This window comes from Streptomyces ambofaciens ATCC 23877 (assembly GCF_001267885.1).
GTDB classification, from domain to species: domain Bacteria; phylum Actinomycetota; class Actinomycetes; order Streptomycetales; family Streptomycetaceae; genus Streptomyces; species Streptomyces ambofaciens.
In genome coordinates, this window is record NZ_CP012382.1 from 4,196,331 (window position 1) to 4,311,673 (window position 115,343).

General features: G+C 70.5%; 98 protein-coding genes and 3 pseudogenes (2 of these 101 cut by a window edge). 64 read left to right on the forward strand and 37 right to left on the reverse strand.

The window, feature by feature from the left end:
- Positions 1-738, reverse strand: the 5' portion of a protein-coding gene (locus SAM23877_RS18725; RefSeq protein WP_053134393.1) for a heterodisulfide reductase-related iron-sulfur binding cluster. It extends 1,545 nt beyond the left edge of the window; the window shows 738 of its 2,283 coding nt (coding positions 1-738); it begins with the start codon at positions 736-738; its stop codon lies off the left edge, out of view.
- Between the two features lie 248 nt (positions 739-986).
- Here SAM23877_RS18725 and SAM23877_RS18730 point away from each other — a divergent pair, with 248 nt between their 5' ends.
- From SAM23877_RS18730 to SAM23877_RS18770, 9 genes are all read left to right on the forward strand, one after another.
- Positions 987-2,339: an MraY family glycosyltransferase gene (locus SAM23877_RS18730; protein WP_053134396.1), complete on the forward strand. Its 1,353-nt coding sequence runs from the start codon at positions 987-989 to the stop codon at positions 2,337-2,339.
- 95 nt (positions 2,340-2,434) lie between these two features.
- Positions 2,435-4,288: a molecular chaperone DnaK gene (gene dnaK, locus SAM23877_RS18735; RefSeq protein ID WP_053134399.1), complete on the forward strand. Its 1,854-nt coding sequence runs from the start codon at positions 2,435-2,437 to the stop codon at positions 4,286-4,288.
- Positions 4,285-4,962 (forward strand): nucleotide exchange factor GrpE, encoded by a 678-nt coding sequence (grpE, locus tag SAM23877_RS18740; RefSeq protein WP_053134400.1) that lies wholly within the window; start codon positions 4,285-4,287, stop codon positions 4,960-4,962. The genes dnaK and grpE overlap by 4 nt, the downstream gene beginning before the upstream one ends.
- A 33-nt stretch (positions 4,963-4,995) precedes the next feature.
- The gene (dnaJ, locus tag SAM23877_RS18745; RefSeq protein ID WP_053134402.1) at positions 4,996-6,192 is read left to right on the forward strand and encodes a molecular chaperone DnaJ; all 1,197 of its coding nucleotides are present in this window, start codon (positions 4,996-4,998) and stop codon (positions 6,190-6,192) included.
- Between the two features lie 5 nt (positions 6,193-6,197).
- A complete protein-coding gene (locus SAM23877_RS18750; protein WP_053134404.1) occupies positions 6,198-6,653 on the forward strand; it encodes a heat shock protein transcriptional repressor HspR in 456 nt (151 codons plus the stop codon).
- Positions 6,654-6,816: 163 nt separating this feature from the next.
- Entirely contained in the window at positions 6,817-7,935 is a 1,119-nt protein-coding gene (locus SAM23877_RS18755; protein ID WP_053134406.1) for a sugar ABC transporter substrate-binding protein, read from the forward strand.
- 178 nt (positions 7,936-8,113) lie between these two features.
- Positions 8,114-8,494: a hypothetical protein gene (locus tag SAM23877_RS18760; RefSeq protein WP_053134407.1), complete on the forward strand. Its 381-nt coding sequence runs from the start codon at positions 8,114-8,116 to the stop codon at positions 8,492-8,494.
- Between the two features lie 119 nt (positions 8,495-8,613).
- A complete protein-coding gene (locus SAM23877_RS18765) occupies positions 8,614-9,300 on the forward strand; it encodes an ABC transporter ATP-binding protein (RefSeq protein WP_053134409.1) in 687 nt (228 codons plus the stop codon).
- Positions 9,297-11,462 carry a hypothetical protein gene (locus SAM23877_RS18770; protein WP_053134411.1) on the forward strand — a complete coding sequence of 722 codons (2,166 nt, stop codon included), beginning with the start codon at positions 9,297-9,299 and terminating at the stop codon, positions 11,460-11,462. The genes SAM23877_RS18765 and SAM23877_RS18770 overlap by 4 nt, the downstream gene beginning before the upstream one ends.
- A 181-nt stretch (positions 11,463-11,643) precedes the next feature.
- Here SAM23877_RS18770 and SAM23877_RS18775 read toward each other — a convergent pair whose 3' ends face one another.
- Positions 11,644-12,228 carry a helix-turn-helix transcriptional regulator gene (locus SAM23877_RS18775; protein WP_159041987.1) on the reverse strand — a complete coding sequence of 195 codons (585 nt, stop codon included), beginning with the start codon at positions 12,226-12,228 and terminating at the stop codon, positions 11,644-11,646.
- 369 nt (positions 12,229-12,597) lie between these two features.
- Here SAM23877_RS18775 and SAM23877_RS18780 point away from each other — a divergent pair, with 369 nt between their 5' ends.
- Positions 12,598-13,644 carry a helix-turn-helix transcriptional regulator gene (locus tag SAM23877_RS18780; RefSeq protein ID WP_053134415.1) on the forward strand — a complete coding sequence of 349 codons (1,047 nt, stop codon included), beginning with the start codon at positions 12,598-12,600 and terminating at the stop codon, positions 13,642-13,644.
- Here SAM23877_RS18780 and SAM23877_RS18785 read toward each other — a convergent pair.
- A complete protein-coding gene (locus SAM23877_RS18785) occupies positions 13,595-14,590 on the reverse strand; it encodes a helix-turn-helix transcriptional regulator (protein ID WP_053134417.1) in 996 nt (331 codons plus the stop codon). The two genes, SAM23877_RS18780 and SAM23877_RS18785, sit on opposite strands and share 50 nt — an antisense overlap.
- Complete coding sequence (locus tag SAM23877_RS18790) at positions 14,587-15,600, reverse strand: hypothetical protein (protein ID WP_053134419.1); 1,014 nt, start codon at positions 15,598-15,600, stop codon at positions 14,587-14,589. The genes SAM23877_RS18785 and SAM23877_RS18790 overlap by 4 nt, the downstream gene beginning before the upstream one ends.
- A 322-nt stretch (positions 15,601-15,922) precedes the next feature.
- Here SAM23877_RS18790 and SAM23877_RS18800 point away from each other — a divergent pair, with 322 nt between their 5' ends.
- The gene (locus tag SAM23877_RS18800; protein ID WP_053142624.1) at positions 15,923-16,258 is read left to right on the forward strand and encodes a Rieske (2Fe-2S) protein; all 336 of its coding nucleotides are present in this window, start codon (positions 15,923-15,925) and stop codon (positions 16,256-16,258) included.
- 311 nt (positions 16,259-16,569) lie between these two features.
- Complete coding sequence (clpB, locus tag SAM23877_RS18805) at positions 16,570-19,167, forward strand: ATP-dependent chaperone ClpB (RefSeq protein ID WP_053134422.1); 2,598 nt, start codon at positions 16,570-16,572, stop codon at positions 19,165-19,167.
- Between the two features lie 60 nt (positions 19,168-19,227).
- Here the strand turns inward: clpB and SAM23877_RS18810 are convergent, their stop codons facing one another.
- Positions 19,228-19,755, reverse strand: a complete 528-nt coding sequence (locus SAM23877_RS18810) for a hypothetical protein (RefSeq protein WP_053134424.1) — start codon at positions 19,753-19,755, stop codon at positions 19,228-19,230.
- Between the two features lie 137 nt (positions 19,756-19,892).
- Between SAM23877_RS18810 and SAM23877_RS18815 the strand changes: the two genes are divergently transcribed.
- Positions 19,893-20,426, forward strand: coding sequence for a YbjN domain-containing protein (locus SAM23877_RS18815; protein WP_053134429.1), 534 nt, complete (start codon positions 19,893-19,895; stop codon positions 20,424-20,426).
- A 63-nt stretch (positions 20,427-20,489) separates the two neighbouring features.
- On the opposite strand, the gene SAM23877_RS18820 is transcribed toward SAM23877_RS18815, so the two are convergent.
- The gene (locus tag SAM23877_RS18820; RefSeq protein ID WP_053142627.1) at positions 20,490-21,692 is read right to left on the reverse strand and encodes a pyridoxal phosphate-dependent aminotransferase; all 1,203 of its coding nucleotides are present in this window, start codon (positions 21,690-21,692) and stop codon (positions 20,490-20,492) included.
- Between the two features lie 901 nt (positions 21,693-22,593).
- Between SAM23877_RS18820 and SAM23877_RS18825 the strand changes: the two genes are divergently transcribed.
- The 19 genes from SAM23877_RS18825 (at position 22,594) to SAM23877_RS18915 (ending at position 42,661) form a co-directional block, all read left to right on the forward strand.
- Positions 22,594-23,130, forward strand: coding sequence for a DUF2617 family protein (locus SAM23877_RS18825; protein WP_053134431.1), 537 nt, complete (start codon positions 22,594-22,596; stop codon positions 23,128-23,130).
- Between the two features lie 261 nt (positions 23,131-23,391).
- The gene (locus SAM23877_RS18830) at positions 23,392-25,053 is read left to right on the forward strand and encodes a polyamine aminopropyltransferase (protein WP_053134434.1); all 1,662 of its coding nucleotides are present in this window, start codon (positions 23,392-23,394) and stop codon (positions 25,051-25,053) included.
- 138 nt (positions 25,054-25,191) lie between these two features.
- Complete coding sequence (locus SAM23877_RS18835; protein WP_063796784.1) at positions 25,192-26,178, forward strand: SRPBCC family protein; 987 nt, start codon at positions 25,192-25,194, stop codon at positions 26,176-26,178.
- A gap of 66 nt (positions 26,179-26,244) precedes the next feature.
- A complete protein-coding gene (locus tag SAM23877_RS18840) occupies positions 26,245-27,033 on the forward strand; it encodes an aldose epimerase family protein (protein ID WP_053134439.1) in 789 nt (262 codons plus the stop codon).
- 10 nt (positions 27,034-27,043) lie between these two features.
- The gene (gene pyrE, locus SAM23877_RS18845; RefSeq protein WP_053134442.1) at positions 27,044-27,592 is read left to right on the forward strand and encodes an orotate phosphoribosyltransferase; all 549 of its coding nucleotides are present in this window, start codon (positions 27,044-27,046) and stop codon (positions 27,590-27,592) included.
- Between the two features lie 168 nt (positions 27,593-27,760).
- Positions 27,761-28,792, forward strand: a complete 1,032-nt coding sequence (gene fbaA / locus SAM23877_RS18850) for a class II fructose-bisphosphate aldolase (RefSeq protein ID WP_053134444.1) — start codon at positions 27,761-27,763, stop codon at positions 28,790-28,792.
- 74 nt (positions 28,793-28,866) lie between these two features.
- Complete coding sequence (locus tag SAM23877_RS18855; protein WP_053134447.1) at positions 28,867-30,333, forward strand: MFS transporter; 1,467 nt, start codon at positions 28,867-28,869, stop codon at positions 30,331-30,333.
- A 40-nt stretch (positions 30,334-30,373) separates the two neighbouring features.
- Positions 30,374-30,787, forward strand: a complete 414-nt coding sequence (locus SAM23877_RS18860; protein ID WP_053134450.1) for a DUF3151 domain-containing protein — start codon at positions 30,374-30,376, stop codon at positions 30,785-30,787.
- A gap of 145 nt (positions 30,788-30,932) precedes the next feature.
- Entirely contained in the window at positions 30,933-31,748 is an 816-nt protein-coding gene (locus SAM23877_RS18865) for a tryptophan 2,3-dioxygenase family protein (protein ID WP_053134452.1), read from the forward strand.
- On the forward strand, positions 31,741-32,934 hold the full coding sequence (gene kynU, locus SAM23877_RS18870; RefSeq protein WP_053134454.1) for a kynureninase: 1,194 nt from the start codon (positions 31,741-31,743) through the stop codon (positions 32,932-32,934). The genes SAM23877_RS18865 and kynU overlap by 8 nt, the downstream gene beginning before the upstream one ends.
- 90 nt (positions 32,935-33,024) lie before the next feature.
- Positions 33,025-33,357 carry a hypothetical protein gene (locus SAM23877_RS18875; RefSeq protein WP_053142631.1) on the forward strand — a complete coding sequence of 111 codons (333 nt, stop codon included), beginning with the start codon at positions 33,025-33,027 and terminating at the stop codon, positions 33,355-33,357.
- 156 nt (positions 33,358-33,513) lie between these two features.
- The gene (locus tag SAM23877_RS18880) at positions 33,514-34,527 is read left to right on the forward strand and encodes an alpha/beta hydrolase (RefSeq protein ID WP_053134457.1); all 1,014 of its coding nucleotides are present in this window, start codon (positions 33,514-33,516) and stop codon (positions 34,525-34,527) included.
- Between the two features lie 225 nt (positions 34,528-34,752).
- The gene (locus SAM23877_RS18885) at positions 34,753-35,739 is read left to right on the forward strand and encodes an alpha/beta hydrolase (RefSeq protein ID WP_053134460.1); all 987 of its coding nucleotides are present in this window, start codon (positions 34,753-34,755) and stop codon (positions 35,737-35,739) included.
- A gap of 137 nt (positions 35,740-35,876) precedes the next feature.
- Positions 35,877-37,079 (forward strand): acyltransferase family protein, encoded by a 1,203-nt coding sequence (locus tag SAM23877_RS18890; protein ID WP_174532296.1) that lies wholly within the window; start codon positions 35,877-35,879, stop codon positions 37,077-37,079.
- A gap of 34 nt (positions 37,080-37,113) precedes the next feature.
- Positions 37,114-38,445, forward strand: coding sequence for a sensor histidine kinase (locus SAM23877_RS18895; protein ID WP_053134465.1), 1,332 nt, complete (start codon positions 37,114-37,116; stop codon positions 38,443-38,445).
- Positions 38,442-39,128: a response regulator gene (locus SAM23877_RS18900; RefSeq protein WP_053134468.1), complete on the forward strand. Its 687-nt coding sequence runs from the start codon at positions 38,442-38,444 to the stop codon at positions 39,126-39,128. The genes SAM23877_RS18895 and SAM23877_RS18900 overlap by 4 nt, the downstream gene beginning before the upstream one ends.
- 115 nt (positions 39,129-39,243) lie before the next feature.
- Entirely contained in the window at positions 39,244-40,590 is a 1,347-nt protein-coding gene (locus tag SAM23877_RS18905; protein ID WP_053134471.1) for a sensor histidine kinase, read from the forward strand.
- Positions 40,587-41,261, forward strand: coding sequence for a response regulator (locus SAM23877_RS18910; protein ID WP_053134474.1), 675 nt, complete (start codon positions 40,587-40,589; stop codon positions 41,259-41,261). The genes SAM23877_RS18905 and SAM23877_RS18910 overlap by 4 nt, the downstream gene beginning before the upstream one ends.
- Positions 41,262-41,443: 182 nt before the next feature.
- Positions 41,444-42,661, forward strand: coding sequence for a cytochrome P450 (locus SAM23877_RS18915; protein ID WP_053134477.1), 1,218 nt, complete (start codon positions 41,444-41,446; stop codon positions 42,659-42,661).
- Positions 42,662-42,674: 13 nt separating this feature from the next.
- Here SAM23877_RS18915 and SAM23877_RS18920 read toward each other — a convergent pair whose 3' ends face one another.
- Positions 42,675-44,345 (reverse strand): ABC transporter permease, encoded by a 1,671-nt coding sequence (locus tag SAM23877_RS18920; protein ID WP_053134479.1) that lies wholly within the window; start codon positions 44,343-44,345, stop codon positions 42,675-42,677.
- Positions 44,342-45,292, reverse strand: coding sequence for an ABC transporter ATP-binding protein (locus SAM23877_RS18925; protein ID WP_053134482.1), 951 nt, complete (start codon positions 45,290-45,292; stop codon positions 44,342-44,344). Before SAM23877_RS18925 ends, SAM23877_RS18920 begins: the two co-directional genes overlap by 4 nt.
- Before the next feature lie 73 nt (positions 45,293-45,365).
- Here SAM23877_RS18925 and SAM23877_RS18930 point away from each other — a divergent pair, with 73 nt between their 5' ends.
- Positions 45,366-45,893 (forward strand): GbsR/MarR family transcriptional regulator, encoded by a 528-nt coding sequence (locus SAM23877_RS18930; protein WP_174532231.1) that lies wholly within the window; start codon positions 45,366-45,368, stop codon positions 45,891-45,893.
- Positions 45,894-46,296: 403 nt separating this feature from the next.
- On the opposite strand, the gene SAM23877_RS18935 is transcribed toward SAM23877_RS18930, so the two are convergent.
- Positions 46,297-47,247 (reverse strand): hypothetical protein, encoded by a 951-nt coding sequence (locus tag SAM23877_RS18935; RefSeq protein ID WP_053134485.1) that lies wholly within the window; start codon positions 47,245-47,247, stop codon positions 46,297-46,299.
- A gap of 185 nt (positions 47,248-47,432) precedes the next feature.
- Here SAM23877_RS18935 and SAM23877_RS18940 point away from each other — a divergent pair, with 185 nt between their 5' ends.
- The 5 genes from SAM23877_RS18940 to SAM23877_RS18960 all read left to right on the forward strand — a co-directional run bounded on the left by SAM23877_RS18940 (position 47,433) and on the right by SAM23877_RS18960 (position 50,940).
- Positions 47,433-48,716, forward strand: coding sequence for an adenylosuccinate synthase (locus SAM23877_RS18940; RefSeq protein WP_053134488.1), 1,284 nt, complete (start codon positions 47,433-47,435; stop codon positions 48,714-48,716).
- 120 nt (positions 48,717-48,836) lie between these two features.
- Complete coding sequence (locus SAM23877_RS18945; protein ID WP_053134495.1) at positions 48,837-49,361, forward strand: DUF3515 family protein; 525 nt, start codon at positions 48,837-48,839, stop codon at positions 49,359-49,361.
- 72 nt (positions 49,362-49,433) lie between these two features.
- Positions 49,434-49,634 (forward strand): hypothetical protein, encoded by a 201-nt coding sequence (locus SAM23877_RS18950; protein ID WP_053134497.1) that lies wholly within the window; start codon positions 49,434-49,436, stop codon positions 49,632-49,634.
- Positions 49,635-49,737: 103 nt separating this feature from the next.
- Entirely contained in the window at positions 49,738-50,610 is an 873-nt protein-coding gene (locus tag SAM23877_RS18955; protein ID WP_174532232.1) for a sigma-70 family RNA polymerase sigma factor, read from the forward strand.
- Between the two features lie 39 nt (positions 50,611-50,649).
- Entirely contained in the window at positions 50,650-50,940 is a 291-nt protein-coding gene (locus SAM23877_RS18960) for a hypothetical protein (RefSeq protein ID WP_053134503.1), read from the forward strand.
- 14 nt (positions 50,941-50,954) lie between these two features.
- Here the strand turns inward: SAM23877_RS18960 and SAM23877_RS18965 are convergent, their stop codons facing one another.
- The 3 genes from SAM23877_RS18965 to SAM23877_RS18975 all read right to left on the reverse strand — a co-directional run bounded on the left by SAM23877_RS18965 (position 50,955) and on the right by SAM23877_RS18975 (position 54,019).
- Positions 50,955-51,605: a hypothetical protein gene (locus tag SAM23877_RS18965; protein ID WP_053134506.1), complete on the reverse strand. Its 651-nt coding sequence runs from the start codon at positions 51,603-51,605 to the stop codon at positions 50,955-50,957.
- 131 nt (positions 51,606-51,736) lie between these two features.
- Positions 51,737-52,438, reverse strand: a complete 702-nt coding sequence (locus tag SAM23877_RS18970; protein WP_053134508.1) for a GntR family transcriptional regulator — start codon at positions 52,436-52,438, stop codon at positions 51,737-51,739.
- A 225-nt stretch (positions 52,439-52,663) separates the two neighbouring features.
- Positions 52,664-54,019 (reverse strand): aspartate aminotransferase family protein, encoded by a 1,356-nt coding sequence (locus SAM23877_RS18975; RefSeq protein ID WP_053134511.1) that lies wholly within the window; start codon positions 54,017-54,019, stop codon positions 52,664-52,666.
- A gap of 237 nt (positions 54,020-54,256) precedes the next feature.
- Between SAM23877_RS18975 and SAM23877_RS18980 the strand changes: the two genes are divergently transcribed.
- The 3 genes from SAM23877_RS18980 to SAM23877_RS18990 all read left to right on the forward strand — a co-directional run bounded on the left by SAM23877_RS18980 (position 54,257) and on the right by SAM23877_RS18990 (position 57,292).
- Positions 54,257-54,868, forward strand: a complete 612-nt coding sequence (locus SAM23877_RS18980) for a DJ-1/PfpI family protein (RefSeq protein WP_053134513.1) — start codon at positions 54,257-54,259, stop codon at positions 54,866-54,868.
- Positions 54,865-55,329 carry a MarR family winged helix-turn-helix transcriptional regulator gene (locus tag SAM23877_RS18985; protein ID WP_053134515.1) on the forward strand — a complete coding sequence of 155 codons (465 nt, stop codon included), beginning with the start codon at positions 54,865-54,867 and terminating at the stop codon, positions 55,327-55,329. The genes SAM23877_RS18980 and SAM23877_RS18985 overlap by 4 nt, the downstream gene beginning before the upstream one ends.
- A gap of 88 nt (positions 55,330-55,417) precedes the next feature.
- On the forward strand, positions 55,418-57,292 hold the full coding sequence (locus SAM23877_RS18990) for a serine/threonine-protein kinase (RefSeq protein ID WP_053134517.1): 1,875 nt from the start codon (positions 55,418-55,420) through the stop codon (positions 57,290-57,292).
- Between the two features lie 156 nt (positions 57,293-57,448).
- Here the strand turns inward: SAM23877_RS18990 and SAM23877_RS18995 are convergent, their stop codons facing one another.
- Entirely contained in the window at positions 57,449-58,207 is a 759-nt protein-coding gene (locus SAM23877_RS18995; protein ID WP_053134519.1) for an SLATT domain-containing protein, read from the reverse strand.
- Positions 58,208-58,461: 254 nt separating this feature from the next.
- Between SAM23877_RS18995 and SAM23877_RS19000 the strand changes: the two genes are divergently transcribed.
- From SAM23877_RS19000 to SAM23877_RS41310, 7 genes are all read left to right on the forward strand, one after another.
- A complete protein-coding gene (locus SAM23877_RS19000) occupies positions 58,462-58,806 on the forward strand; it encodes a YbaB/EbfC family nucleoid-associated protein (protein ID WP_079030300.1) in 345 nt (114 codons plus the stop codon).
- An 86-nt stretch (positions 58,807-58,892) separates the two neighbouring features.
- Complete coding sequence (gene recR / locus SAM23877_RS19005; protein WP_007451877.1) at positions 58,893-59,492, forward strand: recombination mediator RecR; 600 nt, start codon at positions 58,893-58,895, stop codon at positions 59,490-59,492.
- Complete coding sequence (locus SAM23877_RS19010; RefSeq protein WP_053134525.1) at positions 59,485-60,144, forward strand: DUF5063 domain-containing protein; 660 nt, start codon at positions 59,485-59,487, stop codon at positions 60,142-60,144. Before recR ends, SAM23877_RS19010 begins: the two co-directional genes overlap by 8 nt.
- A gap of 348 nt (positions 60,145-60,492) precedes the next feature.
- Entirely contained in the window at positions 60,493-61,770 is a 1,278-nt protein-coding gene (locus SAM23877_RS19015; protein ID WP_053134529.1) for an aspartate kinase, read from the forward strand.
- Positions 61,770-62,846, forward strand: a complete 1,077-nt coding sequence (locus tag SAM23877_RS19020; RefSeq protein WP_053134538.1) for an aspartate-semialdehyde dehydrogenase — start codon at positions 61,770-61,772, stop codon at positions 62,844-62,846. Before SAM23877_RS19015 ends, SAM23877_RS19020 begins: the two co-directional genes overlap by 1 nt.
- Before the next feature lie 498 nt (positions 62,847-63,344).
- On the forward strand, positions 63,345-63,920 hold the full coding sequence (locus tag SAM23877_RS19025; protein ID WP_053142636.1) for a SigE family RNA polymerase sigma factor: 576 nt from the start codon (positions 63,345-63,347) through the stop codon (positions 63,918-63,920).
- A gap of 476 nt (positions 63,921-64,396) precedes the next feature.
- Positions 64,397-65,458 carry a hypothetical protein gene (locus SAM23877_RS41310; RefSeq protein ID WP_053134541.1) on the forward strand — a complete coding sequence of 354 codons (1,062 nt, stop codon included), beginning with the start codon at positions 64,397-64,399 and terminating at the stop codon, positions 65,456-65,458.
- A gap of 69 nt (positions 65,459-65,527) precedes the next feature.
- Here the strand turns inward: SAM23877_RS41310 and SAM23877_RS19035 are convergent, their stop codons facing one another.
- The gene (locus SAM23877_RS19035) at positions 65,528-66,319 is read right to left on the reverse strand and encodes an SURF1 family protein (protein WP_280518072.1); all 792 of its coding nucleotides are present in this window, start codon (positions 66,317-66,319) and stop codon (positions 65,528-65,530) included.
- A 143-nt stretch (positions 66,320-66,462) separates the two neighbouring features.
- On the opposite strand from SAM23877_RS19035, the gene SAM23877_RS19040 reads away from it, so the two are divergent.
- Positions 66,463-68,310, forward strand: a complete 1,848-nt coding sequence (locus tag SAM23877_RS19040) for a S9 family peptidase (RefSeq protein ID WP_053134548.1) — start codon at positions 66,463-66,465, stop codon at positions 68,308-68,310.
- 198 nt (positions 68,311-68,508) lie between these two features.
- On the opposite strand, the gene SAM23877_RS19045 is transcribed toward SAM23877_RS19040, so the two are convergent.
- Positions 68,509-70,398: an NAD-binding protein gene (locus tag SAM23877_RS19045; protein ID WP_053134551.1), complete on the reverse strand. Its 1,890-nt coding sequence runs from the start codon at positions 70,396-70,398 to the stop codon at positions 68,509-68,511.
- Positions 70,399-70,642: 244 nt separating this feature from the next.
- Between SAM23877_RS19045 and SAM23877_RS19050 the strand changes: the two genes are divergently transcribed.
- A complete protein-coding gene (locus SAM23877_RS19050; protein WP_053134554.1) occupies positions 70,643-71,152 on the forward strand; it encodes an NfeD family protein in 510 nt (169 codons plus the stop codon).
- A gap of 56 nt (positions 71,153-71,208) precedes the next feature.
- On the forward strand, positions 71,209-72,804 hold the full coding sequence (locus tag SAM23877_RS19055; protein WP_079030301.1) for a flotillin family protein: 1,596 nt from the start codon (positions 71,209-71,211) through the stop codon (positions 72,802-72,804).
- A 32-nt stretch (positions 72,805-72,836) separates the two neighbouring features.
- Here SAM23877_RS19055 and SAM23877_RS19060 read toward each other — a convergent pair whose 3' ends face one another.
- From SAM23877_RS19060 to SAM23877_RS19075, 4 genes are all read right to left on the reverse strand, one after another.
- Positions 72,837-73,925: a PucR family transcriptional regulator gene (locus SAM23877_RS19060; protein WP_053134557.1), complete on the reverse strand. Its 1,089-nt coding sequence runs from the start codon at positions 73,923-73,925 to the stop codon at positions 72,837-72,839.
- A 149-nt stretch (positions 73,926-74,074) separates the two neighbouring features.
- Positions 74,075-74,368: a zinc-ribbon domain-containing protein gene (locus tag SAM23877_RS19065; RefSeq protein WP_053134560.1), complete on the reverse strand. Its 294-nt coding sequence runs from the start codon at positions 74,366-74,368 to the stop codon at positions 74,075-74,077.
- 112 nt (positions 74,369-74,480) lie between these two features.
- On the reverse strand, positions 74,481-74,702 hold the full coding sequence (locus SAM23877_RS19070; protein ID WP_053134563.1) for a helix-turn-helix domain-containing protein: 222 nt from the start codon (positions 74,700-74,702) through the stop codon (positions 74,481-74,483).
- Positions 74,702-75,199 carry a DUF2975 domain-containing protein gene (locus SAM23877_RS19075; protein WP_053134566.1) on the reverse strand — a complete coding sequence of 166 codons (498 nt, stop codon included), beginning with the start codon at positions 75,197-75,199 and terminating at the stop codon, positions 74,702-74,704. Before SAM23877_RS19075 ends, SAM23877_RS19070 begins: the two co-directional genes overlap by 1 nt.
- A gap of 158 nt (positions 75,200-75,357) precedes the next feature.
- Here SAM23877_RS19075 and SAM23877_RS41315 point away from each other — a divergent pair.
- Positions 75,358-75,476: pseudogene (locus SAM23877_RS41315) on the forward strand (amidinotransferase); the annotation flags it as partial.
- A 282-nt stretch (positions 75,477-75,758) separates the two neighbouring features.
- On the opposite strand, the gene SAM23877_RS19080 reads toward SAM23877_RS41315, so the two are convergent.
- The 4 genes from SAM23877_RS19080 to SAM23877_RS19095 form a co-directional block, all read right to left on the reverse strand.
- Positions 75,759-76,592 carry a PIG-L family deacetylase gene (locus SAM23877_RS19080; protein WP_053134570.1) on the reverse strand — a complete coding sequence of 278 codons (834 nt, stop codon included), beginning with the start codon at positions 76,590-76,592 and terminating at the stop codon, positions 75,759-75,761.
- 568 nt (positions 76,593-77,160) lie between these two features.
- A complete protein-coding gene (locus tag SAM23877_RS19085) occupies positions 77,161-77,841 on the reverse strand; it encodes a hypothetical protein (RefSeq protein WP_053134572.1) in 681 nt (226 codons plus the stop codon).
- Positions 77,838-78,398 carry a hypothetical protein gene (locus tag SAM23877_RS19090; RefSeq protein WP_053134574.1) on the reverse strand — a complete coding sequence of 187 codons (561 nt, stop codon included), beginning with the start codon at positions 78,396-78,398 and terminating at the stop codon, positions 77,838-77,840. The genes SAM23877_RS19085 and SAM23877_RS19090 overlap by 4 nt, the downstream gene beginning before the upstream one ends.
- Before the next feature lie 84 nt (positions 78,399-78,482).
- On the reverse strand, positions 78,483-79,781 hold the full coding sequence (locus SAM23877_RS19095; protein ID WP_244902965.1) for an MGMT family protein: 1,299 nt from the start codon (positions 79,779-79,781) through the stop codon (positions 78,483-78,485).
- Between the two features lie 291 nt (positions 79,782-80,072).
- Between SAM23877_RS19095 and SAM23877_RS19100 the strand changes: the two genes are divergently transcribed.
- A complete protein-coding gene (locus SAM23877_RS19100) occupies positions 80,073-82,115 on the forward strand; it encodes a hypothetical protein (RefSeq protein WP_159041988.1) in 2,043 nt (680 codons plus the stop codon).
- Positions 82,116-82,556: 441 nt separating this feature from the next.
- Complete coding sequence (locus tag SAM23877_RS19105; RefSeq protein WP_053134581.1) at positions 82,557-84,494, forward strand: DNA cytosine methyltransferase; 1,938 nt, start codon at positions 82,557-82,559, stop codon at positions 84,492-84,494.
- Between the two features lie 12 nt (positions 84,495-84,506).
- On the opposite strand, the gene SAM23877_RS19110 is transcribed toward SAM23877_RS19105, so the two are convergent.
- On the reverse strand, positions 84,507-84,956 hold the full coding sequence (locus tag SAM23877_RS19110; RefSeq protein WP_053134584.1) for a very short patch repair endonuclease: 450 nt from the start codon (positions 84,954-84,956) through the stop codon (positions 84,507-84,509).
- Between the two features lie 56 nt (positions 84,957-85,012).
- On the opposite strand from SAM23877_RS19110, the gene SAM23877_RS19115 reads away from it, so the two are divergent.
- Positions 85,013-85,201, forward strand: coding sequence for a hypothetical protein (locus tag SAM23877_RS19115; RefSeq protein ID WP_053134587.1), 189 nt, complete (start codon positions 85,013-85,015; stop codon positions 85,199-85,201).
- A gap of 40 nt (positions 85,202-85,241) precedes the next feature.
- On the opposite strand, the gene SAM23877_RS19120 is transcribed toward SAM23877_RS19115, so the two are convergent.
- The 4 genes from SAM23877_RS19120 to SAM23877_RS19135 all read right to left on the reverse strand — a co-directional run bounded on the left by SAM23877_RS19120 (position 85,242) and on the right by SAM23877_RS19135 (position 92,567).
- The gene (locus SAM23877_RS19120) at positions 85,242-87,251 is read right to left on the reverse strand and encodes an AIPR family protein (RefSeq protein WP_053134589.1); all 2,010 of its coding nucleotides are present in this window, start codon (positions 87,249-87,251) and stop codon (positions 85,242-85,244) included.
- On the reverse strand, positions 87,244-88,254 hold the full coding sequence (locus tag SAM23877_RS19125; protein WP_053134591.1) for a PD-(D/E)XK motif protein: 1,011 nt from the start codon (positions 88,252-88,254) through the stop codon (positions 87,244-87,246). The genes SAM23877_RS19120 and SAM23877_RS19125 overlap by 8 nt, the downstream gene beginning before the upstream one ends.
- Positions 88,251-91,022 (reverse strand): Z1 domain-containing protein, encoded by a 2,772-nt coding sequence (locus tag SAM23877_RS19130; protein WP_053134594.1) that lies wholly within the window; start codon positions 91,020-91,022, stop codon positions 88,251-88,253. Before SAM23877_RS19130 ends, SAM23877_RS19125 begins: the two co-directional genes overlap by 4 nt.
- A gap of 69 nt (positions 91,023-91,091) precedes the next feature.
- Complete coding sequence (locus SAM23877_RS19135) at positions 91,092-92,567, reverse strand: ATP-binding protein (protein ID WP_053134596.1); 1,476 nt, start codon at positions 92,565-92,567, stop codon at positions 91,092-91,094.
- Between the two features lie 559 nt (positions 92,568-93,126).
- On the opposite strand from SAM23877_RS19135, the pseudogene SAM23877_RS42100 reads away from it, so the two are divergent.
- Positions 93,127-93,289: pseudogene (locus tag SAM23877_RS42100) on the forward strand (LacI family transcriptional regulator); the annotation flags it as partial.
- Between the two features lie 2,060 nt (positions 93,290-95,349).
- Here SAM23877_RS42100 and SAM23877_RS42105 read toward each other — a convergent pair.
- The 6 genes and pseudogenes from SAM23877_RS42105 to SAM23877_RS19175 form a co-directional block, all read right to left on the reverse strand.
- Positions 95,350-96,417: pseudogene (locus SAM23877_RS42105) on the reverse strand (IS630 family transposase).
- 60 nt (positions 96,418-96,477) lie between these two features.
- Entirely contained in the window at positions 96,478-97,602 is a 1,125-nt protein-coding gene (locus SAM23877_RS19155) for a PD-(D/E)XK motif protein (protein WP_079030302.1), read from the reverse strand.
- Complete coding sequence (locus SAM23877_RS19160; protein WP_053134607.1) at positions 97,599-100,319, reverse strand: Z1 domain-containing protein; 2,721 nt, start codon at positions 100,317-100,319, stop codon at positions 97,599-97,601. Before SAM23877_RS19160 ends, SAM23877_RS19155 begins: the two co-directional genes overlap by 4 nt.
- Positions 100,303-101,733, reverse strand: coding sequence for an ATP-binding protein (locus tag SAM23877_RS19165; RefSeq protein WP_159041989.1), 1,431 nt, complete (start codon positions 101,731-101,733; stop codon positions 100,303-100,305). The genes SAM23877_RS19160 and SAM23877_RS19165 overlap by 17 nt, the downstream gene beginning before the upstream one ends.
- A 206-nt stretch (positions 101,734-101,939) precedes the next feature.
- Positions 101,940-102,422: an NUDIX domain-containing protein gene (locus tag SAM23877_RS19170; protein WP_053134613.1), complete on the reverse strand. Its 483-nt coding sequence runs from the start codon at positions 102,420-102,422 to the stop codon at positions 101,940-101,942.
- A gap of 10 nt (positions 102,423-102,432) precedes the next feature.
- Positions 102,433-103,653: a helix-turn-helix domain-containing protein gene (locus SAM23877_RS19175; protein ID WP_053134626.1), complete on the reverse strand. Its 1,221-nt coding sequence runs from the start codon at positions 103,651-103,653 to the stop codon at positions 102,433-102,435.
- Between the two features lie 215 nt (positions 103,654-103,868).
- Here SAM23877_RS19175 and SAM23877_RS19180 point away from each other — a divergent pair, with 215 nt between their 5' ends.
- The 7 genes from SAM23877_RS19180 to SAM23877_RS19210 all read left to right on the forward strand — a co-directional run bounded on the left by SAM23877_RS19180 (position 103,869) and on the right by SAM23877_RS19210 (position 111,024).
- Positions 103,869-104,762 carry a phosphotransferase gene (locus tag SAM23877_RS19180; RefSeq protein WP_053142638.1) on the forward strand — a complete coding sequence of 298 codons (894 nt, stop codon included), beginning with the start codon at positions 103,869-103,871 and terminating at the stop codon, positions 104,760-104,762.
- An 80-nt stretch (positions 104,763-104,842) separates the two neighbouring features.
- On the forward strand, positions 104,843-106,093 hold the full coding sequence (locus SAM23877_RS19185; RefSeq protein WP_053134629.1) for a methionine adenosyltransferase: 1,251 nt from the start codon (positions 104,843-104,845) through the stop codon (positions 106,091-106,093).
- A complete protein-coding gene (locus SAM23877_RS19190) occupies positions 106,093-107,019 on the forward strand; it encodes a phosphotransferase (RefSeq protein WP_053134632.1) in 927 nt (308 codons plus the stop codon). Before SAM23877_RS19185 ends, SAM23877_RS19190 begins: the two co-directional genes overlap by 1 nt.
- Positions 107,016-107,726 carry a histidine phosphatase family protein gene (locus SAM23877_RS19195; RefSeq protein WP_053134635.1) on the forward strand — a complete coding sequence of 237 codons (711 nt, stop codon included), beginning with the start codon at positions 107,016-107,018 and terminating at the stop codon, positions 107,724-107,726. Before SAM23877_RS19190 ends, SAM23877_RS19195 begins: the two co-directional genes overlap by 4 nt.
- Complete coding sequence (serS, locus tag SAM23877_RS19200; RefSeq protein ID WP_053134638.1) at positions 107,719-109,011, forward strand: serine--tRNA ligase; 1,293 nt, start codon at positions 107,719-107,721, stop codon at positions 109,009-109,011. The genes SAM23877_RS19195 and serS overlap by 8 nt, the downstream gene beginning before the upstream one ends.
- A gap of 1 nt (position 109,012) precedes the next feature.
- A complete protein-coding gene (locus SAM23877_RS19205; RefSeq protein ID WP_053134641.1) occupies positions 109,013-110,035 on the forward strand; it encodes a glycosyltransferase family protein in 1,023 nt (340 codons plus the stop codon).
- A complete protein-coding gene (locus SAM23877_RS19210) occupies positions 110,029-111,024 on the forward strand; it encodes a hypothetical protein (RefSeq protein ID WP_174532233.1) in 996 nt (331 codons plus the stop codon). The genes SAM23877_RS19205 and SAM23877_RS19210 overlap by 7 nt, the downstream gene beginning before the upstream one ends.
- An 87-nt stretch (positions 111,025-111,111) precedes the next feature.
- On the opposite strand, the gene SAM23877_RS19215 is transcribed toward SAM23877_RS19210, so the two are convergent.
- Positions 111,112-111,672, reverse strand: a complete 561-nt coding sequence (locus tag SAM23877_RS19215) for a GIY-YIG nuclease family protein (RefSeq protein WP_053134644.1) — start codon at positions 111,670-111,672, stop codon at positions 111,112-111,114.
- Between the two features lie 334 nt (positions 111,673-112,006).
- Between SAM23877_RS19215 and SAM23877_RS19220 the strand changes: the two genes are divergently transcribed.
- Positions 112,007-113,206 carry a Shedu anti-phage system protein SduA domain-containing protein gene (locus tag SAM23877_RS19220; RefSeq protein WP_053134647.1) on the forward strand — a complete coding sequence of 400 codons (1,200 nt, stop codon included), beginning with the start codon at positions 112,007-112,009 and terminating at the stop codon, positions 113,204-113,206.
- A gap of 351 nt (positions 113,207-113,557) precedes the next feature.
- Here the strand turns inward: SAM23877_RS19220 and SAM23877_RS19225 are convergent, their stop codons facing one another.
- Complete coding sequence (locus SAM23877_RS19225; protein WP_053134650.1) at positions 113,558-115,267, reverse strand: relaxase/mobilization nuclease domain-containing protein; 1,710 nt, start codon at positions 115,265-115,267, stop codon at positions 113,558-113,560.
- Position 115,268: 1 nt separating this feature from the next.
- On the reverse strand, positions 115,269-115,343 hold the 3' portion of the coding sequence (locus tag SAM23877_RS19230) for a MobC family plasmid mobilization relaxosome protein (protein ID WP_053134654.1). 564 nt of this gene lie beyond the right edge of the window; only the last 75 of its 639 coding nucleotides appear in the window; its start codon lies beyond the right edge, outside the window; the stop codon is at positions 115,269-115,271.

Here is a 115,343-nt window from a genome sequence, read left to right on the forward strand (position 1 = left end):
GTTCGGGAACGCCAGGAAGCGGTGCCAGGCCACGCCCATGTCGGTCTTCAGGGCGACCGTGATCATCCAGATGAACGAGGTCGCGATCTTCAGGCCGGCGAAGAGGTAGACGAGGTTCTGGAGCGTGGAGACGTCCAGGTCCCGGAGCGCGGAGACGACCGGGTACGAGATGAAGAACGAGGCCTCGTAGCCGTCCACGTGGTGGAGGGCGCCCTCCAGCGCGTGCAGCATGAAGATGCAGACGCCGACGATGAGGATGACGGCCTCGACGAAGTACGCCTGGCCGAAGTTGGAGCCGGCGAAGCGGGACTTGCGGCCCGGCTTGTTCGGCTTGCTCAGCTGGCGGATCGCGATCAGGACCAGGATGCCGAGGACCGTCATCGTGCCGATGAACTCGACGAAGACGTTGTACGGCGCCCAGTCGCCGATGACCGGCAGGATCCAGTCGGCCTGGAAGAGCTGGCCGATGGCGTTGACGATCGTCAGCAGGAGGGAGAAGAAGCCCACCGCGACGAACCAGTGCGCCACCCCGACGATGCCCCAGCGGTTCATCCGGGTGTGGCCGAGGAACTCCCGGACCACGGTGACGGTGCGTTGCACGGGCTCGTTGGTCCGCGTCCCGGCCGGCACGGGCTGGCCCAGGCGCATGGAGTTGTAGATCTGCAGGACGGCGCGGCCGAACAGTGCCACGCCGACCACGATCAGGACCAGCGACACGATGATCGCGGCGAGTTGCATTTGGGGGCTCCTCGGGCCTGCGAGGTGACGAGGGGGCGGTATTACTAAGCGGTAACTTAGGCAGTCCGTTCGAGACTACCCCCATCCTGCGCCGCACTGTAGCCGGACGTGCGGTGATCTGCGTCGCTGAGGCAACCCTGACCGCGGGGGCGGCGTCCCGTGGCGGGCCGTCGGGGAGCGTGCGGGATCGGACGCGCCATTCGTCCCAAATCATGATATTCGACCTGGTTCGGGCTTAGCTTAGGCCCGTGCTCTATGGGATCGCCGCAGCAACCGCCTCCTTTCTTCTCGCCGCCCTCCTCGCCGCGCTGCTGAGGGCGCCCGCCCTGCGCCTCGCCCTCGTCGACCGGCGACGGCAGCGGCCCGTGCCCCTGCTCGGCGGCGCGGCCGTCGTCCTCGTCACCGGCGCGGTCGCGTGGACCGGCGACCGGACCGGCGTCGTGCCGCTCGGCTCGGGAGTGGGCCGACTGCTCGTCGCCGCGACCGCCGTCGGCTTCCTCGGTCTGGCCGCCGACGTCTGGCGGCTGCGCCGGCGGTGGCTGCTCGCCGGTACGGCCCTCGCGGCCGCGTACGTCGTGCCGTACGGCGAGACGGGGCCGGTGGCCGGGGGGCTCGCGGCGGGCTGGATCGCGGTCGTCGCCGTCGCCTTCCGGGGGCTCGACCACGCCGACGGGGTGGCCGGCACCGTGGGTGTCGTGACCGCCTTCGGCGTCGGTGCCTGCGCCGCCGCGGAGCTGATGGACGGGCTGGCGGTGCTGCTGCTCGCCCTGGCCGCCGCGCTGACCGGCTTCCTGCTGCACAACTGGCACCCCGCGCGGATCGCCCTCGGGGCCTGCGGCTCGCTCTTCGCGGGCTTCCTGCTCGCCGGGGCGGCCGTGTTCACCCGCGCGGGGCACGAGCCCCTGGCCGGCGTGGGAGTGGCGTTCGCCCTGACGGCGCTCGCGGGGGTGGACGCCGCCCTCGTCCTCCTCTCCCGCCGGCTCGCGGGGCGGCCCCTCCTGCGCGGCGGGCCCGACCATCTCGCCCACCGGCTGCGCCGGCTCGGTCTCACTCCGCGGGGCGCGGCGGTGGTGCTCGGAGCGGCCTCCTTCTGCGGGGTGCTCGTGGGCGTGCTCGTGCACACCGGCTGGGCGGGGGAGACGGCGGTGCTCTGGCCGGCGGGCGGGGCGGTCGCCGGGGTGGCGGCGCTCCTGCGGGTGCGGGTGTACGGGCCGCGGCGGACGGTCGGGGACGGAATGCGGCGGCCGGAGGTAGGGGAGTCGCGGCGGCCGGACGTAGAGGAGTCGCGGCGGCCGGGTGTGGAGGGATCGCGGCGGCCGGGTGTGGAGGAAACGCGGCGAGCGCTCGCGGGCGGGTCCCGGCGGGCCGCGGCGGAGGGGGCGGAGGAGTCGCGGCGAACGGTCGCGGACGTGTCCCGGAGGGTGGACGCCGACGTGCCGCCCCGGCGGCGTCCGACGGAGACCCAGGGGTCTCGGACGCCTCCCGGCGCAACCGGGACCCCGGACGAGGCGTCCTCCCGGGGGACGATTTTCCCGGTTCGTCAGACCCGGCGCACCGAGAAATCGCAGGTCAGAGAGTCGTTGCGCGTAAGGAACGGATAAGAGTTGAGCCTGCTCGACTCACCTCTGTTGACGCATCGAAATGCGTCCTGCACACTTGAGCCTGTTCCACTCAAGTCAGCTGGAGGTTATTCACCATGGCACGTGCGGTCGGCATCGACCTGGGCACGACTAACTCCGTCGTCAGCGTTCTGGAGGGCGGCGAGCCCACCGTCATCACCAACGCCGAGGGCGCCAGGACCACGCCGTCCGTCGTCGCCTTCGCCAAGAACGGTGAGGTGCTGGTCGGCGAGGTGGCCAAGCGTCAGGCGGTCACGAACGTCGACAGGACCATCCGGTCGGTCAAGCGCCACATGGGCACCGACTGGAAGATCAACCTGGACGGCAAGGACTTCAACCCGCAGCAGATCAGCGCCTTCGTGCTGCAGAAGCTGAAGCGGGACGCCGAGTCCTACCTGGGCGAGAAGGTGACCGACGCGGTCATCACCGTCCCGGCGTACTTCAACGACGCCGAGCGCCAGGCCACCAAGGAGGCCGGTGAGATCGCGGGCCTCAACGTCCTGCGCATCGTCAACGAGCCGACGGCCGCCGCGCTGGCGTACGGCCTCGACAAGGACGAGCAGATCATCCTCGTCTTCGACCTCGGTGGCGGTACGTTCGACGTCTCGCTGCTGGAGATCGGCGACGGCGTCGTCGAGGTGAAGGCCACCAACGGTGACAACCACCTCGGTGGTGACGACTGGGACCAGCGCGTCGTCGACTACCTGGTCAAGCAGTTCCAGTCCGGCCACGGCGTGGACCTCTCCAAGGACAAGATGGCGCTCCAGCGCCTGCGCGAGGCCGCCGAGAAGGCGAAGATCGAGCTGTCCTCGTCCACCGAGACCTCGATCAACCTCCCCTACATCACGGCCTCCGCCGAGGGCCCGCTGCACCTGGACGAGAAGCTCACGCGGGCTCAGTTCCAGCAGCTGACGGCCGACCTGCTGGAGCGCTGCAAGACGCCGTTCCACAACGTCATCAAGGACGCCGGCATCCAGCTGTCCGAGATCGACCACGTCGTTCTCGTCGGTGGCTCCACCCGCATGCCCGCCGTCGCCGAGCTCGTCAAGGAGCTGACCGGCGGCAAGGACGCCAACAAGGGCGTCAACCCGGACGAGGTCGTCGCCATCGGCGCCGCCCTGCAGGCCGGTGTCCTCAAGGGCGAGGTCAAGGACGTCCTGCTCCTCGACGTCACCCCGCTGTCCCTCGGCATCGAGACCAAGGGCGGCATCATGACCAAGCTGATCGAGCGGAACACGACGATCCCGACGAAGCGTTCGGAGATCTTCACCACCGCCGAGGACAACCAGCCCTCCGTGCAGATCCAGGTCTACCAGGGCGAGCGCGAGATCGCGGCGTACAACAAGAAGCTCGGGATGTTCGAGCTGACCGGTCTGCCCCCGGCGCCCCGCGGCGTCCCGCAGATCGAGGTCGCCTTCGACATCGACGCCAACGGCATCATGCACGTGACCGCGAAGGACCTGGGCACGGGCAAGGAGCAGAAGATGACCGTCACCGGCGGCTCCTCGCTGCCGAAGGACGAGGTCGACCGGATGCGCCAGGAGGCCGAGAAGTACGCGGAGGAGGACCACGCCCGCCGCGAGGCCGCCGAGTCCCGCAACCAGGGCGAGCAGCTCGTCTACCAGACGGAGAAGTTCCTCAAGGACAACGAGGACAAGGTCCCCGGCGAGATCAAGACCGAGGTCGAGGCCGCCGTCGCCGAGCTGAAGGAGAAGCTCAAGGGCGAGGACACCGCCGAGATCCGTACCGCCACGGAGAAGGTCGCCGCCGTCTCGCAGAAGCTGGGCCAGGCGATGTACGCCGACGCCCAGGGCGCGCAGGCTGCCGGCGGCGAGGCTCCCGGCGAGGGTGCCCAGGCCGGTGACAAGGGCGACGACGACGTCGTCGACGCCGAGATCGTGGACGACGAGCGCAAGGACGGTGCCGCGTGACGGAGGAGACCCCGGGCTTCGAGGAGAAGCCCGACGTCCCCTCCGGCGCCAGCCCTGACGACGCCGAGCCGAAGGCCGCCGCCCCCTCCGCGGAGGAGGGCGCGGCCCCGGCCGGGGACGCGAGCGAGAACGCGGGCCTGGTGGCCCAGCTGGACCAGGTGCGCACCGCGCTCAACGAGCGCACGGCGGACCTCCAGCGCCTCCAGGCCGAGTACCAGAACTACCGCCGCCGGGTGGAGCGGGACCGTGTCGCGGTCAAGGAGGTCGCCGTCGCGAACCTCCTGTCCGAGCTGCTTCCCGTGCTCGACGACATCGGCCGCGCCCGGGAGCACGGCGAACTGGTCGGCGGCTTCAAGTCCGTCGCGGAGTCGCTGGAGACCACGGTGGCCAAGCTGGGCCTCCAGCAGTTCGGCAAGGAGGGCGAGCCCTTCGACCCGACGATCCACGAGGCCCTGATGCACTCCTACGCACCGGACGTCACCGAGACGACGTGCGTGGCGATCCTGCAGCCCGGGTACCGGATCGGCGAACGCACCATCCGCCCCGCGCGGGTGGCCGTCGCCGAGCCGCAGCCGGGTGCGCAGACGGTCAAGCCGGCCGAGGAGAGCACCGAGGCGAAGGACGGCTCCGACTCCGTGGAGAACAAGGAGAGCGGTGGCCCGGACGAGGGCTGAGCTTGAAATGACGAGGAAGGAGGGACGTCGGGGATGAGCACCAAGGACTTCATCGAGAAGGACTACTACAAGGTCCTCGGCGTCCCCAAGGACGCCACCGAGGCCGAGATCAAGAAGGCGTACCGGAAGCTCGCCCGCGAGTTCCACCCGGACGCCAACAAGGGAAACGTCAAGGCGGAGGAGCGCTTCAAGGAGATCTCCGAGGCCAACGACATCCTCGGTGACCCCAAGAAGCGCAAGGAGTACGACGAGGCCCGCGCCCTCTTCGGCAACGGCGGTTTCCGTCCGGGGCCGGGCGCGGGCGGCGGCGGCACCTTCAACTTCGACCTGGGCGACCTCTTCGGAGGCGGCGCCCAGGCCGGGGGCCAGGGCGCCGGCGGCTTCGGCGGCGGGCTCGGCGACGTCTTCGGCGGGCTGTTCAACCGCACCGGCGCCGGCGGCCCCGGCACCGGCACGCGGACCCAGCCGCGCCGCGGCCAGGACGTCGAGTCCGAGGTCACCCTCAGCTTCACCGAGGCCATCGAGGGCGCGACCGTCCCGCTGCGGATGTCCTCCCAGGCACCCTGCAAGGCCTGTTCGGGCACCGGCGACAAGAACGGCACACCGCGCGTGTGCCCGACCTGCGTCGGCACCGGGCAGGTCGCCCGGGGCTCGGGCGGAGGCTTCTCGCTCACCGACCCGTGCCCGGACTGCAAGGGCCGAGGCCTGATCGCCGAGGACCCCTGCGACGTCTGCAAGGGGTCCGGGCGGGCCAAGTCCTCCCGGACGATGCAGGTCCGCATCCCGGCCGGGGTGTCGGACGGGCAGCGCATCCGGCTGCGCGGCAAGGGCACACCGGGCGAGCGGGGCGGACCGGCGGGCGACCTGTACGTGGTCGTGCACGTCAAGGACCACCCCGTCTTCGGCCGCCGGGGCGACAACCTCACCGTCACCGTCCCGGTGACGTACGCGGAGGCCGCCCTCGGCGGCGAGGTCCGGGTCCCGACCCTGGGCGGGCCGCCGGTCACGCTGAAGCTGCCGGAGGGCACCCCCAACGGCCGCACCATGCGCGCCAGGGGCAAGGGAGCGGTCCGCAAGGACGGCACCCGCGGTGACCTTCTGGTCACCGTGGAGGTGAGTGTTCCGAAGGACCTGACGGGGAAGGCTCGTGACGCGCTGGAGGCGTATCGCGAGGCGACCGCGGACGAGGATCCGCGGGCGGAGCTGTTCCAGGCCGCGAAGGGAGCTTGACGGGAATGGACGGTCGTCGGCGCAATCCGTATGAACTGACCGAGGACACCCCGGTCTACGTCATCTCGGTGGCGGCCCAGCTCTCCGGTCTGCACCCGCAGACCCTGCGTCAGTACGACCGCCTCGGCCTGGTCTCCCCGGACCGCACGGCCGGGCGCGGCCGGCGCTACTCGGCCCGCGACATCGAGCTGCTCCGTCAGGTGCAGCAGCTGTCGCAGGACGAGGGCATCAACCTGGCCGGAATCAAGCGCATCATCGAACTGGAGAACCAGGTCGCCGCGCTCCAGGCCCGCCTGGCCGAGATGCAGGACGCCCTGGAGGGCGCGGCGTCGGCGATGCGCCAGCGCGAGGCGGCGGTGCACGCGTCGTACCGCCGCGACCTGGTCCCCTACCAGGAGGTCCAGCAGACCAGCGCCCTGGTGGTGTGGCGGCCCAAGCGGCACGGACAGTCCCCGGACTGACCGTCGCGCGCAGGCGGCGAAGGCCCGGTGGTCGAGCGACCTCCGGGCCTGTTCGCAACGTTGCTGTCTCATTGGTCCAGTACTTCTTGACGATTTCGTGAAGACAGCGTTGGCTTCCTTCACCTGGGTCACCACAACACCCGTGTGTCGGAAGGTAAGCGCAGTGAACAGCCGTGCCCGTCGTATCGCCATATCCGTGGCCGCGTCCATGATGACCCTCTCGATGGCCGCCTGCGGGGTGCTGGGCGCGTCGGAGAGCAGCGACAAGGCGAGCCCGACCAAGGGCAACGACATCACCGTGGGTCTGCTGCTCCCGGAGAAGGCGAACACGCGCTACGAGCAGTTCGACTACCCCTACTTCAAGGCGAAGGTCGCCGAACTCACGCGCGACCAGGGCAACGTCAAGTACGCCAACGCCGAGGCGAGCGCGTCGAAGCAGGCCGACCAGATGCAGCAGATGATCGACGACCAGGTCGACGTGATCGTCCTGGACGCGGTCGACGCGAAGGCGGTCGGGGAGAGCGTCCAGAAGGCCAAGGACGCCGGCATCCCGGTCATCGCCTACGACCGTCTGGCCGAGGGCCCGATCGACGCGTACATCTCCTTCGACAACGAGCTGGTCGGCGAGGTGCAGGGCCGCTCCCTCGTGGAGGCGCTCGGCGAGAACGCGGACAGCTCCGAGAAGGTCGTCATGATGAACGGCTCGCCCACCGACCCGAACGCCAAGCAGTTCAAGGCGGGGGCGATGGCCGAGCTGAACGGCAAGGTGACGATCGCCCAGTCCTTCGACACCAAGGACTGGAAGCCGGAGAACGCCGAGGCGAACATGACCGAGGCGATCCAGAAGATCGGCAAGGACAACATCGCCGCCGTCTACTCCGCCAACGACGGCATGGCCGGCGGCATCATCAAGTCCCTGGAGGACGCGGGCGTCACCGACCTGCCGCCGGTCACCGGCCAGGACGCCGAGCTCTCCGCGGTGCAGCGGATCGTCACCGGCGAGCAGTACATGAGCGTGTACAAGTCCTACCCGCAGGAGGCCGAGAACGCCGCGGAGATGGCCGTGGCGCGGGTCCAGGGCCGGGACATCCAGTTCGACGCGCTCGCCCGCGACAAGGTCGACAGCCCCACCCACAAGGGCATCCCCGCCCAGCTGGTGCCCGTCGTCGCCCTCACGCAGGACAACATCAAGGGCACCGTCATCGCGGACGGCTTCTACAAGGTCTCCGACATCTGCACGGCCAAGTACGAGGCGGACTGTGCGGAGCTGGGGCTGAAGTAGTCCGGTTTCCCCTCTTCGGGGTGGGTCCTCTGGAATACCCCCCGACAGGTGGATTATCCCGCTGATCGTCGCGAAGCAGGCTGGGAGTCACAAGGAACCGCACCGCTCACGTCGTGCGGTTCCGTCCCGGCCGCCCACTGCGGTCCGGGGACTCCGTCGGACGAGGGGACACACTTCGGTGAACGTCAGAATCGCACGACGCCTGGGGGTCGGGGCCGTCGCCGCCCTGGCCCTGAGCACGGCGACGCCTGCCTTCGCGTACGAGATCGGCCCGCACTCCTACGGCGGCGAGCTCCGGTTCTGGACCGAGGGCAGCCGCTCGATCATGAACATCAAGGACACGGGATCCAGCCACTGGGTGAAGGCGGAGTACTACCGCGTGGCCCATTCGGGCACCAAACTGAACCTCTGGAACAAGGGTGGGCCCGACGGTCCGTCCGACAACGACGGCAACAAGGGCACCGTCGAGAGCAGTAGGGCCTCCGAGATCTTCAAGGCCCGCGGCACGGTCTCACGCAACAACCTGCCTGACTGGCACACCAACTGGTACTCCAACTGACCGGTTCCGCCCGCGCAGTGTGACCGCAGCCTGACCGAGAGGCCGACCGGCCTCTCGGTCAGGCGTGCGTTGTCCGTGCCGCCCGCATCGAGTGATCCCCCCGACCAAGGGAGCTCCGCGTGTCCGCAACCCCTGCCCCACCCGTTCTGAGGCTGAGCGAGGTGGTCTACGGCGTGTCCGGCCGAAGCCTGCTCGCCGGTGCCGACCTCACCGTTCCCGCGGGCAGTTCCGTCTCCGTGATGGGACCGTCCGGAAGCGGTAAGTCCACTCTGCTGATGTGTGTCATGGGGCTGATCCGCCCTCAGTCCGGGCGTGTCGAGATCGTGGGGCGAGACGTGACCCGGCTGTCCGCGAGGGCGCTCGCCGCCCACCGGCGCAGGCACGTCGGCATGGTCTTCCAGTTCGGCGAGCTTCTCCCGGAACTGACCCCGGTGGAGAACGTGATGATCGCGAGCCTGCTGGCCGGCGAGGCGGTGACCGAGGCCCGTTCCCGCGCCGAGTCGCTGCTCACCCGCCTCGGTGTGCCCGGGGCCACGGCCACACAGGACCTGTCGGGTGGGGAGCGGCAGCGTGTCGCCGTGGGCCGTGCCCTTGTCAACACCCCCGAACTGCTGCTGGCGGACGAGCCGACCGGAGCGTTGGACGGCGAGCAACGGGAAGCCGTGGCCGACCTGCTGTTCAGCACCCCTCGGGAACATGGGTGCGCCCTGGTGGTGGTGACCCACGATCCGATGGTGGCCGGGCGCGCCGACGTGCGGCTGCGTGTGCACGAGGGGCGACTGGTCCAGGCCGAGGAGGCGCGGTGAACGGCGGCGGCCTGCGATGGCGGCTGCTGCGCATGGGGCGGGCGGCGTCCCGGGCGGCCGAAGCAGGCCGTATCCGGTACTTCGCCCTGTTCGCGGCGACCACCGTGTCGGTGCTCGCCGTCTGCGGATTCCTCCTCGCTGCCTCCTCCTTCGACGGCCGTGCGGAGCGCAGCCAGGCTCGTTGGCCGCGGGTCGCCGCCCCCGAGTCCGCCACCCTGCTGTGGCGGGCGACACTGGCGAGTGTCGACGACCGCCAGTACGACGTGGTCTACGTCGAGCCCCTCGTTTCCGACGCACCCCTGCCGCCCGGCCTGAGCCGGTGGCCGAAACGCGGCGAGGCCGTGCTCTCCCCCGCGCTGAAGGCCGTCGGGCCTCAGGTGCGCGCCGAGTACGGGCGGACAGCGGGGACCATCGCGCCGGACGGCCTGGAGTCGCCGAGTGAGTACTTCGCTTACGTACGGCCGACGGCCGAGCGCCTGGATCCGGACGCGATGACCAGGGCGTCCGGATTCGGCGTCTCCTGGGCACCCTCGCTCGGGGAGCACATGTACAACTTCGGCTCGAAGGAGTTCTACTGGGCCTATCTGGCGCTGGTGGGTCTCCCGGCCGGTCTGTTCGTCGTGATCGCCGCCCGGGTCGGCGCTGCGGCCCGGGACCGCCGGACCGCGATCCTGACCGCGCTGGGTGCCTCCGGTACGGCCCGGGCGTGGTTCACGGTGGGCGAGGCGTGCCTGCCCATTGCACTCGGCGCGTCCACGGCGCTCGCGGCTGTCGCACCCGTACTCCTCACCGACGTGCCCTTGCCCGTCGTCGACTTCGTGCTGTACGTCCCCGACGCTCGGGCGGCGCTGCCCCTCCTCATGGGCGCCGTGCTGGGCGTGCCGCTCGCCGTTCTGGCAGCTGTTGTGCTGCTCCAGCCGCGATACCGGCCCGGCACCTCGACCCGGCCCGTGGCCGCGAAACGGCGCCGTGAGTGGATGCTGTGGCTGTTCCCGGTCGCCCTCTTCGGCACGGTGCGGGGGACCGACCTGGCCCCCTACGACCTGCGTCTGCCGGTCCTGGCGGCCGGTAGCGTGATCACCATCGCGCTGCTGCCCGGTGTGGCCGGGGCGGTGGTGTCCGCGGCCGGGCCCGTGCTGGCCAGGTTCGGAGCCGCGCGTGGCCGGGTGGGCATGCTGGTCGCGGGCCGACGGCTGGCCGTGGGTGCGCGCCCGGTCGCGCGCCTGGTGGCCGCGGTGGTCGTCGCGGTCGGCCTGGCAGCTCAGGGACAGATCGCGATCAGCCTGTTCACGGACATGAGCGACCGGGTGCACGCCGTGGAGGAACACCTCGGCACCAGCGTGCTGCGGGTGTCCACGACGCTGTCCACCGACACGGCCGATGTGGCCTCCTTCCAGAGAGACCTGGGGACGGGCGTGCACGCCCTGGCCGTGACGCGGGATTCCCGGTCGGGACGGACCGACCTCGTCGCGAGCTGTCCGGTATGGCGAGACCTGGGCGTCGAGTGCCCGTCCGCGGGTCCGGCGCAACTGCGCACCCGGCATGCGGGTCTGGCTCGGGCGGTGCAACTGGAGCGGTCGGTCGGGGCACGCCTGTACGCCCGTACGGGAGACGTCACCGAGACCGTGCGTAGGGGCGACGAAGCGGCCCTGGTGGTGCTGGCGGCCGACGGGCGGCAGCTGGCGCTGTCGCGGGTGCACCAAGCCGCCAACGCGCACGTGGCGATGGCGACGACCGTGCAGGTGTTCGCGATGGCCGGCACCTTCGGCGGCAGTGGCGAGGGCATAGCGGCTCAGCGGTGGCTGGAGTTGCTGTCGGTGGCAGGCGTGCTGGTGATCGTGGTCGTGGCCGGGATCGGCTCGGTGGCGCAGTTCGTCCGGACGGGCCGCGAACTGGGCCCGGTCTCGGTGCTGAGCGGTAGCGGCCGTGTGTACTACGCGGTATCCGTCTGGTCCCTCCTGGCGCCCACCGCCTTCGCGGTGTGCGCGGCCGTCGCCGTGACCTGGTACGTGACGACGCCCTTGATGGCCGACTCCGCCGACCGGCTGTCGACGCTGTCGGCGGTGGGCGGGGCCGGGCTGGCGTGCGCCGCGGTGATGGCCTGGTGGGGTGCGCGTACGGCGTCCGCGGCCGGACTGGTGTGGCGCCCGCGCAACGACTGACGCCGGGCGTCCGCGGTGTCCGGTCGGCGCGGTGCCGCTCGGAGGGGGACCACGGCACGCCCGGACCCGGGGTGTGGACAGGGAACGGTCCGCACCCCGGGTCACTCCTCCGCGACGAACGATCCTTGTCCTTGGCAGGCTTCAAGGCGTCACCGTGGGCATACGCGTACCGTCGTACGCGCTAGAGGCCCCGAGCCTGTGTGCTCGTCGGCTGTGCGGGCACCTGCGCCTGCCAAACGATCCGGGAGGCCTGGACGCGGTTGTCGACACCGAGCTTGGAGTAGACCCCACGGATATGGTCCTTGACCGTGTGCGCACTGATTCCCAGCATCTCGGCCATGGCTGGGTTCGAGGCTCCGTCCGCCAGTAGGTGCACGATCTCCCGCTCCCGAGAGCTGAGCTTGTCCAGCATGGTGCGCGCGGTGGCCACCGCATCGGCCGTACGGCCTGGCCGTACGTATTGATCGACCAGGAAACGGGCGGCGACGGGCGCGAGTGCGATCGTGCCTGCGGCTGCTGCCCGTACCGCCCAGGGCAGGTGCCGCACGGAGTTGCCGCGCAGCAGGATCCCACGAGCACCGTGGCACAGCAGCATGCGTGTGGCGTGTTCCGACAAGTGGTCGACCAGTACGACGTGCACCGGTGTGGGCCCCGGGGCATTCGCCGCCGTCGGCGCGGCCGCGTTCGCCAACTGGAGGACGTCGAGTGCCTCGTCCGCGCCGCGGTGGCTGCTGACCAGCACATCCAGGCGGGTCGTCCGCACCATGGGTGACGCCGTCTCCGAGGCCTCGCCTACGATCCGGATCCTGCCGTCGTCCTCCAGTACGCGCCTGACGCCGGCCCGTTCAAGCGGCTCCGGGCCGAGAACCCCTACGCGTATCACGATCTTCGTCCCCCCATGGCCGCCCTGGTGCAGCAGACGGGTCGGTCAGGCCCCGCCGTCACCCAGCATGCACGCTGCGTACACCCCTCCGACACCTCCAGCTTGTTGCAACGAGGGGAAGTGAGGGGTGCGCGTAAGTGCTGATTCTGGTGCATTTCCGCTTCCGGTGGTGGAGGAGCCGTGTTGCGGACCCGGTCCGGGCCGCGCATAGTTGCGCTGCGGAAAGTGCCGGAACCGGGGGTGGGATGGGCGATGGCCGGGCACGGGGCTCAGGAGCATCCACACGGTGCCGACCGGCTGTGCGCGGCCGGGGATCGCCTGTACTCCCGGGCCGTACGCCGCGGCCGGGTCCCCCGCCGGGACGCCGAGCCGGTCCCCTGCCTCCTGGAACTGGCCCTGCTCCACCCCGATCCCGACGACATGGACTGGCTGGTGCCGACCTCCCCGCAGGAGGTCATGACCCGGCTGCTGCGCGGGGTCCACGACGAGGTCAGTGCCAGTCAGCGGCGGGTGGGCTCCGCGGTGGAGGCCTTCGAGTGGTACGCCGGGCTCGGCCGCCAGCTCCAGACCCCGGCCGGCACGGAGGGCACCGCGATCCGGGTCCTGGACGGCCTGTCCCGCATCCAGGCCGCCATGGACGAGGCGACGCAGGCCTGCACGACGGAGGTGCTCACCGTTCAGCCCGGCGGCATCCGGCGTGAGCACGAGCTGTCGGAGGGGCTGCACCGGGCGCTGGCGCTGCGCGGGCGCGGGGTGCGGATGCGGGACCTGTACACGCACGTCGCCCGGCACGGGCAGGGTCTGCTCACCTACCTGGAGCTGATGGGCGACACGGTGGAGGCCCGCACCCTGGACGAGGTCATCGACCGCCTCATCCTCTTCGACCGCACGGTCGCCTTCATCCCCGCCAACACCGACCGCACGGTGGCCCTGGAGCTGCGCCATCCGGCCCTGATCGCCTACCTGGTCACGGTCTTCGAACGCCTGTGGCGCCTCGCGATCCCCCTCACCGCCCCGCTCCCCGACACCGGCATCGAGGGCATCTCCCACCGTGAGCAGTCCATCGCGGCGCTGCTGGCGGAGGGCCACCAGGACGCGGTGATCGCGGAACGGCTGGGCATCAGCGTCCGCACGGCCCGCGCGCACATCGCCCGCCTCTCGGAGACCCTGGGGGCGGCCAGCCGCACGCAGTTGGGGGTACGCATCGCCCAGGCGGGCCTGGACGGCTCCCCGCCCCTGCCGGCGGCGATCAGCCTGCCTGATCAGGCTCCTGGTCGAGGATCCCCGACCGCCCGATGAGGTAGCCGAGCTGCGCGCGGCTCTCGCTGCCGAGGGTGGCCGCGAGCTTGGCGATGTGGACGCGTGCGGTGCGGACGTTCATGCCGAGGCGGTCGGCGATGTCGGCGTCGGTGTGGCCTTCGATGAGGAGGGTGGCTATGGCGCGTTGGCGGGGGGTGATGCCGTTGAGCGTCGGTGGCTGCACGGCCTCGGGGTGCATGGGCGTGGCCAGGTGCCAGAGCCGGTCGAAGATGTTGACGAAGTAGGCGACCAGGGCAGGGTGTCGGACTTCGAGGGCGAGGGAGCGGTCGGAGCTCGCCGGGATGAAGGCGACGAGGCGGTCCACGACGATGAGGCGCTCGGTGATCTCGTCCAGCGTGCGTGCTTCCACGTCCCCGGTGAGGTGCTCGTAGCGAACGCGTGTGTAGGGGGCGTGCCGGACCGTGTGCTGGTACAACGCACGGATGCGGGCGCCGCGGTCCAGGAACGCCTGATCCCGTTCCATCGCTGCTTCGTAGACCTCAGGACGTCTGCTGAGGTCGGGGTCGTATGGCTGGATGGCGAGCAGTTCGCTCCTCGCCTCGGTCATGGCTTCGGCGATGGCCCTGGTCGTACGTTCCTTGCCGGACAGGAGCCTGAGGGGCGAGGTCTCCTCGCCCCCGACGTTGCGTATGCCCAGGCGTATGAGGGGTTCGAACACGTCGGCCAGGTGCTGACCGCGCCGCCGTTCGTCGGCGATGCGGTCCTCGGACTTGCGCAGCAGCCTTTGCAGGGCGACGGTGGGGGCGACGGGCTCCAGTCGGGTCAGGTCTTCGACGGCCGGGTGCAACAGGCCGGTGTCGAGCAGGCAGGGGGCCGCGTCCGCAGCGGCACCGGGTACATGGCCCTCGCGCAGGGCGCGGGAATAGAGGGCGAGGGCCGCCTCGCACAGTTCCTCGTCCGTGTGCCGGTGCGCCCCTTCCGTCATGCGCTGTCTTCTCCCGCCATGCCCTGCCGTTCCTGCTCCAGGATGCCGGACTGCGCTATGAGGTAGCCGAGTTGGGCCCGGCTGCCGCTGCCCAGGGCCAGTGCCAGCTTGGCGATGTGGGCCCGGCAGGTCCGGACGTTCATGCCGAGGCGGCGGGCGATCGCCTCGTCGACGTGGCCCTCGACGAGGAGCTTCGCGATCGAGTGCTGGATGCCGGTGATGCCGTCGGGGGCCGTCTCGTAGGGAGCGCCCGCCGTGAGCGGGACGGCTCGGCTCCAGATGAACTCGAAGACCCTGATCAGGTACCGGACGAGGCCCGGGTGACGGAGTTCCAGGGCGACCTGCCGGTCCTCGCGGACGGGGATGAAGGCCACGGACTCGTCGCAGATGATGAGGCGCTCCACGAGTTCGTCGATGGTGCGGTATTCGACCTTGCCCTCGCTGAAGTGATCGGCGTAGGCGAGCCGGTCGGGGCTGAACCGTGCGGTGTGCTGGTAGAGCGTACGGATACGCACGCCTCGTTCGATCAGCGGCTTGTCGCGTTCCAGTCCCTCCAGCAGCCGGTTCTCAGGGCGTCGGTGGCCGCTCGGCTGGACGGTGAGCATCTCGGTCTGGCACTGGGCGGTCGCCAGGTCGAGTGCCGCGTTGATCCGGTCGAGGCCTTCCAGGACCGTGATGGAGTGCGCAGGACTTGCTTGCTGAGTGCTGATGTCCATGAACGGTTCGAAGAGTTCGGCCATCGCTATGGACAACCGGCGCTGCTCGGTGATTTCGCGTTCGATGGGATTGAGCCGTTGAGCCAAGGCGATCGACGGTGGCACCGGGCGCATCCAGTCGGCGTCGTCCGGGTCGGGGTGGAGGAGGCCGAGCTCCGTCAGGCACGGGGTCGTCTCGACGTCTGTTCTCGGTATGCGCCCAGTCCTGAGGGCGCTCGCGTAGAGGCGGCTTCCTTCCGGGCACAGCTCGGTCCCTGTATGGGGATGATCCCTATTAGTCCACTTTGTCACCAAATCTCCACCCCCCAGGGTCCTGAACGTGCAGGAACATGATGCACCGATTGTGTGGCCATGACGTGCCCGAATGAGCCATCGTCTTATCCGACGGGGGAATGAGGGACCATCAAGTGAGGACGAAGCCGACTATGCGTATCAGAATGCTTCGCTCGGTGCTTGTTGTCGCCTTCTCCGCCGTTGTGGCCATGGGTGCGCTGTCCGGCCTCTCCGGTGCGAAGAGCGACGAGCACAAAGCGGGTGGCGTTCACTTCTTGGCGGTCACGGGCCCCAAGGGTGAGCCGGCGGCTGTTCCGGCCGACAGTGTGTGGGACTGATCGCGATGACCAATCCTCCAGACGACCGCTCCTTCCGCCGGGAAATGGCCACCGCCTACCGCTCCGGCTGGCACTTCATCGATCTGGTCACCGCGATCCCCCACGCCGGTGACTCCCTGATGGTGACCGTCTTCGGTGAGCCGGTCGTCGTCACGCTGGACGAGGACGGCGACGTACGGGCGTACCGGTGCCTGCGGCGGCCGCGAGGTGCTCCGCAGCCCGTGCGGTGTGCCATCCGGTACGGAATGATCTTTGTGAACCTGGACCAGAGGGACCACCGGCTCGTGCAGCCGGAGGACCCCGAAGTGAGGACCATCTCGGCCACCCCCCGCAGCGCCTGACGCGATTCCCCCGTCGTAACAAATCGCTCAGGTGCTTCCCCCCGGCAGCGGCGTCACCGTGACCTGAACACGGTGACGCCGCTGTCGTATGCGCCGACATTTCCGGGTATCGGGCGGTCGCCGGCCTGGCTGGAAAACCCCTCGCGCGGCACGGACGCCCGCAGAGGGGGAACTCGTGCGTCACCCCCGGAGGGGACCGGTGCCGCTTCTCCCTTGAGTGGAATAGACTCAACTTTGTGTACGTTGTCTGAGTCAGCACTGGGAGACATGGCCGGATCGCCGACGGCCGACGCAAGGAGGGAAGCCAGAACGTGGACGCCGAGCTGACCAACCGGAGCCGGGACGCGATCAACGCGGCCAGCAACCACGCCGTGACCGAGGGGAACGCCGACCTCACCCCCGCCCACCTGCTCCTGGCTCTGCTCCAGGGGCAGGACAACGAGAACATCACCGACCTGCTCGCCGCCGTCGAGGCCGACCTCGCGGCCGTGCGCTCCGGCGCCGAGCGCATCGTCGCCGGGCTGCCCAGCGTGACGGGGTCCACCGTGGCACCGCCGCAGCCGAGCCGTGAGATGCTCGCCGTGGTCGCCGACGCCCAGGCCCGCGCCAAGGAGCTCGGGGACGAGTACCTCTCCACCGAGCACCTGCTCCTCGGCATCGCCGCGAAGGGCGGCGCGGCCGGTGGGGTACTGGAGGGACAGGGCGCCAGTGCGAAGAAGCTGCAGGAGGCCTTCCGCAAGGCCAGGGGAGGGCGACGCGTGACCACCGCCGACCCCGAGGGCCAGTACAAGGCCCTGGAGAAGTTCGGTACGGACTTCACCGACGCCGCCCGCGAGGGCAGGCTCGACCCCGTCATCGGGCGGGACCAGGAGATCCGGCGTGTCGTGCAGGTGCTCAGCCGGCGCACCAAGAACAACCCCGTCCTCATCGGTGAGCCCGGTGTCGGCAAGACCGCCGTCGTCGAGGGACTGGCCCAGCGGATCGTCAAGGGGGACGTGCCCGAGTCGCTCAAGGGCAAGCGGCTGGTCGCGCTGGACCTGGGCGCCATGGTCGCCGGGGCCAAGTACCGCGGTGAGTTCGAGGAGCGGCTGAAGACGGTCCTCGCCGAGATCAAGGACTCCGACGGGCAGATCATCACCTTCATCGACGAGCTGCACACCGTCGTGGGGGCCGGGGCCGGCGGCGACTCCGCCATGGACGCCGGGAACATGCTCAAGCCGATGCTCGCGCGCGGTGAGCTGCGCATGGTCGGTGCGACGACGCTGGACGAGTACCGGGAGCGGATCGAGAAGGACCCGGCGCTGGAGCGTCGCTTCCAGCAGGTGCTGGTCGCCGAGCCGACCGTCGAGGACTCGATCGCGATCCTGCGCGGGCTCAAGGGGCGGTACGAGGCCCACCACAAGGTGCAGATCGCGGACAGCGCGCTGGTCGCCGCGGCCACGCTGTCCGACCGGTACATCACCTCCCGCTTCCTGCCCGACAAGGCCATCGACCTCGTCGACGAGGCCGCCTCGCGGCTGCGCATGGAGATCGACTCGTCGCCGGTCGAGATCGACGAACTCCAGCGTGCCGTGGACCGGCTGAAGATGGAGGAGCTGGCGATCGGCAAGGAGACCGACGCGGCCTCCCTGGAGCGTCTGGAGCGACTGCGCCGCGACCTCGCCGACAAGGAGGAGGAGCTGCGCGGCCTCAACGCCCGCTGGGACAAGGAGAAGCAGTCCCTCAACCGCGTCGGCGAGCTGAAGGAGAAGCTCGACGAGCTGCGCGGCCAGGCCGAACGCGCCCAGCGCGACGGTGACTTCGACACCGCCTCCAAGCTGCTCTACGGCGAGATCCCCACCCTCGAGAGGGACCTGGAGGCCGCCTCCGAGGCCGAGGAGGAGGTCGCCAAGGACACCATGGTCAAGGAGGAGGTCGGCGCCGACGACATCGCGGACGTCGTCGCCTCCTGGACCGGCATCCCCGCCGGGCGGCTGCTGGAGGGCGAGACGCAGAAGCTGCTGCGGATGGAGGACGAGCTCGGCAAGCGGCTCATCGGGCAGGGCGAGGCCGTGCGGGCCGTGTCCGACGCCGTGCGGCGGAGCAGGGCCGGGATCTCCGACCCCGACCGGCCGACCGGCTCGTTCCTCTTCCTCGGGCCCACCGGTGTCGGCAAGACCGAGCTGGCCAAGGCCCTCGCGGACTTCCTCTTCGACGACGAGCGGGCCATGATCCGCATCGACATGTCGGAGTACGGCGAGAAGCACAGCGTCGCCCGGCTGGTCGGGGCGCCGCCCGGATACGTCGGCTACGAGGAGGGCGGTCAGCTCACCGAGGCGGTGCGGCGGCGGCCGTACAGCGTCGTGCTGCTGGACGAGGTGGAGAAGGCGCACCCCGAGGTCTTCGACATCCTGCTCCAGGTGCTGGACGACGGGCGGCTCACCGACGGTCAGGGCCGCACCGTCGACTTCCGCAACACCATCCTCGTCCTCACCTCCAACCTGGGCAGCCAGTACCTGGTCGACCCGGTCAGCAGTGAGACCGAGAAGAAGGAGCAGGTGCTGGAGGTGGTCCGGGCCTCCTTCAAGCCGGAGTTTCTCAACCGGCTCGACGACCTGGTGGTCTTCTCGGCGCTGACCAAGGACGAGCTCAGCCGGATCGCGCGGCTCCAGATCGACGCGCTCGCCCGGCGGCTCGCCGAGCGCCGCCTCGCCCTGGAGGTCACCGACGAGGCCCTGGAGTGGCTGGCCGTCGAGGGCATGGACCCCGCGTACGGGGCCCGCCCGCTGCGCCGCCTCGTGCAGACGGCGATCGGCGACCGGCTCGCCCGCGAGATCCTCTCCGGCGAGATCAAGGACGGCGACACGGTCCGCGTGGACCGCTTCGGCGACGAGCTGATCGTGGGCCCGGCGAGCGGCAAGACGCTGTAGCCCGGCGACCCGTCCCGCGCACGGCCCGTCGTCCTCCCGGGGATGGCGGGCCGCCGCGCGTCACGTGGTGAACGCGGAGAACCGCACCAGCGCCGTCCCGTCCGCCCCGTACTCCACCCGCACCTGTACGGCGTGGGCGTCCACCCCGCCCGGCAGGCCCCGCGCGGGGCCCAGATCAAGACACAGATCGCCGTCGCCGCCCCCGCAGGTGTCCGCCCGGGGCGCGGGGGCGTCCGGGTAGGTGTGCGCGAGCCAGTCCTGGACACCCGTACGGGGCATGCGGAAGGCGGCGCCGTAGTGAGTGTCCTGGAAGCCCTGCAGCGTGCACGCCCCGACCGGGCGCGCGCCGTCCGGCAGAGCTGCGCCACCGAACCGCAGGGCCTCGGAGCAGGGGACGTGCTCGGCCGCCCTGCCGTCGCCCCGGCCGTCCGACTCGGAGAGGACGAGCCCCACGAGGACGACGAGGAGAGGGAGCAGGACCAGCGCCGGGAGCGTCACGAGGGCCGCGAACGGCCCCCACCGGGTCCGCCCCCGGGGTACCCCCGTGCCGTCCTCCCGGCCCGTCGTCGCGCTCCGTGCCCGCCGCATCGCCCGCCTCCGCCCGCCCCGCGTCCACCCGACCGGCCGGATCATGTCAGCCCAGGGCTGACAGGCCCCCGGCGGGCTTGCCACGCCCCTCCCCGCATGGGGGAGGATGGCCAGATCCGTACGAAGGGAAATTCACGGTGACCATCGACCCGTCCTCGATTCCGAACTTCGGGGGCCAGCCCGAGCCGCAGCCCCAAGGACCGGCGGGCCCCGTCGTCCCGGATCAGGATCTCGTGAAGCAGCTCCTCGAACAGATGGAGCTCAAGTATGTCGTCGACGACGAGGGTGACCTCGCGGCGCCGTGGGAGCAGTTCCGTACGTACTTCATGTTCCGCGGCGAGGCCGACCAGCAGGTCTTCTCGGTGCGGACGTTCTACGACCGGTCCCACCAGATCGACGAGAAGCCGCAGCTGCTGGAGTCGATCGACGACTGGAACCGCCGCACCCTGTGGCCCAAGGTGTACTCCCACACCCACGACGACGGTACGGTCCGCCTGATCGGCGAGGCGCAGATGCTGATCGGCATGGGCGTCAGCCTGGAGCACTTCGTCTCCTCGACGGTCAGCTGGGTCCGCGCCGCCATCGAGTTCGACCGGTGGCTCGTGGAGCAGCTCGGCCTGGAGCAGGAGGTCAACGAGTCGGAGAAGCCGAAGGACGAGGACGGCGAGTGACCCGCCCCGCCTCGTGAGCGGAGCCCGGCCCGGTACCGACCGCGGGGCCGGGCTCCCGCCGTTTCAGCTCACCGACGCCTTCAGCCGGTCCACCGCCTCCTCCAGCACGGAGACCCGCTTGCAGAACGCGAACCGGACGAAGGGGGCGCCCTCCTCCCGGTGGTCGTAGAAGACCGCGTTGGGGACGGCGACGACGCCCGCGCGTTCCGGCAGGGCGCGGCAGAAGGCGAAGCCGTCGCTCTCGCCGAGGGGGCGGATGTCGGTGGTGACGAAGTACGTCCCGGCGGGGCGGTACACGCCGAAGCCCGCCTCCCGCAGCCCCTTCGCCAGCACGTCCCGCTTGGTGTGCATGTCCTCCCGGTAGGCGGAGAAGTACGAGTCGGGCAGCGCGAGGGCCTCGGCCACCGCGTACTGGAAGGGGCCGGAGGCCACGTACGTCAGGTACTGCTTGGCCGAGCGGACCGCCGTGACCAGGGCGGGAGCGGCGGTGATCCAGCCGACCTTCCAGCCGGTGAAGGAGAACGTCTTGCCGGCCGACCCGATGGTCACCGTGCGCTCGCGCATCCCCGGGAAGGTCGCCAGCGGGATGTGCTCGGCCGTGTCGAAGACCAGGTGCTCGTAGACCTCGTCCGTCACCACCAGCAGGTCCCGCTCCACGGCCAGTTCGGCGATCGCCGCCAGTTCCTCCCGGGTCAGCACCGTGCCCGTCGGGTTGTGCGGGGTGTTCAGCAGCAGCAGGCGGGTGCGGTCGGTGACGGCGGCGCGCAGTTCGTCGAGGTCGAGGCGGAAGGTGCCCTCCCCGCCCTCCGTGTGCGGGCGCAGGGTGACCGGTACGCGCGTGCCGCCCGCCATCGCGATGCAGGCCGCGTACGAGTCGTAGTACGGCTCCAGCGCGACGACCTCGTCGCCGGGCTCCAGCAGGGCGAGCAGCGAGGCGGCGATGGCCTCGGTGGCGCCGGCGGTGACCAGGACCTCGGTGTCGGGGTCGTAGGACAGGCCGTAGTGGCGGTGCTGGTGGGCGGCGACGGCGGTGCGCAGCTCCGGGACGCCGGGGCCGGGCGGGTACTGGTTGCCGCGCCCGTCGCGCAACGCCCGTACGGCGGCCTCCCGGACCGCTTCGGGGCCGTCGGTGTCCGGGAAGCCCTGGCCCAGGTTGATCGCCCCGGTCGTCTGGGCCAGGGCGGACATCTCGGCGAAGATCGTCGTCCCGAACTCGGCGAGCCGGCGGTTGAGGAAGGGGCGGGCGCTGGAGCTCTTGGGGGTCATGGCGGTCATCCTGCGCCGAAGCTCTGGAGTTCCTCAACTCTGCTTTGGCGCCGCGCGGCGAAGGGCATCTCCCGTTCACGCGACGAGCTCCACCGGCAGACGGTCGAGCGGATCGCCGAGCTTCACTCAGAGAGCGAGGCGCCCGACGGGGGGCGGCTTCGGGGGAACTCCGGGCGCGAGCCCGGGAAGCGGAAGGAGGGTGGCGCCATGATCATGAGCATCATCCTGGTCGTGTTCGGAGTCGTGCTGGTGGCAGCGCTCATAGCCGGTGTGCGGAGCGGTGGCGGACGTGACAGCCACAGCGGTCGCGGCCGTAACAGGGGGCGTAGCCGCAACAGCTGGTGGGCCGACGGCTCGTCCTCGGGCGGGCACCACTCGAGTTCCGCGGGTGGCTCCTCCTGCGGCGGGGGCGGGAGTTCCTCCTGCGGCGGCGGTTCGTCCTGCGGAGGCGGGTCGTCGTCCTGCGGGGGAGGGGGCGGCGGCGGATGCGGTGGAGGCAGCTGACACGGGGCAGCTGAGCTCCACGGGGGAACCGCATCCCCACCACGGGGCCCACGCCTGGGACCGGGCCCCGCGTCCCCACCACGAGCGCCCGCCGGGAAACACACCCGGTGGGCGCTCACACACACCGGCGCGCGCGGCGCGGGCGGGGTGTGCGCCTTGGTTGAACAATTGAGCTGTGGAGCCCCCTGAGGGATGGAAACCCCACGATGTTGGGTAAAAACGCTGTGACGGCGTCATGGTTCATGATTCCCTCTCCATCACCAACGCAGCTCCTCGGACGACCTGTTGACCCCCCTCCTGACCGGCCGACTGGGCTGAGCGGGCCGCATCCCCGGCAGTGACCGGGATTGCGCAGGCCCCACACCTTCCTCTCCTTGTGTGCTTGCGGAGCCGATCCATGCTCACGACCCTGAACACCGCCTACACCGACACGCGCGCCGCGGACCTCGCCTGGGCCCTGGGGCGCGAGCCGCTGCCCGCGCTCGCCAGCCTCGACCTCGAACTGGAGGGCGCCAAACTTCAGTTGCGACTCCTGGGGGCCTCCCATCAGGTGCTGCTCGAGGAGGAGCGGGGCAGCTGCTCGGAGACCGTGGCCTGCATCCCCGGCAGCAGCACACCCCTGCCGCTGGGAGTCGCCAAGCGAAAGGGCGACTGGGAGTACGAGTTCGCCGCCCGCGTGGAGGTGCTGACGCCGGGCTCCTTCGCCGGCCGCGCCCAGGAGCTGCTGGCCCTGGTCGCCGACCACCCGCACGGGCTGGCCGGCGTCTTCCCCGGCAGCCCGCACGCCTTCACCGCGCTGCTGGTCCAGCGCCACGAGGGGCAGGTGCACTGGCGGACCTGGCACGCCTACCCGCAGGACGGCCATCTGGTGGCGACCCGGACGAGGGTGGGCGTCCGGGTGCCGACGTCGCGGCTCAGCCCGTCCGGGGTGTGAGCGGGGGGTGTGAGCGGGGGTGTGAACGAGGGGGGCGAGCCCGGGAGCGGTGCCTGAGTGGTGCCGGGTGCGGGGCCGGCCGGAGGGCTGGGCGCGGGGACGGCCGGGAGCCGGGCGGCGGGAAACGGCCGGGGGACGTGTGGGGCCGGCCGGGGACGGCCGCGGGGACGTGTGCGGGATAAACCTGCGGTGCCCGATGGAACGTCAGTTTCACACGTGTGGGTGACGAAGAGCGATGCCGATGTGACGTAACGTCACCTCGTGATCGATCCGTACGCGCCCGCTCCGCCCGGCTCTCCGCCGTCCTGGGGCGGCCCCGGCGGCTCCCGCACCGGAGCGTCCGCGCGGCTTCCCGTCCGGCCGGCCACCGGGAGGTTCCTGGTGCTGGCGGGTGTGTTCGTCTGCGCGGCCTGCGGGCTCGTGTACGAACTCGAACTGGTCGCCCTCGCCTCCTACCTGATCGGCGACTCGGTCACCCAGGCCTCCGTCGTCCTGTCCGTCATGGTCTTCGCCATGGGCATCGGCTCGCTCGCCGCCAAACGGCTGCGCCGGTTCGCGGCGGCCGGCTTCGGCGCGGTCGAGGCGGTCCTCGCCCTCGTCGGCGGACTCAGCGCGATGGTGCTGTACGCCGTCTTCGCCTGGACCGGAGGCTGGGGCGGCCCGTGGGCCTTCGCCCCGCACGTCCTCCTGGTCGCCTTCTCGCTCACCATCGGCGCACTGATCGGCGCCGAGGTGCCGCTCCTGATGGAGCTGATCCAGCGCGTCCGCCGCCAGGACGCGGGCGGCGCCGTCGCGGACCTGTTCGCCGCGGACTACGTCGGCGCGCTCGTCGGCGGCCTCGCCTTCCCCTTCGTGCTGCTGCCCTTCCTCGGCCAGCTGACCGGCGCGCTGGTCACCGGCACCGTCAACGCGCTCGTCGGGACCGCGCTGGTCCTCGGACTGTTCCGGCGGGACATGACCGGCCGGGCCCGCTGGCTGCTGCTGACCGCCAACGCCGTCGTGCTGAGCCTCCTCGCCACGGCGACCGTCCTCGCCGACGACTTCGAACGCGCCGCCCGGCACGCCGTGTACGGGCAGGACGTCCGCGTGGCCGTCCGGACCGGCGCGCAGGAGGTGGTCCTCACCGGCGACACCGACGGCCGGCCCCTCGACCTGTTCCTGGACGGGCGGCTGCGGCTCAGCGCCGACGACGGGCGGCGCCACCACGAGGCCCTGGTGCGTCCCGCCATGAGCGGCCCGCACGCGCGCGTGCTCATCCTCGGCGGCGGCGACGGCCTCGCCGCGCGGGAGGTGCTGCGGCACCCGGACGTCCGCCGCGTCGACGTCGTGGAACCCGACCCCGGGCTGGTCCGCCTGGCCCGGCACGACCCCGGCCTGTCCGCGCTGAACGAGCGCGCCTACGCGGACCCGCGGCTCCACGTCGTCGCGTCCGACGCCTTCCGCGAGCTGCGCTCGACGCCCACCGCGACGTACGACGTGGTCGTCTCGGACCTGCCCGACCCGGGGTTCACGGCCGGCACGAAGCTGTACTCGCTGGAGTTCTACGGTCTGCTCCGGCGGGTGCTCGCGCCCGGCGGGCGGCTGGCCGTGCACGCCGGACCGGTGTCCGCCCGCCCCCGGACCTTCTGGACGGTGGACGCCACGCTCCGCGCGGCCGGTCTGCGGACCGTCGCCTACCGTGTCGCCGCGCGGGAGGAGGCTCTCGCGCCGGGCCCGCACCGGACGGCCGCGGGCCATCCCCGCGCCGCCCGCGACCGGGGCTACCTCCTGGCCGCCCGCACGCCCCCCGGCCTGCGCCTCGACCCGGCGGCCCCGCGTCCGCGCACCCTCACGTCCGGGTCCCTGCTCCGGGACGCCCGCGCGGCCTCCCGCACCCGGCTCACCGGCCTGCCGCCGTCCACGCTGGTGCATCCACGGTACTGAGACGCGTCACCGGTACTGAGACGCGTCACCGGTACTGGGGCGCGTCACCGGTACTGGGGCGCCTTCTCGCGGGTGGCGGCGGGTGAGATTGTGCCGTCGGGGGGTGCGGTGGGCCCCCTCTGGGTAGGCTGCGCTGACATGGAGCATGAGGTGTTCGTTCCGGTTCCGGCCGAGCGGCTCAGGGACGTGCTGGCCGACCCCGTCCGGGTCGCCCGGGCGGTTCCGGGGCTCCAGCAGGACGCCGGCGCCGCCCCCGTCACGGGACGGCTGAAGGTGCGCGTCGGCGCTCACTCCATCACCTACCGGGGGTCCCTGCGGCTGTCCGGGCGTTCGGACGGCGCGTACGCCGTCGAGGGCGTCGCCACCGAGGCGCGCGGCACCGGCACGGTCACGCTCGCGCTCACCCTCCGGGTGACGGACGCCGACGGCGGCTGCACCCTGACGGCCACCGGGACGGCCGCCGCCGACGGACGGGTCACGGAGCTGCCGGCGGACGCGGTGACGTCGGCCGCCGTGCGGTTGCTGACCCGCTTCGCGGAGAACCTGGGCACGGCCGTGGAGACGGAGACGTCCGGGACGCCGGCGGAGCGGTCGCGCACCGCCGCCTCCGACACCCCGTCCCCCCTCACCGGCCCGGACGAGTCCGCCGGGGCGGAGCACGACAGACGCGACGGACACGACGGACGGGACGGACGGGACGAGTCGGATGCCCCCGAGGCTCCCGAGGCGCCCGAGGCTCCCACCGCCCCCGGGACGCCCAAGACTCCTGGGGTTTCCGGGACCCCGGACTCCCCCGCCGCTCCCGAGGCTTCCGCCGCTCCCGAGCCCCCTGCGGCCCCGGAACCTCCTGCGCCCCCCGAACCTTCCGCGACCCCCGAGCCCCCCGCGACCCCCGAGCCCCCCGCGAGCCCCGAGCCCCCCGCCGAGGCCGCGCACGCGCGCCGCACCATGATCGGCCGCAGTGCCGAGGAGGTGGACCACGCTCCGCCGCGCGGCCGGTACGCCCCCGTCCCCGCGCCGCAGGCCGGCGTGGCCGGTGCCCCCCTGCGCTGGGCCGCCCCGGCGGCGGCGCTGGTCGTGGCGTCGGCGATCGTCGTCGGCCGCGCGCTGCGCAAGCGCCGCTGAACCGGCGCGGGGCGCTGCCGCGGCGACCGGGTGGGGCCCTCTTGATCGCCCCAGTAGGGTCGAGGCGTGAGCAACGAACCCATCACGCTGACCGCGGGTGACGCGGAGGCGACCGTGCTGCCGGGCAACGGCGGCCGGATCGGCGGGCTGCGCGTCGGCGGCACGGAACTGCTCCGGCAGGGCGAGCGCTACGGCTGCTTCCCGATGGTCCCCTGGTGCGGGCGCATGCGGGAGGGCCGCTTCCGGGACGGCGCCGTGGTCCACCGGATGCCGCTCAACTCACCGCCCCACGCCATCCACGGCACCGCCCGCGACGCCGCCTGGCGCACCGCCCGCGTCAAAGCGGACGAGGCCGTCCTCACGTACGACCTCACCGACCCCTGGCCGTACCCCGGCCGCGTCACCCAGGTGATCGCCCTCACCGAGGACGCGTTGACGCTGACGATGTCCGTGGAGACGTACGAGTCGTCCTTCCCGGCGCAGCTCGGCTGGCATCCCTGGTTCAACCGCACCCTCGACGGCGCGGACGTGGCCCTCTCCTTCGACCCCGCCTGGCAGGAGGAGCGCGGCGCCGACCACCTGCCCACCGGTAACCGGACCGACCCGAAGCCGGGCCCCTGGGACGACTGCTTCGGCATGCCGGACGGTGTCGACGTCACCCTCACCTGGCCGGAGCGCCTGGAGCTGAAGGTGACCAGCCGGGAGCAGTGGGTCGTGGTCTACGACGAGCAGGACGCCGCCGTCTGCGTGGAGCCGCAGACCGGGCCGCCCGACGGCCTGAACACCCTCCCGCGCCTGGTCACGCCCCTGGAGCCGCTGGAGGCCACGACGACCTGGCGCTGGACCCGGCTCTAAGCTGGGGGGCATGACGGACGTACGCGCGGCGCTGCTGCAGCAGATCAAGGACAAGGCCGTGGTGCACGGCAAGGTGACCCTCTCCTCGGGTCTGGAGGCCGACTACTACGTCGACCTGCGCCGCATCACCCTGGACGGCGAGGCCGCGCCGCTGGTCGGGCAGGTGCTGCTGGACCTGACCGCCGACCTGGACTTCGACGCGGTCGGCGGGCTGACGATGGGCGCCGACCCGGTCGCCGCGAGCATGCTGCACGCCGCCGCCGCGCGGGGCCGGAAGCTGGACGCCTTCGTCGTCCGCAAGGCCGCCAAGGCGCACGGTCTGCAGCGACGCGTCGAGGGCCCGGACATCAAGGGCCGCCGCGTCCTCGTGGTCGAGGACACCTCCACGACCGGCGGCTCCCCGCTCACCGCCGTCGAGGCCGTGCGCGAGGCCGGTGCCGAGGTCGTGGCCGTGGCGACGATCGTCGACCGGGCGACGGGCGCCGCGGAGAAGATCGAGCAGGGCGCGGGGGTGCCGTACCGGTACGCGTACGACAAGGACGAGCTGGGCCTGGACTGAGGCCGGCCCCGGGGGACGGCACGGGGGACGGTCCGGCCGGGGGACGGACGTCCACTCGGAGTATCCCGGTTCGTCTGGAAGGATGGGGCCGACGATGACGTCGCCCCCCATGGTCTAGGTCAGGGCCTAAGCACGTATCACGCCCACCCGCACATACAAGGAGCGGACATGCCCATCGCAACTCCCGAGGTCTACAACGAGATGCTGGACCGGGCGAAGGCAGGAAAGTTCGCCTACCCGGCCATCAACGTGACCTCCTCCCAGACGCTGCACGCGGCGCTGCGCGGTTTCGCGGAGGCGGAGAGCGACGGCATCGTCCAGATCTCCACCGGCGGCGCCGAGTTCCTGGGCGGCCAGCACAACAAGGACATGGTGACCGGCGCCGTCGCCCTCGCCGAGTTCGCGCACATCGTCGCGGAGAAGTACGACGTCACCGTCGCGCTGCACACGGACCACTGCCCCAAGGACAAGCTGGACACGTACGTCCGTCCGCTGCTGGCGGTCTCCGAGGAGCGGGTCAAGGCCGGCCGCAACCCGCTGTTCCAGTCGCACATGTGGGACGGCTCCGCCGAGACCCTGGCGGACAACCTCTCCATCGCCACCGAGCTGCTGGAGCGCGCCCGCGCCGCCAGGATCATCCTCGAGGTCGAGATCACCCCGACCGGCGGCGAGGAGGACGGCGTCTCCCACGAGATCAACGACTCCCTCTACACGACGGTCGACGACGCCGTGCGCACCGTCGAGGCCCTCGGCCTCGGTGACAAGGGCCGCTACCTGCTCGCCGCGTCCTTCGGCAACGTGCACGGCGTGTACAAGCCGGGCAACGTGGTGCTCCGCCCCGAGCTGCTCAAGGAGCTGAACGAGGGCATCGCCGCCAAGTACGGTCAGCCGGCCGGCAGCAAGCCGTTCGACTTCGTCTTCCACGGCGGCTCCGGCTCCTCCGCCGAGGAGATCGCGACCGCGCTGGAGAACGGCGTGGTCAAGATGAACATCGACACGGACACCCAGTACGCCTTCACGCGTCCGGTCGCCGACCACATGTTCCGCAACTACGACGGCGTCCTGAAGGTCGACGGCGAGGTCGGCAACAAGAAGACCTACGACCCGCGCACCTGGGGCAAGCTCGCCGAGGCCGGCATGGCCGCGCGCGTCGTCGGGGCCTGCGGTCACCTGCGTTCGGCGGGCCAGAAGATCAAGTAACACCCGGTCGTCCTGATCGACCGTTCGCACGAGCCCGGCGCCCCCGCGCGCCGGGCTCGCTGTATACCTGGGGGATGCCCGACGTCCGGCTGGCCTCACCGCAGGGCAGGTGGATCCTGCTGACCACCGTCCTCGGGTCCGGCATGGCCCTGCTGGACTCGACCGTCGTCAACGTCGCGCTGCCCCGGATCGGCCGCGACCTCGACGCCGACCTCGCCGCGCTCCAGTGGACGGTCAACGCCTACATGGTCACGCTGGCCGGGCTGATCCTCCTCGGCGGCGCCCTCGGCGACCGGTTCGGCCGCCGCCGGATCTTCGTCGTCGGCGTGCTGTGGTTCGCCGCCGCCTCCCTGCTGTGCGGCCTCGCGCCGAACGCCGGGACCCTGATCGCCGCCCGCGCCCTCCAGGGCATCGGCGGTGCGCTGCTCACGCCCGGCTCCCTCGCCCTCATCCAGGCCTCCTTCCACCCCGACGACCGGGGGCGCGCGGTGGGCCTGTGGTCGGGCTTCGGGGGCGTCGGCGCGGCGGTGGGGCCGTTCCTCGGGGGCTGGCTGGTGGACGGCCCGGGCTGGCGCTGGGTGTTCCTCCTCAACGTCCCGCTGGCGCTGCTGTGTGCGCCGATCGCGCTGCGGCACGTGCCGGAGTCCTCGGACGAGCGCGCCCACGCGCGCTTCGACGTGCTCGGCGCGGCCCTCGGCGCGGCGGCCCTCGCGCTGCTCACCTACGCGCTGATCGAGGCGCGCACGGGGACCTGGGCGGTGACGCTCAGCGCGGTGGCGGGGGCGGCGGCAGCGGTGGCCTTCGTCGTCGTCGAGCGGCGCGGCAAGGACCCGATGATGCCGCTGGACGTCTTCGCCTCCCGTCAGTTCACGGCCGTCAACGTGGTCACGCTGTGCGTGTACGCGGCCTTCGGCGGCTTCTTCTTCCTCGCCGCGCTCCAGCTCCAGGTCGTCGTGGGCTGGTCCGCGCTGGCCGCGGGTACGGCCCTGCTGCCGACCACGGTCCTGATGCTGCTGTTCTCCGCCCGCTCCGGTGAACTCGCCGAGCGCCTGGGCCCCCGGCTCCAGCTCGGTGTCGGCCCGCTGCTGTGCGCGGCCGGGATGGTGCTGATGCTGCGGGTCGGGCCCGGCGCCTCGTACGTTGCCGACGTGCTGCCCGCCCTGCTGGTGCTCGGCCTCGGCATGGTCACGCTGGTCGCCCCGCTGACGGCGACCGTGCTGGCCGCGGTGGACACCGCGCGGGCCGGGCTGGCCAGCGGCATCAACAACGCGGCGGCCCGTGCGGCGGGCCTCGTCGCGGTCGCCGCGCTGCCGCTGCTCACCGGGATGGGTGAGGAGGCCTACCGGTCGCCCCGGGCCTTCGACGACGCGTTCGGACCGGCCATGCTGATCTGTGCGGGCGTCCTGGTGGCGGGCTCGGTGACGGCCTTCACGACGGTGCGCCGCCCGGCCCCGGACTGCCGCCGGCCCGAGTGCCGTACGCACGGCTCGGTCATGGCGCCGCCGCTGGAGGGGGAGCGGGCTCGCGACGAGGCCGTGTGACCCGTCCGGAGGAGCGGCGCGCATGCCGCAGACTTGTCCCATGGCCATTCACGAGAACCTCCTCGGGGGACCGCCCCCGACCCACCTCCCCGACGACCCGGGACCGCGTGAGCTGCTGGCGGGCGGGACCTCGCCCGCCGACGTCGCGGCGAAGTACCCGACGTCCTCGCTGGCCTGGGCCCGGCTGGCCGACGAGGCGTTCGAGCGCGGCAGCGTCGTCGAGTCGTACGCGTACGCCCGTACCGGCTACCACCGCGGTCTGGACTCCCTGCGCCGCAGCGGCTGGAAGGGCCACGGCCCGGTGCCCTGGGAGCACGAGCCGAACCGCGGCTTCCTGCGCGCCCTGCACGCCCTCGCCCGCGCCGCGCAGGCGATCGGCGAGCAGGAGGAGTACGAGCGCTGCAGCCAGTTCCTGAGGGACTCCTCGCCCACCGCGGCCGAGGTGCTCGGCTAGGTCCGGCACGTCCCGGCCCGCCCGCCGTGCGCGGGCGGGCCTTGCGGTTTCCTGGCACGATTGCGGAGGATGCCGTTGGGGACCGGGGCCCCGTGCCGGTAACGGCAGGGCGGACCGCTACCCGTAGTGCCATCAGGAGACAGCAATGTCCCACGAAGCCCCGAATCTCGACTTCGAGGGCAGCACGCCGTACGAGGACTACGTCAAGGCGGACGTGCTCACCCACCTCCAGCACACCCTCTCCGACGATCCCGGAGAGATGGTCTTCCTGGTCACGACCCAGGTCATGGAGCTGTGGTTCACCGTCATCGTCCACGAGTGGGAGACCGCGGCCCGCGCCCTGCGCGAGGACCGGGTCCCGGTGGCGACCGACGCGCTGAAGCGTTCGGTGCGGGAACTGGAGGCGCTGAACGCCTCCTGGACGCCGCTCGCGGGTCTCACGCCCGCCCAGTTCAACTCCTACCGGAGCGCCCTCGGCGAGGGTTCCGGTTTCCAGTCGGCGATGTACCGCCGCCTGGAGTTCCTGCTCGGCGACAAGTCCGCGTCCATGCTCGTCCCGCACCGCGGCACCCCCCGCGTCCACGCCGAGCTGGAGAAGGCGCTGCACGAGCCGTGCCTGTACGACGAGGTGGTCCGGCTGCTCGCCCGGCGCGGGTACGACATCCCGGACACCGTGCTCCGGCGCGACGTCACCCGGAAGTACGAGGCGGCGCCCGAGGTGGAGGCCGCCTGGACGGCCGTCTACTCCGGTGACCAGAACGGCGAGCTGGCCCGCCTCGGCGAGGCGCTCACCGACGTCGCCGAGCTGGTGTGGCGCTGGCGCAACGACCACCTGGTCGCCACCCGCCGCGCGATGGGCTCCAAGACCGGCACCGGTGGCTCCGCCGGGGTGGCCTGGCTGGAGAAGCGGGCCCGCGGCAACGTGTTCCCCGAGCTGTGGACGGCGCGGTCGTATGTCTGAGCCGCGGGACCCGGCCGCGGAGGCCGGGAAGCTGGACGCCGCCGACGCGCTGGCGGCACTGCGCGAGCGGTTCGTCCTCGACGACGTCGTGTACCTCGACGGGAACTCGCTGGGCGCCCTTCCGGCGCACGTCCCCGCGCGCGTGGCGGACGTCGTCCGGCGCCAGTGGGGCGAGCTGCGCATCCGGTCCTGGGAGGAGAGCGGCTGGTGGACCGCGCCCGAGCGGATCGGCGACCGGATCGCCCCGCTGGTCGGCGCGGCGGCCGGACAGGTCGTGGTGGGCGACTCCACGAGCGTCAACGTCTTCAAGGCGCTCGTGGCCGCCGTACGGATGGCGGGCGAGGGGCGGGACGAGATCCTCGTCGACGCCACGACCTTCCCCACGGACGGGTACATCGCCGAGTCCGCGGCCCGGATGACGGGGTGCGCCCTGCGCCCGGTCACCCCGGCCGAGGTGCCCTCGGCGCTGGGCGGGCGCACCGCCGCCGTCCTGCTCAACCACGTCGACTACCGCACGGGCCGGCTGCACGACCTGCCCGCGCTCACGGCCGCGGTGCACGCGGCGGGGGCGTACGCGGTCTGGGACCTGTGCCACAGCGCGGGCGCGCTGCCGGTCGGGCTCGACGAGCACGGCGTCGACCTGGCCGTCGGCTGCACCTACAAGTACCTCAACGGCGGCCCCGGTTCGCCCGCGTTCCTGTACGTGCGCCGCGACCTCCAGGGCCGTTTCGACTCGCCGCTCCCGGGCTGGAACTCGCACGCCGAGCCCTTCGGGATGACGCCCGCCTACGCGCCGGCCTCCGGCGCCGCGCGCGGCCGGGTCGGGACGCCGGACATCCTCTCCATGCTCGCCCTGGAGGCGGCCCTGGAGGTGTGGGACGGCGTGTCGGTCGAGGCGGTGCGGGCCAAGTCCCTGGCGCTGACCGACTTCTTCCTGCGCTGCGTCGGGGAGTACGTCCCGGACGGCCGGGTGGAGTCCGTGACGCCGGCCGCGCACGCGGAGCGGGGCAGTCAGGTGGCGCTGCGCTGCGACGACGCGGGCGAGGTCATGAAGCGGCTGATCGGGCGCGGGGTCGTCGGCGACTTCCGCGCGCCGGACGTCCTGCGCTTCGGCTTCACGCCGCTGTACGTCGGTTTCGCCGACGTGGAGCGGGCGGCGCGGGTGCTGGCGGAGACCCTCGGTTAGCTCGGGTGGGTGCCGGGGCCGCTTCGTGTCGAGCTCGTGCCGAGCGGGAACCGTGGCGGGCTCCGGCGCGTGGACGCGGGTGTGGACGATGTGGATCGCCGGACCCGCGGCTGCGCCGGATGCCTCGCCGCGGGCGTGGCCGGCGCCTCGACCGCGCTGCTCGCCTGGGCGCCGCTCGCCCGCGTCAGTGTGACCGGCGGCTTCGAGGGCCGGCACCGCGACCTGAGCGTGCTGTACGTCGACCTTCCGCTCGTCGCCCTGGGCGGAGCGCTCGTGCCGGTCACCGCCTGGGCGGTGGGCCTGCGCCTGCTGGGCGGGCGGCCGTGGGCGGCGGCGGTGCTCGCCGTGGCCGCGCTCGCGCTCGGCACCTGGGGGCTGACCGCGTGGTGGACGCCGTACGAGCAGCCCGAGTTCCTGGGGTAGGACCGGCGTCGCGGACCGGCCGCCCGCCGAACCGCTTTCCCCTCACCCTGCGTCACATCCCCATGTCCGCGCACGTCACCGGCCTGATACGGTCCCGCCAACGGCCGATTTCCTTCCCCGGTCCGCCAACACCGTTTCGCCGCTGAGAGGTTGAGCATGCCGGACGCCGCCGCAGGATCGGGCACCGCCGCCGCGAGGGTCGTCGCGGAGACAGCGGAGGAGAAATCGGCCTTCTCGCACCCGGCGGTCGAGCCCGACTCCACCGCCGCCTACGGCGACCATCCCGACCAGGTGATCGACTTCTACGTCCCGCGGGGGGCGGGTGGGACGGGCGGGACTGGCGGGACCGGCGGAACTCGCGGTCCTGGCGGGTCTGGTGGCTCTGGCGGGTCTGGTGGTCCGGGTGGGTCTGGTGGTCCTGGTGGGCCGGGCGGTGTCGCTCCCGTCGTGGTGGTTCTGCACGGAGGCTCGTGGCGGGCGCCGTACGACCGCCGCCATGTCAGCCCGTTCGCCGGGTTCCTGGCCCGCCGGGGCTTCGCGGTGGCCAGCGTGGAGTACCGGCGCGGGGTGGCGGGCGGTGCGGAGGACGGTTCCGGGGACGTTGCGGTCGCGGGGCGTTGGCCCGACACCTTCGACGACGTGGCCGCCGCGCTGGACGCGCTGCCCGCGCTGGTGCGGCGGCACCTCCCGCAGGCCGACGCCGGCCGCGTCGTGGTGACCGGCCACTCCGCCGGTGGCCATCTCGCCCTGTGGGCGGCGGCCCGGCACGTGCTGCCCGCCGACGCCCCGTGGCGCCTGGACCGGCCGGCGCCCCTGCGCGGCGTGGTCGCCCTCGCGCCGATCGCCGACTTCGAGGTCGCGGGGGAGCTGGACGTGTGCGGTGGTGCGGCGCGCCAGTTCCTGGGCGGCGGCGAGAGGTTCGCGGAGCGCCGGCCGTACGCCGATCCCGCCCTGCTGCTGCCCACCGGCATCGCGACGACGCTCGTCCAGGGCCGCGCCGACGTGGACGTCCCGCAGGCGGTCGCCGAGGCGTACGCCGACGCGGCGGCGAGGGCCGGGGAGGTGGTGGGCGTGACGCTGCTGGAGGACGTCGGCCACTATCCGCTGATCGACCCGGCGGCGGACGCGTGCGCGGTGGTGGCGGAGGAGATCGCGCAGTTGGCTTGGTGAGCCCCTCGGCGGGGCGGGCGCCCTCGGTGGTCGTGGGGGCGTGCGGTCGTGCGGTCGTGCGGTCGTGCGGTCGTGCGGTCGTGCGGTCGTGCGGCCCGTCGTACCCGTAATACCTGAGAGCTACCCCGCAGGTGAGTTCCCTGGCGGGACGCGGGTTACCCGGCGCGATTCATAACTTCCCTTACAGGCGGGCCCGATGGGCGGGCGTGCTGGAGGGGAGAGGCCATGGAGCCCGGTACGGCGGCAGGTCGGCGGCGGCGCACGAGCAGATCGCGTCGTACCGTCCTCGCCGCGCTCATCTGTGGTGCCGTGGTCCTCCCCCTCTCCGGTGCCGCGCGACCCGAGATTCCCGCTCCGGCCCCCGCCGCGCCGGCGGCCCCGACGGCCGGCACGCTGGACGAGGCGTACGCCGCCCACCGGGCCAACGCCGCCGAGGCGTCCCGGATGGCCGCCGCCCACGGAGACCACCGGCGCGCGACCGCCGACCGTTCGATGGCCGACCCGTCCCGGCGCCTCCTCGCCTTCGACGGCCGGGGTGCCGGGCTGGCCACGGAGGTCCTCGGCGACCTGGCCCACGCCGACAGAGTCGCCGTCCTGGTCCCGGGCTCCGACACCAGCCTCGACACGTACGGCCGGTTCCGTGCCGCGGCCCTGGCGCTGCACCACCGGCTGACCGTGGACGCCCCCGAGGGCACCCGCACGGCGGTCGTGGCCTGGCTGGGCTACGAGACACCGGGCACCGTCAGCACCACGGTCGCCACGACCGGCCGCGCCGACCGGGCCGCCCCGAAGCTGCGCGCCCTGGTCGACGTCCTGCGCGGGATCACCGGGCCCGCCGCCCGCTTCTCCCTGCTCTGCCACTCCTACGGTTCGGTGGTCTGCGCCCGGGCCGCCGAGGGCGCGGACGTCACCGACATCGCCCTGGTGGGCAGCCCCGGCACGGGAGCCGACTCCGCCTCGGGTCTGCGCACCAGCGCCCGGGTCTGGGCGGCCCGGGGTGCGGACGACTGGGTGGAGCACGTGCCGCACCTCGGCGCCGACCTCTTCGGCACCACCGTCGGCTTCGGCACCGACCCCGTCTCCCCGGGCTTCGGCGCCCGGGTCTTCGCGGCCGGCGACGGCGGCCACAGCGACTACTTCGACCCGGGTTCCGTCTCCCTGCGGAACCTGGCCCGGATCGCCCTGGGCGACATCACGGAGGTGACGCAGTGACTCACGTGACATCAGCTCCCCGCACCACCGCAGTGCCCCGCACCACCCCAGCTCCCCGCCCCACCGCAGTGCCCCGCACCGCTACGGGGCTCCGGGACGCGCCGGAGCACGGGGACGCACCGGTGGGCCGGGGCACGTTGCGCCGGGCCGCCGAGCGGATCGACGCCGCCACGCCCGCGTCGCGGGACCGGGCCGTCGACGCCCTGCGCGCCTTCGCCATCCTCGGGGTGGTCCTCGGCCACTGGCTCGTGACGGCTCTGGTCGCAGACGGCGGCGGCCTGCGCGCGGCCAGCCCGCTGCACGCCATGCCCTGGCTGGCGCCGGTCTCCTGGGCCTTCCAGACCCTCGCCGTCTTCTTCCTGGTGGGCGGCCATGTCGCCACCCTGGGGTACGCGTCGGCCCGCGCCCGCGGCACGTCCTACGGCAGGTGGCTGTCCGCCCGGTTGTCCCGGCTGTTCCGGCCGGTCGCGGCCGTCCTCGCCCTGTGGACGGTGACGGCGGCGCTGCTGCTCCTGACGGGCGCGGAGTACGCGACGGTCCACACCCTGGTGAAGCTTGCGCTGTCCCCGCTGTGGTTCCTCCTGGTCTTCGCCGCGCTGACCGCGGCGACACCGCTGCTGACCCGGCTGCATCCGCTGTGGCCGCTGGTCGTCGTGCTCCATGTCGATCTGCTGCGCTTCGGCTTCGGCGCCCCGTCCTGGCTCGGCTGGATCAACCTCGCCGCCGGCTGGCTGGTCCCCTACACGCTCGGCGCCGCCTGGACCCGCGGCGAACTGGAGCACCGCCGCGCGGGCCGGCTCCTGCTCACGGGCGGTACGGCGGCGACCGCGGCCCTCGTCGCCTGGGCGGGCTACCCGGCGTCGATGGTCGGCGTCCCCGGCGCCGAGGTGTCCAACCTCAACCCGCCGACGCTGGCCGCCGTCACCTTCGGTCTGGCGCAGTGCGGGCTCGCGCTGCTGCTGCGCGACCGGTTGCGCGGCGCCATGCGGCGGCCCGCCGTCTGGGCGGTGGTCGCGCTGGTCAACCTGTCCGCGATGACGATCTTCCTGTGGCACCAGACCGCGTTGATGGCGACCACGGTCACCGGCCTCCTCGGGGGCCGCCTGCCCGGACTGCACACGTCCCCCGAGGGGCTGGACTGGGTCGTGGCCCGGCTGGCCTGGCTCCCGGTCTTCGCCCTGGGGCTGGCGGCCTGCTGGGTGGCCTTCCGCTCCTTCGAGCGGGAGGGTGGCGGGCGGGACGGTGGCAGGCGGCGCTCCAGGATCGTCCGTGTACACCGCCCGCCGGAGCGGGTGACGGCGGAGCCGACCGAGCGTACCGAGGGAGACCGTCGTGTCTAGGGTGGGCCGAGTGAAGCGAAGGGGGAGCCGGCGCATGCCGGGAGGCAGAGTCGAGCAGATGCTGCGGGTGCTGCACGAAGACCTGTGGACGTGGCGGGCGGACCCGCTGCCGCCGTCCGTCTGGCTGCGTTGGCTCCCGCACGGGATCGTCTGTCTGGCCGCCTTCGGCGTGCTGCTCGGTGACGCGGCGCAGCTCAATGACAACGGCGGGGTCGATCCGGGGTTCGCCTTCCTGGTCGGCCTCGCCCAGGGCGGCGCGATGGTGCTGGCGCTGTGGCGGCCGATCGCGGGATGGTGGCTGTCCACGGCCGCCATGCTGGTGGGCGCGTTCGCCGTGCGGGCCGAGATGGCCGCGGGCGGTGACCAGTTCACCTGGCCCTGGACCGCGGCCGGGATCATCGGGCACCTGGTCGTCCTGCTGCTGCTCGCCCTGCGGGTCCGAACCCGGGTGTCGGTGGAGGCGCTGGCCCTGACCGCGCTCGCCACCTACGTCGTGCAGGGCCTGGTGGGCGGACCGGGCTACCAGCCGACCGGCCAGCTGGCCGTCATCCTGTTCGCGGTGGCCGTGGTGCTCGGGACAGCCCTGCGCGGACGTCGCGAGGCCCGCGCCGAACTGGAGCAGCAGACCTCGCTGACCGCCGAGGAGCGGGCCCGGCGCACGCTGCTGGAGGAGCGCGGACGCATCGCCCGCGAGCTGCACGACGTGGTCGCCCACCACATGTCGGTGATCTCCATCCAGGCCCAGGTCGCCCCCCTCCTCGTCGAGAACCCGCCGGACGAGCTGAAGGAGAACCTCGCGGGCATCCGGCAGAACGCGCTGGAGGCCCTCACCGAGCTGCGCCGCGTGCTGGGCGTGCTGCGTGCCGAGGACCCCGACGCACCGGCGGCGCCCGCGAACGGGGGCGCCGCCCCGCACGCCCCCCAGCCCGATCTCGACCGCCTCGACGCGCTGGTGGAGAACACCCGGGCCGCCGGACTGACCGTCCACACCGGGACGAGCGGTGTGCGCCGACCCCTGCCGCCCGGCGTGGAGCTGTCGGCGTACCGGATCGTGCAGGAAGCGCTGAGCAACGTCCTGCGCCACGCGCCCGGCGCGATGGCCCAGGTGCACCTCACCTACCTGCCCAACGGCCTGCGGGTGGACGTCTCCAACACCCGGCCGGACCGCGCCCCCGCACCCTCACAGGGAGCGGGGCACGGGCTGATGGGCATGCGGGAGCGGGTGGCGATGCTCGACGGCAGCCTGACGGCGCACCCCATGCCGGACGGCGGCTACCGGGTGGCGGCGTTCCTGCCCGTCGACGCCGCCGGACTCACCGCCGGCGACCCGCCGGACCATCACTTCACCGAGGACGACACCCCATGACGACCAGCGGAAACGGCCGAGTGATCCGCGTGCTGATCACCGACGACCAGCAGATGGTCCGGCAGGGCTTCACCGTGCTGCTCAACACCCAGCCGGACATCGAGGTGATCGGACAGGCGGTGGACGGGCTGGACGCCGTGGCCAAGGTCGCCGAGCTCGCTCCGGACGTCGTCCTGATGGACATCCGCATGCCCGAGCTGGGCGGCATCGAGGCCACCCGCCGCATCACCGGGGCGACCCCCGGCATACGGGTGCTGGTGCTCACCACCTTCGACCTCGACGAGTACGTGTACGAGGCGCTGCGGGCCGGCGCGGCCGGGTTCCTGCTGAAGGACGCCTCCGCCGACCAGCTCGCCGACGCGGTACGGGTGGTGGCGGCCGGGGACGCGCTGCTCGCGCCGGGCATCACCCGGCGGCTGATCGCCGAGTTCTCCCGGCTGGACGACCGGCCGCGCGCCCCGCTGAAGGAGCGCGTGGGTGACCTGACCGAGCGGGAGACCGAGGTGCTCGCCCTGATCGCACAGGGCCTGTCGAACGCGGAGATCGCCCAGCGCCTGGTGGTCGCCGAGCAGACGGTGAAGACCCATGTGGGCCGCATCCTGGTGAAACTCGGCCTGCGGGACAGGACGCAGGCGGCGGTCTTCGCGTACGAGTCGGGCCTGGTCCGGCCCGCCGGATACTGACTCCGCGGCGAGCCGTCGCGGGCCCTCCGTCGTCGCCGTAGTACCTGAGGCGGATGCCGAAGGACCCCTCTCACTGGTGACGACCGCGGACCGCGGGGCCCCTACCGTTGCTGACGTGACCGAGACGACCCAGACGCGGACCACGTCCCCCGGAGACGGGAGCGGGCCCCGCAGCCCCGAGTACCGGCTGGCGATGGACGCCCTGAGCGGACTGCGCGAGGACCTGTTCCGCGACGCCTTCGCCTACCGCCCGCTGCCCCGCCCGGCCGCCGACGGCCCGTGGGCCCGCCGCCTTCCCGCCCGGCTGCGGCCGTACGCGGCCCGCATCCCGTACCTGGCGGTCGCCGCCGTCGCGCTGCTGGCCTTCTACGGAGGCCTGGCCGGCGGGATGAACGACGGGCCGCTGGCCCTGATGAGCGGCATGGTGTGCGCGGCCCCGGTGCTGGCCACGCTGGTCCGGCCGGTCGGCGCGTTCTGGATGTCCATGGCGGCGACCCCCGTGGTCGCGCTGCTCGGCAGCAGCTGGGGCGACTGGCCGTGGCTGCCCGGCGCGTTCATCTGCCACCTCGCGGTGCTGGTGATCGTGGCGATACGCACCCGGCCCCGGACGGCAGTGTGGATGTGGGGCCTGACCGCCGCCTACGGCTTCGTCAACGAGTCCTTCTGGGGCGCCGGTCACTACGGAAGCAACAGCTCCCCGCTGCTCGTGCTCGCCGCCTTCGCCCTGCTGGTGATCTCCCTGTGGCACATCCGCCGCGACGCCCGGCGGCAGGTGACCGCGCAGGAGACGGTGACCGCGCACGAGCGGTCCCGGCGCACGCTGCTGGAGGAGCGCACCACCATCGCCCGGGAGCTGCACGACGTGGTCGCCCACCACATGTCGGTGGTCGCCATCCAGGCGGAGGCCGCGCCCTACCGGGTGGAGAACCCGCCGGAGGAGCTGGAGCGCGCCTTCGCCACCATCCGGGAGAACGCGGTGGCCGCGCTCACCGAGCTGCGCCGCGTCCTCGGGGTCGTCCGCGCCGAGGACTACGAGGTCCCGGACGCCCCGCAGCCCACGCTCGCCGACCTGGACGGCCTGCTCGCCAACGTCCGCGACGCCGGCCTGAGCGTGGAGAAGGCGGTGACCGGCGCGGTGCGCGAGCTGCCGCCCGGCGTGGAGCTGTCGGCGTACCGGATCGTGCAGGAGGCACTGAGCAACACCCTGCGGCACGCGCCCGGTGCCACCGCCCGCGTCGAAGTCTCCTACGTCCTGGGCGGCCTGGGGCTGCGCGTGGTCAACGGCCCGCTTCCCGCGACCAGTTTCGTGAAGCCCTCGCCCGGCGCCGGGCACGGCATCACCGGCATGCGGGAACGGGTGTCGATGCTGAACGGCGAGATGACCGCCGCCCCCACCGACGACGGGGGTTACGAGGTGGCGGTGTTCCTGCCGGTCACCGCGGTGAACGAGGGTGACGCATGACCGACCGCACGATCCGCGTACTGATCGCCGACGACCAGATGATGGTGCGCGAGGGCTTCTCGGTCCTGTTGAACGCGATGCCGGACATCGAGGTCGTCGGCGAGGCGGTCAACGGTCGCGAGGCCGTCGGCAAGGTCCGTGAACTCGCCCCCGACGTCGTCCTGATGGACATCCGCATGCCGGAGCTGAACGGCATCGAGGCGACGAGGGAGATCATCGCGGCGGACGGCACGTCGAAGGTGCTGGTGCTGACCACCTTCGACCTCGACGAGTACGTGTACCAGGCGCTGCGCGCGGGCGCTTCCGGCTTCCTGCTCAAGGACGCCTCGGCCCGGCAGCTGGCCGACGGGGTGCGGGTGGTGGCCGCCGGTGAGGCGCTGCTGGCCCCGTCGATTACCAAGCGTCTGATCACCGAGTTCTCGAAGCTGTCCGACGGCCCGCGGCTGATGCCCCAGGCGCAGGCGGCGTACGGGGAACTGACCGACCGGGAGACGGAGGTGCTGGTGCTGATCGCGCAGGGTCTGTCGAACGCGGAGATTGCCGGGCACCTGGTGGTCGCCGAGTCGACGATCAAGACGCACGTCAGCCGTGTCCTGGTGAAGCTGGGGCTCAGGGACCGCACCCAGGCGGCGGTCTTCGCCTACGAGGCCCGCCTGGTCACGCCGGGGTGAACGGCGCGGTCACCAGCACGGTGACCGCCACGGTCGCCGACACGATGACCGCCACAGCCGCCGGCGCATGGTGATCAGCGCGCCCGCGGCTCGCGTGCGGGTGTCGCGGCGGGGGCGTCGGTGCTCGGCCTGCGGCCCGTTCCCTCTGGGCACGGGCCTCGTCGGCGTCCTATCGTCCGTCCATGACGGCTCTCTCCGACCTCGCGTTCGACCCGTGGGACCCGGCGTTCGTCGCCGACCCGTACCCCGCCTTCGCCGAGCTGCGGTCCCGGGGCCGGGTGCACTACTACGAGCCCAGTGACCAGTGGCTCGTCCCGCACCACGCGGACGTGTCGGCGCTGCTGCGCGACCGTCGCCTGGGCCGGACCTACCGGCACCGTTTCACCCACGAGGACTTCGGCCGGGCCCCGCACCCGCCGGAGCAGGAGCCCTTCCACACGCTCAACGACCACGGGATGCTCGACCTGGAGCCGCCGGACCACACCCGCATCCGGCGCCTGGTGTCGAAGGCGTTCACGCCGCGGACCGTGGAGCGGCTGAAGCCGTACGTGTGCGGGCTCGCGGACGACCTGGTGGACCGGCTGGTGGCGGCGGGCGGCGGCGACCTGCTGCGGGACGTGGCCGAACCGCTCCCGGTGGCCGTGATCGCCGAGATGCTGGGCATCCCCGAGTCCGACCGGGGCCCGCTGCGCCCGTGGTCGGCGGAGATCTGCGGGATGTACGAGCTGAACCCGTCCGAGGAGACGGCGGCGAAGGCGGTCCGCGCGTCGCTCGACTTCTCGGACTACCTGCGCGGTCTGATCGCGGCCCGCCGCAAGGAGCCCGGCGAGGACCTGATCTCGGGTCTGATCGCGGCCCACGACGAGGACGACCGTCTCACCGAGCAGGAGATGATCTCGACCTGCGTCCTGCTCCTGAACGCCGGTCACGAGGCCACGGTGAACGCCACGACCAACGGCTGGCTGGCCCTCTTCCGCAACCCGGACCAGCTGGCGGCCCTGCGCGCCGACCACTCCCTCGTCCCCTCCGCCGTCGAGGAGCTGATGCGCTACGACACCCCGCTCCAGCTCTTCGAACGCTGGGTGCTGGACGAGATCGAGCTCGACGGCACGGTCCTCCCCAGGGGCGCCGAGGTGGCGCTGCTGTTCGGCTCCGCCAACCACGACCCGGCGGTCTTCACCGCCCCCGACCGTCTCGACCTCACCCGCCGGGACAACCCGCACATCTCCTTCAGCGCCGGTATCCACTACTGCATCGGCGCCCCGCTGGCCCGTATCGAGCTGGCGGCGTCCATGAGGTCCCTGCTGGAGCGGGCGCCCGCGCTGCGGCTCGCCGCGGAGCCGCGGCGCAGGCCCCATTTCGTCATGCGGGGGCTGGAGGAGCTGACCGTCGAGACGTAGGGCGCCCGCCCGCCTACTTCGTCTCCAGGTCCCGCCGCCGGAAGCCCGCCAGGCCCAGCCACACCAGTCCGGCGGCGACGGCCGTCAGCACCAGCAGCGGGGTCCACTCCATGTCGGCGGCCGGGAGCCGGGGCACATGGCCGAACGGGGAGAGGTTGTTCATCCAGCCGGGGAAGCGGAGGATCTGGCCGAGGTAGCCGACGACGAAGGCGTACGCGGGCACGGCCCAGGCCGCCGCACTCGCCCGGGGGGACCAGCCGAAGAGCACCGTCGCCACCCCGGCCGTGACCCACAGGGCGGGCGCGTAGGCGAGGGCCGCGCCGATCAGCTCGGGCACCAGGACGGCGTCGCCGGTCGAGGCGGCGCCCGCGAGGCCCATGCCCAGGCCGGCCAGGAGCAGGACGAGCGTGCCGCACCCCACGGCCACGGCCAGGTGACCGCCGACCCAGCGCTCGCGCGACAGGGCGGTGGCGAGCAGCGGTTCGGCACGGCCCGCGGTCTCCTCGGTCCGGGGCCGCAGCGCCGTCATCACCACGTACACGGCCGCGACCGCCGTGACGACCACCATGATCATCGCGGCGAACGACTCCGCCATGCTGGAACCGCCGAGGCGTTCCAGGGCCTCCTGGATCTGGTCGATGTCCTTCAGCATGTCGTCGGCCTGCCCGAGGATCGAGCCGTACATCGCGCCCATCAGGAACAGGCCCGCGCCGAAGCCGGCGAACATGCCGCGGTGCAGCCGCAGGGCGAAGCCGAGGGGCGTGCCCAGGGCGTCGGAGGCGTGCGGAGCGCCGAGCCGCTCCGGCCGCAGGCCCGCGCCCACGTCCCGCCGGGTGGAGAGCACGAACCCGGCCGCCGCGCAGGCCACGGCCAGGGCGAGGCAGAGCAGCAGCGGCCACCAGTCGTCGTCGACGTAGACGTACGTGCGCTGGGTCCAGCCGATCGGGGAGAGCCAGGACAGGGCGCCGACCGGGCCGCTGTCGCCGGCGGCCCGCAGTACGTAGGCGACGCCGATGGCCGCGAGAGCCATGCCGGTGGCGCCGCGCGCGTGGGCGGTGACCTGGACGGTGACGGCGGCGACGGCGGCGAAGACGAGGCCGACGGCGGCATGGCAGGCGCCGTACAGCAGCGATCCCGAGGCGCCGACGCCCTCGATGCCGAGGCCGGTCAGACCGAGGGCCAGCAGCAGGGCGAGGACCAGGTTGGCCAGGAGGGCGACCGCGAGGGCGGCGGCGAGGTGGGCGTGCCGGCCGACGACGGCCGAGCGCAGCAGCTCGGCCCGTCCGGTCTCCTCCTCGGCGCGGGTGTGCCGGGCGATGACCAGGACGCTCATCAGGCCGACGAGGACGGCCACGAAGCCGAGCATCTGGTGGCCGAGCATGGCGCCGAAGGTGTAGTCGTCCAGGTAGTGGCGAGGGCCCGTCATGGCGAGGCCCGCCGGGCTGCTCATCGTCTTCACCGCGTTGGCCCGGTCCTCGGGCGCGCTGTACAGCTCGGCGTAGCTGTCGGCCGTCGACAGGGTGCCGAGGAGCAGCGCCGCGATCCACACCGGGAGCCGGACGCGGTCGCGGCGCAGGGCGAAGCGGATCAGCGTGCCGGTGCCGGCCAGCGCGTCCGTGCGGCCGGTGCCGGGCCGGGGGCGTGCCGCGGACCCGGCGGTGGTCGTCGTCGACGCGGCGGTCATCGCACGCCCCCCTGAACGCCGCCCGCCCCGTTGTGCGTCACGCCGTGCCGGTCGGCGGCGGGAAGGGCGTCGTCGTAGTGGCGCAGCATCAGCTCCTCCAGGGTCGGCGGATGGCTGACGAGGCTGCGGATGCCGAACTCGGTGAGCTTGCGGACCGCGCCGTCGACCTCGGTGCCGTCGACGGCGAAGTGGACCCGGCCGTCGGAGGTCCGCAGGTCGTGGACGCCGGGCAGCGTGTCCAGGCCGGTGACCGGGCGCTCGGTCTCCGCCTCGATGGTGGTGCGCGTCAGGTGCCGCAGCTCGCCGAGCGTGCCGGACTGGACGATCCGGCCGAGCCGGACGATGCTCACCCGGTCGGCGAGCTTCTCCACCTGGGCCAGGATGTGGCTGGAGAGCAGCATGGTCTTGCCCGCGGCCTTGGCCTCGGTGATGACGTCCTGGAAGACCACCTCCATGAGGGGGTCCAGGCCCGCGGTGGGTTCGTCGAGGAGCAGCAGTTCGGCGTCCGAGGCGAGCGCGGCGACGATGGCGACCTTCTGACGGTTGCCCTTGGAGTACGCGCGGCCCTTCTTGGTCGGGTCCAGACCGAACCGTTCGACGAGTTCGGCGCGGCGCCGTCTGTGCAGCCCTCCGCGCAGCCGCGCCAGCAGGTCGATGGCCTCGCCCCCGGTGAGCTGGGGCCACAGCTCCACGTCGCCGGGAACGTAGGCGAGCCGGCGGTGCAGGTCGACGGCGTCCGACCAGGGGTCGCGGCCGAGGACCTGCGCGGCGCCCGAGTCGGCGCGCAGCAGGCCGAGCAGGACGCGGATGGTGGTGGACTTGCCGGCGCCGTTGGGCCCGAGGAAGCCGTGGACCTCGCCGGCCTCGACGGTGAGGTCGAGCCCGTCCAGCGCGCGCGTCCGGCCGAACGACTTGTGGAGCCCGGAGACGCTGATTGCCTTCGTCATGTTTTGGAACGTACGCTTCTTTCAGAAATTTGTGAAGTTAAGAAAGCGTCAGGATGTGAGGGATGATCGAAGGATGAGGGCAGCAGAGGAGCCGGCGGGGACGGCGGAACGCGAGCGGGACACCGAGCGTGACCCCGAGGCGGTGTCGAAGTTCGTGGAGGGCTTCGCCGCCCAGCTCGTCGAGGCCGGGATGCAGCGGATGCCGGCCCGTGTCTTCGCGGCCCTGCTGGCCTCCGACTCGGGATCGCTGACCTCGGCCGAACTCGGCGAACGGCTCCAGGTCAGCCCGGCCGCCGTCTCCGGTGCCGTCCGCTACCTCTCGCAGCAGCACATGGTCGCGCGCGAGCGCGAACCCGGCTCGCGACGGGAGCGCTACCGGGTGCACAGCAATCAGTGGTACGAGGCTCTGACCAGCCGCGAGGCCATCCTGAAGCGGTGGGAGAGCGCGCTGCGCGAGGGCGTCGCCAGCCTCGGCGCCGGGACCCCGGCGGGCCGCCGGATGGCCGAGACGCTGGCGTTCTTCGAGTTCGTCGACGGCGAGATCGCGGCGATGATGGAGCGTTGGCGCGTGCACCGGGAAGAGCGGTTCGGGCTGGAGTGAGGGCGGCCCGGGAGCCGGCCCAGGCGCCGGACCAAGCGCTGGACCAGCGCCGGACCGATGGCTGGACCGAGGACCGGGGCCAACGGCGGCCGGGTCAACGCCGGGACCAATGCCAGGCCCAAGCCCGCCACCGAGAGCCGCGCAAGCCCGGCACCGAGAGCCGCGCAAGCCCGGCACCGAGAGCCGCGCAAGCCCGCCACCAAGAGCCGGCGCAAGCCCGGCACCAGGAGCCGCGCAAGCCCGGCACCGAGAGCCGCGCAAGCCCGCCACCAAGAGCCGGCGCAAGCCCGGCACCAGGAGCCGCGCAAGCCCGACACCAAGAGCCGCCCAAGCCCGCCACCAAGAGCCGACCCGACCGGTCAGGCCCCCACCCTCACCACCTCACCCCTCACCCCCTCACCCCTCACCCCACGGGCAGCGTCAGCCCCCACGCCCCCTCCCGCACCGTCCACGTCCGCGTCCGCACCGGCCCCGACACCACCGCGTCGGCCCGGTACCGGAAGTGCGCTCCCGACACGGTCACCGTCAGTCCGCTCGCCGTCAGCGGTGGCGTCTCCGCGTCCGCCGACGACAAGGGCCGCACCTCCACCACGGCCACCCCGCCGGCGCCCGGCATCACCGAGACCGCCTCCACCGGCTGGTCCAGATCCACCAGCGTCACCCCGTCGACCTCCACCCGCAGCCGGGCCGGACCGGCCGCCCCCACGGCGACCGTGCCCCGGGCGGGCCGCGAGGGCGTCAGTGTCCGGACGAGGGACTGGCAGGTCCGCAGCCAGTGGTGCCCGGAAGCCGACGCGGACCCGCCCGGCCCCCCGCCCGACCGGAAGCCCGGCCCGGTGCCCGTCCCCGTCCCCGCCCCCGGCCCCCTCTCCGCGGGCCCGGAGACCGGCGGGATCCCCACCGCCCCCAGCACCACCCCGTCGCTGTCGTCGACGAGCAGGTCCAGCCGCCGCTCCGCCCCGTCCAGCACCGACCGGGCCGCCGCCACCGCACCCGACGGCAGCCCGAGCGACCGGGTGAGGCCCAGCACCGGCCCCACGGGCACCACGGACAGCGCGCACCCCGCGAGCTCCCGGTGCCGGTGCAGGAGGGCCACGGTCCGCAGCAGCGCGCGGTCGTCACCGATCACCACGGGCCGTCGCGAACCCCGCCGCCGCAACGCCCGGGCGAACTCCTCCGGACCCTCCGGCAGACACACCTTCGTGCTCGCCGCACCCGCGCTGAGCACGTCTTTCGCGATCCGTACGGACTCCCCGTCGGTGCGCCGGGCGACCGGATCGACGACCACCAGAAGCTGGTCCCGCCTCGCGGAGGATGTCGCGGAAGAGTTCGCGGAAGTCGCCACCTCGGCCATGCCTCGCTTCCTCGGGTAGCATCTTTGTGCAAGAGCCCCTTGCGCTATTGCGCCAGGGGCTTCGTCTATTCCGGGGCATCCGGTCCGACGGTTGGCGGCCAACGACGGTCGCGGTGTACGTGGCGGAAATCCACCGCGTACGCCCTCGACCATGGACATGCCCCGCCCGGAAGGGGTGTACGCGCGTGCCCGCACTTGTGCTGCTCGGTGCTCAGTGGGGTGACGAAGGCAAGGGAAAGGCGACGGACCTGCTCGGTGGTTCCGTCGACTATGTGGTGCGCTACCAGGGCGGCAACAACGCCGGCCACACGGTAGTCGTGGGCGATCAGAAGTACGCCCTCCACCTGCTCCCTTCCGGAATCCTGTCTCCCGGCTGTACGCCGGTCATCGGTAACGGTGTCGTTGTCGACCCGTCGGTCCTGTTCTCCGAGCTGAGCGGGCTGAACGAGCGCGGCGTCGACACGTCCAAGCTCCTGATCAGCGGAAACGCGCACATCATCACGCCGTACAACGTGACCGTCGACAAGGTGACGGAACGCTTCCTCGGCAAGCGCAAGATCGGCACCACCGGCCGCGGCATCGGTCCGACCTACGCCGACAAGATCAACCGTGTCGGTATCCGCGTCCAGGACCTCTACGACGAGTCGATCCTCACCCAGAAGGTCGAGGCGGCGCTCGACGCCAAGAACCAGATGCTCACCAAGCTCTACAACCGGCGCGCGATCGCCGTCGAGCAGGTGGTCGAGGAGCTGCTGGGCTACGCGGACAAGCTCCGCCCGTACGTCGCCGACACCGTCCTGGTCCTCAACCAGGCCCTCGACGACGACAAGGTGGTCCTCTTCGAGGGCGGCCAGGGCACGCTCCTGGACATCGACCACGGCACGTACCCCTTCGTGACCTCGTCGAACCCGACCGCGGGCGGCGCCTGCACCGGCGCCGGCGTGGGCCCGACGAAGATCAGCCGGGTCATCGGCATCCTCAAGGCGTACACGACCCGCGTCGGCGCCGGTCCGTTCCCGACGGAGCTGTTCGACGAGGACGGTGAGGCCCTGCGCCGCATCGGCGGCGAGCGCGGTGTCACCACCGGCCGCGACCGGCGCTGCGGCTGGTTCGACGCGGTGATCGCCCGTTACGCCACCCGCGTCAACGGCCTCACGGACTTCTTCCTCACCAAGCTCGACGTCCTCACCGGCTGGGAGCAGATCCCGGTCTGCGTGGCGTACGAGATCGACGGCAAGCGCGTCGAGGAGCTGCCGTACTCGCAGTCCGACTTCCACCACGCGAAGCCGGTCTACGAGATGCTGCCGGGCTGGAGCGAGGACATCAGCAAGGCGAAGTCCTTCTCCGACCTGCCGAAGAACGCCCAGGCGTACGTCAAGGCGCTGGAGGAGATGTCCGGCGCCCCGATCTCCGCGATCGGCGTGGGACCGGGCCGGGACGAGACGATCGAGATCAACTCGTTCCTCTAGGCACCACGGACGCGTGCCCGACGGCCGGGACCCCGCACGGGGCCCCGGCCGTCGGCGTCCGGGCGGCGGCTACGCTGGCCGGGACCAGCAGTGGACGGAACGGCGCGGAGCGAGCGGAACATGCGGATCGGTAACCCCCTGCCCGTCGGTCTGCGCAGGAAGCCCTCCGTCCGGATGTGGATCTGGCTGACCGTGGCGCTCGTCGCCGTGGCCGGCGGCCTCCGCTACGTCGACAGCCACCGCGTCTCCGCCGCCCCGCACGCGGACCACGCCAAGTGCGACGAGGTCGTCTCCCGCCTGCCCGACGACATACCCGGTGCCTCGCGCGACTGGACCCTCGGAGAGGGCGTCGCGGCCTGGGGCGGCCGGTCCGCGGTGTTCCGCTGCGGCGCCGAGGAACTGCCGCCCAACATCAACCTCTGCGTCACGGTCGACGGCGTCGACTGGGTCCTGGACGAGGAGCGGCTCCAGCGCGACGGCGTGAGCGTCCTGCGCACCTACGGCCGCTCACCGGCCGTGGAGTTCACGTACTCCGGCCCGCGCGAGGAGGTCGGGGGCATCCTGACCGCGCTCGACCCCGCCGTGAAGTGGCTCCCGCAGCAGCGCAAGTGCGTCGGCCTCCAGGACGCCGAGATCATCCAGTAGGCCTCGGGCCCGCGTCGCCGTTTCGGCCCCCTCCGCCGCGCGCCGCCGCGGGGCGTGGTGTCGGATCGGGGCATGACCGACCGTGACCGCGCCGCTTCCTGCCAGGGCCCGTACGGCGTCGAGGGCGACCCGGGGGACTGCGGCGACCCCGTCCGTTTCGAGGTGTCCCGGCACCGGAGGACGCCGCTGCGGGTGTGCCCCGTGCACCTGGGGCCGGCGCTGCTGCTGGCGGAAGGGGTCCTGTGGCCGCCGGGAATCTCCTTGATCCGCTGAGGAGGCGGGTCACCGGAGTGGTTCACTTGGGTGACCCGGCCGGACCCGCCCGGGCCCCGAGGACGCGGAAGGAAGCCGTACGGTGCCCGGACGATCCGATGCGATGGCAGAGCGCTTCGAACAGGACCGTCCCCGGCTGCGTGCCGTCGCGTACCGCATCCTCGGTTCCCTCGGCGAGGCCGACGACGCCCTCCAGGACGCCTGGCTGCGCGCCGACCGCGCGGACACCTCCGGCGTGGAGAATCCTTCCGGCTGGCTCACCACCGTCGTCGCCCGGGTCTGCCTCAACATGCTGCGCGCCCGCGACACCCGCCGCGAGGACCCCCTGGACGACGCGACGGACCGCCGGCCCGCCACCGCCCTGCCCGGCGCCCGCACCGCGGATCCCGCGGAGGAGGTCCAGCTCGCCGACGAGGTGGGCATCGCCCTGCTGATCGTCCTGGACACCCTGGGTCCCGCCGAGCGGCTGGCCTTCGTCCTGCACGACATGTTCGACGTGCCCTTCGACGACATCGCCGCGATGCTCGACAAGACCCCCGCGGCCACCCGGCAACTGGCCAGCCGCGCCCGCCGCCGGGTGCGGGGCGTGCCCGCGCCCGACGCCGACGCGCCCCGCCGGCGCCGGGCGGTCGACGCCTATCTGGCGGCCACCCGCGGCGGCGACTTCGACGCGCTGGTCGCGCTGCTCCACCCGGACGTGGTGCTGCGCGCGGACGCGGCGGTCGTGCCGACTCCCGGGCCGATCGAGATCACCGGCGTGGAGCCGGTCGCCCGGGGCGCGATGGCCTCGATGGCCCGCGCCCGGTTCACCGGCGTGCTGCTCGTGGACGGCCGGCTGGGCCTGGCGATGGCCGAGAACGGCAGGCTGCGGGTGGTGCTCCGCTTCACCTTCGCGGACGACGGGCTCATCACCGGCATCGACGTGATCGCGGAGCCCGGCCGGCTGAGCACACTGGACATCTCCGGCATAGGGTGAATGTGTACACGTCGCGTCGGCCAGAAGAAGGTGAGTGCGATGCGCGTGCTGCTCAGAGCGACGCTGGACACGGAGAAGTCGAACGAGCTGATCCGCAGCGGCAAGATGCCGGAGATGATGAAGGCGACCCTCGATCACCTCAAGCCGGAGGCCGCCTACTTCGGCACCCTCGACGGCCGCCGCACCGCCCTGCTCGTCCTCGACATGCAGGACAGCTCCCAGTTGCCCCCGATCGGCGAGCCGTTCCTCCTGGAGATGAACGCCGACGTCGACGTCTGCCCGATCATGAACGCCGACGACCTGGCGAAGGGTCTCTCCCAGCTCGGCTGACCGGCGGCGACCGGTCAGCTGAAGACGATCATCGAGCCCTGTGCCAGGCTCCGCGTGGCCGCCGCGTGCAGGCCCAGCCACACATGGCGCTCCCGGGCGAAGGGGCTGGAGTCGTACGGCGCGGGCGCGGCCGGTTCCTCCAGCTCCGTCGGGGCGAGCGGCGGCTGCGGCGGCGCAGGGGGGTTGGCCGGGTCGATGCCGAGGGCCGGGGCGACGGCCTCCAGCTCCCGCAGCAGGGTGTGCGAGGACCCCAAGGGGCCGCCTCCCGCCAGGAGTTCGTCGCTGGCGAGCGGGTGCGGGAAGTCGACGGGGACGTAGGCGCCCGCGTGGTCGTAGTGCCAGACCAGGTGCGAGCGCTGGGCCGTCGCCTCGAACATCTCCAGCAACTGCTCGTAGTCACCGCCGAGTTCGTCCACCGGCGTCACCGGCAGCCCGCACAGCTGGAGCAGGTACGCCCGGCGCAGGAAGTGCAGCGCGTCGTAGTCGAAACCGGCCACCGGGGCGACCTCGCCGGACAGTCCCGGCATGTACTGGTACACCGGCACCGGCGGCAGCCCGGCCTCGGCGAGCACCTTGTCGTATTGCGCGAGTTCCTCGGCGAACGGGTTGTCCGGCGTGTGGCACAGGATGTCGACGAGCGGTACCAGCCACAGGTCACAGGCCAAAAGAGGGCTCCTCACACAGCACGGTGGTCAGGGACGGCGGTCGGGCACGGTGGTCAGGAAGCGTAGTCGGTGCGCGGCGCGTGCAGATCCCATACCCATCTGGGGCCGGACCACGACACCTCAGGCGTTGGTCATCCGTCGGCGAGCCGCTCGATGAGGGCGAGCGAGTGGGCGTTGTACGCGTCGACGAGCGAGCGCGCGGCCGGGGCGTCGAGGCGGGCGAGGGCGTCGACCAGTTCCGTGTGCCCGGACCACAGCGCGCCCCGCAGGTCGCTGAGCCGGCGCAGGTGCTGCACCGTGCACACCCAGCTCTGCACGCGCAGCCGGTGCAGGAAGTCGGCGAGGTAGCGGTTGCCGAACAGGACGGCCAGCTCGCGCCAGTAGCGCAGGTCGTAGCCGATGAGGACGGTCAGTTCCCCGGCCGCGGCGGCGCGCTGCGCCTCCTCGCCGCGGCGGCGGACCCCGGCGAGAGCGGCGGCGATCCGCGGGTCGTCCGGGCTCGGTCCGTCCCGCCGGTCGGCGAGGAGGGCGAGGAACATCCCGTCGGTGACGAGGCTGCGGGCCTCGATCATGCTCCGGAAGTCGTCGACCGAGTACTCGTGGACGCGGAAGCCGCGGTGGTGGTCGGCGTCGAGCAGCCCCTGTGCCGACAGGTCGACCAGCGCTTCGCGTACGGGCGTCGCGGACACCCCGTACTGGTCGGCGATCTCCTTGACGGTGAACTCCTGCCCCGGCCGGAGCCGCCCGGCGAGCACCTCGTCGCGGAGCGCGTCGGCGATCTGCTGCCGCAGGGTGCTGCGGGTGACGGCGGCGCCGCCGCTGGGGCCGGGCATGGTCGGGCGGTCTCCTCGTCGCGTCCGGGGGGCGTACGCGCGCACGCGGCTGCGGCGTGCTCGCACGTGCCCGCGACGCGCTCGCGCGAGGCCGTGGCGTGCCCGCACACAGGACAGTGGCGTGCCGCACACAAAACAGTGGCGTACTCGCACACATGTCTACCGTGTGCGAGCACGCCACCTTACGCGTTCGGGTCGCCCTCCTGCCCGCCCGCGGGCAGGGCTCTACTCCGTGTACTCGTCCGCCACGGACAGTGCCGTGTCCAGGGCCGCCAGGCCCTCCTTCAGCTCCGCCTCGGAGACGTTGCACGGCGGCACGACATGGGTCCGGTTCATGTTCACGAAGGGCCACACGCCGTGCGCCTTGGCGGAGGCGGCGAAGGCGTTCATCGGGGTGGCGGCCTGACCGGTCGCGTTGTAGGGCACCAGCGGTTCCCGGGTCTCCCGGTTCTTCACCAGCTCCAGCGCCCAGAACATGCCGACCCCGCGCACGTCGCCCACGCTCGGGTGGCGCTCGGCCAGCTCCCGCAGCGCCGGCTCGACGACCTCGGCGCCGAGGCGGGCCGCGTGTGCGACGATGCCCTCCTCCTCCATCACGTTGATCGTGGCGACGGCGGCGGCGCAGGCCAGCGGGTGCCCGGAGTAGGTCAGCCCGCCCGGGTAGGGCCGCTCGGCGAAGGTCTCGGCGATCCGTGCGGAGATCGCGACGCCGCCCAGCGGCACGTAGCCCGAGTTCACACCCTTGGCGAAGGTCATCAGGTCCGGCACCACGTCGTACAGGTCGGCCGCGAACCACGTGCCGGTGCGCCCGAAGCCGGCCATGACCTCGTCGAGCACGAAGACGATCCCGTACTTGTCGCAGATCTCGCGCACCCCGGCCAGGTAGCCGGCCGGCGGCAGCATGATCCCGGCGGTGCCCGGCACGGTCTCCAGGATGATCGCGGCGACGGACCCCGGGCCCTCGAAGGCGATCGTCGTCTCCAGGTGCTCCAGGGCCCGCGCGCACTCCTGCTCCTCGGTCTCGGCGTAGAAGCGCGAGCGGTACAGGAAGGGCGCCCAGAAGTGCACGACACCGGCCGTGCCGCTGTCCGAGGCCCAGCGGCGCGGGTCGCCGGTGAGGTTGACCGCCTGCTGGGTGCCGCCGTGGTACGAGCGGTACGCCGACAGCACCTTCGGCCGCCCGGTGTGCAGCCGGGCCATGCGCACGGCGTGCTCCACGGCGTCGGCGCCGCCGTTGGTGAAAAAGATCTTGTCCAGGTCGCCGGGCGTCCGCTCGGCGATCAGCCGGGCCGCCTCCGAGCGCGCCTCGACGGCGAACGCGGGCGCGAAGGTCGTCATCCGCGCGGCCTGCTCCTGGATCGCGGCGACGACCTTGGGGTGCTGGTACCCGATGTTGGTGTAGACGAGACCGCTGGCGAGGTCGAGGTAGCGCTTCCCTTCGTAGTCCCAGAAGTACGACCCCTCGGCGCCGGCGACGGCGAGCGGGTCGATGAGCTCCTGCGCGGACCAGGAGTGGAAGACGTGCGCGCGGTCCGCGGCCTTCACGGCGGCGCCGGCCTGGGGATGGGGCTGAGGGGTCATGCGGCCGAGGGTAGATGTCCGCGATGCGGAAACGGAATCGGCGTCCTGTATGGGGTCGCGGGCTTTCCACGACAGGTTGTCGACGCGGCGGGCGGGCGCGGGTCGGAGGTCATTGACAGCAGGCTGTCTTAATGACAGTCTTCTGTCATAGGGCTCCCCGGTCCACCGCGCGCCGCCCGGCGTGCGCCGTGCGCCGTGCTCCGCCGCCCACCCTGTTCCGAGCTCCGAGGAGGAGTCATGAACGGCACCCGCAAGCCCGTCCACCTCGCCGTGTACGACACCCTGGCCGACTGGGAGACGGGCCACGCGACGGCCTTCCTGGCCCGCGCCGGGTACCCGGTCCGCACGGTCGCCGCCACCACCGCCCCCGTCACCAGCATCGGCGGCCTGCGCGTCCAGCCCGACCTCGCCCTGTCCGGCCTGCGCCCCGAGGACAGCTCCCTGCTGATCCTCCCGGGCGCCGACCTGTGGGACACGACGGACGACCTCGCCCCCTTCGCCCGCACCGCCCGCACCTTCCTGGACGCCGGTGTGCCCGTCGCCGCCATCTGCGGCGCCACCGCCGGACTGGCCCGCGAGGGCCTGCTCGACGACCGCGCGCACACCAGCGCCGTCTCCTTCTACCTCGCGGCCACCGGCTACGCGGGCGGCGGGCGGTACGTGGAGGCCGACGCGGTCACCGACGGCGGTCTGATCACCGCGGGGCCCACCGAGCCGGTCGCCTTCGCCCGCGAGGTCCTCGGCCTGCTCGGGGTGTACGAGGGAGAGGTGCTGGACGCCTGGTACCGGTTGTTCCACGACTCGGACCCGGAGGCGTACGCCGTGCTGGAGAGGGCCGGCGCCGAGTGACCGGAGAGCGCCAGGAACTGCTCAGCCGCGCCGCGCTCGGCGTCTTCCGGCTCAACGGCCAGTTCCTCGCGGTCGCCGAGGAACTGGCCCGCCCCGCCGGGCTCACCGCCGCCTGGTGGCAGGTGCTCGGCGCGGTGCTGCGCGAGCCGCTGCCCGTCTCCGGTGTCGCGCGGGCGATGGGCATCACCCGGCAGAGCGTGCAGCGCGTCGCCGACCTGCTGGTGGAGCGCGGCCTCGCCGAGTACCGGCCCAATCCGGCCCACCGCCGAGCCAAGCTCCTCGCGCCGACGCAGGCCGGCTTCGAGGCCGTCTCCCGCATCGACCCCGGGCACGCGGCCCTCGCCGGCCGGCTGGCCGAGGCGTACGGGTCCGTCGCGGAACTCGCGGAGGCGGTCGAGGCCGTCGAACGGCTGTCGAAGGCGCTGGAGGAGACCGGCGGCCCGCCCGTTACGGAACCGTAGACAGAACGTGGAGCAGACCCGCTCACCGTGAGGTCGCCCGGCACTATCCTCGGTCTGTTGCTCACGTTCGGGGGGAAGGCGGCGCAACATGGAGAAGCTCGGGGGCGGGGACCCGCGGCACATCGGTGCCTACCGGCTGCTGGGACGGCTCGGCGCGGGCGGTATGGGACACGTCTATCTGGCCCGCTCGGACCGCGGACGCACGGTCGCCGTGAAGCTGGTGCGCACGGAGCTGGCCGCGCAGGAGGAGTTCCGGGAGCGCTTCCGGCAGGAGGTCGAGTCCGCGCGGCGGGTCGGCGGGTACTGGACGGCGCCCGTCCTGGACGCCGACACCGAGGCGGCCGTGCCCTGGGTCGCCACCGGGTACGTCGCCGGGCCCAGCCTCCAGCAGGTCGTCGGGCACGACCACGGCGCCCTGCCGGAGCGCTCGGTGCGGACCCTGGCGGCGGGGCTCGCCCACGCCCTCCAGGACATCCACGCCGCCGGGATCGTGCACCGCGACCTCAAGCCGTCCAACGTGCTCGTCACCATCGACGGCCCCCGGGTCATCGACTTCGGCATCGCGCGGGCCCTGCAGACGGTGACCGACGGCGGACTCACCCGCACCGGGGCGCTCGTCGGCTCACCCGGCTTCATGGCGCCCGAGCAGGTGCGCGGCGACCGGATCACACCCGCGTGCGACGTCTTCTGCCTCGGTTCCGTCCTCGCCTACGCCGCCACCGGAGCGCTGCCCTTCGGCACCGCCAACAGCGGCGTGCACGCCCTGATGTTCCGCATCGCGCAGGAGGAGCCCGACCTGGACGGGGTGCCGGAGGGCATCGCCGACCTCGTGCGCGACTGCCTGAAGAAGGACCCCGCAGCGCGCCCCGGCCTCGCCGAGGTCCTGGCGCGCACGGGCGCGCAGGACACGGTCGCCGACGGCCGCTCCCGCGACCCGTGGCTGCCCGGCGCGCTGGTGGCCCAGCTCGGCCGGCACGCGGTACGGCTGCTGGACACGGAGAACCCGGAGGCGCCGGGCGCCGCCGGTACGGGCGCCGTCGCGGCGTCCGGCCCCGAACCGGCCGCCCCGGGCGGGAACCCGCCCCCGAACCGGGAACCGGTCGCCGCGCCGCCGGACGGCCCGCCGCCCCCGCGCGAGCCGGGCAGCGGCGGCACCCCGCTGAACCACCTCCCCACCCTGGTGGCGGGCCAGAGTCCGCCGACGCCCCCGCCCGCCGCCCACGGCCACTCCCAGCCGCCCGCCCACGGGTACGCCCCGGCCTACGGCTACCCCGCGGCGCCCCCACCCGGGTACCACCCGCACGGCGGCGGCCTCGGCTCCACCCCGCCCTACGGCCCTCCGCCCGCCTACGGCCCACCGCACGGGCCGTCCCGCAGGGGCCGCTCCACCGCGGTGCTGGTCGCGGTCGCCCTGGTCGTCGCGCTGGGCGCCGGCGGCTCGGTCTACGCGCTGATGAGCGGGGACGACGACGGCGGCGGCCGGGCCGACGGCGACCCCGTGAACACCGTGACGGCCGGCGCCTCACAGCACCCGGGTCCCACCGCGGACGGCTCGGCTCCGACGACCGGGACCGACCCGACGCCCGAGCCGGCGTCGCCGACCGTCCAGGAGGGCACGATCCCCACGGCGTACCTGGGCACGTGGTCCACCACCATCGACAACGCGTCCGGCGTCCACACCCGGCGGCTCACCATCCAGCAGGGCGAAGTGGGCGACACGGTCCTGTCCCTCGTCGCCGAGGGCCCCGCGGGCAACGGCACCTACCACTGCGTCTTCGAGGCCGACCTCAGCAGCGACCCCGGCGCGGACGGCCCCCTGGACATCGGCCCCTCGACGGTCACGGTGGGTCCCGCCACCACCTGCACCCCGGGCGACCCCTCCCGGGTCAGGCTCCTGCCGGACGGCACCCTGGAACGCACCAACACGGGCACCGACGAGAAGCTGACCTACCGCCGCCAGTAGGCCCCGTCCCCGCAGCCGCAGCCGCAGCCGCAGCCGCCGCTACGGGCAGTCGTGCCGCCGGGGTGGCGCGGGAGGGCCGTCGAGGACACCCCCGGCCACGCCGGGTAGCGTGCCCGCCCTCGATCCCCCCGGTTCCGGGCGCCGGACATACCGCCGTTACCGCGGCTCCGGAGGCCGCTGTCGCGGCATGTTCGGCCGGGCGCCGTTCGGCGTCACCGAGAACCGGCCGGGGCCTCCGAAGCCCCCGGCCTCCGAGCGGCCCGCCCCGCCGGCCACTCCCGACTGGAGCCCCAGCGGCGCGGCCCCGGTCCGGAAGTCCACCATCCAGTCCGCGGTCTCCGCCCGCACCAGTTCCGTCATGTCCTCCGAGAACCGCCGCAGCACCAGCAGGCACCGCTCGGCCGCCTCGCTCGCCGTCCCGTCCGCCGGCCCCAGCACCTCGCGCACGCTCTCCGACGCCCAGTCGAACTGGAGCACCTGGAGCCGCCGCTGCACCGCCTGCGCCGTCGCCACGTCCCGCATCCACCCGGACGTGACCCCGAAGTAGCGGTCCGCGGCCACGCACGCCACCCCGAACAGCAGTGCCAGATACCCCCAGGGCGCGGCCCCGCCCACCAGCCCGGACATGTCCAGCAGGGGCAGCGCGGCACCGGCGACCGCCCCGGCGGCGGCCCCGCCGCGCAGCGCCACGGCGCTCCGCCGTTTCCACAGCCGGTCCGCCAGGTACCAGGCGGCCGTGTCCAGCGCGCCCCGCTCCACCCACCGGTACAGCTCGTCCAGCCGCTCCGCGGGCAGCGCCCAGTCCCCGAGCGGAAACGCCCGGCCGGTCAGGTCGCCCGGCCGCAGCCCGGCCGGCCCCTCGCCGCCCCGCCCGTCGTGCGGCGGCCCTTCGGGCTGCATCTCCGGCTGACCCACCCGCACTCCCTACCGATCACCGTCCGTGAGGACCTGAAGACCTCATGCGCCGGAACCTTCCTACCGCCCAACGGGTGGCCGAGCTTCGGGTTCAGCCGCTTTTCCGCCCGGAAGAGGGCCTTGATCAGGTATAGGGAGCGCTCGATATCACTCGAAAGAGTGCTGGAGCGAGGGCCGCCCGGACCACGTAGGCTCGTGCCGAACGGCAAAAACCCGCGGCGAGCCCGCGGCGACAGCGGCGACAGGAGCTGAACGTGATCCCCGGTGGTGGCCAGCCCAACATGCAGCAGCTGCTCCAGCAGGCCCAGAAGATGCAGCAGGACCTCGCCCAGGCCCAGGAGGAACTGGCGAGGACCGAGGTCGACGGGCAGGCGGGCGGCGGCCTGGTGAAGGCCACCGTCACCGGCTCCGGCGAGCTGCGCGGCCTCGTGATCGACCCCAAGGCGGTGGACCCGGAGGACACCGAGACCCTCGCCGACCTGGTCGTCGCCGCCGTCCAGGCGGCCAACGAGAACGCGCAGGCCCTCCAGCAGCAGAAGCTCGGCCCCCTCGCCCAGGGCCTGGGCGGCGGCAGCGGCATCCCCGGCCTGCCCTTCTGAGCCTGCCGCGCCCGCCCGCCTTTCTCAGAGCGGGCAAAGCCCTCTACCGTACGTAGTGCAGGTATCTCAGGAAGGACGGCAGTCCGTTGTACGAAGGCGTGGTCCAGGACCTCATCGACGAACTGGGGCGGCTGCCCGGCGTCGGTCCCAAGAGCGCGCAGCGGATCGCCTTCCACATCCTCCAGGCGGAACCGACCGACGTACGGCGGCTCGCCCAGGCCCTCATGGAAGTGAAGGCCAAGGTCCGCTTCTGCGCGACCTGCGGGAACGTCGCGCAGGAGGAGCAGTGCAACATCTGTCGTGACACGCGTCGCGACCCGTCCGTCATCTGCGTGGTGGAGGAGCCGAAGGACGTCGTCGCCATCGAGCGCACCCGCGAGTTCCGCGGGCGCTACCACGTGCTCGGCGGCGCGATCAGCCCGATCGACGGAGTCGGCCCCGACGACCTCCGTATCCGTGAACTGCTGGCCCGCCTCGCGGACGGCACCGTCACGGAACTGATCCTGGCCACGGACCCGAATCTGGAGGGCGAGGCCACGGCCACGTACCTCGCCCGCATGATCAAGCCCATGGGCCTCAAGGTCACCCGCCTGGCCAGCGGCCTCCCTGTGGGCGGCGACCTGGAATACGCGGACGAGGTGACCCTCGGCCGCGCCTTCGAGGGGAGACGACTCCTAGATGTCTGACGCCACGCTGCACGCGACGAACCAGAACCCCGACGACTTCGCCGTCCAGATCGCCGACCAGATCGAGAGCTTCCTGGTCGCCGTCACCGAGGTCGCCAAGGGCGACGAACCGGACTCGGCGGTCCCCTTCCTCCTCCTGGAGGTCTCCCAGCTGATGCTGGCCGGCGGCCGTCTCGGCGCCCACGAGGACATCGTCCCCGACGAGCGCTACGAGCCCGACCCGGGCCCGGAACTCGACGTGGACGAACTCCGCGAGAACCTCGCCCGCCTCCTGGAACCGATCGACGTCTACTCCGAGGTCTTCGACCCGTACGAACCGCGCAAGGCCCCGGTCCCGGCCCGCATCTCCGACGATCTCACCGACGTCATCACCGACCTCCGCCACGGCATGGTCCACTACAAGGCGGGCCGCACCACCGAGGCCCTGTGGTGGTGGCAGTTCTCCTACTTCTCCAACTGGGGTTCCACGGCCTCCGCGACCCTGCGGGCGCTGCAGTCCGTGGTGGCGCACGTGAGGCTGAACCAGCCCCTGGAGGAACTGGACGGCCTCGACACCGACCAGGACCTCGGCGACGACGCCCTGGAGCGGGAGGCCGGCCGGGTCATGGTGGAGGAGATCGCCGGCCCCCTGGGCCTGCGTCCGGTCAAGTGACGGCACCGGGCAGCGCCCTCGCGTCGACGTAGGACGCCGCGGGCGGTCACACGCCGGCCGGCGCGAGGCTCGCTCGGCACCCGCGCCCACCGGCCCCCGAACCACCCTCCTCGCGGGTCGCCCCGCGCCCGACTTCGGCTTTTACACAGCGCACCGGGCCTTGTGAACGTGTGACTCACCGCACTTTCCCGAGTGACCCGCGTCCGCCTGGGCATGAGCCAGCCTGAGCGAGTACCCGGGTCTCATCATGCGATACCGCAGTGGCGGAATCCGGACGCTCGGTAAAATGAGCCGACCGCAGTACATATATGTACGTGCGGAAAGAGACGGACTGAGCGAGGAGCGCACGTGGGCCTTGTCGTGCAGAAGTACGGAGGCTCCTCCGTAGCCGATGCCGAGGGCATCAAGCGCGTCGCCAAGCGGATCGTGGAAGCGAAGAAGAACGGCAACCAGGTGGTCGCCGTCGTTTCCGCGATGGGCGACACGACGGACGAGCTGATCGATCTCGCCGAGCAGGTATCCCCGATCCCTGCCGGGCGCGAACTCGACATGCTGCTGACCGCCGGGGAGCGTATCTCCATGGCGCTGCTGGCCATGGCGATCAAAAACCTGGGTCACGAGGCCCAGTCGTTCACCGGCAGCCAGGCCGGAGTCATCACCGACTCGGTCCACAACAAGGCCCGGATCATCGACGTGACGCCGGGACGCATCCGCACCTCGGTGGACGAGGGCAACGTCGCCATCGTGGCCGGCTTCCAGGGCGTCAGCCAGGACAGCAAGGACATCACCACGCTGGGCCGGGGCGGGTCCGACACCACGGCCGTCGCCCTCGCCGCCGCGCTCGACGCGGACGTCTGTGAGATCTACACCGACGTCGACGGCGTGTTCACCGCCGACCCGCGCGTGGTGAAGAAGGCGAAGAAGATCGACTGGATCTCCTTCGAGGACATGCTGGAGCTCGCGGCCTCCGGCTCCAAGGTGCTGCTCCACCGCTGTGTGGAGTACGCCCGCCGGTACGACATCCCGATCCACGTCCGGTCCAGCTTCAGTGGACTCCAGGGCACGTGGGTCAGCAGCGAGCCGATCAAGCAAGGGGAAAAGCAGGTGGAGCAGGCCCTCATCTCCGGTGTCGCGCACGACACCTCGGAGGCCAAGGTCACGGTCGTCGGTGTGCCGGACAAGCCGGGCGAGGCGGCCGCGATCTTCCGCGCGATCGCAGACGCCCAGGTCAACATCGACATGGTCGTGCAGAACGTGTCCGCGGCCTCCACCGGCCTGACGGACATCTCCTTCACCCTGCCGAAGACCGAGGGCCGCAAGGCCATCGACGCGCTGGAGAAGAGCCGGGCCGGCATCGGCTTCGACTCGCTGCGCTACGACGACCAGATCGGCAAGATCTCGCTGGTCGGCGCCGGCATGAAGAGCAATCCGGGCGTCACCGCCGACTTCTTCACCGCGCTGTCCGACGCCGGGGTGAACATCGAGCTCATCTCGACCTCCGAAATCCGCATCTCGGTCGTCACCCGCAAGGACGACGTGAACGAGGCCGTCCGCGCCGTGCACACCGCCTTCGGGCTCGACTCCGACAGCGACGAGGCCGTCGTCTACGGGGGCACCGGGCGCTGATGTCCGCCATCCAAGGCGCCGGGCGCACCGGGCGGCCCACCCTGGCCGTCGTCGGAGCGACCGGCGCCGTCGGCACGGTCATGCTCCAGATCCTGTCCCAGCACGCGGACGTCTGGGGCGACATCCGACTGATCGCCTCACCGCGCTCCGCCGGCCGCAAGCTGACCGTGCGCGGTGAGGAGGTCGAGGTCGTCGCGCTCACCGAGGAGGCCTTCGACGGGGTCGACGTCGCCATGTTCGACGTGCCCGACGAGGTCTCCGCCCAGTGGGCGCCCGTCGCCGCCGCCAAGGGCGTGGTGGTGGTCGACAACTCCGGCGCGTTCCGCATGGACCCGGACGTGCCGCTCGTCGTGCCCGAGGTCAACCCGCACGCGGTGCGGATGCGGCCGCGCGGGATCATCGCCAATCCCAACTGCACGACGCTGTCCATGATCGTGGCGATGGGCGCGCTGCACGCCGAGTTCGGGCTGCGCGAGCTGGTCGTCTCGTCCTACCAGGCGGTGAGCGGGGCGGGGCGGGACGGCGTCGAGACGCTGCGCCGGCAACTGTCCCTGGTCGCCGGTACCGAGCTGGGGACCCACCCCGGTGACGTGCGGCGGGCCGTCGGCGACGACACCGGGCCGTTCCCGGAGCCGGTCGCGCTGAACGTCGTACCGTGGGCCGGGTCGCTGCGCGAGGACGGCTGGTCCTCGGAGGAGATGAAGGTACGGGACGAGTCCCGCAAGATCCTCGGGCTGCCGCACCTGCCGGTGGCGGTCACGTGCGTACGGGTCCCCGTGGTCACCACGCACTCCCTGACGGTGCACGCCCGCTTCGAGGGCGAGGTCACGGTGGACCGGGCCCGGGAGATCCTGGCCACCGCGCCCGGCGTCGTCCTCTTCGACAACCCGGCCGCGGGCGAGTTCCCCACCCCCGCCGACGTGGTCGGCACCGACCCGACCTGGGTCGGGCGGGTGCGCCGCGCGCTGGACGACCCGACGGCGCTCGAACTCTTCGTCTGCGGGGACAACCTGCGCAAGGGCGCCGCGCTGAACACCGCGCAGATCGCGGAAGTGGTGGCGGCCGAGTTCCGCTGACCGGGACCGGCCGCGGTCCTCCGGGACGACCGGAACGAAAAGCCCTGGCCGCCGCCGTGGGGTTGCTTTGTAGGATTCATGGACGAGATGTGATCCGGAAGTTGGTCCGGACTACTTGTACCCGGCACCCGTGGCATCAGAGGATTTCCTCCCCGCCCTCCGCAACCGTGCGGAGGGCGGGGAGCGTCTTTGCGGTCACCCATTCAGGGCGCGGAGACGCGTGAGTCGGCGTGGGGACGCCGAGGACGGGCGTGGGGACGCTCGTTCACATGGGACATAAGGGAAGAGCGGGACGATGAGTGCCTATGACGCACCGTCAGTCGGACGGCAGTCCGACAGACACGGGAACGTGACGCCCGGCGCGTACAACCCTCATGGGGGTGGGCGTGTCCAACTGGCGTGGCAGAGGTTCTCGATTTTCCCGCGGCAACGCGTGGCCCCGCCGTGCGGCCACCCGTCCGGTCCGTCCGTCCCCGTGTGGTCGGCGCGACCGGCGGCATGCCGGTGATCGCGCCCATGCCCGCAGCGCGGCCGGCCCGCATATCGAACCAGCGCGACGGCGCGGAGGACGTGGTGGCGGCGGGTACCACCGTCGACCACCTCACCGAGACGTACCGGGCGCACTACCGGTCGCTGCTCGGCCTCGCCGCCCTCCTCCTCGACGACACCGCCTCCTGCGAGGACGTCGTCCAGGAGGCCTTCATCCGCGTCCACTCGGCGCGCAAACGCGTCCGCGACCCGGAGAAGACCCTGGCGTACCTGCGTCAGACGGTCGTCAACCTCTCCCGTTCGGCGCTGCGCCGCCGCATCCTCGGGCTCAAGCTGCTCTCCAAGCCCATGCCGGACATGGCGAGCGCGGAGGAGGGCGCCTACGACCAGCTGGAGCGGGACTCGCTGATCAAGGCGATGAAGGGGCTGCAGCGCCGCCAGCGCGAGGTCCTGGTCCTGCGGTACTTCGCCGACATGACCGAAGCGCAGGTCGCCGAGACGCTCGGCATATCCCTCGGCTCGGTGAAGGCGTACGGTTCGCGGGGCATCGCGGCGCTCAGGGTGGCCATGGAGGCACCGGTATGAGCGACGGCAAGGAACCTCGGCGCGACGCCCGCGACGAGTCCGGAACCCCGGACGAGTCCGGCACCCGGGAGGGCGCCGAGCGGGCTGAGTCGGCCGAGCGGGCCGGGCCGGCCGAGCGGGCTGAGTCGGTTGGTCGGGCTGAGTCGGCTGGTCGGGCTGAGTCGACCGGTCGGGCTGAGTCGGCTGGTCGGGCTGAGTCGACCGGTCGGGCTGAGTCGGCTGGTCGAGCTGCCGGGATCGGTCCGGCGGTCGGGATCGGTCCGGCGGTCGGGACAGGTCCGGCGGAGGGCAAGGGTCCGGCGGGGATCGGTCCGGCGGAAGGGATTGGTCCGGTCGAGAAGAACCGTCCGGTCGAGGAGATCGGCCCGGTCGAGGAGACCGGTCCGGTCGCGGTGAGAGGTCCGGTGGGGACGAGCGGTCCGGCCGGGCTGTACGGGACAGAGCAACCGAAGCACACGCACGCAGGGAACGGAACTGTGAACCACGGCCCCGCCGACCAGGGCCCCGACACCCGAGGGCCCGACGGGCTCGGCTCCGACGAGCTGGCCCTGCGCAGGATGCTGCACCACGCCGTCCAGGACGTGGAGCCGAGCGACGGCACCCTGGAACACCTGCGCCGCGCGGTACCCGCCCGGCGGGCCCGCAAGCGCCAGGCCGTCGTCGGCGTGGCCGCGGCCGTCCTCTTCGTCGGCACGGCGATCCCGGCCCTGGTGCACGTCTCCAACACCACCGGTCCCGGCGCCGATCCGTCCGTCGCCGGCCACGCCTCCCAGGCGCAGGGCGGTGCCTCCCAGGGCAAGGACCCGGCCGGCGGCCAGAGCGGCATCGCCGGTTCCGCGGGCACGGCCGAGGACAAGGACAAGGCCGACCCCAAGGAGACGCCCCGGGACGAGGAGAGCGGCGCCGCGACGGGCTCGGCGCCCGGCGCCGACCCCTCCGCCAGTACCGCCGTCGAGGTCCCCGCGTGTACGGCCGCGCAGCTCGGACCGGCCGTCGCGAGCAGTGCCGCGCCCGACTCCACGGGTGTGGTCTACGGCTCCTTCCGCGTCACCAACGTCTCCTCCGACGGCTGCACCGTCGTCGGTCCCGGCAGCGTGGTCGCCACCCCGCAGGGCGCGGCGGAGGCCACCAGGATCGGCACCGCACGGCACGCGGCCGGGGACGCGGCGGCCGGACTGCCCGACCCGTCCCTGGAGGCCGCCTCGCTGGCCCTGGCGCCCGGCTCCGCCTACGAGGTGCAGTTCGCCTGGGTGCCCTCGGAGACCTGCCCCGCCCCCGGTGACACCACCGGCGGCGGCACCGGAGGCCCCTCGCCCGACCCCACGCCCACCGAGGACCCGACCGCCGCGGGCGGCACCTCCACGGGCGGCGGCGACACCGGCACCACCACCCAGCTGGTCACCGAGGACGGCCCGGCCGGTGGGAGCGTGTCGGTCACCTACACCCCGGAGGGCGGCGCGGGCTCGGCGACGGCCACGGTGTCCGACGCGTGCGCGGGGACCGTGTACTGGACGGGTGTGCTGGCGGGTACGGCGTAGGGCGCGCGGTGCGCGCGTGCGGGCCCGCGGCGGCGCCGCGGTGCGGGCACGCGCGCCACGGGTCCGGCGTCAGACGCCGGACGGCTGCGGTTCCCGCTCGTCCTCCGGGGCCAGGCCCAGTTCCGCGTCCCGGGCCAGTTCGACCTCGCGGCGCAGCAGCCGGAACCACATGAAGATCACGAAGCCCACGAAGGCGAACCACTCGGCGGTGTAGCCGAGGTTCTGGAACGCCTTCAGGTCCAGGCCCGTGTTCTGCGGCGCGCTCACGGGCACGGTCCGCATCCCGGAGTCGCCCTCGTTGAGCGTGACCCACGCGTCGTACACGTCGTACGGCACCAGGTTCAGCAGCGTGGCCGCGCTGATCGCCCCGGTCTGTCCCGCGGGCCATCCGGAGCGGCCGCTGACGCCGTTGCTGCCGGGCGACTCGGCGGCCTGGAGCGCACCGGTGACGGTGACCTCGCCGGTGGGCGGGGCGGGGGCCTTCGCCGGGTCGGGGGTGCCGGGCAGCCAGCCGCGTACCACCGGCAGCGCCTCACCGGTGTCGGTGCGCAGCAGCGTGAGGACGTAGTAACCGTCCCGGTCGTCCAGCTTCCGCTCCGGGACGAGCAGCTGTGCGTCGTACCGGCCGGTCACGGTGGTCTGCTCGCCGACCGTCGACTTGTCCACGGGCAGCAGCTCCGCGAGCGGGCGGGCCGCCTCCCGGCCGGCCGACTCGTGCCGCGTGGTCGCGGTCTCGTGGTCCTGCACCCGGTCCTCGAACCGGCCCAGCTGCCACGAACCCATGAAGATGCAGAAGGGGATGGCCAGGACGACGAAGACGTTGATCCCCCACCAGCGGGGCGTCAGCAGAAACCGGTACACGCCCTCCACGGTACGGGGCGCGGCCCGGCGGCCCGCTCTCGGGGCTGTGGAAAAGCGCGCGGCCCGACTGCGGGCGGGCGGAGTTTTCCACAGGCTGGGGATCTGATCTGCGCGTTGTCCCCCGGTGGAGGCAGTATGGGGCCATGACTGAGAGCAACGGGTCCGTGTCGTCGGACCAGCGGTGGGGACAGGACGGCCGACGCGGCGAGGAGATGCCCGACTGGGAGAAGCGGTTCCGGGCGCCGCGGGTGTCGCTGCCCGACTGGGCCGAGGACGCACCGGACCGCTCCCTGTTCGTGTCGAACGCCACGGGGACGTACGAGCTGTACGCCTGGGACCGGGCGACCGGCGAGCAGCGCCAGGTCACGGACCGGCCCAACGGCACGACGGACGGCGTGCTCTCGCCGGACGGCGCCTGGATCTGGTGGTTCGACGACAAGGACGGCGACGAGTTCGGCGTCTGGCGCCGCCAGCCCTTCGCGGGCGGCGAGGACGAGCTCGCGGTGCCGGGCCTCGACCCCTCCTACCCTGCGGGCCTGGCCCTCGGCCGGGACGGGCGCACGGCGGTGATCGGCCGCTCGACCGACGAGGAGGGCACGACGATCCACCTGGCGCACACGGACGGGGCCCCGGTGGAGATCTACCGGCACCGCGAGTCCGCGGGCGTCGGCGACCTCTCCCACGACGGCACACTGATCGCCGTCGAGCACACCGAGCACGGCGACGCCATGCACGCGGCGCTGCGTGTCCTGCGCCCCGACGGCACGACGGTCGCGGAGCTGGACGACACCGAGGGCGGCCAGGAGGAGCTGGGCCTGGAGGTCCTCGGCTTCGCCCCGGTCGACGGCGACACCCGCCTGCTCATCGGCCACCAGCGCCGGGGCCGCTGGGAGCCCCTGGTGTGGGACGTGGCGACGGGCGAGCAGACCGACCTCGCCCTGGAGCTGCCCGGCGACGTCAGCGCCGAGTGGTACCCGGACGGCAGCGGCCTGCTGATCGTGCACGGCTTCGAGGCCCGCAGCGAGCTGTTCCGCTACGACCTCGCCGAGCGCGAGCTGGTGGAGATCGACACCCCGGCCGGCACCGTCTCCGGGGCGACGGCCCGCCCGGACGGCAGCGTGGAGTACCTGTGGTCCTCGGCCGCCGAACCGTCGGCGGTGCGCTCGACGACCGGCCGGGTCGTCCTGGACCCGCCCGGCATGAAGTCGCCGCGCTCGGTCCCGGTGGAGGACGTGTGGGTGGACGGCCCCGGCGGCCGTATCCACGCCCTGGTCCAGAAGCCCGCGGGCGCCACCGGCCCGCTCCCGACGGTCTTCGACATCCACGGCGGCCCGACCTGGCACGACAGCGACGCCTTCGCCGCCGGACCCGCGGCCTGGGTCGACCACGGCTACGCGGTGGTCCGCGTCAACTACCGCGGCTCCACCGGGTACGGCCGCGCCTGGACCGACGCCCTCAAGCACCGGGTCGGTCTCATCGAGCTGGAGGACATCGCGGCGGTGCGCGAGTGGGCGGTCGCCTCCGGTCTCGCGGACCCCGAGCGGCTGATCCTCACCGGCGGCTCCTGGGGCGGATACCTCACGCTGCTCGGCATCGGCGTCCAGCCCGAGGCGTGGACGCTGGGCATCGCCGCGGTCCCGGTCGCCGACTACGTCACCGCGTACCACGACGAGATGGAGGCGCTGAAGGCCCTCGACCGCACCCTCCTCGGCGGCACCCCGGAAGAGGTTCCCGACCGCTTCGAGGCGTCCTCCCCGCTGACCTACGTCGACGAGGTCAAGGCCCCGGTGTACATCTCCGCGGGCGTCAACGACCCGCGCTGCCCGATCCGCCAGGTCGAGAACTACGTCGACCGCCTGGCGGCGAGGGGCGCGGTCCACGAGGTGTACCGCTACGACGCGGGGCACGGGTCACTGGTGGTGGACGAGCGGATCAAGCAGGTCCGGCTGGAGCTGGACTTCGCGGCACGACACATGCCGACGGCTTCGTAGCGGTAGCCGGGTCCGGCCCCGGACCTGGACCTGGCCCCGGACCTGGACCTGGCCCCGGCCCCGGACCCGGACCTGGCCCGGACCCGGCCCGGAGCCGGAGCCGGTCCGGAGCTGAAGACGCAGCCGGCCCCGGCCCCGGACCCGGAGCCGGTCCGGACCCGGAAACGGGCGGCGGGCGGGCGGGGGCGATGGGCGCACCTACCCGTCCGTCCGGCGCCGTGCCCGCCGTCCCAGCAGCTCCGCCAGCCCTCGCCGGGTGGCCGCCAGCACCACCCGGTCCTCACCGCGCAGGACGTACGTGTCGGGCAGCTCCCACACCAACCGGGACTCGCGCACCCCCTCGGCGTCGGCGTCCTCGTCCCGCGTCCCGTCGGAGACCTCCAGCGCGAGCACCCGCCACGCCCCCGCCCGGAAGGCCTCGCCGACCGTCCTCCCCTCCAGTTCCGGATGCCCGGCCACCTCCACGGCCGCGAACAGCAGCACCCGCCGCTCGACGGGGATCGCGCCCAGGATCTGGCGGCCCATCATCGCCCCGGCGAAGGCGGGCGCGCACAGGTGCGTCACACTGCGGCTCCGGGTGAGCGCGCCCGGGTGCGCGGCGCGCAGGGTCCGGTAGACGGCGGTCGCGAAGTCGTCGTCGTACAGGCGCAGCACCACCCGCAGTCCGGACCGTACGGAGCGGGCGTACAGCACCGCTTCCAGGTTGGTGGTGTCCACGCTGGTCAGAGCGAGCAGCGAGTGCGCCCGGTGGATCTTGGCGGCCTCCAGGACGCCCTCCTGGGTGACGTCCCCGAGCACGACCGGCACCCGCAGCCGCCGTGCGGTCGCCATGCCGCGTGCCTCGGGATCGGCCTCGACGCACACCACCGGGATGTCCATCTCCCGCAGCCGGGTCAGCACGCGCGTGCCGATCTTGCCGAGACCGAGCAGGACGACGTGCCCGCCGAGTCCGCGCGGCGGCTTGCGCAGCGTCGACGCGTTGCGGAAGGTGCCGAGCGCCTCCAGGACGGCCGCCAGCAGCACGGGCAGCAGGAGCAGCCCGACGAAGCCGGAGAGCAGTTGCAGGATCTGCCGCCCGGAGTCCCTGTTGTGGGCGGGCTCGTTGATGGCGAACAGATCCAGCAGCGTCACGTAGGTGGCGTGCAGCGGGTGGTCCCCGGTGACCAGCATGAGGGCCACGGCGAGGGCGACCACACAGGCCCCCAGGCCCGCCAGCGACCACCGCAGGCGCCGTGAGAACAGCTCGCCGAAGGGCGGCACACCGGCCCGGGCGGCGGGCAGCGGCGGGCCGGAGTACGACACCTGCTCCAGGGCGACCGTGCCGCGCCCGGTGGCCGCCGCCACGGCCGCCGCGTCGGGCAGCAGCTGCGGCCCCTCGTCGCTGCCCTCCGAACCGTCCGTACCGGCCGGGTCGTTGCTCGTCGCGGACAGCAGCGCGAGCGTGCACAGACCGGGGTCGGCCACCTCGCCGGGGCGCGGCGGCTGCCGTTCCACCGCGCGCAGCAGCAGCCCGTCCGTCTCCAGCACCTTGCTGGTGCCGACGAGCGCGGTCGCGGCCAGCGCGGGCGCGGCCGTGTCGGCGTCGGACAGCACGGTCGTGGACGTACCGGCGCCGTCCAGCCCCGGGTCCCGCGCGTCACCGATCGCCAGCGCGGTGCTCTGGTCGAGGAGTTCCTCGATGTGCCGCCCGAGCCGCCGGTTGTACAGGCGCAGGACCAGGCGCAGCCGGGGGTTGAGCCGACGGGCGGTCAGGGCGGCGCGGATGTTGGTCTCGTCGTCGTCGTACACCAGGGCCAGCGCGGCGGCCCGGTCCACGCCGGCCTCCGCGAGCACGTCCTCGGTCGGCTCGGCGGCCTCCAGTTCGGCCGCGCGGCCGGCGCCGTTCGGCTCGGCGCCACCGCCCGAGCGGCTGACGGCCGCGTTGACCATGCCCAGCAGCGCCGCGGAGGCCGCGCGGGCCCGCCCGGCCACCGGCTGGGAAGCCCGGTTTCCGGAGGGCGGCACGACGAGTGTGACCTGTTCGCGGTAAACGCCGCGCAGTTCGGCGGCGAGCCGGTGCGCCAGCCCGTCGTCCCCGCACACCACCATGTGCGCGTATCCGTCACCGTGCGGAACCTGGTTCGGCACGCTCCCCGTTCGAGTCCCCATTGAGAAGAGGACAGTACCGGCGGGAGGTCCGGTTCCCGGGTCCGGCGGGCTGCTTCCGGCCAGACGGAGACCGGCATCAAAGACGCGTAAAGATTGCCGGAACACGGCAATGACGGGTCCCTCGCCCCCGTGTGACGATTCGTTTCACCGGAGCTCAGCGACGGGCGGGAGGGGGACGGCACGCATGGCCTGGTTTCTCGGGCTGGGTATCACGGGGGTCGTGCTGCTCGCCCTGTCGCTGATCTTCGACGGACTGCTGGAAGGCGCGTTCGACGGAGCGCTGGACGGCGTCCTGGAGGGGTGGCTGTCGCTGCCGGTCGTCGCCGGGTTCGTGGCGATGACCGGCTTCGCCGGCGCCCTCGCCCTCGGCACCGGGGGGACCGGCCCGGCGGGCGCCGCCGGGGTCGGCGCGGTCGCCGGGATGGGGGCCGCCTGGCTGACGTACCGCTTCAGCCGTGCGCTGATGCACGACCGGACCGCCGCCACCCCCCGCGCGGACGACCTTCTCGGCACGTCCGGAAGGGTCGTGACCGCCATTCCCGTGGACGGTTTCGGCGAGGTGCTGCTCCGGCTCGCCGGTCAGCCGCTGAAGTGCGCGGCGCGCAGCGCCCAGCCGGTGGCGCGGGGCACCGAGGTGTGGGTCGAGGCCGTGCCGACGGGGACGTCGGTCGTCGTCCGCCCGGTGGACCGCTGAGTTTCCCTTTCCGTTCTCTGTGTTCTCTGTGTTCTCTGTGATTCGGGGGCGTTGCCATGAGTCCTGTCGTCATCGCGGTGCTGGGAGTCGTCGTACTCGCGGTGCTGCTCGCGCTGGTGGTGGTCAGCCGCTACAAGGTGGCCGGCCCGAGCGAGGCGTTCATCGTCACGGGACGGCGCGGCAAGAAGTCCACCGATCCGGAGACGGGCCGCGTCTTCACCGACAACAGCGGCCAGAAGGTCGTCGTCGGCGGCGGTGTGTTCGTCGTGCCGTTCGTGCAGCAGCGGTTCACGCTCGACCTCTCCTCGCGGCACATCCCGGTCGCCGTGCGCGGCGCGGTGACGCTGCGCGGGGTGAAGGCCAACCTGGAGGGTGTCGCGATCGTCAAGGTCGGTGGCACCGAGGACGCGATCCGTGCCGCCGCGCAGCGGTTCCTGATGCAGCAGGACGGCATCGTCGGCTTCACCCAGGAGGTGCTGTCCGGCGCGCTGCGCGCGATCGTCGGGCGGATGTCCGTGGAGGACGTCATCCGGGACCGGGCCGCTTTCGCCGGGCAGGTCGCCGAGGAGGCGGAGGCGAGCCTGTCCGGGCAGGGCCTGGTGCTGGACGCCTTCCAGATCCAGGACATCACCACCGAGGGCTCCTACCTGGAGGACCTCGGCCGCCCCGAGGCGGCCCGCGCCAAGCAGGAGGCCGACATCGCCGAGGCCGTGGCCCGGCGGGCCGCCGAGCAGGCGCGGCTGAAGGCGGAGGAGGAGATCGCGGTCGCGCAGCGGACCCTCTATCTCAAGCAGGCCGAGATCAAGGCGGAGACCGACCAGGCGGCGGCCCGCGCCAACGCCTCCGGCCCCCTCGCCGAGGCGGCCCGGCAGCAGGACATCCTCGCCGAGCACGAGAAGGTCGCCGAGCGGCAGGCGGCGCTGAAGGACCGCCAGCTCGACACCGAGGTCCGCAAGCCGGCCGACGCGCAGCGCTACGCGGCCGAGCAGGAGTCGGAGGCCCGCCGGGTGGCGCGGGTCAAGCAGGCGGAGGCCGAGCGGGCGGCGGAGATCGCCGCGGCCCAGGCGGAGGCCGAGCGGGCCCGGCTGACCGGTGAGGGCGAGAAGCAGCGGCGTGGCGCGCTGGCCGAGGCGGAGGCCATCGAGGGCCTCAAGCAGGGTGAGGCCGAGCGTTCCCGGCGCGCGGCGATCGCCGAGGCCGTACGGCTGGAGGGCGAGGCGGAGGCCGCCGCGATCGGCGCCAAGGGGTCGGCGGAGGCCGAGGCGATGCGGCAGAAGGCCGACGCCTTCGGGCAGTACGGCGAGGCGGCCGTGCTCCAGATGCTGGTCGAGGTGCTGCCGCAGGTGGTGGCCAAGGCGTCCGAGCCACTCGCGGCCGTGGACAAGATGACGGTCATCTCGACGGACGGCGCGAGCCGGCTGTCGCGCACGGTCGCCGACAACGTGGCGCAGGGCGTGGAACTGCTCAACTCGACCACGGGTGTCGACCTGGCGTCCCTGCTGAGGAACATCACGGCGAAGGACGGCGCCGGCACGGACGGCGCGCCCGCGACGGACCGCGACGAACACCTCGATCGTCAGGGCCGCCACGAACACCTCGGCCGCCGGGACCGTCCGGACCCGCGCAACGGCAAGGTGGAGATCACGGGCTGACCTCGGCCGCGGCCTCGCCCGGCACGGCCCGCTCAGATCTCCTGGGCGGGCCAGTTCAGCAGCCGGGCCCCGATGACCGCGGTCTGCAGGGTGTAGCGGTGCACGGGGTCGGCGGGGTTGGCGCCGGTCAGCTGGTGGATGCGGTCCAGCCGGTAGGTGAGGGCCCGCACGCTGAGCTTCAGCCGCCGGGCGGCCTCGGCCGAGGTACAGCCGGCGTCGAAGTACGCCTCCAGCGTCCGCAGCAGCGGCCCGGCGCCGCCGCGGGCGCCGCGCAGCGGTCCCAGCACGCTCAGCACCAGGTCGGCCATGGCCTGCCGGTCACGGGTGAGCACCGGGTAGACGAGCAGGTCGGCGGCGCGCAGCACGGGCTCGTCGAGCTCCAGCCGCTCGGCGAGTTCGAGGGTGCTCAGGGCCTCCTCGTAGCTGTGCACCACGCCGCCCGCGCCGGACCGGGGGCGCCCGATCGCCACCCGGCTGCCCTCCGTGGCGGCGTACGCCTGCTTGGCGAAGAAGGCGAGGACCTCGTCCTGGTCACCGGGCGCGATGCAGATCAGCTGCCCGTTCTTGGTGGTGATCAGGACGCGCCGGTCGCCGAAACGGGAGATGAGCGCGGTCTCCACGAGCCGGGTCACCGGCGCGGTGTCGTCGTAGGCCTCCGGGCCCTCGGCCACCGCGACGGCGTGGGCGCGGGAGAGGACCAGGCCGAAGCGCACGGCGCGTTCGGCGAGCCGGCCCAGGTCGCTGCGTCCGTAGAGCAGGTCGTCGATGAACTCCCGCCGCGCGGCCTCCTCCTGCCGTACGGCGAGGCGCTGGGCGCGCTCGTACCCCTCGGCGAAGGCGTCGACGGCCTGGGCGACGGCGGCGAGCACGCCGTCCGCGGTGCCGGAGCCCGCCGCGCCGGGCCACGAGGCGCGCGTGGCGTCCAGGTGCAGCCGTACGAGACTGCGCAGGCTGCGCCCGGCCTCCGCGGCCCGCTCACCGAGGTGCCGGCGTTCCTGCAGCTCGTCGCGGGTCAGTCGGCGTCCCGTCGCCGCGACGCCCGCGAGGATCTCGGCGTACCCGGACAGGTACGGCTCCCGCGGCCCGTGTGTCTGCCCGTGCGTCTCCCGCTGCTCCGCCACCCCACGCCTCCCCTGCCGGTCGCGCCCGGTCGGCGGGGTCCGGCAACGCGAGGTTAGCCAGCGCTGCCGGAAACCGGAAACGCCGGCGCGGGCCCGGGGACCCCCGGAAGGGCCCGGCCGGACGCGTCACCGGCCGGGGCGGGCCGATGTCACGGCCTCTGGTACGGCTGCTGCTGCGGCTGCCCGTACGCCTGGCCGGCCTGGCCGCTCACGGCCTGCGTCTGGAGGTGCTCCGCCTGCTCCTTGGTCACCCGCTGCTCGGCGCCGCAGAAGGTGCACTGCGTCAGGTACTTCGTGGAGAACGGGAACAGCGGCACGAAGAACAGCGTGAACTTCGTGACGCGCTTCCTGAGCGTGTGCGCGGAAGGGTTGCCGCACCCGCCGCACACCAGCGTCAGTATCGCGAGCTGGTAGAGGTATCCCTTGGTGCCGAAGATGATCACTGGGTGGTCCTTCCCGGGTCGGTGCCCCCGAGCGCGCGGGGCACGCAGATCTTCTCCCAGATTGCGCCCGGGCGGGCCCCGGAAGCCACCCGCGACCGACACCGGCCGGTGGTCAGCCCGCGTCCACGCCCCCGGTCTCCCAGCGCAGCAGGTCGCCCGGCTGGCACTCGAGCACGTCGCACAGGGCGGCGAGCGTCGTGAAACGCACCGCCTTGGCGCGGCCGTTCTTGAGCACCGCCAGGTTGGCGGGGGTGATGCCGACGCGCTCCGCGAGGTCGCCCACGGACATCTTGCGCTTCGCCAGCATCACGTCGATGTCGACGACGATCGGCATCAGATCACCTCTGCCAGCTCGGCCCGCATCCGCGCCGCCTCGATGTCCCGCGCGACGGCCTGGGCCAGCAGCATCCGCAGGACCAGCACGACCAGCGCGACGCCCAGCACCGCCACCGCGACCCCGCCCAGCATGAGGACGATGCCGGGCGCGACGGCCTCGCCGGGCGCCAGGACGACCCCGAGGGTGAGGACCAGGAGCGCGGCCGCGACGAAGGCGCCGATCACGACGTGGACGTACCGGAAGGCGTGGAGGGAGAACACGGTGCCGCGCCGCACCATGGTCACCAGCCGCCAGACGCAGACCAGCACGGTCTCGGCGGCCAGCGCTCCCAGCACGACGATCACGAAGACCGGCGTGCGTACGTCCGCCAGGGCGGCGTCCGGGTCACCGGTCCCGGCCGCCAGCAGCCAGAGCAGCACCACCTGAATGAACACCGAGCCCGCCAGCAGCACTCCGATGACGCCGCGCAGTGCGAGGACCGTCAGCTGTCCCATCACCCCTCCTTCACTCGATCAACGATGGAAATCTATCGAAAATCGATAGGTGTGGCAAGGCCGGGGCACCGCCGGCGGGTGTCACCCGTGGCATCCGGCCCCCTCGGGGACCCGGCAGGCACGGAGAGCACCAGCGATCGAAAGCGGTCGGTCATGGCTGGGGCTTCGAGCCGATCCCCGTGCGACTTCCTGCACTACGCGCCGTTCGGCGGCTCGTTCCACTGCGCGACCCTCGACGTACGGCGCCCGGGGCACGCTGGAGTCGTACACCGACTGAGGGGGCGCGGGGCGGGCGCGTCGCCCGCGGGGGGACGGCCCCGCGCGCAGCCGACGGGCGGCGAGGCGGCGAGGCGGCATCCCGCCCCGGATGGCGGGAACCAGAAGACTGCTCCCGCCATCAGGAGGACCGATGCTCTCGACCGCCCAACTCGCCTACAAGGGCCTCGGCATGATGCCGACGTGGTTCATCGTGGTGATCGCGGTGCTGGCCGCCGTCGGCATCGTCCTGGCCTACCGACGAGGACGCTGACGCCGCCCCCGCCCTGGGCCGAGGAGTGGATCAGCGCAGGCCGGCGAAGAGATCGTTCTCGGGCACGTCCTCGCCGGTGGTGTCCTGTACACGTACGAACGTCTCCACGCCCATCAACTCGCCGAACCTCTCCTGGCCCATCTTGAGGAAGAAGATGTTCTCGCCCTGACTGGCGTGCGCGGCCAGCGCGTCGAACTTCTGGCCGCTGAAGGCGGAGGTGTCCACCCACGTGGTGATCTCTTCGTCGGGGAGGCCGATCTCGGCCATCGCGGCGGCCTCGGCAGGATCCGGCTCCGGCATGTCCGGATGGAACTCGCGCATGATCTCCCCGAACCGCTGCATCCCGGAGCGGGGCATCGTGGTCCAGTACACCTTCGGTGTCAGCTCGGTCATCTCCAGCGCCGCCATCGTGATGCGGTGGGCCTGGATGTGGTCGGGGTGGCCGTAGAAGCCGTTCTCGTCGTAGGTGACGACCACATCAGGTCGGTAGTGCCGCATGAGTTCCGCGAGTCGGGCCGCGCCTTCCTCCACGGGGGTCTGCCAGAAGGATCCGGGGGCGTCGTTGCTCGGCCAGCCCATCATCCCGGAGTCGGCATAGTCCAGCATCTCCAGATCGCTGACCTTCAGGACGTCACAGCTCGCCTTGAGTTCTTGACGTCGCATCAACGCGACGGCCGCCGGATCGTGCCCGGGATCGCCTGGCTTGACGCCCCCCGGCCCGTCACCGCAACCGCCGTCGGTACAGGTCACGAGAACCGTGCGGATGCCTTCCGCCGCGTACCGCGCGAGGACCCCTCCGGTTCCGGTGGCCTCGTCGTCGGGGTGGGCGTGCACCGCCATGAGCGTCAAGGGCCGGTCAGTCATCAAGCAGTCCTCCTGCGGAAGTACCTCTTGGTCCGAGTGCGCGGCGGGCGTGCCGCGCTCCCGGGGCCCGGTTCCTGTCGGGCGGATGACCTTGTGCTCTCCGAGTCCCCCGCCCGAGCGGCCTCGGTCCCTCGGTCGATGCAACAGTGTCGGCCGGACTCGCTGTTCCCGGCGCGGCTGCACGAGCATCCCCCCGTGACCGAGGAGGTCCGCCGGAAACGGATCCGGCCCGGGAACCGGCAGTCACGCCGATGGACACGCAGACGAAAACAGGTCCCCCTGCCTACTCACATGAGTAGGCAGGGGGACCTGGTGTTTCTCTGTCGGGGTGGCGGGATTTGAACCCACGACCTCTTCGTCCCGAATGAGGTTCGGGTGGGATCGACACCGGGTGGTTTGCTGTTTTGCCTGGTCAGGGTGTTGGGGTGGGGCGGTGTCGGGTGGTCTGGAAGGGGCTTGGGGAGCGAGTTGGCTCCCAGATGGCTCCCAGCTGACGGCTGCTGAGGCCGCCTGTCCCGCCGTATCGGTTTGCGCGGAATCCTTGATGCGCGACGCTCGACCAGCGGGCTCAGATCACCGTTGAGGGTGCGTGCTTGCTCAGGTAGCTCTTGAAGGTCTTCCTGATCTCCGCCTGTAGATAGCCTGCCTGCGGAGAGTTGGGTACCACGTCCGGCTCGAAGCCTCTCTTTCGGGCATCGAGGTACCGCACGATGCTCGATGATCTGGTGTTGGCGACGAAGAGTTCGTCCTGGGTGCGGATGTCGGCGCGCAGTCCCTCGAAGTTCCGCGCGAGGCCGATGCCGAGGTTGGAGACGTAGTACTTGCACTCGACGATGAGGACGCTCTGACTGCCTCGTGGTGCGATGCCCTGTGCTCGGCTCAGGGCGGCTTCCTCGGCCGGCAGTACCAGCACGTCGCACTCGTGCAGGACGCCCGACGAGCCGGTCACGTAGACGCCGAGGTGGACTTCAAGGGCAGGAGCGCCGTCGAACTCGATCACAGCGTGGGTGAAGGGCTGGCTGTTGCTGTACAGGTGACCGGGCCCCGTCCGGAAGACAAGGCTGCTGGCCTTCGCGCCGTAGATGTCTTCGTAGGTGACAGTGGCACCGTGCCGACTCGCGGTGGCGACGATCAGGGAGAAAATGAAGCCCTCGTAGACGTCGGACGGCTTCGAAGCGGAGTCGTACGACACCGCCCCCTCCGCCAGAAGGTTCTTGATCTCGTTGACCAGGCGGTCGACCGTGCTCAACTGACAACCTCCCTCGTCACGTCGGCCAGCAGTTGGCTGACTTGGTTACGTCGTTCAGCTGGCGTCCGATCGCCCCGGAACTCGGTTCGGCTACGGCGCGATCGGGCGCTTTCGTCCGGCTCGAACACGACCGCCTCTGCGATGCTCCGGCTGCCGGCGTCGCCCTCGGGCTCGGTCCGGAGCGTCTTCAGCACCTCCAGTTCCATTTCAGGCAGTTCGACGAGGACTCGTCTCACCGCATCCAGCAGGAGCTGGACACGCTCTTCATCCGTCATGGCTCGAGTCGCGATGACCAGCGTTCCCCGCTTGCGCGATGCCTCGTACTCGACGAGGCCAAGCACGCTGCGGTCCACGACCTCGTACCGAGCCGCTGCCGCGGCCGGGCTCGTGGCAGGGGAGTCATCACCGCGGCGCTGCTGGCGTCGGCGGAGGATCTTCTCCTCAGGCACTCCCGCGGCGATGGCCGCGTCGACATCGTCGAGTACCCAACTCAGGGCGGTGTCTTGCAGTGCTTCGCGGAGCTGCTGCTCCACACGGCGCAGTTCGAACTGGTTCATGTCCCCCTCGTATCAGAAGTCTTCGTCTGGAGGCAGCCAGCCGGTCCACGGATCCTCCCCGTGCTGTGTCTGATCGAACCGCGATCAGCCGTCGAGCAGACTCCGGAGTGCCTCCAGCGACAGGCGGGCTTCCGGAACGGCAGCTCCACCGTCCAATCGGACACCCTCGCCCGTCAGGACATCCGCGGGTGCATCCGTGCGGGTCGGATCGGTCCACTGGAAGCCTGCACTGACGCGACCGGACGCGGTGAGTACCCGCCAGGCGTTGGGGCACTGACCGCAGGTGGCCAGGTGTGTACCGATGGGAACGGCGTGGCTGCCGATAACGGACGCCACGTCGCCGTAGGTCGTCCACTGCCCGGAGGGGATGGCACCCAGCAGGGTGTGGAGACTGGTCCAGTCCCTGCGGGCGCCGTTGAGTTGCTTGGCCAGGTCCGCAAGGCTGGCCCCTGCCAACGCCGCCCATTCATCGGGGTCGACCATGTTCGGGACGTCGTCGGTGTCGACGTCCCACCAGGTCGTCCCCTGGATCCCGTCAGGTGTCCGGCCGGTCACGCTCTTGAAGATGTGGTTGGCCAATCCGGTCGGCGTGTACGGCCTGCCATCGGCGTCCCAGGTCAGAGGCTTGGCGGTGTTGTTGTTCCAGGCGGCCGTAGCGCGCCTGTCGTCCTCGCCCACCCAGGCGAGGATGGCCTCGCGGATGGATTGCGGCGCGCCGTGCCTCGGCGTCAGCTGCAGTCTGGTCCCGTCCGGCAAGAGGCCGGCGGCGACGAGGACGTGAGCGGCGTTGCGGGCCCGGGAGCGCTCTTCCAGTTTCTTGGCGGCGGCCTTGGCCTCGACCCGGGCCGGGGCGAGGGTGAACTCCTCCACCTCCGGGGTCGGATAGACCTTGGTGAAGCCGACGACGAGGTGGCTCTCCACCTTCCACAGGCCCACCTGGACGAGGTCGATGTCGAGGTTCATCTCCGACAGCCACACCACGGTGTGGGTCACCTGCTTGGGGAAGTCGGCGGCGATGATCACCTGGCGGGGGCGCTGGAGCAGTTCCGGGCTCCAGTCTCCGTCCACATGGTCGAGGAGGCGCTGCCTGCACGCGTCGAGTTCGACGACCTGACCCCTTCCGGTCAGGAAGTCGCGGTGCGCCTGGGCCAAGGTGTCCAGGTCGAACCGGGACACCAGGGCGGCGTAGGTAATCGCCTGCAGATGTACGTCGCGGTCGGCTGTTCCTCGCTTCAGCTCGACCACCACGAGGCGCCCGGTGGCGTCCAGCCCAAGAATGTCCAGCCGGTCCCGTGCCGGCACCCCGTCCGTATCGGCCCACCGGTCGAACTCCGCGGTGATCACGAGTACCGACTCGCCCAGGACCTGCGGGTTGTCGATCACCCACTCCTGCAGGTGTTGCCGTTCGAGCAGCCCCTCCGCGGCTAGCCCGGTCGGTGAGATCGGTGTTGCCGACCGGCCCGCCACGGCGAAGAGATGATCCACTACTTCCCCCTCGTACGCCCGGCAGCGTCACTCCGGGCACCCAGAGCCTACGTGCAGGTCGGCCCGTTGGGCAGTCGGCTTTTCCGGATCCGAAACGTCTCCCTGGGCTCCTGGCAAGCCTCTCAAGGACGCAACCAGCTCGGGGAAAACGACAGGCTTCAGGCGGGGCACCGGTGTCATCCTGTGCTGATGGATGTATCCCTCCCTGACCAACTGGGCGCGGTCGAACGAGAGTCCTGTGCCGCTGCGCAAGCAGTGATCAGAAAACTGCATCTCACTGCGCCCCCTGAGCAGACCGGGGGACAGCAGGATGTTGCCTTTGTGCCGGTGACCCGCGCGCAGTGGAAGTCAGTGTTGAGGGACGCTGACTTGCCCAGGCTTCAGCGGGAGACTGACGAGATGGTTGCGGAGATCCTGCGCCTGCGGACCGCTTCCGGCGGGACCGTCGGGAAGCAACTTCCAGAGTTGTTGCGGCGCCTCGGCAGGTCGGTTGTCGCCTTGGGCGCCGTCGCAGATGAGGTGTCCCGGTTCAGTCCGTCCTGGACCAGCGCGGCCGAGCGGCGGCTGGCGGATGACCTGGCGCGAGCGAATCGAGGCGAGGCCCAAGGGCTGTTCGCCTGTCTGGAACAGGGGTGGGTGGAGTCCGCTTGGGCCGCAGTGCGGAGGCATGCTCTCGCGGCCCAGGCAACTGGACGGGCTCTGGAGGCTGCCGCCAGGATTGATCAGGCCAGCCTTCCCGACGAGGACCGCTATCAGCGAACGCTCGGGGTGTCGGCCGAGGAACTGAGTCCCGGCTCGGGCGTGGCGTCACGCGCCCGTTTGCTGGCTGCCTGGGCAAAGGACCCGAAGGCACTCGACCGTCGGCTCCGCCTGAGCATGAGGCATCTGATCGACGACTCGCTACCACTGACGGTGAAACTTCTTAATCACCTTGCCGTTCTCGCCCTATCCGACCGTCCCTTGGTGGCTCACCGTGCCACTCTCCTGGCGCGTGATCTGGTGACGTCCCATCTGAAGTCAGAACCGGAACTTACGTGTTCCGTGATTGCACGACACGGTGATCGTGAGCCGGAGATGCTCTCCTCCCATCGCGGACAGATCGCCTACCGCGATGCCTACAACCGCGCGGAGCACCAAGAAGAAAAAGCGCGCGCGGCCATGGACCTGCACCGGGCTGTGTTGGAAGGTGACGTCAAGCGCACGGCCACTGTGGTCTTGGAACTGTTGGGCAGGATGGTCCCGCAAGGGGCCTCGCTCGCGACCGTACGGGATCTGCTAGCAGCTGAAGTTGATCAGCCGCTGTGCAAGTTGCTGGCTTCGACGATCCGCTCTGACTGGCGCAACGCGAACGCACACGAAGACTTCCGCTGGGATCCAGTCAACAGCACGCTCCTTCTGGGCGGACAGCCAGCTGATCTGGAGCAGGTACTGGACGCGGCGATCCGCGCTCGTGCCATCTGCCATGGGTTCGAGCACGGGGTCGCCGTGTCCTACACGCAGAACGCATCACTGATCATCTGGGGCGAGGAGGACTCGAACTACGTCAGCCGAGACCTCGCCATCCTTCAAGCAGCTGGAGAAGCCAGATTCACGGTGCTGGACATCCGACGCCAAGGAACTCTTGTGCGGTTGGACGTTCCCGACGTCTCAATTGAGACTGTGAGAGAGGCATGCCGGGCGATTCTTAGGGCTGCCATGGCGGACCCCGGAGTCGAGCGCTGGGAAGTGCGTCAGTGCTCCCCTGACCGCCTGCCGTTGTGCGTGGACCGTTCGGGAACACGCGCCGGGCTCCAAGTCGCGGAATCTCTCTGGGAGATTGTCGATCCCCTTCCCTTCGCTGAGCTCCCCATGCTGGCCAATGCCATGACCAATGCAGGAGAGCCCGCCGAGACAGCCGCTTCGACGGTTCTTTTCTCGGCTGCTGCCCATGTAGTTGGAGAACGAGACCGCTTGTCGCCTGCCCTTGGACAGGGTGATCCTGCCGCCAAAGACGAGCTGATCAGCACCACGAAGCTGATCAGCGACGGGGCCAAGGCTGCAGCTCAACTGCTTGAAGGCTCAGCCCGACGCAAGCTGCTGGCCTTCGCTGAAGTTCTCGCCGGAGACTGCCACCGATTGAAGAGCGCTCCCCCCTTCGAGCTCATCAATGGGTTCGTGCCGGCGGATCGGACCCTGCGGAGGCATGCGCCTCGCCTGCCATGGATCACAGGACTCGCCGACTCTGCCGTCTGACGCTCTCTCCAGCGTCCAGGCCATTGCCCGCCGCCGCGGCGAAGATGGCCTGGCTTCTTCGACGGTCTTCGCGCCATGCGGGCACGGGGACCGGCCGAGCAGGCGGAGACGCTGGTGTGACGACCCTCTCGCAGCTGAAGGCCACCTGTGGCAGCTGACCGAGCCAGACGAACGTATGAGCGTGTCCCCGTGGTGGGCCGCGTCGTTGAACCGATGAGGGCTGTGATCTCTCGATCGTTTACGATTGGCTGCCTCAGAGTCCACCAGAGCATCGGGGTTCGGGCCCAGGGGCCTGGGGACCCGAGGACCGCGATGCCTGGGGACACGCGGCGGGTGAGCAGCAGGTTTTCCTGATGTCCACTTCGGCGGAATCCTTGCTTCCATCAGCGCGTCTGTGATCTCCTGGTGCTCGTTCATGTCTTGCGTACGAAGGGTTTTGCTGTGACGAAGGGGCACTACGGCGTACCTCTTGAGCGCAGTGACTACCTCAAGCTGGATCCGAACAAGAACAGCTGCACCCCGGAGGGTTTCCAGGACTGGCTGGAAGGCTTCGGTAAGGGCAAGAGGCTGGCCGTAGACCTCTTTTCCGGTGCCGGTGGTCTCAGCGCCGGCGTCGAGCGGGCGGGATGGACCACTGCGGCAGCCGTGGACTTCGACGAGCGTGCGGCGGAAACCCACAGGGCGAACTTCCCGGGCCTCAGCCTGAAGATGGATCTCGGTGATCCCGCCGAGCGCGACAGGCTTGAGGAGATCCTCAAGTCCGCCAAGATCGACCTCGTGGCGGGTGGACCTCCCTGCCAGCCCTTCAGCAGGGCCGGGCGTAACAAGATCCGTGACCTCGTCAAGAACCATGGCCGCGACCCGGAAGACCGCCGGAAGGAGCTGTGGAGCGCCTACCTGGACATGGTGAAGCGGATCAATCCGCGGGCGGTCCTCATGGAGAACGTCCCCGACATGGGGCTTCACGACGACTTCTTCGTCATCCGCACGATCGAGGAGGAGTTGGAGGAGCTCGGCTACGCGACGCAGGTGCGGCTCGTTGACGCGTGGAGCTACGGCGTGCCGCAGCACCGGAAGCGTCTCATCCTCCTGGCCAGGAAGGACGTCGACGACTTCACCTGGCGGAAGCCCGACTCGGAGCGCACTACCCTGCGCGACGCCATCGGTGACCTGCCCGAGCTGGAGGTCGTTCCCACAGAACGGGTCGGAGAGCGGGAGCTGAAGTACCGAAAGCCTCGCAACCTGTCCGGCTTCGCCACGAAGATGCGCGAAGAGGCGCCTCGTGGGCTGGTCTGGGACCACATGACCCGGAGAGTCCGGAGGGACGACCACCGGATCTTCGAGGTCATGGAATCCGACACCAAGTACTCGGATCTTCAGGACAAACTGACCGGGGACGAGAAGAAATACCAGCGGTACAGCGCGGAGAAGTACACGGACAAGTACAAGAAGCTGGCCTGGGGCGAACTCAGTCGTACGATCACCGCCCACATCGCCAAGGACGGCTACTGGTACATCCACCCGGAGCAGCTGCGGACTCTCACTGTGCGGGAAGCCGCACGCGTTCAGACTTTTCCGGACAGGTTCCGGTTCGCCGGCACCCGGAGTGACGCCTTCCGGCAGATCGGGAACGCCGTACCCCCGCTCCTGGGAGAGGCCGCTGCTGAGGCACTGAAGCCGGTTGGTGACGCCACGACGGAGGCTGCCGGGCTCCAGCCCCACTGGCGGGAGGTCAGGAACGGCCTCGCGGAGTGGGCGACGCAAAGGCGTGACGGCGGGGACTGGTACCAGCTTCCCGGCGAGGCGCCAGTACCGCTGCATGCCGCCGTGGTGGCCATACTCTCCGGAGCGAAGATCAAGCCGGCCGCGATGGCGGAGTTGATGGCCTCTGTCAGAAGGTCGAAGACACTCACCGCGGCACTGTTCAAGAAGCTGGTCGACGCGGCGCCCACGATGCCCGCCCGGTCCCGAGTGGACCGTCTGGCACCGCTGGTGGAAAAGCCCTACGACTGGCAGTGGGGAAAGCGGCTCGACGTACCCGCCAAGCTGGCCATGAAGCCAGCTGAGGAGTCTCTCTACCGACTGTTGATCGGAGAGGACCTCATGCTGGTCGGCACGGGCACGCTGCGGGTCGCGGCTCGTGTGAACGGTGTCGAAACGGATCACGCGAACCGCCTCAGCGAGGGCCGCGTGAACCTGGTGAAGCTTGTGGGCGCGGGCAAGGACGCACCTCTGCGTATGGGGGCGATCCGGCTCATCGGGATGGACCTGTGCAGGGAGGACCAGCCCGTGTGTTCGGAGTGCCCGCTCATCGCCCACTGCGTCAGCCGGGAGAACCTGTCCGACGACCTGCTGACTCTGGCCGTCACGCAGGGATAGCCGATCGGTGGCTCACCCCGCGCCGTTCGAATCGGTAGTCTCCACCACCCGCTGCGCGGCTCTCTCAACGTCGCGCCGAATCTCGCACTCCCAGATCCGAACCACGGTCCATCCGGCGGCCGTGGCCTGCGCTGTGTTGCGTCGGTCCCGTTGCCTGTTGGTCTCGAGCTTCTCCTGCCAGAGAGCGGCGTTGGGCCCTCGGAACTCCCTGGGGCTGTGGTCAGGACAGCCGTGCCAGAAACAACCGTCGACGAAGACAGCAACGTGATATCGAGGGAGCACGAAGTCGGCCGTGCACCGCGGAGCCACCCTCCGCTGGAGACGGAACCTGAGGCCCAACCGGTGTACAGCCTTCCTGAGGGCGATCTCGGGCTTGGTGTCTCTCACACGTCGACCTCGAAGATGTTCCCCCTCCGCAGTGGCGACCCACCGCCGATCCGGTGTCCTGCCAGCTCCGGCCATGATCGCAGCCCCAGCCTGTCGACGTCCTCCGAGAGGGAGAGTGCCACACTCTCCTCATGCTCCGGGAACCAGCCGAACTTCACGTCGATGACCAGGGCCGTGTCGAGCTGCCTCTCGGCTTGCTGGCCGAGGCCGGCATCGCACCGGGGAACGACCTTGTCGCGTTCAGCGACGGGGACGGGCGGATCGTCCTCAGACGGGCCGAGGACGCGATCCGTGACCTCATTGAGAAGGGGACGCTCTGACGTAGGTGGTGGCTTCGCGCCCAGGACGCGGAGCTGCTGGCTATGGTTCGGGGGTGAACCCCAGCCGTAGCGCCTCGTTACGGGCGTGCAGGGCCTGAACGGCCTGCGTCTCTGGAACCTCCTGCTCCAGTTCGAGGCGCCTTCCGACGAACTGCGCCAGCTGCCGCTGCCAGGGTTCGAGGTTGCGGGTTTCCTTGGCCCAGCGCTCGATCGCGTACCACTCGTCGGCAGGGATCAGAGCGGCCTCTTCACCTGCTCCCTCCTCAGCACCGGTACCGCCGGCGAGTGCCGCCTCGTCCAGCGGGTGGTCGAGCAGCTCCGCCGTCAGGGCTCGGGGGGTCGTCCAGGGCACCCTGGACACGGCGTCCCAGCACGCCGCCTTCTTGGCCCACTCGCCCACGTGGTTGCCCTCAAGCGGAGTGGTCACCGCGCGCATGACGCGGGGGCACAGGTCGTGGATCGCGGCCTCCAGCACCGGTGAGAGGTCCTGCTCTCGCCAGATCCGGTCGAGATCGATCCGGCGGTCCGTTGCCGAGGACAGACGAGCCACGGTGTACGTGGTGATCATGCTTTTGTGGCTGCCTGCTCCATGGATGGCGGCTATCCGGTCCACCGCCTTGAACAGGATGGCCATTGCGATCACCCGCTGGCAGTACTGGATGTCGACGCGGGGCGGTGCTTTGTCGACGTTGAACATGAACTCGATGAAGTTCTTCTGTGCCCCGCGGCTCACGTGGTAGGGCAGTTGGTCCCACGAGTGGACGAACTTGGCGAGATCCGCCTTGGTGAACTTCTGCTTTGTCGGGTTCAGCTTCTTGAACTGCCGTTGTCTGGCAGGGGTGCGGGCCTTCGCCAGCTCGTCCGTGTACTGGCCGCGCGCACGCTCGTAGAACCAGTGGGTCTCCTGACCACTGCCGTCCGTCGCGGGAGCCCACAGGGAGCGGGTGATCCGCTGCAGGTCCACGTGGTAGTCGTGGTTGGAGCTGAAGTCGACCTGGGTCACCCGGTTCTGCGTGTTGGAGTACTCCGAGATCTTGGGAACAATCTCCGCGAGCCGCTCGGGCGCCACCTCCGTCAGTTTCATCTGGACCCGGACGTGGGACAGGTCGGCCTTGTCGCGGCTCAGCGCGTAGTGGAGCGAGGCAGTCGTCTGGCCGCCGTTCACGATCTGAAGGCCGTGCACTCCGGAGATGTGGGTGGGCTCGCCATCCGGGCCTCTCACGAAATCCACCTGCGACGCGGTCGCGGTGATCCCGTTGTTGTAGGCCAGGAACCTGCCCGGTGCGTTCAGCAGGGTCTCCCGGATACCCCGGTTGACCGAGCCTCGGGCCTGGAGGAAAGAACGAACGTTGAGTTCGAGGAGCCGGGTGCCGTACTCGGCGTACAGCTCGGCGAGCATCTCACCGGGTATGACCGCCAGGACCACAGAGTGGTCCTCTTCCGAGCTCGGGGCGGAGACACAGGGCAGCGGAGGGCTGAAAGGCACCATGATGGGCTCGCCGAGAGAGCCCGACGTCGCATGGCGGTGCTGCCGTGCCAGGTCCCACACCTCGTGGGTCACCGGGAGGCCGTCGAAATCCGAGGCCGGCAACTCGGTAGCGGTGCCCACCCTGTTGCTGAGCAGGAAGAGCCTGATCCGCTGCACCTCGGTGAGGGCCTTCTCGACCGCGGCGCACATGTCGTACACGTCGAACGACTCGTCGATGTGCTGCTGCAGCCCCTCCCGGCAACGCTGAACGAATGCCAGAAGCCGCCTGAAGGACGTCTCGGTCTGTGACTTCGTGAGCTTGGACTCCAGTGGTTCCAGCTGGAAGTCCGTCACGAAGAGGTCCAGGGACTCGCCCGACTCTCCGATGCCGTAACCGTGCACCTCGTGGCCATGCATCTTGTGGTAGGCGGTGAAGGTGTTGGACACGACGCCGGCCTGCTCTAGGTCCTCGAAGACCCGGCGTGTGAACGCCTCCGGGGTGGTCGTCCCCTCGGCGTCAGCAGTCGCTTGCACGTCGGCGACGAGGCTCCGCGAGAACTCGGCCAGGTCGAACTCAGCCATGGGACCCCCCGATCAGTTCCTTCACCTCGTCGGCCGTGGCGCGATACGCATCCAGACCCGAGGTACTCACGTGGTACGTGCAGTCACCGACGCCCTCGGGCAGGTCCGACTCGACCAGCCTGGGAAAGCCTTCCCGTACATGCCAGAACCGAAGCTCGCGGAGGGTGTACCGGGGTTCTTCGTAGAGGTCATGGTGCCCGGGGAGGTAACCGACCTGGACGAGTCGACCGTCGAACCGGGCCCGAGTGGCGGGACTCGTGAGCTGCTGCCGTATGTCCTCCACCCTCATGTTCAGGCTCTCTCCCGATCCACCCCGTCGCTCGTCGAGATTCGCGAGTGCGAGGAGCAGCGCGGGCGTCCCGGTTCCGTCCAGCTGTCTCTCGCTGGCGATCCGTATGCTCCGGGGCCGCTTCGCGACACTGGCCTTGGTCTCGATGGCCAGTCCGGACAGCTGGAAGTCCTGGTTGGTCCCCGTGGGACCGGTCCACGCCTCGACCGCCTCGGACTGGCCCAGAGAGGCCAGGAGGACGTCTCCCAATACCAGGAGTTCGCCGTAGAGTCCACGACGAGACTCGGCGCTCAGCCCGTCCCTGCTGACAGCACGCAGGAGGTCCTGCCACCTCTCGAACCTGTCCACGGCGGCTGCCAGGGCCTCCGCGGCGGCCGGAGCGGACTTGGCGGTCTCGGCGACGTCGGTGACGAGCGGGTTGAACACCTCGCGAAGCCCGTCCGCCGTCAGGATCACCTGGAGTTCGTACTCAACCCGGGACACGGCACTCAGGTTCATCTCGATCCCGGCTGCCTTGGGGAGTCGACCCACCGTCCGCACGATCGGGTCGGCGGAGCGAGCGTCCGCCCTTAACACCAACATGCGCTGACGACCAGGGTGGGAGACGGAGAGGAAGATGTCGAGCGGGGACTCCGGGTGCAGACGGAGGCTGGACCGCCCCGGGGCGTCCTGGGGACTCTCCAGTTCACGCCACTCGTCCTCGGTGACGGTCATGCCTCGTCCTCCTCGGCGATGGTGTAGATGTCCTCCTGGAGCCAGACGGTGTTGGCGATGTACTCGGTCTTGGACTGGTAGTCGGAGTGCGGGAAGCTCACCTGGAAGCCGACGAGGGGTGTCGTCGACTCACCGGCGGCGGCCTGCGGCAGCTCGATGGGGTAGATCAGCAGGAGGCCCTGGTCGGTCCGCCGCTGCCGCCGGATGTGCGGGCCCGCCGGCGTCTTCGGAGCCGACGCCTTCTCCTTCTGCTCCGCCTCCTTCTTCGCGGCCTTTCGTGCCGCGTCCTCCTGTGGCCTGTCGAGACCGATCAGTTCGTCCGGCGGGCTGAGTACCCGGCGAATCGTGTACCTTCCCTCGGCCCTGAAGCCGTCGTTGAGCGCCTTGCGGGTCACGAGGCCGACAGGGTACCCGGCGATGTCTCGTGGCGACTTCGACGTCGTGCTACTGACCAGGCACACGGTCCAGTTGCCCAGCTCACCCACCTTGGCGCACTGCTCCACGTACTTGGCGATGAGCCTCGGCCGAACCCGCTGAGCCATGCGGTCGGTTTCATAGGAGGTGAGGAACTCGGAGACGACCTCAGGGGGCACCCCTCCCCACCGCACGTTGGCCCCTGAGACCCCGGGCACGAGTTCCGCAACGTCGTCCAGCCGACGGACAAGGGTTTCGAGGGCCTTGAAGTTGTTCTCGAGGGTCCTGTCCGCGAGCTTGAAGATCACTGTCTCCGGTCCCTCCCCCGAGTAGCTGAGAAGGATCTTCGCGCTCTGCCGCATCTTGTTGGCCGCGGTCACGGTGAGCCCCAGCGAGGAGGAACGGACCTTCAGACCGAACTCCTTCGGAGTGAGGCTGAGCGCCGCCATCTCCTCGACCTCCCTGCGGAGTTCGTCGGTCGCAGCGGTGACCTCCACGTAGGCGTCCTCAAGCGCGGGCGTGGTGTACAGACGGCACACGTCCTCGTAGCCGGGGCGGTACCCGAACCACCGGCCCATCTGGAGGAGGGTGTCGTACGTCTTCGACACGCGCAGGTAATAGCTGACGGTCAGCCCGTCCAGGGTGAGGCCACGGGAGAGCTTCTGTCCCCCGATGGCGATCACGGACAGGCCGTTCCTCCGGTTCTCGTAGTAGTCGAGCGCATCCTTGGAGGTGCCGTTCACCGTCTTGACCTGGATCTTCCTCAGGGCAGGAAGGAGCTGTTCGGAGACCTGTTCCCAGGTCAGGCGCTGCATCTCGTCAGCAGGGAACTCGTCCGTGGTGGGAACGAAGTCCCGCTCCCAGAGAGCCTGGAGTTCGGCACGGAGCTCGGGGCCCTTTCCGTACCGGTCTCGGATCATGTCAACGATGAGCCGCAGGTGGTCGTCGACCTGGTCGCGGACGAGGCTCTGCACCGCGGTGAAGCGGGTGACGTGCACCAGCATCGAGTTGTGGACCTTCGTCTGCCCTCTCGCCCGGCGGGCGGCACAGGCAAGCACGAACGAGAAGATCGCGTCACGCAGGGACTGCGGGAGCCTGTCGCCAGGAATGTCACCGGACTTGTGCCTGGTGGGGAGCCAGGTGTCCGCGTCGTCCACATGGCGCACGAGCGGCAGCGGTTGCACGTCCTCCTCATCCTCGTCGTCGACCTGGAGCCCGAAGACCCGCTCGGGACCGAGGTAGTTCGACGGCGAGGGAAGACTGCGGATGAAGCTGGCGGGGAAGAGATCCTCCCCGGCGACGTCGTGGTCCACGTCCGGGTCTATGTAGATGTTGGCGAAGGGGGTGGCCGTGTACCCGACATACGCGGCCTTGTCGAAACTCTTCATGAGCTTGCGGATCGCGGCGTTGGTCTTGGTCGGATCTGCCTCGGGGTCACGGACCGTGTTGATCGAGGCGTTGTCGGCCTCGTCGTCAATGACGAACAGAGGGAGGTCCTTCACGACCTTCTCGCCGTTCTCGTCCTCGGTGCCGTGGACGTCTATCACCCAGTTGCGCAGGTATTCGAGAATCTTGTAATGCTTCTTGACGACGAGGACGACGGGGAAACTGCCGAGGGGGAAGTTGATGGCCTTGGCGGTCGCGAGGCCGAAGTCCCCCTTCTCCGCGCTACTGGTCGGCGACGCGATGTCGAGCTTCTTGGCGAGGGGCATGGCTCCCGCACCGATAGCACGTGAACGGCCGTCCTCGTTCGATCGGTTCTGGTGCTGGGTGTCGAATCCCAGGAGCCCTTCGTCAATCCGGAGCTGTGTCTGGCTCCGGAGGTCGTTGTGGATGCCGGCGAGGACCACGATGAACCGGTATCCCGCGTCCACGGCCTTCGCGGCGAGCCCGATGTACTGACCGGTCTTGCCCGACTGCACCTGGCCGATCACGAGACCCTGGCGACGCCAGGGGCCGGAACGGCGAGGATCCTCCAGCTGGCTCAGTACCTCGTCCGAGCTCTGGTCCAGCCGCCTGACGACCCACGGCGGAAGGTTCACGACGTCTTCGAGGTATCGCCGGTAGCGCTCCCAGAAGTCCCAGGCACGGTCGTTCTTCGCCTCGGGCAGCCAGGGTTCGTGCCCCTTGGGGTCCACGAGGGCCAGCGACCGCTCCTGGAACACGGCGGTCATGGCCTCGATCTCCTTGGCCAGCTGGTCCCGGTCAAGGTCCTCCCCCTGCGCGGCCAGCATCCCGAAGATGGCGTTTACCGCGTTCTGCACCTCATCCGGCTTCGGCTGACGGTCCTGTGGCAGGAATCCGAGAACCAGGCGCGTGGCCTTGGCCATGGGTTCGTCGGGAACGGCGCTCACGTGGAACCTCCAGCGGGATGTAGACGGTATCGAGCAGAGTAGGGGCGGCCACTGACAACGGCTCAGGGCTCATCCGCTCCAGAAGCCCTGCAGTTGGTCGAAGGGAGGCATGGTTCGCAACCTCTCGCGCGCGGCGGCGGGCGATCGGCCGCCCGAGACGAGTGATTCGTAGATGCGCTCTGCTACCTCGGTTGCCGCCTCGTCAGCGGGTCCTGGACCACCGAACGGTTCCGGGTCATCGCTTGTGTCCGTCTCATGCATCACCCGGAGGGCGGCGACGGGCACCGTCTCCTCCAGAAGCCGGATCAACGCGCGTACGTCCGCAGTGCTGTTACCGCCGGGCCGCAGAGCGGCCTGGACCAGTGGATGGCTGCGGTTGATCCTGCACGTGATCCTGCCATCCGGTCGGCGCACGTTCCACGCGTACGACAGGGGATCACCGTGGGTACGTGCAGCGACCTGTCCGCGGTGCCGCAGTACGTCTGCGGCCCTCGCCCGGGCCTGACGTGCGATGCGGTGGAGGTGTGGACGTAGACCCACGGGCGGGACGACGCTGGACTTCCTCACGTCGACGCCCCATTCGACGTCCGTCTCGGCAGGGATGTCGACGGCGATGCGCGCCAGGTTGTACTTCTCCTCGCGACGCATACCTCTCTGCCCCAGCCAGTCGCCGGCCAGGATCAGGCGGTTGCGGCGGTAGACATAGAAGCCCTGCTGGTCGAGCCACCCCTGTGGCCCTGCGGCCATGCCGTACTCCTCCGGGGTGAGCCGGTGGGCGCTGGGGAGGATGAACGCCTCGACCCTCACAGAGCTGCCGCCGAGAGGCAGTTCCTCGGTTGGGAGCCGCTGGACAGAAGGGTGGTTGCCCATGAACGGATCCCACGGTTCTACCAGGGTTCCGGACACACGCAGGCTCCGGCGCCGGCTCCCGGTGAGGAACCGGGCGAAGACCATTCCGAGGTGCGACTCCGTGCGGGCCGACTCGGCGTAGAACTGCTTCTGGGTGCGCTCGTCGTCCTCGCGAACGTCACTGCCGTTGTAGCCGTTGAGCCGCCGCCAGAGCACGATCGTCCCGTGGGCCGTGCCGCTCCGAAGCCTGTCCAACACGGTAGTTGTGTCGACGTCGGCTCCGTGGAGGAGCCTCCACTCACCGGACTCCTCAACGACATCGAGGTCCCAGGTCCGTACGTGCCACACCCCATCGGTCGCTGTGGCCACGGAGAGTTGCCGCGACTGCGAGAACGAGGCGGACTTCAGCCCCACGCCGAAACGGCCCAGGTCAGTGGAGGAGCGTGACGTCGCGGGTCCGCGAGCCGCCACGGTCATTGCCGTGACAAGTTCCTGGGCGCTCATGCCCCTGCCGTCATCGACGACTGCGATCCATGAGTCCCGTCCCGCCCAGGTGAACTCGACGTCGATGTTCCGGGCGTCAGCCGCGATGCTGTTGTCGACGAGATCCGCGACGGCAGCCGGCAGCGAGTACCCCAGGGAGCTGAGCGAAGCCACCATGCCCGCGGGTTCGGGGGCCGCGATGTCGTACGTCATGGGTGGTTCCAGCCTGCTTCCCCGATATGGGCCCTCTCACTGTGCGGCTGACTCATGATCCACATGAACCGAAGGAACACCGCGAAATCAAGGAGGTGCCCCCTCCGCGTCGCCAGTTTATGCATCCGGCAAACGCCCGCCCAAGGTCGATGTTAGTAGAGGCGCGGGATCAATCATCCGGTGTTCTGTGGATCTCCAGTCTTCGCGGTGACAGAGACATGGTGACCGCCATCGCCCCGCAGCCACTACCGTCATTCGCGGTCAAACTGGCCGAGGCATTCGGCGAGCACAGATGCCAACTGCTCGGTCGCTGTGGGCGAGCTGTAGGGCCCGCTCGGGAGTGGGGCCAGCCTTCTGGTTGGACCTCGGACGCGTTGACGTTGGGCCCGGCCTGATCGGCGACCCGGACGCCACCGTTGCTGCAGGAGCTAGGCACGCCCGGATGAGATCGGCAAGTCGGCCGGGCCCGCACCTGCTCTTTCGACCGTCGATTGCCAGCAGGTGGCGTCTAGGTCAGCCGCTACGGCTTGGCGGATTGCGATTTCACCGGGCGGAGGGCGGTCTCTGCGCCCGACGACGCGGCGCCAGCGACCGGGCTGTGTTGGCTCCCGATCGTCAAGAGCCTCACACCCCACGGCCTCCGCCACCCTCATCAGACCGTGATGGAGGACCTCGGCACCGAGAAGGTCCTCATGGATGAGCGCATGGGCCACATCGACGGTATTACTGAGGTTGAACTCGTGATGTCGCGCCGCCGGCGAACCACGGGAAGGTGTCGGTGACCGGCCCGTCCCAAACCGATGACCGCAGCGCCGCCACGACCGTGCGATCAGCGCGGGATCCGGCCAGATGGGCCAGGACCATTCCGTCTGCGGGCGGTGCGGGGGCCGGGCAGCTGGGCCAGAGTCGCGACCCGCGGGCCCATGATTCTGGCACGGTCGCGTGGAGGTTAGGCAAGCAACGGAGGACCAGGTAGCACACAGAAGATGCCGGTAGGCGGGCCGCGCCCCTGGTCGTAGTCGTCCCGCCCGACTCCATCGGCGAACCACCACGCCAGCCACACCAGCGGCAGGTGGCCCGCGCACAGCGGCGGCCGCAGCCGGTTCGCACTCCATCGTTCGCGGTTGCGCCGCCGGCCGATGCGGGTTGCCCCGTCTTCCCCCACCCCATGGCCCGCAGCTTACGACCCGCGTCATGGACGTGGCGGGTCATTTCGATGCGCTTCGGGGCCGCTAAGCAGGCGCCTGGGCGGCACCCAGCTCGGCACGGGCAGTCGGCACCGCGGAGCTGATGCTTCGGGCGGAACCGGTTTACGGCGTCGCGGCGCTGCGCTGGCTTCCGGCAGGTGCGTCACGTCTGGGGGCGAGGGAGGGGCCCTGGGCGGGTTCAGGCGCGGCGACGCGCGGGGCGAAGGGGATGATAGATGGCCTCGGGTTTCGCCCGGCTCCTGGGCCGGTTGGTGGGGGCCTACGGGCAGTGTCGAGACGCGTCTCTGCACGACACGGCAACATAGGCTACCGGCGCTGGTTCCATAAGTACCGTGGAGGGTTGCAGGTCGGTTGAGAGTATCGACCGCTGCGGCAGGTAGCTTGGGCGTTCGACATTCCGCGAGGCACCTCTCCCGAGGCCGATCCCAGGTCTTGAGCCATTGCTCACCGCCGGTACCGCTTCTGCCAGCCTCACCCAGGTTTGTCGTCATCGGCGGTGGCTCTTCTCGCGTGGCAGTGCGAGGGTGCCACCCGTACTGTGTCCTGCGCTGCCTGGGCAGGACCCGCCGGGAAGATGCCTGCGGGTGCCCGGCGCCCTCCGCCCGGGGGGTGCCCCTATGGGTTTTGGTCAACCTGACGGGGCGGGTTCGGGGTCGTAGAAGGTGCCGTCGCGCGACGGTCGAAGCGCTTTGCCGACGCCCGCGGCCTGAAGGCTTCGCCGGCTCTTCCACTCATCACCATGGCCTTCCGGCAAGAAGTCGAGCACATCCGGCGGAGGGTGGAAGAACGACCGGCCCAACCACGCTGGCTATCTGTGGGCCTTCGCGCCCCCCAACGGATCACCGGGCAAGCCCACTACCGGCGCCGATGCGACGTTCACGTGAGAAGCGCCACGGGCGCGTCCACCGGGCCTGTGTCGGCCGCGCCGTCGCGCCCGACCGCCATCAGAGCCGCACGACCGCCAAACCACCTGCGGACCCTCTGAATGAGTCCCCATCTCCCGGTCCACCCGGGTTGTCCTCCTCGCACTGGTCTCATCAGCATTCACGAGGCAAGACTCCCGGAAGGCGCGGAAGTTGTGTGCAAGCCTGCCGGTGAGATGGCCCGCAGGCGGGACCGCGAGTTCCGCCGACCTGGCCCTCACCGGTCCCGCACCCCGCGTGGCGCGCCTGATCGCCGACTCAAATGCCTGAAGAATCTCTCCCCCCCCCCCCGCATATCGATTTCCAGACCGTGACCGACTCCGAGATCGCCGCAGTGGCCCATCGCGTATGACGAACGCGGTCAATTCCTCGGTCACTCCCCGTTCCCCGGACCCGACTGCAATCGTCAACGTGGACCGGTCATATGTCACTGTCCTACCCGGCGAGTCGGACGACTGATCCGCCTACACCACGGCAAGGACATGCCGTGCCGAGTTTGGAGCAGCCGGAGATCGGGCGGTAATGGCCACGGAGTCCAGGGTGATCGTCTCGGTCGTACTGCCACTGATGCGTAGCACATCAGGCCCCACGCCGACGCGGCCGGCGACATCGACTGCTGTCCAGATCCGACTCCACCATCGTCCGCGCCCGTCAGGCGGCGGGTCTGATGGTCAGGCCGGTCTCGGCGAGGCAGCCGTCTATGAGGTGGCTGCGGTACTGGATGTGCCGCAGTCCGTGTCGGATGCGCTGGACAAGGTGTTCGGGAGTGGAGAAGGCGACGTTGGAGAGCCAGCCGCGTCGCAGGAGGGACCAGATCCCTTCAACGGGGTTGAGGTCGGGTGCGTAGGGCGGCAGGTAGTAGATGGTCAACCAGTCCCGGGCTTCCGCCCATTCCCGCAGGTCGGCGGCTTTGTGGACGTTGAGGTTGTCCCAGACGAGGACGATCGGGCCGCCGAGTTGCTGGTGGGCGGCGGTCAGCAGGTCCCGGTAGTCGCGCCAGGAGAAGCTCTTGCGTCCGTCGCGCTGCCCCTCGTCCCGGCGCGGCCGGTAGATCAGCCTCGAGCGGTGGCCGGGTTGTAGCAGGTCAGCGCGGCGATGGATATCCGCCTGCGGGAGCGGCCGCGGACCCGCACCACAGGGGTCCGTCCGCGCTGTGACCAGGTCTTCGCCTGCGGCGGCGTCATGGAGAATCCGGCTTCGTCCTCGAACACGAGCCAGGCTCCACGGGCCGCCGCGAGTCTTCCGCGCAGGGCCACACCTCCTTGACCCACCCGGCAACCGCGTCGTCGTTGCGCTCCATGGCGCGTCGGGCCGGGACCTGGCAGGACCAGCCGTTGCGGATCAGGAGCTTGCGCACGCCCTGGATCGTGTAGGTCAGGTGGAAGCGCCGGCCGATCACGGTCTTCACACGGCTCAGGGTCCAGCGCTGGTCCTCCCAGCCGTGCGCGGCCGGCCCCTGGCCAGCTCCGCTTCCAACTGCGCGAACTGCTTCTCACTCAGCCTCGGCAACGACGCGGGTCCCTGCGACCTCAGAGCCCGCGGACCGCCCTCGTCCCACGTCCGCCGCCATCGCTGCACCGACCGGACACTGACCCGCAGGTCCTTGGCGATCACCGAACTCGCCTTACCCCGGGCGAACCCCTCGGCCGCCTGGAGCCGTAACTCCTCGCGAGAATGCTGTCGTTCGGGGGTCAGCCCGCCCCCTTGTGGATACCGCATGCCCGGTGATACCGCAGCCGACCACGAGCCGTCAGCACCTACGACACCACGAGTTCAACCTCAGTAGTCTCTGAGCCAGGAATTCTGTTCAAAGAACGCGAGCGTTCGAGGATCGGCTGCGGTCGACGTCGTACGTAGGGCTGGGATGGTGTTCCATGCGGCGACCCAGGTCGGGATCGCTTCGCGAGCCAGGACGCTTCTGGGACTGGGTGACCAGTCTTTGGGATTGGTGGAAAGAAGCCACGATCCACAAGCAGCCAAGTCGAGGTCGTACGAGACTCGCAGGACTCCGCCCGGCAACCCAGTGGGGAAGGAATCGTGAGTCAGGCGAGGGAATTCGTCCGTGACCCGGTAGAGGCACTCCTCAACAATTCGGTAGGGAATCTCATGGGTCTTACGTTGGACTGGGCTGTAACCCCGCGTTCCAACCTTTTGTAGGAATCGCTCTCGGGCGGCCGGGTGGTCCGCTAGGTCCGTCGCCACCCTGTCGACGAGCTTGGGCAGCGTGTTGTTGGCCAGTTGGTCTCGCGTCACGCGAAGGCTGAAGAGATAGAGTTCCCCCGTCTCCGGAGCTGTGAGTTGGTCCAGGCTCCGGATCGTGTGGACGCTGCCGGCGTCGCCACTACGGGCGGTGGCCTTGACCTCGACGGATGCGCTCGGCCATTGGAAGTCGTGGCGGGATCCCTCGGACGCTGTCCAAGCGTCTATATGGGCCGGCGTCACGCCGGCCCACCGCACCAGAAACCACAGCTCCGCAAAGAGAGCCAATGCGTCGTTGCTGGTGAGGCGGCTGGAGTCCACCTCCCAGAACCACTTCCACCGCTCAAGGACGTCCCCCACAGCGGCGGCCCTCTCCGCTCCCTGCAGTGCTCCAGCGAGGTGAATGATGTCAGCGGCCACGGCAGCGAAAGTTGTCACTGCTGCGGCGTCCAAGCAGGCAACATCCAGATAGTCGCTGACCGGTTGACCTGCCACTTGATGCTCGCCCACCCGGACTTGGAGGCCCTTTGTGAGGGTGCTCGGTGCTTGTGTGCCTGGCGGCACGTGTAGCAGTAGATGACAGTGCCCGTCGGCATCTACCGCGGCCCACAGATCATCGGCTGGCAGCTTTTCCGCAGACAGCAGGCCAGGAGCTGGCGCATCCGGAATCTGACTCCACAGGTTCTCTAGCTCAGCCGCGTTCACGGGCGCCCTGCCTTATGTCCAACCACGTAGGGAAGGCTCCTCGGGCTCGTGGAGTAGGGAAAAGAAACCGCGTATGCCAAGACGCATTCGGGCCGCTCGATTCCCTCATCGAACAGCCTTCGTCGGTTCTTCGCGTTGGCGCCCACTCCACTGCTCGGATCGACGGGGTAGAGGACGAGTAATCCCTCTCGCGACGACCGCTGGGACCTGAACGCATCACCAAGCGTGGAGAAATCTCCTGACTCTTGCAGCTTGCGAGCCTCTTCAATCTGGGCCGAGGTGAGTCCTTGCAGCTCGTCCTCTGGCTCGGTGACCACGCCAAGTGAACTGGGGTCCTTCGCGAGCCTGCTGCGTTGGATCATTGTCACCTCAGGATGTCCCGAGATGCCCAAATCGACCGTACGATGCTCGTCATGCTGGACGCGGGCAGACGAGACCATTACCCGCCAGGACACAAGTTCGTTGTGCTGGGTCTGGGCCTGAATGTAACTCGCGACGGACGGCACGTCGAAAGCGCTCTGGTCGCTGAACCGGAACAGTTCGATAAAGCGAACAACAGCCTCGGGGCTGACGCCTTCCCAGTTTAGGCGCCCAGGGTCTGCGCGGTGTGGTGCTCCCAAGGAGCCCAGTAGAGCGCGAGTGGTTCCGAGGTTCTCACTACACAGGTCAAGAATCATGGGGTCGTCGAACGGGAAGCGGAGGGTCTGGAGTTTCCTGCCGTCGAAGGATTCCTGCTGGAGTGAGGTGTCCTTCATCTTGTTCTTGGCTGTCGGCAGCATTTTCTCGTGGCTACGGATCCGTGGGGCGGCGTCCCACGGTGTGAGTTTCCGGCGAGCGTAGTGCTCGATCTGCCGTCGAAGCTCCTCCTCGATCGTGGCCAGGTCATGGAACCACGTGACAAGCAGCTGGGTGCTGTACAAGCGCGTCAGGTCGACGTAATCGCCTCGATATCCAAACCAACGCCCCATCTGCAGGAGCGTGTCGTAGTAGGGGCTGCGTCTTACGAAGTACGAGACGAGGAGTCCCTCGACGGTGACGCCTCGGGAGAGCTTGTTACCTCCGACCAAGACGGCCTTGAGGTCCGGTTCGATCTCGAAGTCGAGCTCGTCTTCGTGGTTTGAGTTCAGGATCCGGACCTCTACTCCTGGAGTGAGCAGGGCGTCCAAGTGCTGCTCCAGCTTCTGGAACGGCGCGTCATTGTCGAGGTCCATCGACGAGGTGAGCGGACGGAACTCAGTGTCCCATCGATCACTTAGCACGGGCAGGAAGTTTTCCCGGTCATAGCGCCACTGTTGTCGCATGTGACCGAGCTCGGCGGTGATCTCGGCAGCGAGCTTGTCTTGGGCTTCCTTGCGCATGTCAATATGCACAAGCATGGTGCAAGGCTGATCGGCACCGTTCCGCGCCATCCGGCCAGCAGATGCCAGCAAGAAGTCAATAAGAGCAGCTTTGAGAGTGCTTGGGATCACGGGAGTGTAAGGTTTTCGCTTCCCCTTCGGAGGGATGACCTGCTCCACCTCAAGTTCCGGAACGATCCGAATTACATCAAGCCCGTCGACCTGCCCGACTTCGCCGGGGAGCTGCTCGCGGCCGAACAGGCGGTCAGAGCCGACGTATTTCTGGCCAGGAGGATGGGGCAGGGTGAGGATGAAGTCCCGTGGGAACAGGTCGCCTCCACCTTCGCGGTCTTCCGCGTTGGGGTTGATGAGAATGTTGGCGAACGGGGTCGCCGTATAGGCAACGTAGGATACCCGCGCGAAACAACGCAGCAGCCTCCGGATGCGAAGGTTGATCGCGCTGGGGTCCAGCTCGTCGTCTGCCGGCATCTCGCCGTCGAAGTCCGCTGCCCTGAGGTCAAGGACCTCGGACACTGGCTCGTCATCGGGACGGTTGCCACCCGTGTTCACTGACGCTTGGTCGGCCTCGTCGTCGACAACAAGGACCGGTACATGCTCAGGAACCTTGTTTTCGAGCCAGTCAAGAAGTCTGTCCAGGCGTGTTTTGTTCTTCTTTACCACCAGGATGACCTGGTTCTGCCCTTGTAGAGGTCCGACATTGACCCCTGGGTCGAAGTCGCCATCGAGGTCGTCCCGGGTCAACCAGGTCCAGTACTTCTCCGGGTCCCCTTGTCCCACGCCTTTGGGGAACGGAACGTTTTCGTGGCCGAGGTCGCGCTGAAGGCGCCTCTGCGTCTGCTGGCGCAGCGTGTTGTGGAGCCCGGAAAGCACGATGATGATCTTGTAGCCGGCGTCGGACGCCTTGGCTATCAGGGCGGAGAAGTTGCTCGTCTTGCCGCTCTGTACGTGACCCACGACTAGGCCGCGCACGCTGAACGGTTCCGGATGTCGCGGGTTCTCCAGGTGGGCCAATACTCGGTCACTCGCCAGGTCGACGCTGTCGATCTCGTAGTCCTGACGGCGCAGTACGTGGCTGAGGAAGCGACGCTGACGTGCCCAGTAGTAGCCCTCGGCGGAGTTCCAGTTCTCAGCCCAGGGCCGCGGTCCTCCCGTAGCGGTGAGCTCGGTTGGGCGCACGGTACGGATGATGGTCGTGGTCCGCTCATGCTGTTCCCAGTGGCGGCGAACGGCGTCGTGGTCGTCCGTCGGCACGAGGCCGGGGTAGCGGGAGAGGCTTTCCTCAAGGGTCAGCTTGTCCCTGTCCATGATGGCCTTGAGGACAAAGAGGTGCCCCTCTATACGGTCACCAACCGAGGTCATGAGCCACCTCCGGGGACATAGTGCGCAGGGCCGACACGATCCGGTTGAGTGCCTCACCCTCGCCGGCTTGACTCGCGGCAGCTTCCAGTGCTCCACGCGCTGACAGCGGAGCGGAGTCCGGCACCCGCGAAGTTGTGCCTGCACCTCGGTGATTTGCCAACGCAGGTGAGAAAGTTGCGGGCCTGATAGTCGAGTCCTGCTCGCGGCTGGCATCGGACTGGCTGGGGGATGGAAGTACGGTCGGCGCTGGCGAGGCCGATGCGGCACCTGACGGTTTGGGGCGTCTAGGCGGCGGGCTCGGAGGTCGTTGCTTCTGGCGGTAGGCAGTGTCAGCCACCCTGCCCCAGGTCTTTACCAACGGAGTGAGCTCCTTGCGGAGCTCCTCGGGCAGCGTGACGGAAGCCTTGGCGACGTTGACGCCGAAGGCACTGTCGAGCTCCGGGAAGAACTCCAGCGATATACGGACGAGTTTGGCGTGCTCATCGACGGCTCGGAGGCGACACCAGCCACCGGACTGGATCAGACGATCGGCTCGGTAGATGTAGAAGCCTTGCTGTCGATTCCATCCCTTGGGCCCCGAGGCCCGCTTCCATACGGCCTGCGAGGAGAAGTGGTTCTGGTTGGGGAGTACAAAGGGACGCAGATGCACAATCCCGTTGCCGTCTAGGGAGCGCACCTCCATGTCCTCCTCTTGCAGGGCTGAGGTGCTCGGCTCAGTACGGCAGAACGGGTCCCATGCTTCCACGGGAGTCCCGTTCACCGTGATTTGAAGCGGCTCCCGGTCGGCAACCTCTCCAGCAAGGAAGCGATGGAACACCATGCCCAAGTGCTCGTCGATGTCCTCGGCGTGAGCGATCAGCTGCTTCTTCGCCCACCCTCCGAACGGATCCTGATACTGGAGAACGCGGTCGAGGCCATCCCACAGGACGACCGTGCCAGAAGCCTCACCGAGAACAGACCGGGTTGGCTCCGGCAACTCGTCAGGGGCGAGGTCGAAGATCTCCCAGTTGTCCACCTCGTCGATGTGGTCGAGGTCGAGCTGACGGGCTTCCAGCGCGGCTCCGGGGATGTCCGCACGCGACAGCACGGTCAGCTTTCGACACTGGGAAGTGGACGCCGACTTGAGCCCGAAGCCGAAGCGCCCCAACTCCGTCCTGTTGTACTCACGGTCGCTCCCGTAGCGGAACGCCTCGCTCAACGTTTCGGCGTCCATGCCTCGCCCGTTGTCCGAGATGCGGATCCAGGAACGCGTGCCGTCGAAGTGCACGGTGACGTGCACAGTCGTTGCGTCTGCGGAAACGCTGTTGTCGACGATGTCTGCCACTGCGTGACGCAGGTCGTAACCCAGGTTGCGAAGCGAAGTCAGCGTGCGCCGCGCTCGCGGCACCACTTCGATGGTCTTGCGTACAGCCACGAACGGCCCCCCACTCGAAACTTGCCCAATCCTGCCATCTCCAACGGTTATTGACGACAAGTACTACCGCTGGTCATCTGGGAAGACGGAGAATGATCGGCCCCTTCAGGTCGTCACTCGTACGTATGAGTTCCTGCGGAGTCCCGGAGCGCAGTATGGGCATGGGGCCATGCTTCGCGGGTTTAAGAAGGCCAAGCGCCTCCTGCTCAAGCCCCAGTTTCTGGCGGCATCCCTTGTTCCAGGTAGGCGGTCAGGCCGGCTGCGCGGGCCTGGAACCCGGCGGTGATCCGGCGTACGAGGCGGGGAATAGTGAGCTCTGGCAGTCGCTCGGCGGGGTGGAAGTCGTAGCTGCGGAGCTCGTCGGCTTGCAGCGCGATCTGCTGGCGCTGGTCCGCGCTGAGACGGCCACCGTCGAAGAGGTAGAGGACCTTGTCGCCCTCTCCTGGATTCGGCGCCCAGTCCACGACGAGCAGGCGGCCGATGTGGGGCTCGATGCCCAGCTCCTCTTGGACTTCGCGGACGCAGGCTTGTCGGGGAGACTCCCCGTGCTCGACATATCCGCCGGGGATGTCGCGGTAGTCCTTGTACGAGGGCTCGACAAGCAGGACCCGGTCGGCGTCGTCGAAGAAAAGTGCGCCGGCTGCCATGCGCGGGTGGGCCATCTTCGCTTCGTGCTCGTTCTCGCTCACGGGACGGACTCTAACCGCCGACGACGCCGAGCCTGCGTGCCAGGTCTGCCACCGGCTGGGACGGGCGACCTCGGGTACCTCGGATCCAGCCGATGACCAGTTCCCGGCTCAGGTAGTGGTGGCGCACCTGCTCGGGGGCAGCCTGCTCGGCCTCCAGCAGGGTGGCCAGGGCTTCGTCGGTTCGGTTCCAGGCGCTGAGTGCTCGGGCGACTTCCAAGCTGTGCCTCACACGTCGTTCCACAGGCAGGTCGCTGGTGTCGATGCGTTGCCCGAGGTCCGCGGCTATCTGGATGTCTCCGAGCTCTCCGGCGGTGGCGACGCAGTGGATGGCCACGTTGGTCGGGCCGAAGGCCGTCCACAGGTGGTTGGCGTCGGAGCCCAGCCGCTGCGCGGCTGCGTCGGCTTCTCGGAGGAAGGTCTGCGTCGTCGCGCGGTCCTCCGCTCGGGCGGCCGCCATGGCGCCGGCGAGGAAGAGGGTGCCGTAGACCGAGAGGTATTCGTCGTTCGCGGTGCCCAAGCCGGGCTGCATCACGGCCGCCGCATCGTTCACCAGCTGGATCGCCGGGGTGAAGCGCCCGGTGGCTAGCAGGCAGTGTGTGACCGCCCGGAAGAGCGAGCCTGTCACCGCGCTCTGGCCGCTGTGCTGCGCGGCCGCCAGGCCGCGGTCGGCGGCGATCCATGCCAGCTCCGACTCCCCGACCTTGCCGAGCACCATGGCCGCGCCTTGGTAGCTCAGGGCGAGCAGGGTATGAGCCTCCTCCCTCTCACGCCCCGAGTACGCGCGGGATGCGGCGAGAGCATCGGCCAGTACGAGGGGAAGGCGTCGCGTGGCGAAACCGTAGCGAGACGCCTGATAGGCGTCGAGGATCTCCTTCACGTTGGCCCGAAGGTCCTTCAGAGCGGGCGGTTCGTCATCGGGCGGAGGTACGAGCAGCGGCGTGAGCTGCTTGTAGTCCATGAGCGCTTCGCGCAGAGCGGGCACTGTGCGGCGGCCGCTGTCGTTCGACCACTCCATGAAGGTCGGTTCAGCGAGCAGGTCTCCGAGGGAGACGTCGAGGGCCTCAGCGAGTGAGGTGATCACCGAGAGCCGGTCAAGCTCGATCCGATTGTTCTCCGCTTTGCTCAGCCAGTCCGTGGTCCGCCCGACAAGGCCGGCCAGGACTTCTTGGGAGAGGCCGCGTCGGCGCCGGTACCAGGCGACGCGCTCGCCGATGGTCAGGTTCTCTGTCATCCCTCGCATGTCCTGAGCATCACCTCATGGCCGGAATCGACCCCGGAAGGATTTTCCGGGGTGCTGCGGGGTGCCGTACCTACTGTCGCAGTAGATCGAAAAAGCCGCCGGGCGATGTGGTCAACTCCCTTCGCTTCGGCTGGCTTTGGCGATCGGTTCTGCTTCTCACATGGGAGCTGGGCGCGGCTCGCTGATACGGACTGGAGGTGTGGAGGGTGCGCAACACGAAGACGGCAGAGCCGTGGATCGAGCAGGGTCTCGGCCCGTTCGGCCCGGCAGCTCTCAAGCCGTACTCCAGAACGCGGTTCGCCACGGACGGCAGTGCTTTTTTGAAGATCTACGTGGGCATCGACCCCGAGGGCCGGCGCCAGCGCGAGGTCGCGACGGTCGAGCGCGCTGCCCTGTGGGGTATCTCGGTCCCGGCCGTCCTGGCCACGGGAAACGATGGGGCCGGTTCTTGGACGGCATTTCAGGCGGTGGATGGGACGCCGTGCTCGGTGAGCACGCACTCAGCCATTGAGGAGTACATCGGTTACGTCGTGACTGTGAATCGCGGGCTGCACCGGCCTGTTGCCGACGCCACTCCCGGATCTGGCTGGGAAGCTCGGCGAGCCGGTGTCGTTTCCCCGCACCAGTTCCTGCTCGATCAGTTCTCTCCTCGCTGCCGGTCGCTGCCCTGGTGGGCGGTGCTGAGTGAGGCCCTCCAACCGGTCGATTCCCATCCGGTGGTTCGCCTGCATGGTGATCTCAAGCCCGAGCACCTCCTCATCGAGAGTGAGCGCCTGCACGTCGTCGACTGGGAGGCGAGCGCCTGCGGACCGGCCGTACTCGACTACACCGACGTGGTGTTCCACCTCGTACGCGACCTGCTGTACGAGGGCACGCCGCCCGGACGCATCCCGGTCGATCTCCTGACCCGGTTGCCGTTCAGCGGGCCGGTCCTTGCCTGGCGCCTGCTCCTTTGGCTCGATCGCCGTCGGACGCACGACATCGACCTCGTCACTGTCCACGACATCTATCGACTCGCGGCGGAGGAACAGGCTGCCTCCGCGTACCGGTCGCTCGCTCAGACGGTCGAGCTCCTCCGCGCTGCCGACGTCCCTCGCTGAATCCTCCGCTCCGCCGCTCGTCCAGGCGTGCTGACGCCTGCGCTCATCCCCTTCTACCCACCCCTGAAAGGGAGTTCGTGATGCCTCGTACGAGCACGACCATCGACAACATCCACATCGTCATCGACACCGGCATGGCTCAGCCGGACGCGACGACCATCGTGGAACGCAAGGGCCTCGGCCATCCGGACACCCTGGCCGACCATCTCGCCGAGCGGTTGTCCCGCGCCTACAGCCGCCACACCGTTCAGCACTTCGGCGCCGTACTGCACCACAACTTCGACAAGCTCGCCCTCCTCGGTGGAGCCAGCGAGGTGCGGTACGGCGCCGGCCGGATGACGTCGCCGGTGCGGGTCCTGGTCAACGGGCGGGCCGCGCCCATGTGCGGCGGCGAGCCGATACCGGTCACGGACATAGTGGAGACCGAGGTCCAGGCGTTCTTCGCCGAGCGACTGCCCGAGGTCTCGGACCACCTCGACATCGTCTTCAACATCACCAGCAACTCGAGCCCGGGTGCCGTCCTCACCGGCGCCGGGGTGCCCGACCGCACCCGCTGGTTCAACCCGCGCTCCGTCGAGGATCTCCGCGAGCGGCGGGTACGGCTCTCCAACGACACGTCCCTCGGCACCGGCTGGGCGCCGGAAAACCCCTTCGAGTCGTTCGTACGGGAACTGGTGGACCACTTCTCCGGGAAGAGCGCGTTCACGCTCGCCCACGCCTGGTGCGGCTCTGACGTCAAACTCATGGGCTACTGGGACGGAGCCCAGGCCGACATCGTGCTGTGCGTCCCCCAGAAGTCGCGTCACGTCGCCAGCCGGGCGGAGTACGTCCGCAACGCGGAGACGGTCCTCGCCGAGTGCCACCGCCTCGCCGGACTCCGGTTGCCCGGAGCGGAGGCCCGCTTCCGGCTGAATGCTCGCGACGTTCCGGAGAAGGACGAGCTGTACCTCACCTACACCGGCAGTTCGATCGAGTCCGGTGATGAAGGCGTTGTGGGGCGAGGAAACCGGGTCAACGGGCTGATCACACCGTTGCGGCCGATGAACCTTGAGGGCGCCAACGGCAAGAACCCCGTCTACCACGTCGGCAAGCTGTACAACGTTGCCGCGCAGCGACTCGCCACCCGGCTCCACGAGGCGACCGAGGGGCACGCCGAGGTTCACCTGGTGAGCACGACCGGGCAGCGACTCGACCAGCCCTGGCGCATCCTCGTCCGCCTGTCCTCTCCCGACGCCGAGGTGGACAAGGTACAGGCCCTGGTCACCGAGGCTCTCGGCGAGTTCCCGGCCCTGACGGACGAGCTGGTCTCCGACGGGATCGTGCTGAGCTGATGGCGACGCGGACGCTCGGAGAGGTTCCCGCAGGGTGCCGGCAGCGACTACTCGCGCATTACGGGCCGGAAGCCCAGGCGTGGCTGGACGCAGCGCCGGCCCTGCTGGAGCAGGCCGCCGAACGCTGGCAGTTGTCCCTCGGTGACTACCACGACGCCGGACACGCCTCGGTGATCGCGACAGCGACCGCCCTCGACGAGCGTCCGCTACTCCTCAAGGCATGGACCGACCCCACCCGGTATCGCCACGAAGTGAGTGCACTGCGGCTGTGGGCTGGCGGACCGACGGCGGACGTCATCGAGGCCGCTGACGACCTGGCGGTGGCCGCCCTGGAGCTGGTGGGAGGGCGCCCTGGTGGCGCCGAGCGGCCAGAGCGCGAGGTTCAGCTGGTGGCGGCTGCCCTTCAGGGGCTGCACACCCTCGGCCAGCGCCGAAGGCGACCGAACAGCTTCCCGCTGCTCGCCGACCACCTCGGTGCGGAGATGCTGCCGCGGATCCGGCGACGGATGGAGACGCTCGAGCTCGATGCATGGCGTCTGCTCGTCGACACCGCGCTCCCTGCGCTCGCCGGACTGAGGGAAGACGCAGGCAGGACGACTGTCCTGCACGCGGACTTGTATCGGGAGAACGTGCCATTCGACTGGCTGGGGCACCCTCGCCTGCTCGATCCGCTGCCCATGCTCGGCGACGCGGCATTCGACTGGGCCTTCTGGACCGTCTACTACGACCTTGGGCACGGGACCGACGGGCGGCTGGCCGCTGCCGCCCGAATCTCGGGGATCCCCATTCCCGTACTCGCGCCGTGGTGCAGAGCGCTGGCCCTCGACGGACTCCTCTACTACCTGGAGGCGGGGGACCCGAGAGCACCGCAGATGGCGGAAGTGCTCGCCGGCCTTTCCGCGTCGACCCCGAGGAGGGACTCGTGACCACCTACGTCCTCCGCCACGGCCAGACGAACTACAGCAAGCGGTACCTCGTCAACGGCGACCCGTCCCAGCCCATCCACCTGACCGAGGAGGGGCGGCAATCGCTGGGCCTGGGTTGGTCCACCCTCCCCCTCCACACCGTGCGGACGTGGCTGACCAGCGAGTTCCCGCGTGCCCATCAGACGGCTTCGCTGCTGATGGGTGTACCGGCGGCGGAGCTGGTCATAGACACTCGGCTGAACGAACTCGACTACGGAGAGTTCGAGGGTCGCCCGTTCCTGGAGTACGCGGTATGGCTTGACGGCCAGGGCCCGAACGAGCGGCCTGCGGGCGGCACCGAGTCCCAGCGCGACGGCATCCGGAGGATGCTCACCGGATTGCTCGCCACGCTGGAGCGCCCCGGACCCCGCATTCTCGTAGGCCACGGCCTTTTGGCCTCCGTGCTCCTCTGGCATCAGAACCGATCTCCGAAGGAGGCCATGCCGCTCTTCTTCCCTGAGGCGCCGTACGTCGAGTCGATCGCCATACCCGACGACGAGCTGCCGGACTGGATCACGGCGCTGATGAGTGATCTCGACACGGACGTTCCCGGAGGTCGCGCCGACCGCGGTGGCGCGGACATATTCGGGATCGGTGAGGGCTCGGCGGTTGCTACGGTCGATTCCGTATCCCACCAGCCGGATCAAAAGGATCTTCCTCATGCATGATGCCCGCGCCCTAATCGAAATGGGTGCCGAAGCGGTTCGTCGGCTCGCTCGTCGCGGTTACTCTCTGGACCTGTCCGAGCTGGAGTCCCTCCAGTCTCGGCGCAACCAGAACATCCGCTCGGCCGACGAGCTGCGGGCTGAGTCCAAGCGGGTGGCGAGTGAGGTCCAGCAGACGGCCAAACAGGGCGGCGACATCTCCAAGCTGAAGGAGCGCGCCCGCGAGCTCAAGGACCAGATCCGGGACATCGAGGCCGGGCAGGTGCAGGTCGAGGAACAGCTCCGCGACCTCCTCCTCAGCATCCCGAACCTGCCGGACGACGCGGCCCCGGACGGCGACTCCGAGGACTTCGCGGTCGAGATCCGGCGGGTCGGCACTCCTCCGGCTTTCCCGTTCGAGCCGAAGGACCACGTCGACCTCGGTGAGGCCATCGGCATCCTCGACTTCGCTCGGGCGACGAAGCTGTCCGGCCCGCGCTTCGCGGTCTCGCGTGGCGCCGGAGCAGCGCTGGAACGTGCCCTGGCCACGCTCTTCCTCGACCTGCACACCCGTCGGCACGGGTACGTCGAGCACGCGGTCCCGTACCTGGTCACCCGCAAGACGATGACCGGCACGGGGCAGCTGCCGAAGTTCGAGGAGGACCTGTTCAAGACCGGCGTCGCCGACCGCGAGCTGTTCCTGATCCCGACGGCCGAGGTGCCGCTGACCAACCTCTACGCCGACGAGATCATCCCTCCGGCCGAGCTGCCGCTGGCGCTCACCGCGCACACGCCGTGCTTCCGGTCCGAAGCGGGCTCGTACGGCCGCGACACCCGGGGGCTGATCCGTCAGCATCAGTTCGCCAAGGTCGAGATCGTCCAGATGGTCGACCCGGCGGACGCGGACGCCACGCTGGAGACGATGGTCGGCCACGCTGAGGCGTGCCTGAAGGAACTCGGCCTCGCCTACCGCGTCGTCAAGCTGGCTGCCGGTGACACTGGCTTCTCCGCCCAGCTCACGTACGACATCGAAGTCTGGATCCCGAGCCAGAACACGTACCGAGAGATCTCCTCGGTCTCCAACTTCGGCACCTTCCAGGCCCGCCGGGCGAACATCCGGACCCGCGGTGAGGGCGGCAAGCCCAAGCTCGTCGCCACACTCAACGGCTCCGGCCTCCCCGTCGGCCGCACCCTGGCCGCTCTCCTCGAGCAGTGCCAGCAACAGGACGGCTCCATCGTCCTGCCCGAATCGCTCATCCCGTACCTCGGCTTCCGCCGTATCTCGGCGGACGGAACACCGGAGGCATAACGTGCTCGTCGGCGTCTGCGACTTCCCTGGTAGCTACGCCTTCCCACCCGCCGGCTACGGCGGGATCGAACGATGGCTGTGGGCGGTCGCCGTAGGCGCCCGAGCCGCAGGCGCCGACGTACACCTTCTTGGGCCGGGCTGGCTCACGGATCTGGAGAACGACTGGGTCCGTCGGCCGGTCCGCCTAGAGGACATCACCGCCGGATCGCTCGTCGAGCGCGAGCTGCGCGACAGTGCGTACGACCTCCTGGTCGTGGGCCACGAGTACCCCTCGCTTCCGGCCTGGACCCGCACGTGGAGCGAGCTGGACTGCGACGTCGCCACGTTTCAGCACTCGCCGGTCTTCCAACACACCAACGCTGCCTTCGACGGTCGGCGGTCGCGGCTCTACTGCTACTCGCCCGAGATGATTGAGCGCTACGCCGGCCACCGGCCGATCCCCGAGCTCGCCGTTCACCTCGGCCTCCGCGAGGAGGAGCCTCCAGCCACCGCTGGCACCGACCTCGTCTGGCTCGGCCGGATCGACGAGGACAAGGTCCCGCACATCGCCGTGCGGGCGGCACAGATCCTTGGCCGCCGGATCCGAATCGTTGGTCCGGTCTTCGACAAGGAATATGTGCGCCGCCACGAGGACCTCTTCGGCGCTGAACACGTGGAGTGGGTCGGGGAACTCGGCGGCACCGCCAAGACGGCCGCAATCGCCGAGGCGTCTGTCTTCGTCTATACGTACGCCCGTGCGTACGTGGAGGCCGGTGCCGCTGTCTTCGGTGAATCTCTTCGTGGTGGCACCCCAATGGCGGCTCTGACCTGGCGGGAAGGGACATGCGCCCAGGCGGCCCTGTGCAACGAGACCGGTGGGGTCGCCGTCGTCGACCCGCTGGAGGACGATGAGACGGCGGCGCAAAGGCTCGCCGACTCGATCCAGCAGGCGGAAGACCTCGACCACCGCCGGGTCCAGGCCATTGGGATGCAGCGCTTCGACCCGGTCCGCCATTTCCAGACGATGGCGACGCGACCGTGCTGACCTGCGCGAACCGCATGCTCGGGGAAGACTTGGCCCGGCAGATACCCGTCGTTCTGCGTGCTGCCTTAGGCCGCCACTGGGAGTTCACGGCCGACGGCCGTCACATCCAGGTCCGCCACCCGAACCGTGATACCCCCTACAGGCCACCGCGCAAACCGCCCTCATGGAGGGAGCTGCTGGCCTCTCTGGAGACTGGCTTCGCGCGAGTTGGGGCCCCACGCGATGCCTGCCTTCCCCTCCGCTGGGGGCGGGAGACCGAACTGACCATCTCCGCGGTCCAAGCACTTGACCCACTTCTCAAAGACGGCCAACTGCGCACGCACCGCAGCGGGTTCCTTCCCCAGCCAGTCGTCCGCTTCACAGGCCAGCGCGACGCCACCGGCCACTTGAAGGACGGCTTCCTGACCTCCTTTGTCAACGTATCCAGGGTCCAACCCATAGGCAGCCTGGACGAGTACGGCGCCATTCTCGATGGCTGGCTGGCAGTCCTTTCCCAACTCGGCTTCCACGCGCGGCACCTGAGTATCAACGGCGATCTGTCCTCGTGGCGCCGGCGTCAGGTGGAGGGGATCACGCTGCGCTTCCGCCATCTGGACCGCACCCTCGGCGACATCGTCCTCCTGTGGAACACCGAACACCCAGGCCGGATAGCCGTAGACCTCGGCAGCGGACTGGAACGCCTGGCTTGGGCTCGCACCCAGGAGCGCTGGCACCAATTGATCTACGGCAGCTTCACCGGGACTGCGCCGCCGGCCACGCTGGATGCCATCCGTACGGCCACGCTCCTCCTCGGACACGGGATCACCCCAGCTGCCCGAGGAGCGGGAGGAATCACCCGGCGTGTCATAGGCACCATCGACCGAGATGCCGCACGTCTTGGCGTCGGGGCTCTGGTCCGGGACATGTATCGCTACTGGTCGCTCGTTGGTGTGCTGCGGGCACCGTGGCCTGAGATCGCCCGTGCAATCGAGGAAGAGATGCGCCTCTAGGGCACCCTGCGTCGGTTCGCGTCTCCTGTCATCCAAGCGAGGCATATGACAGCGAACTCGGCCGTCGTCGAGAGAGCGCGACTGTGATCAGGCCGCCTGTGCCAGGTCGTCGGCTCTGCGGCGCGCGGCGGCCCGGCCTGCGGCCGCTTGCGCCCAGGAACGGGCAGCAGCCCAGAACGCGGAACGGTTCCACCAAGCACCGCCGTTGACGATCGGCACCGTGGTGGTCTCCCGTATCGCCCGTTGAAGCAGGTTGCGCTCCCACTGCCGGGCTGCCGCTGCATCCGCGGTCGGAGCCCACCACACCACGGCGTCACGGGCGACCATCACACGGCTGAACGACTCCCAGTGGTCCGCCATATATGCCTCGTCTGCCCCGGCTTCGACCGCCTCGTGGCCCTCGCGCACCCAGCGCAGCTCCTGCGCGCTGAGCCGACTGCGCAGGCCGTTCTTCCCCGACGCCTTCCCGATGTATAGCACCTGGTGGGTCAGCCGCGACGACCATACGTACACGCCTGGCCCCCAGGGCAGCTGGGCACGGGCATCCGGGTCGAGCGGGTCGGAACATGACCACTCAAGCTCACCGGTGGTGACAGTGACGACGTCCTTGATCGCGTGCAGTGCCAGGACGTGCAGGGGTATCGGCATGCTTCGGGAGGCTACCCGGCGCCAGCGACATCGCCGTCCGGCACCCGCGAGCGATCCGTAAAGTCCCTGCCGAGGTCTCCGGCCACCACTGGCTTCAGATGGGCAGATCGGCCTCCCGTTGACCATCCAACCCAGGTGACCCGAGATCAGCGCATTGCACACGACTGACTTTGCTGTCGAGGGACAGTTGCCCCCTGTCACCCATTCGGGCGTCTGACAGCGAACCCAGCCGCTTCGGCTGTGTATGACAGTGAACCTAGTCGTGCAGCGTGAGCACTCGTGGGGCGCGACGAACAAGACCAGGCCCAACCGTTCGGCACGAAGGACAACATCGGTGACTGAGACCAATTGGCAGCTGGTCGCGGATGCGCTTGGCCATCTGTACGCCGGACCGACCGCAGAGCAGCATGCCATCGCCGACGAATTGAAGTTTCCCCTGGCGCCGGGCACACCCACCCCAGTCGCTGCCGCCCTGCTCCGCGCTCACCTAGCAAAACCGCTGCGCCTGCGAGAGCACCCGCCGATCGACGAGCCGGAGTACGACTATCTCGCCCGCGTAGCAACGGAGACGAACCTGCACGTCCCAGTCCTCGAAGAGATAGGCAGCCGGGATCTTCTGGACGCGTGGCTCGAAGTCGCCTGGGCACGGCGAACGGTCCACCACCTCGAACGCTTACGCCCCGAGGTGGGTGATATCGCGATCACCGTGAGGAGAAGAAAGCCCGAGGAGGACCGGTACGGGCAGATCAGCTCGATCAGCCTCAGCGGCCAGCTGAACTTCCGCGGTGGTCTCGGCAGAAGAGCGTGGCCCCACACCGTCAAGCGCGTCGCGAAGGTCAGCGACGCCGACCATGGCGAACTTCTCACCAGGGCTCGTGAGGAGGTCGCCGCCGAGGACCAGCACCCTGAGCGTGTCACCAAACGAGAGCTCGCGCTGCTTGACAACTGGAAGGTCCCACGTCGCTCCTCGCTGGCGGACTGTCGAGCTCTCCAAGAGGCCCTGGACAGCGCCACCGAGGAACGGCCGATGCAGGTTGTTCTGGAGAACCACCCAGCACTCCTTGCCAACATGATCACGGGCAACCACGGGGTATGGGTCCGACCGCAGGTTCGTCTGGGCGACCAGTACGTCTCGGACTTCCTCATCGCCAGTGAGACCTCGGCAGGGATGCGCTGGCACCTCGTCGAACTCGAATGCCCCACAGCGCGGATCACCAACGCTGGAAACCGACGCGAATCTCCCACACTGCGCCATGCCATCGAACAGATCCAGGACTGGCGAGAGTGGCTGAAGACCAATCTCCTGGCCGCCCGGGAAAAGCTCCCAGGCATCACCATGGACGCACGCGGACTCATCATTATGGGACGGGAGGACGGGACGGACAGAGCCCGCGAGATCCGGGATGGCCGGTCCGCCAATGACCGGATCGAGGTCCGGACGTATGACTGGCTCCTACGCGCCGCCCGTCGCGCCGACTCTATGGCCCGGGGCCTGCTCGACGAGGAAACCGGAGACCTTGACCTGGACTGGTGACGTCGCCGCGGACACCCTCGGGCCCTTCCATCATCCAAGCAGGGGCGCAAGCTACCGCCACCCACGTATGGATATGCCGGGGCGGGAAACATGACGGCCCGGCCTCATCCCTGTCGGCGCCACTGGCAATTCCCGTGGCCAGATCGATGACGCCCTCCACTACGCGAGATCACTGGGCTCGAGGAACGGGGGCGCTCCGTGTTGTGAGGGATGGGGCGGTGGGCAACACATAGGTTCCGGAGAACCCCCGGTTTCGGTAACCGGGGATGTGCAGCTACGATCTGTCGGCTTCGCACCGGTCCGTGGCTGCGCGTGGTGTCGTTCCTCGTGGCCCGCGCCAGACGCTCCGGCTCAGCGCGGGCGTCCGGCGTGGGATGTGGGCGGCGTGAACGCGCCCGGGAGCCCTGAATCGGTCTGTGGGGCGGCCTGAGTGCGAAGGCGGCGGGCCTGCGCGGTTCGTGCGCCGGGGCCGGGTGCGTGCCGGTTGCCGAGGCGTTGGATGCGCCAGACGAGGACTTCGGATGCTGACTTGGCATCCTCCAAGGGGCGGTGCTGGGCTGCCTGCTGGAGGACGGTGGCCGGGTTGTGGCCAGCGGCTTCGGCGGCAGCGAGGGTGGCGGTGAGTGCGGGCCAGGCAGTCTCGGTGAGGATCTGTCCGGCATGGGAGGGCAGGACCTCGTGCAGGGTGCGGGCGTACCGGTGGACGGTGCCCTTGGAAGGGCGGCGCCCAGCGAGTACGGCGAGGCTGGTGGGGGCTATCTCGTCGTAGGCGGCTTGCAGTCGGGTGAGCGTTTGCCGGGCGGCGGCCACCTGCCGGTCGTGGTGGTGCAGTGCGCTGTGGCGCTGGACTGCGAGGACGACGAGGATCGCGGCGTCCAAGAGTATGGCGAGCCCGGTGTGGTCCGTGTGCTGGTAGCGCATGGCCTTCAGCGCGCCACGCAGTGCGCGGGCGTGCTGGTGATCGGCGCGGGCGCGGGTATGGGCGGCGTGTTCGAAGGCGGCAGCCGCACGGTGGAGTTCGGCCTGGAGTCGGACAGGAGCATGGGCGGGTAGCGCGTAGAGGACTTCGCCGAAGACGGTCAGGTGGGCCTGAACGGCGCCGTCGTCGGCGCGGGCGAGGTGGTGGGGGATGCGTTCGGCGGCAGCGGTGGCCACGTGCCACGGGCTGGGGCGGTGAGGGCGAGCTGATGAGGCTGCGGTGGGCTGTGCCTCGGCGGCGGCAAGGCGCTGTCGGACCTGGGGGAGGGACAGGTCGGTGGCGAGGCTGGAGCCGGAGAACCAGATGGGCGTGCCGTCGTCGGGCAGAGCGACCTTGTAGCCCTGAAGGTCACCGGAGGGCAGGGTGCGGGTCTCGACCTGAAGGCCGGCATCGGCGAGCAGGTTGAAGAACTCATCCAGATCCTTCGCGTGGGACAGTGCGGTACGCACGGCGTGCCGCAGCCGCTCACGCGCGGTCTTGTCGTGGCCCAGTCGCTTGGCCTTCTCCTCCTCGGCCCGGGTGGAGCGCTTCACCGCCGAGGTGCCAGCAGCAGCTTCGGGACCACGTGCAACCCGGGTGAGGCCGAAGTCTTCCTCGACGGCTGTGAGTTCGTTCATGGCGCGGCGGTAGTCGTTCCAGTTCCGCGGCGGGCGCAGATCACCGCGCACCTTGGTGGCGACGATGTGGATGTGGTCCTCCGCGTGACGCACAGCAACCCACCGGCAGCCGTCCGGATCGCCGTCGGGTGCGATGCCGGTCGCGTGCAGCACGCGCCGGGCGATGGTGGCCCACTCGGCGTCGGTGAGGATGCGGTCCTCGGGCGCGGCGCGGATCGAGCAGTGCCACACGTGTCCCTCAGGTGCCTTGTCGCCGGCTTGCTTGACCCGCAGATCCAGGGCCTGGGTGAGCTGGCCGAGCCTTTGCTTGTGGCCAGGGCTGTCCCAGGGGCCGGGGTCGGGGCCGAAGTCGTCCCAGGAGGAGACGATGTGCTGGTCGGTGTGTTCGTTGGCGCGGCCTTTGTCGAAGAGGTAGGCCAGCACGCCATACGTGTGGTTGCCCGGCTTGACGATGTTCGCGATCACCTCAGACCGCCCACTTCTGCCCGGCTGCCCGGAAGGCGGCGTCGTCGATTGCCCGGATCGTGTCGTGGACGGTGGT

Bases quoted from the DNA above. Each gene is read 5' to 3' on its own strand.
- fbaA (WP_053134444.1), top strand. From the start codon at position 27,761: ATGCCCATCGCAACTCCCGAGGTCTACAACGAGATGCTGGACCGGGCG.
- SAM23877_RS19080 (WP_053134570.1), bottom strand. From the start codon at position 76,592: ATGACTGACCGGCCCTTGACGCTCATGGCGGTGCACGCCCACCCCGAC.
- SAM23877_RS18895 (WP_053134465.1), top strand. From the start codon at position 37,114: ATGCCGGGAGGCAGAGTCGAGCAGATGCTGCGGGTGCTGCACGAAGAC.
- SAM23877_RS18785 (WP_053134417.1), bottom strand. From the start codon at position 14,590: ATGACGGAAGGGGCGCACCGGCACACGGACGAGGAACTGTGCGAGGCG.
- serS (WP_053134638.1), top strand. From the start codon at position 107,719: ATGCATGATGCCCGCGCCCTAATCGAAATGGGTGCCGAAGCGGTTCGT.
- SAM23877_RS18945 (WP_053134495.1), top strand. From the start codon at position 48,837: ATGCGGATCGGTAACCCCCTGCCCGTCGGTCTGCGCAGGAAGCCCTCC.
- SAM23877_RS18910 (WP_053134474.1), top strand. From the start codon at position 40,587: ATGACCGACCGCACGATCCGCGTACTGATCGCCGACGACCAGATGATG.
- SAM23877_RS19040 (WP_053134548.1), top strand. From the start codon at position 66,463: ATGACTGAGAGCAACGGGTCCGTGTCGTCGGACCAGCGGTGGGGACAG.
- SAM23877_RS19075 (WP_053134566.1), bottom strand. From the start codon at position 75,199: ATGGGACAGCTGACGGTCCTCGCACTGCGCGGCGTCATCGGAGTGCTG.
- SAM23877_RS18880 (WP_053134457.1), top strand. From the start codon at position 33,514: ATGCCGGACGCCGCCGCAGGATCGGGCACCGCCGCCGCGAGGGTCGTC.
- SAM23877_RS19010 (WP_053134525.1), top strand. From the start codon at position 59,485: ATGTCTGACGCCACGCTGCACGCGACGAACCAGAACCCCGACGACTTC.
- SAM23877_RS19025 (WP_053142636.1), top strand. From the start codon at position 63,345: ATGCCGGTGATCGCGCCCATGCCCGCAGCGCGGCCGGCCCGCATATCG.
- SAM23877_RS18935 (WP_053134485.1), bottom strand. From the start codon at position 47,247: ATGGCCGAGGTGGCGACTTCCGCGAACTCTTCCGCGACATCCTCCGCG.
- SAM23877_RS19100 (WP_159041988.1), top strand. From the start codon at position 80,073: ATGGATGTATCCCTCCCTGACCAACTGGGCGCGGTCGAACGAGAGTCC.
- SAM23877_RS18775 (WP_159041987.1), bottom strand. From the start codon at position 12,228: ATGGTGCGGACGACCCGCCTGGATGTGCTGGTCAGCAGCCACCGCGGC.
- SAM23877_RS19090 (WP_053134574.1), bottom strand. From the start codon at position 78,398: ATGAACCAGTTCGAACTGCGCCGTGTGGAGCAGCAGCTCCGCGAAGCA.
- SAM23877_RS19120 (WP_053134589.1), bottom strand. From the start codon at position 87,251: ATGGCTGAGTTCGACCTGGCCGAGTTCTCGCGGAGCCTCGTCGCCGAC.
- SAM23877_RS18955 (WP_174532232.1), top strand. From the start codon at position 49,738: ATGGCAGAGCGCTTCGAACAGGACCGTCCCCGGCTGCGTGCCGTCGCG.
- SAM23877_RS18980 (WP_053134513.1), top strand. From the start codon at position 54,257: ATGAACGGCACCCGCAAGCCCGTCCACCTCGCCGTGTACGACACCCTG.
- SAM23877_RS19110 (WP_053134584.1), bottom strand. From the start codon at position 84,956: ATGGCCGGAGCTGGCAGGACACCGGATCGGCGGTGGGTCGCCACTGCG.
- SAM23877_RS18920 (WP_053134479.1), bottom strand. From the start codon at position 44,345: ATGACCGCCGCGTCGACGACGACCACCGCCGGGTCCGCGGCACGCCCC.
- SAM23877_RS19070 (WP_053134563.1), bottom strand. From the start codon at position 74,702: ATGCCGATCGTCGTCGACATCGACGTGATGCTGGCGAAGCGCAAGATG.
- SAM23877_RS19115 (WP_053134587.1), top strand. From the start codon at position 85,013: ATGCTCCGGGAACCAGCCGAACTTCACGTCGATGACCAGGGCCGTGTC.
- dnaK (WP_053134399.1), top strand. From the start codon at position 2,435: ATGGCACGTGCGGTCGGCATCGACCTGGGCACGACTAACTCCGTCGTC.
- SAM23877_RS18970 (WP_053134508.1), bottom strand. From the start codon at position 52,438: ATGCCCGGCCCCAGCGGCGGCGCCGCCGTCACCCGCAGCACCCTGCGG.
- SAM23877_RS18800 (WP_053142624.1), top strand. From the start codon at position 15,923: ATGACCAATCCTCCAGACGACCGCTCCTTCCGCCGGGAAATGGCCACC.
- pyrE (WP_053134442.1), top strand. From the start codon at position 27,044: ATGACGGACGTACGCGCGGCGCTGCTGCAGCAGATCAAGGACAAGGCC.
- SAM23877_RS18930 (WP_174532231.1), top strand. From the start codon at position 45,366: ATGAGGGCAGCAGAGGAGCCGGCGGGGACGGCGGAACGCGAGCGGGAC.
- SAM23877_RS18975 (WP_053134511.1), bottom strand. From the start codon at position 54,019: ATGACCCCTCAGCCCCATCCCCAGGCCGGCGCCGCCGTGAAGGCCGCG.
- SAM23877_RS18950 (WP_053134497.1), top strand. From the start codon at position 49,434: ATGACCGACCGTGACCGCGCCGCTTCCTGCCAGGGCCCGTACGGCGTC.
- SAM23877_RS18925 (WP_053134482.1), bottom strand. From the start codon at position 45,292: ATGACGAAGGCAATCAGCGTCTCCGGGCTCCACAAGTCGTTCGGCCGG.
- SAM23877_RS19125 (WP_053134591.1), bottom strand. From the start codon at position 88,254: ATGACCGTCACCGAGGACGAGTGGCGTGAACTGGAGAGTCCCCAGGAC.
- SAM23877_RS18810 (WP_053134424.1), bottom strand. From the start codon at position 19,755: ATGCGGCGGGCACGGAGCGCGACGACGGGCCGGGAGGACGGCACGGGG.
- kynU (WP_053134454.1), top strand. From the start codon at position 31,741: ATGTCTGAGCCGCGGGACCCGGCCGCGGAGGCCGGGAAGCTGGACGCC.
- SAM23877_RS18750 (WP_053134404.1), top strand. From the start codon at position 6,198: ATGGACGGTCGTCGGCGCAATCCGTATGAACTGACCGAGGACACCCCG.
- SAM23877_RS19160 (WP_053134607.1), bottom strand. From the start codon at position 100,319: ATGACCTCGGTTGGTGACCGTATAGAGGGGCACCTCTTTGTCCTCAAG.
- SAM23877_RS18885 (WP_053134460.1), top strand. From the start codon at position 34,753: ATGGAGCCCGGTACGGCGGCAGGTCGGCGGCGGCGCACGAGCAGATCG.
- SAM23877_RS18915 (WP_053134477.1), top strand. From the start codon at position 41,444: ATGACGGCTCTCTCCGACCTCGCGTTCGACCCGTGGGACCCGGCGTTC.
- SAM23877_RS19020 (WP_053134538.1), top strand. From the start codon at position 61,770: ATGTCCGCCATCCAAGGCGCCGGGCGCACCGGGCGGCCCACCCTGGCC.
- SAM23877_RS18855 (WP_053134447.1), top strand. From the start codon at position 28,867: ATGCCCGACGTCCGGCTGGCCTCACCGCAGGGCAGGTGGATCCTGCTG.
- SAM23877_RS18865 (WP_053134452.1), top strand. From the start codon at position 30,933: ATGTCCCACGAAGCCCCGAATCTCGACTTCGAGGGCAGCACGCCGTAC.
- SAM23877_RS19045 (WP_053134551.1), bottom strand. From the start codon at position 70,398: ATGGTGGTGTGCGGGGACGACGGGCTGGCGCACCGGCTCGCCGCCGAA.
- SAM23877_RS18780 (WP_053134415.1), top strand. From the start codon at position 12,598: ATGGCCGGGCACGGGGCTCAGGAGCATCCACACGGTGCCGACCGGCTG.
- SAM23877_RS19175 (WP_053134626.1), bottom strand. From the start codon at position 103,653: ATGACAGAGAACCTGACCATCGGCGAGCGCGTCGCCTGGTACCGGCGC.
- SAM23877_RS19050 (WP_053134554.1), top strand. From the start codon at position 70,643: ATGGCCTGGTTTCTCGGGCTGGGTATCACGGGGGTCGTGCTGCTCGCC.
- SAM23877_RS19055 (WP_079030301.1), top strand. From the start codon at position 71,209: ATGAGTCCTGTCGTCATCGCGGTGCTGGGAGTCGTCGTACTCGCGGTG.
- SAM23877_RS18835 (WP_063796784.1), top strand. From the start codon at position 25,192: ATGGAGCATGAGGTGTTCGTTCCGGTTCCGGCCGAGCGGCTCAGGGAC.
- SAM23877_RS19185 (WP_053134629.1), top strand. From the start codon at position 104,843: ATGCCTCGTACGAGCACGACCATCGACAACATCCACATCGTCATCGAC.
- dnaJ (WP_053134402.1), top strand. From the start codon at position 4,996: ATGAGCACCAAGGACTTCATCGAGAAGGACTACTACAAGGTCCTCGGC.
- SAM23877_RS18825 (WP_053134431.1), top strand. From the start codon at position 22,594: ATGCTCACGACCCTGAACACCGCCTACACCGACACGCGCGCCGCGGAC.
- SAM23877_RS18820 (WP_053142627.1), bottom strand. From the start codon at position 21,692: ATGACCCCCAAGAGCTCCAGCGCCCGCCCCTTCCTCAACCGCCGGCTC.
- SAM23877_RS19190 (WP_053134632.1), top strand. From the start codon at position 106,093: ATGGCGACGCGGACGCTCGGAGAGGTTCCCGCAGGGTGCCGGCAGCGA.
- SAM23877_RS18990 (WP_053134517.1), top strand. From the start codon at position 55,418: ATGGAGAAGCTCGGGGGCGGGGACCCGCGGCACATCGGTGCCTACCGG.
- SAM23877_RS18960 (WP_053134503.1), top strand. From the start codon at position 50,650: ATGCGCGTGCTGCTCAGAGCGACGCTGGACACGGAGAAGTCGAACGAG.
- SAM23877_RS19215 (WP_053134644.1), bottom strand. From the start codon at position 111,672: ATGCCGATACCCCTGCACGTCCTGGCACTGCACGCGATCAAGGACGTC.
- SAM23877_RS19135 (WP_053134596.1), bottom strand. From the start codon at position 92,567: ATGACGTACGACATCGCGGCCCCCGAACCCGCGGGCATGGTGGCTTCG.
- SAM23877_RS18900 (WP_053134468.1), top strand. From the start codon at position 38,442: ATGACGACCAGCGGAAACGGCCGAGTGATCCGCGTGCTGATCACCGAC.
- SAM23877_RS18860 (WP_053134450.1), top strand. From the start codon at position 30,374: ATGGCCATTCACGAGAACCTCCTCGGGGGACCGCCCCCGACCCACCTC.